Annotated in this window: 95 protein-coding genes and 2 pseudogenes (2 of these 97 only partly in view); 38 read left to right on the top strand and 59 right to left on the bottom strand. The window is 70.0% G+C overall.

Annotated elements, in window-relative coordinates:
• A protein-coding gene (locus ACWDR4_RS09780; RefSeq protein ID WP_450406186.1) for a ketopantoate reductase family protein crosses the window boundary here: on the top strand, window positions 1–996 show its 3' portion. Its footprint begins 42 nt before the window's first position; the window shows 996 of its 1,038 coding nt (coding positions 43–1,038); its start codon lies off the left edge, out of view; it ends in the stop codon at window positions 994–996.
• Between the two features lie 222 nt (window positions 997–1,218).
• Complete coding sequence (locus tag ACWDR4_RS09775) at window positions 1,219–3,090, top strand: leucine-rich repeat domain-containing protein (protein ID WP_450406183.1); 1,872 nt, start codon at window positions 1,219–1,221, stop codon at window positions 3,088–3,090.
• 88 nt (window positions 3,091–3,178) lie between these two features.
• On the opposite strand, the gene ACWDR4_RS09770 is transcribed toward ACWDR4_RS09775, so the two are convergent.
• The 21 genes from ACWDR4_RS09770 to ACWDR4_RS09670 all read right to left on the bottom strand — a co-directional run bounded on the left by ACWDR4_RS09770 (window position 3,179) and on the right by ACWDR4_RS09670 (window position 28,094).
• The gene (locus ACWDR4_RS09770; protein WP_450406181.1) at window positions 3,179–3,931 is read right to left on the bottom strand and encodes a sirohydrochlorin chelatase; all 753 of its coding nucleotides are present in this window, start codon (window positions 3,929–3,931) and stop codon (window positions 3,179–3,181) included.
• 4 nt (window positions 3,932–3,935) lie between these two features.
• The gene (locus tag ACWDR4_RS09765) at window positions 3,936–4,856 is read right to left on the bottom strand and encodes an ABC transporter permease (RefSeq protein ID WP_450406179.1); all 921 of its coding nucleotides are present in this window, start codon (window positions 4,854–4,856) and stop codon (window positions 3,936–3,938) included.
• On the bottom strand, window positions 4,843–5,628 hold the full coding sequence (locus tag ACWDR4_RS09760; protein ID WP_450406177.1) for an ABC transporter ATP-binding protein: 786 nt from the start codon (window positions 5,626–5,628) through the stop codon (window positions 4,843–4,845). Before ACWDR4_RS09760 ends, ACWDR4_RS09765 begins: the two co-directional genes overlap by 14 nt.
• Before the next feature lie 35 nt (window positions 5,629–5,663).
• On the bottom strand, window positions 5,664–6,767 hold the full coding sequence (locus ACWDR4_RS09755; protein ID WP_450406175.1) for an ABC transporter substrate-binding protein: 1,104 nt from the start codon (window positions 6,765–6,767) through the stop codon (window positions 5,664–5,666).
• A gap of 230 nt (window positions 6,768–6,997) precedes the next feature.
• Entirely contained in the window at window positions 6,998–8,335 is a 1,338-nt protein-coding gene (locus ACWDR4_RS09750) for a sulfate adenylyltransferase subunit 1 (protein WP_450406172.1), read from the bottom strand.
• Between the two features lie 2 nt (window positions 8,336–8,337).
• Window positions 8,338–9,276 carry a sulfate adenylyltransferase subunit CysD gene (cysD, locus tag ACWDR4_RS09745; RefSeq protein WP_450406169.1) on the bottom strand — a complete coding sequence of 313 codons (939 nt, stop codon included), beginning with the start codon at window positions 9,274–9,276 and terminating at the stop codon, window positions 8,338–8,340.
• Window positions 9,273–9,860: an adenylyl-sulfate kinase gene (gene cysC / locus ACWDR4_RS09740; protein ID WP_450406167.1), complete on the bottom strand. Its 588-nt coding sequence runs from the start codon at window positions 9,858–9,860 to the stop codon at window positions 9,273–9,275. Before cysC ends, cysD begins: the two co-directional genes overlap by 4 nt.
• Window positions 9,860–10,570, bottom strand: a complete 711-nt coding sequence (locus ACWDR4_RS09735) for a phosphoadenylyl-sulfate reductase (protein ID WP_450406165.1) — start codon at window positions 10,568–10,570, stop codon at window positions 9,860–9,862. Before ACWDR4_RS09735 ends, cysC begins: the two co-directional genes overlap by 1 nt.
• A complete protein-coding gene (locus tag ACWDR4_RS09730) occupies window positions 10,567–10,746 on the bottom strand; it encodes a hypothetical protein (protein WP_450406163.1) in 180 nt (59 codons plus the stop codon). The genes ACWDR4_RS09735 and ACWDR4_RS09730 overlap by 4 nt, the downstream gene beginning before the upstream one ends.
• On the bottom strand, window positions 10,743–12,437 hold the full coding sequence (locus ACWDR4_RS09725; RefSeq protein WP_450406161.1) for a nitrite/sulfite reductase: 1,695 nt from the start codon (window positions 12,435–12,437) through the stop codon (window positions 10,743–10,745). Before ACWDR4_RS09725 ends, ACWDR4_RS09730 begins: the two co-directional genes overlap by 4 nt.
• 179 nt (window positions 12,438–12,616) lie before the next feature.
• Window positions 12,617–12,700, bottom strand: a complete 84-nt coding sequence (locus ACWDR4_RS09720) for a putative leader peptide (RefSeq protein ID WP_309486338.1) — start codon at window positions 12,698–12,700, stop codon at window positions 12,617–12,619.
• A gap of 149 nt (window positions 12,701–12,849) precedes the next feature.
• Entirely contained in the window at window positions 12,850–13,422 is a 573-nt protein-coding gene (locus tag ACWDR4_RS09715) for a GNAT family N-acetyltransferase (RefSeq protein ID WP_450406159.1), read from the bottom strand.
• 165 nt (window positions 13,423–13,587) lie between these two features.
• Entirely contained in the window at window positions 13,588–14,994 is a 1,407-nt protein-coding gene (locus ACWDR4_RS09710; protein ID WP_450406158.1) for a hypothetical protein, read from the bottom strand.
• Between the two features lie 190 nt (window positions 14,995–15,184).
• Window positions 15,185–16,477, bottom strand: coding sequence for a GAF domain-containing protein (locus ACWDR4_RS09705; RefSeq protein WP_450406224.1), 1,293 nt, complete (start codon window positions 16,475–16,477; stop codon window positions 15,185–15,187).
• A gap of 409 nt (window positions 16,478–16,886) precedes the next feature.
• Window positions 16,887–18,521, bottom strand: coding sequence for an acyl-CoA dehydrogenase family protein (locus tag ACWDR4_RS09700; RefSeq protein ID WP_450406157.1), 1,635 nt, complete (start codon window positions 18,519–18,521; stop codon window positions 16,887–16,889).
• Between the two features lie 94 nt (window positions 18,522–18,615).
• Complete coding sequence (sbnA, locus tag ACWDR4_RS09695) at window positions 18,616–19,623, bottom strand: 2,3-diaminopropionate biosynthesis protein SbnA (RefSeq protein ID WP_450406154.1); 1,008 nt, start codon at window positions 19,621–19,623, stop codon at window positions 18,616–18,618.
• Between the two features lie 94 nt (window positions 19,624–19,717).
• Window positions 19,718–20,755, bottom strand: a complete 1,038-nt coding sequence (gene sbnB / locus ACWDR4_RS09690; protein WP_369036706.1) for a 2,3-diaminopropionate biosynthesis protein SbnB — start codon at window positions 20,753–20,755, stop codon at window positions 19,718–19,720.
• Window positions 20,752–21,801, bottom strand: coding sequence for a TauD/TfdA family dioxygenase (locus ACWDR4_RS09685; RefSeq protein WP_450406151.1), 1,050 nt, complete (start codon window positions 21,799–21,801; stop codon window positions 20,752–20,754). Before ACWDR4_RS09685 ends, sbnB begins: the two co-directional genes overlap by 4 nt.
• 37 nt (window positions 21,802–21,838) lie before the next feature.
• Complete coding sequence (locus ACWDR4_RS09680; RefSeq protein WP_450406148.1) at window positions 21,839–24,172, bottom strand: non-ribosomal peptide synthetase; 2,334 nt, start codon at window positions 24,170–24,172, stop codon at window positions 21,839–21,841.
• Window positions 24,169–26,742, bottom strand: coding sequence for a Pls/PosA family non-ribosomal peptide synthetase (locus ACWDR4_RS09675; RefSeq protein ID WP_450406222.1), 2,574 nt, complete (start codon window positions 26,740–26,742; stop codon window positions 24,169–24,171). The genes ACWDR4_RS09680 and ACWDR4_RS09675 overlap by 4 nt, the downstream gene beginning before the upstream one ends.
• Before the next feature lie 80 nt (window positions 26,743–26,822).
• Complete coding sequence (locus ACWDR4_RS09670) at window positions 26,823–28,094, bottom strand: heparan-alpha-glucosaminide N-acetyltransferase domain-containing protein (protein WP_450406146.1); 1,272 nt, start codon at window positions 28,092–28,094, stop codon at window positions 26,823–26,825.
• A gap of 663 nt (window positions 28,095–28,757) precedes the next feature.
• Here ACWDR4_RS09670 and ACWDR4_RS09665 point away from each other — a divergent pair.
• Together ACWDR4_RS09665 and ACWDR4_RS09660 are read left to right on the top strand one after the other, a co-directional pair.
• Entirely contained in the window at window positions 28,758–29,924 is a 1,167-nt protein-coding gene (locus ACWDR4_RS09665) for a YihY/virulence factor BrkB family protein (protein ID WP_450406144.1), read from the top strand.
• 94 nt (window positions 29,925–30,018) lie between these two features.
• Window positions 30,019–30,708, top strand: coding sequence for a helix-turn-helix domain-containing protein (locus ACWDR4_RS09660; protein WP_450406141.1), 690 nt, complete (start codon window positions 30,019–30,021; stop codon window positions 30,706–30,708).
• A gap of 82 nt (window positions 30,709–30,790) precedes the next feature.
• Here the strand turns inward: ACWDR4_RS09660 and ACWDR4_RS09655 are convergent, their stop codons facing one another.
• Window positions 30,791–31,222 (bottom strand): VOC family protein, encoded by a 432-nt coding sequence (locus ACWDR4_RS09655; RefSeq protein ID WP_450406139.1) that lies wholly within the window; start codon window positions 31,220–31,222, stop codon window positions 30,791–30,793.
• 164 nt (window positions 31,223–31,386) lie between these two features.
• On the opposite strand from ACWDR4_RS09655, the gene ACWDR4_RS09650 reads away from it, so the two are divergent.
• The 4 genes from ACWDR4_RS09650 to ACWDR4_RS09635 all read left to right on the top strand — a co-directional run bounded on the left by ACWDR4_RS09650 (window position 31,387) and on the right by ACWDR4_RS09635 (window position 35,480).
• Complete coding sequence (locus tag ACWDR4_RS09650) at window positions 31,387–31,977, top strand: RICIN domain-containing protein (RefSeq protein WP_450406136.1); 591 nt, start codon at window positions 31,387–31,389, stop codon at window positions 31,975–31,977.
• 2 nt (window positions 31,978–31,979) lie between these two features.
• The gene (locus tag ACWDR4_RS09645) at window positions 31,980–32,618 is read left to right on the top strand and encodes a DUF4389 domain-containing protein (protein WP_450406134.1); all 639 of its coding nucleotides are present in this window, start codon (window positions 31,980–31,982) and stop codon (window positions 32,616–32,618) included.
• 79 nt (window positions 32,619–32,697) lie between these two features.
• Window positions 32,698–34,815, top strand: coding sequence for an NAD-dependent DNA ligase LigA (gene ligA, locus ACWDR4_RS09640; protein WP_450406132.1), 2,118 nt, complete (start codon window positions 32,698–32,700; stop codon window positions 34,813–34,815).
• Window positions 34,816–34,826: 11 nt separating this feature from the next.
• The gene (locus tag ACWDR4_RS09635; protein ID WP_450406129.1) at window positions 34,827–35,480 is read left to right on the top strand and encodes a ThuA domain-containing protein; all 654 of its coding nucleotides are present in this window, start codon (window positions 34,827–34,829) and stop codon (window positions 35,478–35,480) included.
• A gap of 97 nt (window positions 35,481–35,577) precedes the next feature.
• Here ACWDR4_RS09635 and ACWDR4_RS09630 read toward each other — a convergent pair whose 3' ends face one another.
• Window positions 35,578–36,627 (bottom strand): LacI family DNA-binding transcriptional regulator, encoded by a 1,050-nt coding sequence (locus ACWDR4_RS09630; RefSeq protein ID WP_450406126.1) that lies wholly within the window; start codon window positions 36,625–36,627, stop codon window positions 35,578–35,580.
• Between the two features lie 216 nt (window positions 36,628–36,843).
• On the opposite strand from ACWDR4_RS09630, the gene ACWDR4_RS09625 reads away from it, so the two are divergent.
• From ACWDR4_RS09625 to ACWDR4_RS09575, 11 genes and pseudogenes are all read left to right on the top strand, one after another.
• Window positions 36,844–38,472, top strand: a complete 1,629-nt coding sequence (locus tag ACWDR4_RS09625) for a glycoside hydrolase family 43 protein (RefSeq protein WP_450406123.1) — start codon at window positions 36,844–36,846, stop codon at window positions 38,470–38,472.
• A gap of 190 nt (window positions 38,473–38,662) precedes the next feature.
• Window positions 38,663–40,018, top strand: a complete 1,356-nt coding sequence (locus ACWDR4_RS09620) for an extracellular solute-binding protein (RefSeq protein ID WP_450406121.1) — start codon at window positions 38,663–38,665, stop codon at window positions 40,016–40,018.
• A complete protein-coding gene (locus tag ACWDR4_RS09615; protein ID WP_450406118.1) occupies window positions 40,015–41,025 on the top strand; it encodes a carbohydrate ABC transporter permease in 1,011 nt (336 codons plus the stop codon). Before ACWDR4_RS09620 ends, ACWDR4_RS09615 begins: the two co-directional genes overlap by 4 nt.
• Window positions 41,022–41,900 (top strand): carbohydrate ABC transporter permease, encoded by an 879-nt coding sequence (locus tag ACWDR4_RS09610; RefSeq protein ID WP_450406116.1) that lies wholly within the window; start codon window positions 41,022–41,024, stop codon window positions 41,898–41,900. Before ACWDR4_RS09615 ends, ACWDR4_RS09610 begins: the two co-directional genes overlap by 4 nt.
• Window positions 41,901–41,953: 53 nt before the next feature.
• Window positions 41,954–43,492, top strand: coding sequence for a glycosyl hydrolase family 28 protein (locus ACWDR4_RS09605; RefSeq protein WP_450406114.1), 1,539 nt, complete (start codon window positions 41,954–41,956; stop codon window positions 43,490–43,492).
• Window positions 43,489–46,845, top strand: a complete 3,357-nt coding sequence (locus tag ACWDR4_RS09600; protein WP_450406111.1) for a putative Ig domain-containing protein — start codon at window positions 43,489–43,491, stop codon at window positions 46,843–46,845. Before ACWDR4_RS09605 ends, ACWDR4_RS09600 begins: the two co-directional genes overlap by 4 nt.
• Window positions 46,846–46,874: 29 nt before the next feature.
• Window positions 46,875–48,158 carry an alginate lyase family protein gene (locus ACWDR4_RS09595; RefSeq protein WP_450406110.1) on the top strand — a complete coding sequence of 428 codons (1,284 nt, stop codon included), beginning with the start codon at window positions 46,875–46,877 and terminating at the stop codon, window positions 48,156–48,158.
• Window positions 48,159–48,264: 106 nt separating this feature from the next.
• Window positions 48,265–49,905 carry a carboxylesterase/lipase family protein gene (locus tag ACWDR4_RS09590; protein ID WP_450406108.1) on the top strand — a complete coding sequence of 547 codons (1,641 nt, stop codon included), beginning with the start codon at window positions 48,265–48,267 and terminating at the stop codon, window positions 49,903–49,905.
• 168 nt (window positions 49,906–50,073) lie between these two features.
• The gene (locus ACWDR4_RS09585) at window positions 50,074–50,844 is read left to right on the top strand and encodes a GntR family transcriptional regulator (RefSeq protein WP_450406219.1); all 771 of its coding nucleotides are present in this window, start codon (window positions 50,074–50,076) and stop codon (window positions 50,842–50,844) included.
• Window positions 50,845–50,897: 53 nt separating this feature from the next.
• Window positions 50,898–51,125, top strand: a complete 228-nt coding sequence (locus ACWDR4_RS09580; RefSeq protein ID WP_006376935.1) for a 4Fe-4S dicluster domain-containing protein — start codon at window positions 50,898–50,900, stop codon at window positions 51,123–51,125.
• A gap of 72 nt (window positions 51,126–51,197) precedes the next feature.
• Window positions 51,198–51,479: pseudogene (locus ACWDR4_RS09575) on the top strand (fumarate reductase/succinate dehydrogenase flavoprotein subunit); the annotation flags it as partial.
• Between the two features lie 244 nt (window positions 51,480–51,723).
• Here ACWDR4_RS09575 and ACWDR4_RS09570 read toward each other — a convergent pair.
• From ACWDR4_RS09570 to mmuM, 4 genes are all read right to left on the bottom strand, one after another.
• Entirely contained in the window at window positions 51,724–52,782 is a 1,059-nt protein-coding gene (locus ACWDR4_RS09570; RefSeq protein ID WP_450406104.1) for a LacI family DNA-binding transcriptional regulator, read from the bottom strand.
• 221 nt (window positions 52,783–53,003) lie between these two features.
• Window positions 53,004–54,614: an amidase gene (locus tag ACWDR4_RS09565; protein ID WP_450406102.1), complete on the bottom strand. Its 1,611-nt coding sequence runs from the start codon at window positions 54,612–54,614 to the stop codon at window positions 53,004–53,006.
• Window positions 54,611–54,901: a hypothetical protein gene (locus tag ACWDR4_RS09560; protein WP_450406100.1), complete on the bottom strand. Its 291-nt coding sequence runs from the start codon at window positions 54,899–54,901 to the stop codon at window positions 54,611–54,613. Before ACWDR4_RS09560 ends, ACWDR4_RS09565 begins: the two co-directional genes overlap by 4 nt.
• Before the next feature lie 133 nt (window positions 54,902–55,034).
• A complete protein-coding gene (gene mmuM / locus ACWDR4_RS09555; RefSeq protein ID WP_450406099.1) occupies window positions 55,035–55,973 on the bottom strand; it encodes a homocysteine S-methyltransferase in 939 nt (312 codons plus the stop codon).
• A 152-nt stretch (window positions 55,974–56,125) separates the two neighbouring features.
• Here mmuM and ACWDR4_RS09550 point away from each other — a divergent pair, with 152 nt between their 5' ends.
• Window positions 56,126–57,565, top strand: coding sequence for an amino acid permease (locus ACWDR4_RS09550; RefSeq protein WP_450406096.1), 1,440 nt, complete (start codon window positions 56,126–56,128; stop codon window positions 57,563–57,565).
• Between the two features lie 44 nt (window positions 57,566–57,609).
• On the opposite strand, the gene ACWDR4_RS09545 is transcribed toward ACWDR4_RS09550, so the two are convergent.
• The 5 genes and pseudogenes from ACWDR4_RS09545 to ACWDR4_RS09525 form a co-directional block, all read right to left on the bottom strand.
• Window positions 57,610–57,918: a hypothetical protein gene (locus tag ACWDR4_RS09545; protein WP_450406094.1), complete on the bottom strand. Its 309-nt coding sequence runs from the start codon at window positions 57,916–57,918 to the stop codon at window positions 57,610–57,612.
• Between the two features lie 277 nt (window positions 57,919–58,195).
• Window positions 58,196–58,684, bottom strand: coding sequence for a hypothetical protein (locus tag ACWDR4_RS09540; RefSeq protein WP_450406093.1), 489 nt, complete (start codon window positions 58,682–58,684; stop codon window positions 58,196–58,198).
• 124 nt (window positions 58,685–58,808) lie between these two features.
• Window positions 58,809–59,315: a phosphotransferase family protein gene (locus ACWDR4_RS09535; protein WP_450406090.1), complete on the bottom strand. Its 507-nt coding sequence runs from the start codon at window positions 59,313–59,315 to the stop codon at window positions 58,809–58,811.
• A gap of 457 nt (window positions 59,316–59,772) precedes the next feature.
• Window positions 59,773–59,910, bottom strand: a pseudogene (locus ACWDR4_RS09530) (DUF6191 domain-containing protein); the annotation flags it as partial.
• 47 nt (window positions 59,911–59,957) lie between these two features.
• On the bottom strand, window positions 59,958–62,093 hold the full coding sequence (locus tag ACWDR4_RS09525; RefSeq protein ID WP_450406216.1) for an autotransporter: 2,136 nt from the start codon (window positions 62,091–62,093) through the stop codon (window positions 59,958–59,960).
• Window positions 62,094–62,370: 277 nt separating this feature from the next.
• Here ACWDR4_RS09525 and ACWDR4_RS09520 point away from each other — a divergent pair, with 277 nt between their 5' ends.
• Both ACWDR4_RS09520 and ACWDR4_RS09515 read left to right on the top strand, forming a co-directional pair.
• The gene (locus ACWDR4_RS09520; RefSeq protein WP_450406087.1) at window positions 62,371–63,504 is read left to right on the top strand and encodes a family 43 glycosylhydrolase; all 1,134 of its coding nucleotides are present in this window, start codon (window positions 62,371–62,373) and stop codon (window positions 63,502–63,504) included.
• Entirely contained in the window at window positions 63,504–64,916 is a 1,413-nt protein-coding gene (locus ACWDR4_RS09515) for an RICIN domain-containing protein (RefSeq protein WP_450406084.1), read from the top strand. The genes ACWDR4_RS09520 and ACWDR4_RS09515 overlap by 1 nt, the downstream gene beginning before the upstream one ends.
• A 96-nt stretch (window positions 64,917–65,012) precedes the next feature.
• On the opposite strand, the gene ACWDR4_RS09510 is transcribed toward ACWDR4_RS09515, so the two are convergent.
• A complete protein-coding gene (locus ACWDR4_RS09510; RefSeq protein ID WP_450406083.1) occupies window positions 65,013–66,704 on the bottom strand; it encodes a rhamnogalacturonan lyase B N-terminal domain-containing protein in 1,692 nt (563 codons plus the stop codon).
• Between the two features lie 247 nt (window positions 66,705–66,951).
• On the opposite strand from ACWDR4_RS09510, the gene ACWDR4_RS09505 reads away from it, so the two are divergent.
• Window positions 66,952–68,001, top strand: a complete 1,050-nt coding sequence (locus ACWDR4_RS09505; RefSeq protein WP_450406080.1) for a rhamnogalacturonan acetylesterase — start codon at window positions 66,952–66,954, stop codon at window positions 67,999–68,001.
• A gap of 230 nt (window positions 68,002–68,231) precedes the next feature.
• Here the strand turns inward: ACWDR4_RS09505 and ACWDR4_RS09500 are convergent, their stop codons facing one another.
• On the bottom strand, window positions 68,232–68,876 hold the full coding sequence (locus ACWDR4_RS09500) for a LysE family translocator (protein WP_450406077.1): 645 nt from the start codon (window positions 68,874–68,876) through the stop codon (window positions 68,232–68,234).
• A gap of 84 nt (window positions 68,877–68,960) precedes the next feature.
• Window positions 68,961–70,355, bottom strand: coding sequence for a hypothetical protein (locus ACWDR4_RS09495; protein WP_450406075.1), 1,395 nt, complete (start codon window positions 70,353–70,355; stop codon window positions 68,961–68,963).
• A gap of 138 nt (window positions 70,356–70,493) precedes the next feature.
• Between ACWDR4_RS09495 and ACWDR4_RS09490 the strand changes: the two genes are divergently transcribed.
• On the top strand, window positions 70,494–71,369 hold the full coding sequence (locus ACWDR4_RS09490) for an isocitrate lyase/PEP mutase family protein (protein ID WP_450406073.1): 876 nt from the start codon (window positions 70,494–70,496) through the stop codon (window positions 71,367–71,369).
• Here ACWDR4_RS09490 and ACWDR4_RS09485 read toward each other — a convergent pair.
• A complete protein-coding gene (locus tag ACWDR4_RS09485) occupies window positions 71,341–72,138 on the bottom strand; it encodes an alpha/beta fold hydrolase (protein ID WP_450406070.1) in 798 nt (265 codons plus the stop codon). The two genes, ACWDR4_RS09490 and ACWDR4_RS09485, sit on opposite strands and share 29 nt — an antisense overlap.
• A 144-nt stretch (window positions 72,139–72,282) precedes the next feature.
• Window positions 72,283–73,602 carry a jacalin-like lectin gene (locus ACWDR4_RS09480; RefSeq protein ID WP_450406068.1) on the bottom strand — a complete coding sequence of 440 codons (1,320 nt, stop codon included), beginning with the start codon at window positions 73,600–73,602 and terminating at the stop codon, window positions 72,283–72,285.
• Window positions 73,603–73,821: 219 nt separating this feature from the next.
• Here ACWDR4_RS09480 and ACWDR4_RS09475 point away from each other — a divergent pair, with 219 nt between their 5' ends.
• Both ACWDR4_RS09475 and ACWDR4_RS09470 read left to right on the top strand, forming a co-directional pair.
• Window positions 73,822–75,534, top strand: coding sequence for a PHP domain-containing protein (locus ACWDR4_RS09475; RefSeq protein WP_450406066.1), 1,713 nt, complete (start codon window positions 73,822–73,824; stop codon window positions 75,532–75,534).
• Window positions 75,516–76,043, top strand: a complete 528-nt coding sequence (locus ACWDR4_RS09470) for a hypothetical protein (RefSeq protein WP_450406064.1) — start codon at window positions 75,516–75,518, stop codon at window positions 76,041–76,043. The genes ACWDR4_RS09475 and ACWDR4_RS09470 overlap by 19 nt, the downstream gene beginning before the upstream one ends.
• Before the next feature lie 36 nt (window positions 76,044–76,079).
• Here ACWDR4_RS09470 and ACWDR4_RS09465 read toward each other — a convergent pair whose 3' ends face one another.
• The 9 genes from ACWDR4_RS09465 to ACWDR4_RS09425 form a co-directional block, all read right to left on the bottom strand.
• A complete protein-coding gene (locus ACWDR4_RS09465) occupies window positions 76,080–76,880 on the bottom strand; it encodes an ABC transporter permease (RefSeq protein ID WP_450406061.1) in 801 nt (266 codons plus the stop codon).
• Between the two features lie 4 nt (window positions 76,881–76,884).
• Window positions 76,885–77,688: an ABC transporter permease gene (locus ACWDR4_RS09460; RefSeq protein WP_450406058.1), complete on the bottom strand. Its 804-nt coding sequence runs from the start codon at window positions 77,686–77,688 to the stop codon at window positions 76,885–76,887.
• A gap of 1 nt (window position 77,689) precedes the next feature.
• The gene (locus tag ACWDR4_RS09455) at window positions 77,690–78,706 is read right to left on the bottom strand and encodes an ABC transporter ATP-binding protein (RefSeq protein WP_450406055.1); all 1,017 of its coding nucleotides are present in this window, start codon (window positions 78,704–78,706) and stop codon (window positions 77,690–77,692) included.
• Between the two features lie 82 nt (window positions 78,707–78,788).
• Window positions 78,789–81,686 carry a glycoside hydrolase family 2 TIM barrel-domain containing protein gene (locus ACWDR4_RS09450; protein ID WP_450406053.1) on the bottom strand — a complete coding sequence of 966 codons (2,898 nt, stop codon included), beginning with the start codon at window positions 81,684–81,686 and terminating at the stop codon, window positions 78,789–78,791.
• A 29-nt stretch (window positions 81,687–81,715) separates the two neighbouring features.
• Entirely contained in the window at window positions 81,716–82,612 is an 897-nt protein-coding gene (locus tag ACWDR4_RS09445; RefSeq protein WP_450406051.1) for a carbohydrate ABC transporter permease, read from the bottom strand.
• On the bottom strand, window positions 82,609–83,574 hold the full coding sequence (locus ACWDR4_RS09440; protein WP_450406049.1) for a carbohydrate ABC transporter permease: 966 nt from the start codon (window positions 83,572–83,574) through the stop codon (window positions 82,609–82,611). Before ACWDR4_RS09440 ends, ACWDR4_RS09445 begins: the two co-directional genes overlap by 4 nt.
• A gap of 20 nt (window positions 83,575–83,594) precedes the next feature.
• Window positions 83,595–84,857, bottom strand: coding sequence for an ABC transporter substrate-binding protein (locus tag ACWDR4_RS09435; RefSeq protein ID WP_450406047.1), 1,263 nt, complete (start codon window positions 84,855–84,857; stop codon window positions 83,595–83,597).
• A gap of 243 nt (window positions 84,858–85,100) precedes the next feature.
• A complete protein-coding gene (locus tag ACWDR4_RS09430; RefSeq protein ID WP_450406213.1) occupies window positions 85,101–86,336 on the bottom strand; it encodes an ROK family protein in 1,236 nt (411 codons plus the stop codon).
• Window positions 86,337–86,508: 172 nt separating this feature from the next.
• Entirely contained in the window at window positions 86,509–87,753 is a 1,245-nt protein-coding gene (locus tag ACWDR4_RS09425; protein ID WP_450406044.1) for an FAD-binding protein, read from the bottom strand.
• A gap of 149 nt (window positions 87,754–87,902) precedes the next feature.
• Here ACWDR4_RS09425 and ACWDR4_RS09420 point away from each other — a divergent pair, with 149 nt between their 5' ends.
• Both ACWDR4_RS09420 and ACWDR4_RS09415 read left to right on the top strand, forming a co-directional pair.
• Complete coding sequence (locus ACWDR4_RS09420) at window positions 87,903–89,225, top strand: radical SAM protein (protein WP_450406042.1); 1,323 nt, start codon at window positions 87,903–87,905, stop codon at window positions 89,223–89,225.
• Between the two features lie 298 nt (window positions 89,226–89,523).
• A complete protein-coding gene (locus tag ACWDR4_RS09415) occupies window positions 89,524–91,026 on the top strand; it encodes a cellulose binding domain-containing protein (RefSeq protein WP_450406040.1) in 1,503 nt (500 codons plus the stop codon).
• Window positions 91,027–91,108: 82 nt separating this feature from the next.
• Here ACWDR4_RS09415 and gndA read toward each other — a convergent pair whose 3' ends face one another.
• The 6 genes from gndA to ACWDR4_RS09385 form a co-directional block, all read right to left on the bottom strand.
• On the bottom strand, window positions 91,109–92,551 hold the full coding sequence (gene gndA, locus ACWDR4_RS09410) for an NADP-dependent phosphogluconate dehydrogenase (protein WP_450406038.1): 1,443 nt from the start codon (window positions 92,549–92,551) through the stop codon (window positions 91,109–91,111).
• 145 nt (window positions 92,552–92,696) lie between these two features.
• Window positions 92,697–93,971, bottom strand: coding sequence for a dihydrolipoamide acetyltransferase family protein (locus ACWDR4_RS09405; RefSeq protein ID WP_450406035.1), 1,275 nt, complete (start codon window positions 93,969–93,971; stop codon window positions 92,697–92,699).
• A gap of 17 nt (window positions 93,972–93,988) precedes the next feature.
• Window positions 93,989–94,957 carry an alpha-ketoacid dehydrogenase subunit beta gene (locus tag ACWDR4_RS09400; RefSeq protein ID WP_450406032.1) on the bottom strand — a complete coding sequence of 323 codons (969 nt, stop codon included), beginning with the start codon at window positions 94,955–94,957 and terminating at the stop codon, window positions 93,989–93,991.
• Window positions 94,954–96,090: a thiamine pyrophosphate-dependent dehydrogenase E1 component subunit alpha gene (locus tag ACWDR4_RS09395; protein WP_450406030.1), complete on the bottom strand. Its 1,137-nt coding sequence runs from the start codon at window positions 96,088–96,090 to the stop codon at window positions 94,954–94,956. The genes ACWDR4_RS09400 and ACWDR4_RS09395 overlap by 4 nt, the downstream gene beginning before the upstream one ends.
• Window positions 96,091–96,159: 69 nt before the next feature.
• Window positions 96,160–96,921, bottom strand: a complete 762-nt coding sequence (locus tag ACWDR4_RS09390; protein ID WP_450406027.1) for an SDR family NAD(P)-dependent oxidoreductase — start codon at window positions 96,919–96,921, stop codon at window positions 96,160–96,162.
• 49 nt (window positions 96,922–96,970) lie between these two features.
• Window positions 96,971–98,122, bottom strand: a complete 1,152-nt coding sequence (locus tag ACWDR4_RS09385; protein WP_450406024.1) for an acyl-CoA dehydrogenase family protein — start codon at window positions 98,120–98,122, stop codon at window positions 96,971–96,973.
• Window positions 98,123–98,286: 164 nt separating this feature from the next.
• On the opposite strand from ACWDR4_RS09385, the gene ACWDR4_RS09380 reads away from it, so the two are divergent.
• The 4 genes from ACWDR4_RS09380 (at window position 98,287) to ACWDR4_RS09365 (ending at window position 101,080) form a co-directional block, all read left to right on the top strand.
• Entirely contained in the window at window positions 98,287–98,742 is a 456-nt protein-coding gene (locus ACWDR4_RS09380; protein WP_450406021.1) for an Lrp/AsnC family transcriptional regulator, read from the top strand.
• Between the two features lie 128 nt (window positions 98,743–98,870).
• Window positions 98,871–99,680 carry a class II aldolase/adducin family protein gene (locus ACWDR4_RS09375; RefSeq protein WP_450406019.1) on the top strand — a complete coding sequence of 270 codons (810 nt, stop codon included), beginning with the start codon at window positions 98,871–98,873 and terminating at the stop codon, window positions 99,678–99,680.
• A gap of 24 nt (window positions 99,681–99,704) precedes the next feature.
• Window positions 99,705–100,124, top strand: coding sequence for a RidA family protein (locus ACWDR4_RS09370; RefSeq protein ID WP_450406016.1), 420 nt, complete (start codon window positions 99,705–99,707; stop codon window positions 100,122–100,124).
• Entirely contained in the window at window positions 100,124–101,080 is a 957-nt protein-coding gene (locus ACWDR4_RS09365; RefSeq protein WP_450406014.1) for an alpha/beta hydrolase, read from the top strand. The genes ACWDR4_RS09370 and ACWDR4_RS09365 overlap by 1 nt, the downstream gene beginning before the upstream one ends.
• A gap of 70 nt (window positions 101,081–101,150) precedes the next feature.
• Here ACWDR4_RS09365 and ACWDR4_RS09360 read toward each other — a convergent pair whose 3' ends face one another.
• Window positions 101,151–101,906 carry an SDR family oxidoreductase gene (locus ACWDR4_RS09360; protein ID WP_450406012.1) on the bottom strand — a complete coding sequence of 252 codons (756 nt, stop codon included), beginning with the start codon at window positions 101,904–101,906 and terminating at the stop codon, window positions 101,151–101,153.
• 15 nt (window positions 101,907–101,921) lie between these two features.
• Window positions 101,922–103,400, bottom strand: a complete 1,479-nt coding sequence (locus tag ACWDR4_RS09355; RefSeq protein ID WP_450406211.1) for an FAD-dependent monooxygenase — start codon at window positions 103,398–103,400, stop codon at window positions 101,922–101,924.
• 84 nt (window positions 103,401–103,484) lie between these two features.
• Here ACWDR4_RS09355 and ACWDR4_RS09350 point away from each other — a divergent pair, with 84 nt between their 5' ends.
• Window positions 103,485–104,096, top strand: coding sequence for a TetR/AcrR family transcriptional regulator C-terminal domain-containing protein (locus ACWDR4_RS09350; RefSeq protein WP_450406010.1), 612 nt, complete (start codon window positions 103,485–103,487; stop codon window positions 104,094–104,096).
• Window positions 104,097–104,168: 72 nt separating this feature from the next.
• Window positions 104,169–104,759: a cupin domain-containing protein gene (locus ACWDR4_RS09345; protein WP_450406007.1), complete on the top strand. Its 591-nt coding sequence runs from the start codon at window positions 104,169–104,171 to the stop codon at window positions 104,757–104,759.
• 15 nt (window positions 104,760–104,774) lie between these two features.
• On the opposite strand, the gene ACWDR4_RS09340 is transcribed toward ACWDR4_RS09345, so the two are convergent.
• Entirely contained in the window at window positions 104,775–105,470 is a 696-nt protein-coding gene (locus tag ACWDR4_RS09340; RefSeq protein ID WP_450406004.1) for an alpha/beta fold hydrolase, read from the bottom strand.
• A gap of 377 nt (window positions 105,471–105,847) precedes the next feature.
• Between ACWDR4_RS09340 and rsgA the strand changes: the two genes are divergently transcribed.
• Both rsgA and ACWDR4_RS09330 read left to right on the top strand, forming a co-directional pair.
• A complete protein-coding gene (rsgA, locus tag ACWDR4_RS09335; RefSeq protein WP_450406002.1) occupies window positions 105,848–106,936 on the top strand; it encodes a ribosome small subunit-dependent GTPase A in 1,089 nt (362 codons plus the stop codon).
• 74 nt (window positions 106,937–107,010) lie between these two features.
• Complete coding sequence (locus ACWDR4_RS09330; protein WP_450405999.1) at window positions 107,011–107,514, top strand: methylated-DNA--[protein]-cysteine S-methyltransferase; 504 nt, start codon at window positions 107,011–107,013, stop codon at window positions 107,512–107,514.
• Window positions 107,515–107,516: 2 nt separating this feature from the next.
• On the opposite strand, the gene ACWDR4_RS09325 is transcribed toward ACWDR4_RS09330, so the two are convergent.
• Complete coding sequence (locus ACWDR4_RS09325; RefSeq protein WP_450405996.1) at window positions 107,517–107,897, bottom strand: PPOX class F420-dependent oxidoreductase; 381 nt, start codon at window positions 107,895–107,897, stop codon at window positions 107,517–107,519.
• 129 nt (window positions 107,898–108,026) lie between these two features.
• Here ACWDR4_RS09325 and ACWDR4_RS09320 point away from each other — a divergent pair, with 129 nt between their 5' ends.
• Window positions 108,027–109,304, top strand: a complete 1,278-nt coding sequence (locus tag ACWDR4_RS09320) for an SGNH/GDSL hydrolase family protein (protein WP_450405994.1) — start codon at window positions 108,027–108,029, stop codon at window positions 109,302–109,304.
• On the opposite strand, the gene ACWDR4_RS09315 is transcribed toward ACWDR4_RS09320, so the two are convergent.
• The 3 genes from ACWDR4_RS09315 to ACWDR4_RS09305 all read right to left on the bottom strand — a co-directional run bounded on the left by ACWDR4_RS09315 (window position 109,291) and on the right by ACWDR4_RS09305 (window position 113,276).
• Window positions 109,291–111,630: a glycosyl hydrolase family 95 catalytic domain-containing protein gene (locus tag ACWDR4_RS09315; protein WP_450405992.1), complete on the bottom strand. Its 2,340-nt coding sequence runs from the start codon at window positions 111,628–111,630 to the stop codon at window positions 109,291–109,293. The two genes, ACWDR4_RS09320 and ACWDR4_RS09315, sit on opposite strands and share 14 nt — an antisense overlap.
• A 71-nt stretch (window positions 111,631–111,701) precedes the next feature.
• Window positions 111,702–112,184: a DUF456 domain-containing protein gene (locus tag ACWDR4_RS09310; RefSeq protein ID WP_450405990.1), complete on the bottom strand. Its 483-nt coding sequence runs from the start codon at window positions 112,182–112,184 to the stop codon at window positions 111,702–111,704.
• 84 nt (window positions 112,185–112,268) lie between these two features.
• Window positions 112,269–113,276, bottom strand: a complete 1,008-nt coding sequence (locus ACWDR4_RS09305) for a helix-turn-helix transcriptional regulator (RefSeq protein WP_450405988.1) — start codon at window positions 113,274–113,276, stop codon at window positions 112,269–112,271.
• Between the two features lie 431 nt (window positions 113,277–113,707).
• Here ACWDR4_RS09305 and ACWDR4_RS09300 point away from each other — a divergent pair, with 431 nt between their 5' ends.
• Window positions 113,708–115,343, top strand: partial view of a protein phosphatase 2C domain-containing protein gene (locus ACWDR4_RS09300; RefSeq protein WP_450405985.1) — the 5' portion only. Its footprint extends 335 nt past the window's final position; only the first 1,636 of its 1,971 coding nucleotides appear in the window; the start codon lies at window positions 113,708–113,710; the stop codon falls past the right edge of the window.

The raw sequence follows: 115,343 nt of genomic DNA, 5'->3' as shown, positions 1-115,343 counted from the left end.
ATCGGCGGGCGGCTGGCCGGGGCGGGGCACGAGGTGGTCCTCGTCGCCCGGGGCGCGCAGTACGAGGCGCTGCGCGCGCACGGGCTGCGGCTGGTGACCCCGGACGGGCAGCACACGTACCGCCTGCCGACCGTCGACGGACCCGCCGGACTCGGGGAACTGCGCGCCGACGACGTACTGATCCTCGCCGTGAAGACGCAGGACAGCGAAGGCGCCCTGGCCGCCTGGGGACCGGTGCCCGTCGCCGGTGGCGGTACGGCGGCCGAGCGGTTGCCGCTGCTCTGCGCGCAGAACGGCGTGGAGGGCCCGCGTCTCGCGCTGCGCCGCTTCCGGCATGTCTACGGGGTCTGCGTCTGGCTGCCCGCGACCTATGTGGAACCCGGGGTCGTCTCCGCCGCCGGTGCCCCGCTCACCGGCATCCTGCACCTGGGCCGGTACCCGCACGGCACGGACGGCACCCTCCGCCGGATCGCCGCCGACCTGGAGAAGACGGCGTTCGAGGCGCCGGTCGTCGCGGACGTGACCCGGTGGCTGTACGCCAAGCTGCTCACCAACCTCGGCAACGCCATCAGGGCGCTCAGCGGCGCCGCGGACAGCGAGGAGAGCGAGGGGCTGCGCCAACGGGTGTACGCCGAGGGCGAGTCGGTGCTCGCGGCGGCCGGAATCCCGTACCCGAGTACGGAGGAGGCACAAGCGAGGCGCGGAGACAGGATCACCCTGCACCCGCTGCCCGGCGTCGAGCCCGGCGGCGGCTCCACCTGGCAGTCCCTCAGCCGGGGCACCGGCACGATCGAGACCGACTATCTCAACGGCGAGATCGCGCTGTTGGGCCGGCTGCACGGCGTACCGACCCCCCTGAACGAGCTGCTGCAACGGCTGGCCGACACGTTCGCCCGGGAGCGACGGCCGGCGGGTTCGCTGCCGTCGGCGGAACTCGTACGGCTGGCGGACGAGGCCGTCGCGTCTGTGCAGGAGCCCTCGGCCGGTCGTCCCTAACGGGAGAACGGGAGAACGGGAGAACGGGAGAACGGGAGAACGGGAGAACGGGAGAACGGGAGAACGGGAGAACGGGAGAACGGGCGTCGGCGGGCGGGGGAGGGGCCACCCCAACTCCACGGTCATTGCCGTCAGCAGGCCGTAACAGCCCCGCTCCGACCCACCAGCACACCCAGTGCATCCCGATCCCCGTTGTCGTACCCCACCCCTAAGCTCCACGCCATGACATCCCAGAACCCCGTCTCCGCCGACGCGCCCGGCGTTCACGCTCTGGTCGGCGAACTGCGCGGCCTGGTCGCCACCGCCACCCCCGCACGGGCGCGCAAGGCGATACGTGAACTGCTCACCGTTCACGACGACGGGGCCGCCCTCGACCTCGCGGCCCGTTTCGCGCCCATCGCCGCCTACTCCGGCGACCTCCTGCTGCGCGAACTGCCCAGCGCCGCCGATCCGGACCGCTTCTGCGAACTCCTCCTCGCACCCGCTTTCGCCCGTGAGGGCCGCACCGAGCTGCGGCTGCGCCGGATGAAGTCGCTGCGCGGCCTGCGCCACCTGACGATGCTCCGCAGACTCCACGTGGACCGGTGCAAGGAGGTCACCGACCTCGGCGACCTCGCCGCGCTCACCGGCCTCACCGACCTCGACCTCAACGGCTGCGCCGGGATATCCGACCTGGCCCCGCTGAGCACCCTGACCGCGCTGACCCGGCTCAATCTGCACCGTTGCCGTCAGGTCACCGACATCCGCCCGCTGCTCACCCTGGGCCGCCTGCGTGAACTCGACCTCAGCATGACCAACGTGCGCGACGTCACCGGACTGCCCGCGGGCCTTCCGGACCTGCGCACCCTCACCATGCGCGGCTGCCGTTCCTTCCGTGAGGCCGGGCAGCTCGCGGGACTGACCCGGCTGACCACGCTGGACCTCGGCTGGACCGGGCTGCGCAACCTTCGGGGCCTCACGACGTCACCCGCCCTCACCGAACTCGACCTCAGCGGTTGCGCCTCGTTGACCACCCTGGAGGGCATTCACACGCTGACCGGCCTGACCGAGCTGCGGATCGCCGACTGCCGCAGACTGGCCACCCTCACGGGGCTCGGAGCCCACCCGGGCCTGGCCGAACTGACGGTGGACGGCTGCTCCGCCCTGCGCGACGTACGCGGCCTGGGGGCTCTGACCGGCCTCACCTATGTCTGTGTCAAGGACTGCGAACGTCTCACCACCATCGAAGGGCTGCAGGGCTCACCCATCGAGCGGTTCCGCGCGGAGCGCTGCCCGGCCCTGGCCGACTTCTCCGCCCTGGAGCACATCCCCGGGCTCCGTGAACTCGACGGGCTCGATCTGGACGCGCTCACCGACCTCTCGCAGCTGCCCGCCATGCCGCTCATGGACCACATGCGGTTCATCGAGTGCCAGTCCCTGCGCACCTTGCACGGCATCCGTGTCTACCCCTCGCTGCGGAGGCTGACGGTCTGGAGCTGCCACGCTCTGAAGTCGGTGCACGGCATCGGACAGTTGCCCGCCCTGAGCGAGCTGACGCTGTGGGAATTGCCCCTGATCACGACACTGGGGGAGGAGGGCGGTCTGCCGGACGCCGACCTGCTGGTGCTGAACGGCTTTCCGCTGCTGACCGACATCGACGCGCTCGCCGGATCGCGCAACTCCCGGCTGGAGCTGCTGAGCCTGCCCCTGCTGCGGAGCCTGACGTCCCTGGAGGCGAAGCCCGAGTTGAAGAGGCTGAGACTGTTCGGCTGCCCCCAGGTGACGGATCTGCCCGCCCAGGTGACCCACCTGGAGGCGACCGGACTCTCCTGGCCGGACCTCGCCCCTCTGGAGCGGCTCACCGCCCTGACCACGATGGACCTGCGGCAGAGCTACCTGACCGACATCGGCGGGATCGGCGCTTTCCCGGAACTGGAGCGGCTCGGCCTCCTGGGCTGCGACCGCGTGGAGGACTGGACGCCCCTGCTGGAGGTGCCCCGGCTGCGGGAACTCCAACTGACGCAGGACCACGGACAAGAGCGGCCGTTCACTCCCGTGCTCCAGCGGCTGCTGGCGGCCGGAGTGACCCGGGTCCCCTGGCACGTGCGCTGGTGAGACCCGGGGCGCCAGGGTGGTCCGGGCCGACGCGGAGAAGCGCGTCCGGTTCGCCTGCCCGCAAGGCGGTTCAGGCCGACGCGGCCACCTACGCGCTCACCGCGGCCCGCCCCGCCAACGGCACCCGCACCGCAGCCTCCGCGTACCGGCGCAGCAGCAGCCGGGCCACCTCGGGCGCCGGTCCCAGGACGTCGGCGAGTACGTCCGCCCGCTCCGCGCCCCGCGCGATGCGATCCGGGAGGAAGCCCGGGGCGAGGACGTAGGGCGCGACGGCGACGCGCTCGCAGCCCAGCTCCCGCAGCTCCCGTACGGCGTCCTCGGTGCGGGGAAGGGATGCGGAGGCGAACGCAGGCCGCACGGCGCACCAACCGGTGTGCCGCCACTCCCGCGCGATTTCTGCGATCACTGCGATCGCCTCCGGGTCGGTGGACCCCGCCGAGGCCAGCACGACCCCGGTCGAGGACTTGTCGGCGGGCGTCAACCCCGCCTCGTACAGCCGCCGTTCGAGCGCCGAGAGGAGGAGCGGGGACGGGCCAAGGACCTCCGCCTGGCGGATCCGCAGCCCCCTCGGCGCGTCCCGCAGGACCGCCGGGATGTCCGCCTTCGCGTGGAAGGCGCGGGTCAGGAGGAGGGGGAGGGCGACCACGTCACGGACGCCCTCCGCCGCCAGGGACTCCAACACCCCTTGTACGGACGGGATGTTGAAGTCCAGGAAGCCGGTCTCCACCCGCAGCCCCGGCCGCAGCGACCGTACGCGCCGTACGAGGGCGTGCACGGTCGCCGCGTGCCGCGGGTCGCGGCTGCCGTGGGCGATGACGAGAAGGACGGGCTCGTGGCGCATGGGCTCAGCTCTTCACCAGGAGGCCGCGGCTGCGGAGCACCCGCCGTTCCAGCGGGCTGAAGAACAGCAGGTCGACCGCGATACCGACGAACAGGATCAGGAAGATCGCCTCGAAGATCATCGGCATGGAGCTGGCGTTGCGGCCGTTCTCCAGCAGTGCGCCGAGGCCGATGCCCAGGTCGGGCGAGGAGGCGATGATCTCCGCGGCCATCAGCGAGCGCCAGGAGAACGCCCAGCCCTGCTTCAGACCGGCCAGATAGCCCGGCAGCGAGGCCGGCAGGACGATGTGCCAGGCGCCCTTCCAGCCGGTCGCGCCCATCGTGCGTCCCGCCCGCAGGAACAGCGGCGGCACCTGGTCGATGCCGGAGACCAGGCCGTTGGCGATGGACGGGACCGCGCCGAGCAGGATCACCGCGTACATCATCGAGTTGTTCAGGCCCAGCCACAGGACGGCGGGCGGCACCCACGCCACCGAGGGCAGCGACTGGAGGCCCGACAGGACCGGTCCGATCGCCGCGCGGATGAACTTCACCCGGGCCACCACCAGGCCCAGCGGGGTGCCGATCGCCAGTGCCAGCAGGAAGCCGAGCAGGCCGCGCTCGACGCTGATCCAGATGTAGCCGAGAAGCTTGCCCTCCAGCCAGGCGTCCTTGAACTCCGTCGCCACATCGCCGGGCGAGGGCAGCTTGGTCGGGTCGGTCACGACGTTGAAGGTGATCAGCGCCTGCCAGATCACCAGCACCACGGCGGTCGCGACGAGCGGCGGGAGGATCTTGGCGCGGAAGGTCACCGAGAAGGGTGTGCGCGTGGTGGCCACGTTCTCCAGGGCGTCCAGACCGGCCTCCAGGCCGGCGATCTGGTGGTTGCCGTCGGCCTTCGCCTGACGTGTGTCCGTCAGGCCCGACTTCGTGTCACTGCTGGCCATGACGGCGGATCTCCCCACGCAGTTGTTCGGTGATCTCAATGGACAGTTCGGCCACGGGGGCGTCCTCGATACGGCGCGGCTGCGGGATCTCCACCGTCCACTCGCGCGCGATCCGGCCCGGCCGGGACGACAGCAGGATGACCCGCTGGGCGAGCCGCACCGCCTCCCGCACGTTGTGCGTGACGAACAGGACGGAGACACCCGTCTCCGCCCAGATCCGGGTCAGCTCGTCGTGCAGCACGTCACGCGTGATGGCGTCGAGCGCCGCGAACGGCTCGTCCATCAGCAGCAGCCGGCTCTCCTGGGCCAGCGCCCGGGCCAGCGCGACCCGCTGGCGCATACCGCCGGACAGCTCGTGCACCCGCTTGTCGTACGAGCCCTGCAGCCGGACGAGCGCGAGCAGTTCCTCGGCGCGGCCACGCCGGTCGTTCTTCGCGACTCCCCCCAGTTTCAGGGCGAGTTCGATGTTCTTGCCCGCGGTCAGCCAGGGGAACAGGGCGTGCTCCTGGAACATCAGGGCAGGACGCCCGTCGGTCCTGATGCTGCCCGCGCTCGGGTCGTCGAGACCCGCGACGAGGTTGAGCAGCGTGGACTTGCCACAGCCCGAGGCCCCCAGGAGGGTGACGAACTCACCCGGTGCGACATCGAGCGTGATGTCGTCGAGGACGAGCTGCTGCCCGGCGGGCCCGGCGAAGGACTTCGAGACGTGCTCGATGCGGGCTGCGTACTCGACCGACTCGGCCGGTCCGGCCTTGGCGATAGCGGTGGCCATGGTCGTCACCTCCTGGAGACGTGAGGGATCGGTGCTTACTTGACGCCGAGACCGGCGTCGTCGACCGTGCTCTCACCCGCGGCCTTGAGGACCGTGTTCAGGGGCGTGAGATCGTAGATGCCCGTCAGCAGCGGGTCCTCCAGCAGACCGGCCTTCACCGCGTGCTCCGCCTCGGTGTTGAGGGTGGAGGCCAGCGGGTCGTTGGTGAACTGGATGGACTTCCACGCCGGGTCCAGGACGGCGGCCGGCAGCTCCTTGCCCGAGTCGATGCCCAGCTGCGCGTTGGCCGCGGCCTTCGCCGCGTCGGAGTTGGCGTTGATCCACTTGTTGGTCTCGACGGAGGCCTTCAGGACCGCCTCGACGGCCTTCGGGTGCTCCTTGAGGAACTTCTGCGACACGATGATGTTCGTGATCACGAACTTCTTGTCCGGCCACAGGTCCGCCTCGTCGAGCAGCACCTTCGCGCCCTCGGCGACCAGCTTGGACGCGGTCGGCTCCGGCACCCAGGCGCCGTCGATGGAGCCGGACTTGTAGGCGTCCGGGGTGACCTTGTTGTCGGTGCGGACGACCGACACGTCACCCTTGCCGCTCTCCGCGTCGACCTTCCAGCCCTGGTCGGCGATCCAGTTGAGGAACGCCACGTCCTGGGTGTTGCCCAGCTGCGGGGTGGCGATCTTCTTGCCCTTGACGTCCTTCAGGGTCTTGATCTTGTCCGGGTTGACCACGAGCTTCACACCGCCGGACGCCGACCCGCCGATGATGCGCAGGTTGGTGCCCTTGGACTTGGTGAAGCCGTTGATCGCCGGGGAGGGGCCGATCCAGCCGATGTCGATGGAGCCCGAGTTGAGGGCCTCGATCTCGGACGGGCCGGCGTTGAAGACCTGGTACTTCGCCTCGGTGGCGCCCAGCGCCTTCTGGAAGTACCCCTTGTTCACACCGACCAGCGCGGTGCCGTGGGTCAGGTTGCCGAAGTAGCCGATCTTGACGGAGTCGAGCCCGTCGATCTTCTGGGCGCCGGCGGCGACCTTGGCGGTGTCGTCGTCCTTCGCCTGGGAGCCGTAGCCGCAGGCAGCGAGGGTGAGAAGGGGGAGCGCGGCCATGACCGCGAAGGTGCGGCGAAGAGCGGGTTTTGCAGGCACGGGAGGTGTTCCTCTCGGAGGCCCGGCGGTCACGTCTCTCAGGTCGTGGCCGGGAGGTCGGCAGGTCTTCGTCGATGTCGGGACGTCCGGTGGGGGGACAGGGCGCGCAAGCGGTGCGCGTACGTCAGCACGCACATCGCGCGACCCCGCCCTGCCCGCTGCCGAGGGCGCCGCTGCCGACGCGGCCCCCCTCCTTCGCGAACGTGGAGTAGTAGTCCATGGAGTTCATGTCAGAAGTCCCACCCGTCGTCCTCGGCCTCGGCCCTGACGGGCTCCGGGGAGGCGAACGACTCGCCGACCATGCCGGCGGTGAGCGTGGTGCCGTCGTTCGGGTCGATCAGGATGAACGAGCCGGTGCGCCGCGAGTCGGCGTACGAGTCGACGGGCAGCGGCTCCGCGGTACGGATCTTCACCCGGCCGATGTCGTTGGCGACGAGCTGTCCCGGATGCGGGTGCAGGGACAGGTCGTCGAGCGTGAGCCGGGACGGGATGTCCTTGACGATCGCCTTGACCGTACGGGTGCCGTGCTTGAGCAGCACCCGGTGGCCGACCGTCAGCGGCGCGTCGGCGACATGGCAGACCGTCGCCTCGACGTCCTGCGTGGTCGGCGGCGCGTCCTTGCTGGGCACGATCAGGTCGCCGCGCGAGATGTCGATGTCGTCCTCCAGGAGGACGGTCACCGACTGCGTGGTCCAGGCGATGTCGACCGGCTCGCCGAGCAGGTCGATACCGGCGATCTTCGACGCGTGCCCGGACGGCAGGACCGTCACGGACTCGCCGACGCGGAACGAACCGGCGGCGATCTGGCCCGCGTACCCCCGGTAGTCCGGGTGCTCGGCGGTCTGCGGCCGGATCACGTACTGCACGGGGAGGCGCGCGTGGCAGTGGCTCAGGTCGTGGGCGACCGGGACCGACTCCAGGTGCTCCAGGAAGGTCGGCCCGCCGTACCAGTCCATGTTCGCGGACGGGTCCACCACGTTGTCTCCGGCCAGCGCCGAGATCGGGATCGCGGTGATCTCCGGGACGCCCAGCTCCAGCGCGTACGCCGTGAACTCCTCGGCGATCGCTGCGAAGACCGTCTCCTGGTAGTCGACCAGGTCCATCTTGTTGACCGCGAGCACCACGTGCGGGACCCGCAGCAGCGCCGCGAGGGCCGCGTGCCGCCGGGTCTGCTCGACGACGCCGTTGCGGGCGTCGATCAGGATCACCGTCAGCTCGGCCGTGGAGGCACCCGTCACCATGTTGCGGGTGTACTGCACATGACCGGGCGTGTCGGCGAGGATGAACCGGCGCTTCGGCGTGGCGAAGTAGCGGTACGCCACGTCGATCGTGATGCCCTGCTCGCGCTCGGCGCGCAGGCCGTCCGTGAGCAGCGCGAGGTCCGGGGCCTCCTGGCCGCGGCTCGCCGAGGCGCGCTCCACGGCTTCCAGCTGGTCGGTGAGGATCGACTTGGAGTCGTGCAGCAGCCGGCCCACAAGGGTGGACTTGCCGTCGTCGACGGAACCGGCGGTGGCGAACCGCAGGAGCGTGGTCTCGGACAGTTCCGGGAGTTCCGTGGTCGTGCTCATGGCTAGAAGTACCCCTCGCGCTTGCGGTCTTCCATCGCGGCCTCGGACATCTTGTCGTCGGCGCGGGTGGCACCCCGCTCGGTGAGCCGGGAGGCGGCGATCTCGGTGATGACGTCGGCCAGTGTCACCGCGTCGGAGTCGACGGCACCCGTGCAGGACATGTCGCCGACCGTGCGGTAGCGGACCTGCCGCTTCTCGACGGTCTCGTCGGCCTTCGGGCCGCCCCACTCACCGGCGGTCAGCCACATCCCGGCCCGCTGGAACACCTCACGCTCGTGCGCGAAGTAGATGTCCGGCAGCTCGATGCCCTCGCGGGCGATGTACTGCCAGACGTCCAGCTCGGTCCAGTTGCTGAGCGGGAACACGCGGACGTGCTCGCCGGGCGCGTGCCGCCCGTTGTAGAGGTTCCACAGCTCGGGGCGCTGGCGACGCGGGTCCCACTGCGAGAACTCGTCGCGGAGCGAGAAGACGCGCTCCTTGGCCCGCGCCTTCTCCTCGTCCCGGCGCCCGCCACCGAAGACCGCGTCGAACTTCTCGGCCTGGATCTTCTCGGTCAGCGGAAGCGTCTGCAGCGGGTTGCGAGTCCCGTCCGGCCGCTCCTTCAGCACACCCCGGTCGATGTACTCCTGCACGGACGCGACATGCAGCCGCAGCCCGTGCCGCTCGACCGCGCGGTCCCGGTACTCAAGGACCTCGGGGAAGTTGTGCCCGGTGTCCACGTGCAGCAGCGAGAAGGGGATCGCCGCGGGGGCGAAGGCCTTCAGCGCCAGATGCAGCATGACGATGGAGTCCTTGCCGCCGGAGAACAGGATCACCGGCCGCTCGAACTCCCCCGCCACCTCACGGAAGATGTGGACGGCCTCGGACTCCAGCGCGTCCAGGTGGGAGAGGGCGTACGGGGCGCCCGTACCCTCCGCCGGCTTGGCAACGGTCGTCGTCATGCCAGTCCCCTCTCGGTGAGCAGCGCGTGGACGGCCGCCGCGGACTCCTGGACGGTCTGGTCCTGCGACTCGATCCGCAGATCGGGCGTCTCGGGCGCCTCGTACGGGTCGTCGACCCCCGTGAGCCCGGACAGCTCGCCCGCGGCCTGCTTGGCGTACAGACCCTTCACATCGCGTACGGAGCACACCTCGACCGGCGTCGCCACATGCACCTCGATGTACGCGGCGCCGCTCTCCTGGTGCCGCTTGCGCACCGCCTCGCGACTGTCCGCGTACGGCGCGATCACCGGGACCAGCGCCTTGACGCCGTTACGGGCGAGCAGCTCGGCGAGGAAGCCGATGCGCTGCACGTTCGTGTGCCGGTCCTCGCGGCTGAAGCCGAGGCCCGCCGAGATGAACTCACGGATCTCGTCGCCGTCGAGCACCTCGACGAGGTGGCCCTCCTCGCGCAGCCGGCCGGCCAGCTCGTACGCGATGGTGGTCTTGCCGGCGCTCGGCAGACCCGTGAGCCATACGGTGGCTCCGGTCGTCACAGGTGTCTCCTGGTCCTCGGGGTTCGCGGTCTGGGTCTGGGTCTGGGCCATCAGCCGTGCAGTCCGCACTCGGTCTTGCCGCGGCCCGCCCAGCGGCCCGCACGCGCGTCCTCGCCCTCCAGCACCCGGCGGGTGCAGGGCGCGCAACCGACGGAGGCGAAGCCGTCCATCAGCAACGGGTTGGTGAGTACGCCGTGTTCGGCGACGTACGCGTCCACGTCGTCCTGCGTCCAGCGGGCGATCGGGGAGACCTTGACCTTCTGCCGCTTCTCGTCCCAGCCGACGACCGGGGTGTTCGCCCGGGTCGGGGACTCGTCGCGGCGCAGGCCGGTCGCCCAGGCCGTGTACCCCTTGAGGCCCCGCTCCAGGGGCTCGACCTTGCGCAGCTTGCAGCACAGGTCGGGGTCGCGGTCGTGCAGCTTCGGCCCGTACTCGGCGTCCTGCTCGGCGACCGTCTGGACCGGGGTGAGGGTGAGGACGCGGACGTCCATCACGGCCTCGACCGCGTCACGGGTGCCGATGGTCTCGGGGAAGTGGTAGCCGGTGTCGAGGAACACGACATCGACGCCGGGCATGGCACGGGAGGCGAGGTGGGCGACCACCGCGTCCTCCATGGAAGAGGTCACGCAGAATTTTTTACCAAAGGTGGCTGTGGCCCACCTGAGGATCTCCAGCGCGGAGGCGTCCTCCAGGTCACGTCCCGCCTGCTCGGCGAGCGCCTTCAAGCCGTCGGTCGCACGGTCTTCCTGAACGGTCGTCATATCTCGTCCCCTCCACCGTCATTGCGCTGAAGTCCACGGGACAGCAACCCGAGGAACTTCAACTGGAAGGCTCGATTGCACGCTCCGCATTCCCAGGCGCCATGGCCCTGCTCGTTCGGACGCAGATCCTCGTCGCCGCAGTAGGGGCAGTAGAACGGGGCGGCGCGCTCACTCATGACAGGGACTCCTCGGAGGCACGGGTCGCCCACGTGGCGAAGCGTTCGCCGTCCTCGCGCTCCGCCTGGAAGTTCTTCAGCACGCGCTCGACGTAGTCCGGCAGCTCCTCCGAAGTCACCTTCAGACCACGGACCTTGCGGCCGAAGCCGGCCTCCAGACCGAGGGCGCCGCCCAGGTGGACCTGGAAGCCCTCGACCTGCTCGCCCTCGTCGTTCAGGACCAACTGCCCCTTGAGACCGATGTCCGCGACCTGGATACGGGCGCAGGCGTTCGGGCAGCCGTTGATGTTGATGGTGACCGGCTCGTCGAACTCCGGGATACGGCGCTCCAGTTCGTCGATCAGGGAGGCGCCGCGCGCCTTCGTCTCGACGATCGCGAGCTTGCAGTACTCGATACCGGTGCAGGCCATCGTGCCGCGCCGGAACGGGGACGGCTTGACGGTCAGGTCGAGCGCCTCCAGGCCCTCGACGAGGGAGTCGATCTGCGTCTCCTCCACATCGAGCACGATCATCTTCTGCTCGACGGTCGTACGCAGGCGGCCCGAGCCGTGGGCCTCGGCCAGCTCGGCGATCTTCGTGAGGATCGTGCCGTCCACGCGGCCCACGCGCGGGGCGAAACCGACGTAGAAGCGGCCGTCCTTCTGGCGGTGGACGCCGACGTGGTCGCGCCAGCGGGCTACGGGCTGGGCCGGGGCCGGGCCGTCGACGAGCTTGCGCTTGAGGTAGTCGTCCTCCAGGATCTGGCGGAACTTCTCCACGCCCCAGTCGGCGACCAGGAACTTCAGCCGGGCGCGGGTGCGCAGGCGGCGGTAGCCGTGGTCGCGGAAGATCGAGATGACGCCCTCGTAGATGTCCGGGACCTCGTCCAGCGGGACCCAGGCGCCCAGGCGCTGGCCGATCTTCGGGTTGGTGGACAGGCCGCCGCCGACCCAGACGTCGAAACCGGGGCCGTGCTCGGGGTGCTCCACGCCGACGAACGCGATGTCGTTGATCTCGTGCGCCACGTCGAGCAGCGGCGAGCCGGAGATCGCGGACTTGAACTTGCGGGGCAGGTTCGAGAAGTCCTTGTTGCCGATGATCCGGCGGTGGATCACGTCGATCGCGGGCGTGCCGTCGATGATCTCGTCCTCGGCGATCCCGGCGACCGGCGAACCGAGGATGACGCGGGGCGTGTCGCCGCAGGCCTCGGTGGTGGACAGGCCGACCGCTTCGAGCCGCTCCCAGATCTCCGGGACGTCCTCGATACGGATCCAGTGGTACTGCACGTTCTGCCGGTCCGTGAGGTCGGCCGTGCCGCGCGCGAACTCCTGCGAGATCTCGCCGATCACCCGCAGCTGCTCGGTGGTGAGCCGGCCGCCGTCGATCCGGACGCGCAGCATGAAGTACTTGTCGTCCAGCTCCTCCGGCTCCAGGATCGCGGTCTTGCCGCCGTCGATCCCGGGCTTGCGCTGGGTGTAGAGCCCCCACCAGCGCATACGCCCGCGCAGGTCGTTGGGGTCGATGGAGTCGAACCCGCGCTTGGAGTAGATCGTCTCAATGCGTGTCCGCACATTGAGACCGTCGTCGTCCTTCTTGAACTGCTCGTTCCCGTTGAGCGGGGTGAAGTGTCCGGCGGCCCACTGACCCTCACCACGGTGACGGCTCACCTTGCGGCGGGGCGCGGCGGCAGGGTTCTGCGGGGTGGCGGCCATGGTTCTACGTCCTCCGGGACAGCGACGGAAGGGGTCGGCGCGCAGCGGCGTCGATGAGGGGCGGCGGTCGGGTGGCGGGTGGGAGGCTCTTACCTGCGCGTACGGGCGCATGGTCAGGCCCGCGCGGCTCTGCGCGGGCTTGAGGCATAGGAGAGCGGATCGGCAGTGCTGAGGGCTCTTCAGCTTGCCGGACAGATGGCGCTGGACATGCGGCCGAGGTCGACGTGCCGCCGACTCACCAAGGCAATCCCAGTTCCAGACATGACGGAAGCGTGTCACGGCGATCTGGACACAGTCCAGCATTGTCCGTCATGCGGACACACCTGTCTCGTACGGTGAGACAAGGTGTTGTCGGTCACATGGTGGGGGTACGACAGGTCGAACGGGTGGGTTCTGGTGGTGTCTGGCCAGGTCAGCCGGAGTACGCACCTGGCCAGGGTCCGGGTGCGGTGACCTCCGTCTCCTCCTTGACCTCGGTGGCGAAGAGGGTGAAGCCGCGGCGCAGATAGTTGTCCATCGCGTGCTCCCCGTCCTTGCTGCATGTATGCAGCCAGACCCGCTTTGTCGGGGCGAGCCCCGGCCAGCGGTCTCCGAGGTCCCAGGCACGGGCGGTGCCGTACGAGAGGAGGTGTCCGCCTATGCGGCGGCCCCGGAAGGCGGGGATCAGGCCGAAGTAGGCGATCTCGACGACGCCGTCGTCCTGGGGCTCGAACTCCAGGTAGCCGGCCGGGGTGCCGTGGTCGTAGGCGACCCAGGTCTCTACGCCCGGGCGTTCCAGGTACTCCTGCCAGCGGGCGTACGTCCAGGTCAGGCGGTCGGTCCAGCGGATGTCGCCGCCGACTGAGGCGTAGAGGTAGCGGCTGAACTCCGGTGAGGGGGTTTCGGCGCGGACGATCCTGACGTGCCCGTCGGGGGCCTGGGCGGGGAGGAGGTCGGTCAGGGCGGTCTGTTCCAGGGACCAGGTGGTCACGGCGATGTTGCTCATGGCGGTCAGGGAATCATCTGGGTGGGTTGCCTGTCGATTGTCGTCCGCGGGGCGGTGGGGGCTGGTCGCGCAGTTCCCCGCGCCCCTGGAAGCGGGGCGCTGTCGCGCCCCTGCTTCATCGGCGGCGCAGATCGAGTACGGCCCCGCGCTCCGCCCGTGCGAGCGCTACTTCAGGTTGCCCGTGATCGATGACAGTGGTACCGCGTACAGCACGCGTTCGGGGATCGGGGTTCCGCGCCAGCCTGCCCGTTCGTCCGCCGCGCGTTCTGTCAGGGACCAGACCTCGCCCGTGCCCTCCCAGTAGGAGAGGGACTCGGCGTGTTCGGCCCAGCAGCGGCGGGACTCCTCGTCGGTGCCGCAGCGGGCGGCCTTCGCGCCCTCGGAGTCGAGGCGCCAGAGGGTGCCGTGGCGGTCCTTGGCGCCGGGGGCGTGGCCGATGTACCAGTCCGCCTTCTCGTCGCCCGCCGAGCGGTACGACAGCACACCCTGTATCCCGGTGGCCTTCGTCGAGTAGGCCTCGACCGCGTCCGCGCGGCCCAGGGCGTTGGTGGCGAGGAGGCCGGAGCGGTCGCCCGCGCCGCTGAACGAGTAGCGCCACAGGCGGCTGCGCTGATCGGCGCCGGCCGGGAACCACTCGCTCGCGACCAGGCTGTCGGGCGTGGAGCTGCGGTCCAGGGAGAGGGAGCCGAAACAGGGGGTGCGGTCGTCCGAAGCCGGGTCGCACGTGCCACCGGTCAGGCTGTACGAGGCGACGGCGGGCATGACGTAGCCGTAGCCGTGCGCCGACCAGCCGCCGGGCACCTTGCCGACCGCCGGGCTGTCGACCGAGGTGCGCTGGATGCGGTTCATGTCGTACACGTACAGGGACTGGTGGTCGGAGTCCGTGGGCGAGGCCGTGACCAGCAGCTTGTCCTGGTACCAGACCATGCCGGAGATGGAGGAGGACAGCTTGCGGTAGTCCGAGCCGTCCTCCGTCGGGACGACCAGGAGCACCCAGCGGTAGGTCATGCTGCTCAGGTCGTTCGCGTCCACGACGGCGACCCGTGCCAAGCCCCGGGAGACCGTCGGCTCGTCCGGTTTGGCGTCGTTGTGCGTCCAGCCGGAGAGGATCACGCGGTTGGCGCCCCAGCGGCCGTCCTCGTCCGCGTCGCCGGAGGTGGTGACGGACTGCGGCAGCCAGCGCTGACTCGCCGAGTCGGCGTCGTCCCAGCAGTACGCGCGGGTGGCCGTCGGCGCGACGGGCAGTGCCTCGGTCTCGGTGGGGACGCACTCGGCCGTGTTGCGCATCGTGCGGTTGGTGTGTTCCAGGACGGTGCTCACACCCACCGTGCCGCCCATGGACGTGGCCAGCCGGTCGAGTGAACTCTTCGAAGCCAGGTGCTCCTTGAGCTGGAAGTTCTTCAGCTCGGCGGCGGACGTGACGGACTTGAGGGGCCCCGGGTTGTCGCTGCTCACGGCCTGGGAGGCGCTGACGATGGTGGCCGCGGCGGTGAGGGCGAGGGCGGTGCCGGCGAGGACGCCGCGCAGCGCTCTTCCCCTCCTCTGCCTGCGGTGTCTGCCGCGATGTTTCATTACATCCTCCCGTGGCAGGCCAACTGCTGGTCACGGTCCGTGCGTTGAACCGGGATGGCAGTGTGGGGGGCCGTGGGATGGATGGTACGTCAGGGGGCGCCAGGCCTGGTCGAATACCCCGGAATCCATGCGCTTGTGTTGTACACGGGGCCCGTTCGGGCGCTTTTTCGTACGCAGACGTCACACCCGGTCACTGTGCGTTGCCCTTCCGGCCGTCGGTTGCCGCTCCCCGTACCCGGGCCACCGTCGGCGCCGTCGAGTGGGGCAGCAGATCGAGGGGGTCGTCCGGGAGGAGGACGGTCACCTCCGTCTCCTCGCTGAAGCGGTACGGGCGATGGTCGAGGAACGCCCCGAGATACCGCCGTATCCGCGACATCTCCGCGCGTACGGTCACCGTGCGGGCCGGGTCGCCGAACACGTCCTCCGCCAGGCCCGCCGCGCTGCGGCCGGTGCGGTGCAGGGCCAGGAGGTACAGCAACTCGGCGTGCCGGGGGCTCAGTTCGTGGGACCAGGAGCCCGCCGGGCCCGACACCGTCACCGACCAGCGGCGCGGTCGGCCCAGGTCCAGGACGATCCGGGTGGCACCGCGCGGCGCCGGCTCGGCGGCGGCGCGGATCAGCCAGCCGCCGGCCAGCGGCTCCACCGCGCACAGGCCCACCGCCGGCAGCCAACTGCGGCCCGGGGACAGTGATTTGGGCAGGGCCACCCGGTTCGTGTACGGCATGCCGGTGACCGTGGCCGTCCAGCCGTCCCGGTCCACCGCCAGGGCCCGCCCGCCGAGCCGCGCCAGCACCGGCGCCGCCACCGCCCGCAGCCGCTCCATTGACTGATGGTGCCGCTCCCGCAGCCCGGCCTCGGCGAGCTTGGCGACCGAGTCGACCCAGGCGAGCGTCGCCGGATGCATGCTCTCCAGCGGCCCGCTGATGTCCACCACCCCGATCAGCCGGCCGTCGCGCGGGTCGGTGATCGGCGCGCCCGTGCACGTCCAGGAGGCGTGCGACCGTACGAAGTGCTCGGAGGCGAAGACCTGTACGGGGCGCCGGGCGACCACCACGGTGCCCACGCCGTTGGTGCCGACGACGTCCTCGGCCCAGTCGGCGCCGGGCTCGAAGCCGAACGAGTCGGCCTTGCGCAGCACCGGCGTACTGCCCTCGCGCCACAGCACCCGGCCCTCCTCGTCCGCGACGACCATGATGTGCCGGCTCGCGTCCGCCACCGACAACAGCCCCTGCCGCAGCACCGGGAGGACATGCCGCAGCCGGGTGGTCTCGCGCTGCCGCTCCAGCTCCTCGTGGGTCAGCAGTCCGGCCCGGAAGTCGTGGTCGGGGTCGACGCCGCTGCGCAGCATGCGGTTCCAGGACTGGTCGATCACCGGGCGCGGCGCGAGGCGGGGTCGCTGTCCGGTGAGGCGGGCCGCGCGTACGTCGCTGAGCAGCCGCGCCGCCTGCGCCGCGTCACGGGTGACGAGCTGTGTGACGTCCATCGGCGGGTTCGCCACTGGGTCCTCCCGTACAGGGGTGCCGACAACCGGTTGCCGAAGCCGTTCGGCGACGCTGCCCGGGCCCCGTATTGACTGGTTGTCTCATGGTGCCGTCCCGTGGCCCCGGAGCGACACACTCCGCACACAGTTGCCAACAAGTTGCAACCCCCTGCAACCCTGGTGAACTGCCCTGCGGTGTTTGAAACTTGGGCGACGCCGCCCGCGCGGCGTCCGCGCTCCCGATCCTTGCGGGGCCAGCGAGCGGGGGTGGTGCCGTGTCGGCGCAGCACCACCCCCGCGGTGCGCTCCGCGGGTTGGGCGGTTCTTCGGATGCGGACCGTTGCCGACTGCGGGTGCGTTGTGGCTTGTCGCGCAGTTCCCCGCGCCCCTTTCGAGGCGCTTCGCGCCTCCTCTAGGCCACCGGGCTTGCCCGGTCCACCACCGATTCCAGGTCCAGGGTGTGCGGGAGGGTGCCGAAGGCGTTGCCCCAGTCGCCGCCCAGGCGGGAGGCGCAGAACGCGTCGGCTACCTCCGGGGGTGCGAACCGGACCAGCAGCGAGCCCTGGAGGACGAGGGCGATCCGCTCGACCAGGCGCCGTGCCCGGCCCTCGATGCCGTCCAGGTCGGCGAGTTCGGCCAGCAGGTTCTTGATGGCGCCGTCGAGACGGTGGTCCGCGCCGCGCGCCTTCCCGACCTCCATGAGGAGCGCGTTGAGCGCGGCGGGCTCCCGCTGCATCGCCCGCAGCACGTCCAGCGCCTGGACGTTCCCGGCGCCCTCCCAGACCGAGTTGAGCGGCGACTCGCGCAGCAGCCGGGGCATGCCCGACTCCTCGACATAGCCGTTGCCGCCCAGACACTCGGACGCCTCCACCACCAACGGCGTGCAGCGCTTGGTCACCCAGTACTTGGCGGCCGGCAACGCCAGCCGCAGGAACGCCCGTTCCTGTTCTCCGCCGTCGTCGTAGGCGGCGGCCAGCCGTAGTGCGAGCGTCGTCGCCGCCTCCGACTCCAGGGCCAGATCGGCCAGTACGTTGCGCATCAGCGGCTTGTCGATCAGCTTCCCGCCGAAGGCCTCGCGGTACGTGCAGTGGTGTACGGCCTGGGCGACCGCCTGCCGCATCAGCGCGGCCGAGCCGAGCACACAGTCGAGCCGGGTCGCCGCGACCATCTCGATGATGGTGCGCACCCCGCGCCCCTCGTCCCCGACCCGGCGCACCCACGTCCCGTCGAACTCGACCTCGGCGGACGCGTTGGACCGGTTGCCCAGCTTGTCCTTGAGCCGCTGGATCCGGAACTCGTTGCGGGTGCCGTCCGCCAGCACGCGCGGCAGCAGAAAGCAGGTCACCCCGCCGGGGGCCTGCGCCAGCACCAGGAAACCGTCCGACATGGGCGCCGAACAGAACCACTTGTGGCCCGTCAGCTCGTACGTCCCGTCCTCGGCGAGCGGCCTCGCTACGGTCGTGTTGGCCCGTACGTCGCTGCCGCCCTGCTTCTCCGTCATGCCCATCCCGAAGAGCGCACCGGCCTTCTGCTCGGCCGGCCCGAGCCCCTCCTCGTAGACGGTGGACGTCAGCCGGGGCTCCCACTCGGCGGCGAGCGCCGGGTCGGTGCGCAGCGCGGGCACCGCCGCGTGGGTCATCGACAGCGGGCAGCCGTGGCCCGCCTCGGCCTGCGACCAGACCAGGAACCCGGCGGCCCGCCGCACATGTCCGCCCGGCCGGGTCCAGGCCGCCGTCAGCCCGGCGGAGACGCCCTTGCCGAGCAGCCGGTGCCAGGCCGGATGGAACTCCACCTCGTCGATCCGGTTGCCGTACCGGTCGTGGGTGCGCAGCTTCGGGGGGTTCTCGTTGGCGAGCGTCCCCCATTCCTGCACCTGTGCGGAACCGGAGGACTTCCCGAGCGCGGAGAGTTCGTCCCGGGCCTCGTCCAGAAGCCCGGGGTCCAGATGCCGCTCGACGGCCGCCACCAGGGCCTTGTCGGCGGTGAACACGTCATATCCGACCAGGGGCGGCGCCTGGTTGGTCACGGTGTGGGTGCTGGCTGCCATAAGGGGAACCTACCCCCCGGTACGGTGTTGGTCACCGGATCCCCCGCAGCACAGCACCCCGTGCCGTTTGTGCCGTTTCCGCAGTTCCCGCTGGTCAGGCCGGCCGGGAGAGTGCCGCCAGTTCGTCGGAGGCCATGGACGCCGGATTCTGGCCGGCGGCCCGGTCGGCCTGGAGGGACTCCAGCCACCCGGGGTGGTACACGGTGTCGAGGTAGCGCTCGCCGAGGTCCGGTGCGATCGCCACCGCCGTGAGGTCACGTCCGTCGTGCCGGGCCAGCCACTGCCTGGCCCCGCTGATCACCGTGCCCGTGGACCCGCCGAACAGAAAGCCCCGGGACGCCAGCCGTCGGCAGACCCGCACCGCGTCCGCCTCCTCGACCCGGATCACCTCGTCGATGTACGACTCGTCGAGCAGCTGCGGCCGTACGCTCGTGCCCAGGCCCGGGATCATCCGGGGTCCCGGCGGCCCCCCGAAGGTGACCGAGCCGACGGCGTCCACGGCGACGATCCGCACCCGCCGGTTCCACTGCCAGAACCAGCGCGCGCAGCCCATCAGTGTGCCGGTGGTGCCGGCGCCGACGAACAGGACGTCCAGGCCCGGGAACCGGCGGGCGATCGCCGGTGCCGTCGTACGGTAGTGCGCCCGCCAGTTCCCGTCGTTGGCGTACTGGTTGAGCCACACGTACCGCTCGTCGGAGGCGCACAGCGCGCGGACGTAGCCGATCCTGGCGCCCAGGAGACCGCCGTGCAGATCGGGCCTGTCGATGACGTGCACCCGGCTGCCCAGCGCCTCCATCAGACGGATCGCCTGCACGTTGCAGCGTGAGTCCGTCACGCACAGGAACCCGTAGCCCCGGCTTGCCGCGAGCACACTGAGCGCGACGCCCAGGTTGCCCGAGGAGGACTCCACGAGAACGGATCCCGGCCGCAGCCTGCCGTCCCGTTCGGCGGCCGACACCATCTCGCAGGCGGCCTTCATCTTGATCGAACCGGCGAAGTTGAAGCCCTCGCACTTCAGGTAGAGGGGAAGCCCGACGGTGGCCCGCAGGTCGACGTACAGCTCGTCCTCGTTGAAGTCCGATGGTTGGGAAATGACTGGCATGTTGTCCCCCTGAGTGTGGCGCACCTGCCTCGGCACGCCTGATCTGTGGCACGGCACCCGGCGACCGGGCGCTGCGACTGTCCCCCTGAACAGGTCAGCCGTGCCGGCGCAGTTCGTGGAAGAAGCCGTCGACGACACGGAGTTCGCCGCGGCGGGTCACCTCGTCGTGGACGAACCTGCCGACGGCGAGGTCGAGCACTCCGAGGCCGAACGGCGAGAACACCACCGGCCGGTCCACCGGGACCTTCGTGCGTCCGGTGAGTACGTCGTCCAGCGTGCCGTCGATGAACTCCCGGCTGCCGGTGAGCTGTTCGGCCAGGTGCGGAGAGGTCTCCGCCTTCAGGCAGTGCTCGACGTCGTCGACGTAGTTCGCCGAGGCGAGCAGGATCTCGGGCGCGAGGTCGCGCAATGAGACGTGCAGGACGAGCGGATGGTGGTCGAACCACGACACGTCGTGGATGTGCGGCTTCGCGGCGACGGTCGCGAACACCAGCAAGTCGCTGGACCTGACCAGTTGTTCGGCGCTGTCGTGCACGGTGACCTTGCCGCCGCCGTCCGACCGCTCCAGATAGCCCCGGAAGCCGGCCGCGCTGTCGGCGGACAGGTCGAACACGCCCGTCTCGTCGAACTCCCAGCCGGTGGCGGCCAGATAGGTGTGGATGTAGCGGGCGATGAGCCCGGTGCCGACGAAGCCGACCCGGGTCGGCCGGGCGCGTCCCTGGCTCAGTTTGCCGGCGGCCAGCGCGGCCGAGGCCGCCGTACGGGAGGCACTGATGATCGAGCTCTCCAGGCAGGCGAACGGGTAGCCCGTGTCGTGGTCGTTGAGGATCAGCACGGCCGACGCCCGCGGGATCCCGCCCGCCACGTTCTCCGGGAAGCTGGAGACCCACTTCAGCCCGTCCACGCGCACGTCCCCGCCGATCGACGCGGGCAGCGCGATGATCCGCGACGACGGACGGTCCGGGAACCGCAGGAAGTACGAGGGCGGGTTCACCGAGTCCCCGGCCCCGTGCAGCCGGTACACCGCCTCGACGAGGTCGACGACGTCCGACTCCCGTCCCTGGAGGGCCTGTTGGACCTGCTCACCGGAGATGACCGAGAACGGCGGGACCGTGACAGGGGTCGTGGTCATGATGCTGTCCCTTCGAAGGAACCGGCAAAGCCGGTGGTGTCGGCGGAGTCGGAGCGGCGGACCGGGTCGGCCAGGGCGGCGAGGACCTCGCGCGGCCCCTCGAAGGGCTCCCGGCTGTGTGCCGTACGGATGTTGTCGACGAGCAGCAGATCGCCGTCGCGCCACGCTTCGCGCACGGTGTGCGCCGTGTACACCTCGTTGAGGATCTGGACGACGTCCTCGCCGATCGGATCGCCGTTGCCGTAGCGGGTGTTGAAGGGGAGGCCGTCGGCGCCGTACACGTCGACCAGGTACTCGTGGACCTCCGGGTCCATCGTCCACTCGTTGAGGAACGCGATCTGGTTGAACCAGCAGCGCCGGCCGGTGACCGGGTGGCGCAGCACGGCGCCGCGCCGCTGACGGGTGCGCAGGGAGCCGTCCAGCTCCCAGGCGAACTCGATGGCGTGGGTACGGCAGTAGCGCTCGACCGAGGCCCGGTCGGAGGTGCCGAAGGCCTCGGCGAGCGTCGCGCCTATCTCGTCGTTGAACGTCCGGGTGAGCAACCAGCCCTCCTTCTCGAAGCGTTGGACGAGTTCGGCGGGCAGCGCGTCGAGCACGGCCGCCGAGTCGGCCACCCCGGTCGCGCCGCCGTCGGCGGGCGCTTCGAGGCAGGCGAACATCAGCAGGCCGGGGAACTCCTGCGCGTAGCTCAGCTCGTGGTGCATGCACATCGGCTGGTTGGGCGGCCACTTGGAGGACGAGTACACGCCGTCGGCGTACCGCCGCCGGGGCGCGAAGGCCTCTTGGTCGCTCATCAGACCGTCGGCCAGCCGCCGCAGCACGGCGCCGGTCGTGGCGGGCTCGCGCAGACCGAGGCCGCGCACCAGCAGCGAACCGTGCTCGGCGACGGCCGCCCGCAGCGCGTCCCGGTGGGCTCCCGCCCACTCCGCCGCGTCGGTGACGGGCGGGGTGCGCAGGACCGGGGGCCGGCCGGGGAGCAGTTCGATGCCCGGAAGTGCGGCCGGGGGAGCGGGAGTTGAAGCCGAAGGTGTGGAAGAGAGTGCCATGGTGTCGTTCCCTTTCTGTACGGCGGTGCGGCCGTCGTCAGGCGGTGGCGGCCGGCGCGTCGAGCAGCTCGGCCAGGTCCGCGAGGACCGGGTGGCGGACGACGTCCTTGAGGGTGATCGCCCGGTCCAGGGCGATCGCGAGCCGGACGGCCGACAGCGAGGTGCCGCCACGGTCGAAGAAGTGGTCGAGCCGGCCGATCCGGTCGGCCGGAACACCGAGCACGTCGGCCCAGGCGGCGGCCAGCCGCCGCTCACCGGCCGTCTCCGGCCCCCGCACACCCTCCTCGGCGGTGTCGAGTTCCTCGGCGAGCGCGGTGAGCGTCCTGCGGTCGGTCTTGCCGTTGGGGGTGAGCGGCAGCCGCTCCCGCCAGTGCACGGCCGCCGGAACCATGTACACGGGCAGCGACTCGGCCAACCGCTCCTGTACGTCCACGAGTTCGGCGCCGGTGCAGAACGCCACCAGCCGTGCGCCCCGTACGACGACCACGGCGCCGTCCCGGACCCCGGGCACCCGCAGCAGCGCGTTCTCGATCTCGCCGATCTCGATCCGGAAGCCCCGCAGCTTCACCTGGGTGTCCCGGCGGCCGAGGAACTCCAGCCTGCCGTCGGGCAGCCAGCGCCCGTGGTCGCCGCTGCGGTAGAGCCGCTCACCGGGCCGGTACGGGTCCAGCGTGAAGGCGGCGGCCGTGCGCTCGGGGTCGTTGACGTACCCGCGCCCGACACACACCCCGGAGAACACGATCTCCCCGGGCGCCCCGAGCGGCACGGGCGAGAGGTGCTCGTCGACCACGTACACGCGGACGTTGCGCACGGGCCGCCCGAGCGGAACGCGGGGCCCGTCCGGGACCCGCTCCATCACCTCGTGGTTGGTGTCGTCCGAAGTCTCCGTCAGGCCATAGGCGTTGGCTACCTTGATGCCGGGCTGGGCGGCGAACCAGCGCTGCACCAGCTCCCGCTTCACCGCCTCCCCGGTCACCGACACGCAGTGCAGATCGGGGAGTTCGCGGGGCCGCTGCTCCAACTCGGCGAGCACGGCTTCGAGATACGACGGCACGATCTGGAGCACGTTGACCCCGCCGTCCACGATCGTGTCCACGAACCGGGGCACGTCCAGGATCACGTCCTGCCCGACCAGCAGCGTCCGGCCGCCGACGAGCAGCGCGGACACCAGCTGCCACAGCGAGATGTCGAAGCACTGGGGAGCGGTCTGCGCGACCGTCTCCCCCTCGCCGACCTCCAGGTCCTCCAGCTTGGCGAGGACGTGGTTGACGAAGCCCGCGTGCTCGCACATCGCGCCCTTGGGCTCCCCGGTCGACCCGGACGTGAAGTAGATGTAGGCGAGTTGGCCGGCGGTGACGGGCACGTTCAGATCGTCGTTCGCGTGCCCCTCCGCCTCGATCTCGTCGACGTACAGCCTCGGTACGTCCGTCCCCGTCCCGTCGAGCGTGGTGGTGCTGCCGTGCTCGGTGACGACGAACGCGCACTCGGCGCGGGTCAGGGTGGCGTTGATGCGCCCGGCCGGGAAGTGCGGCTCGACCGGCAGATAGACACCGCCCGCCTTGAGCACCCCGAGCACGGCGGCCATCCAGTCCAGGTTGCGCTCGGTGACCACGGCGACGACACCCTCACGGGTCAGCCCACGGGCCAGCAGGGCCCGACCGACCTGGTTCGCCCGGGAGTTGAGCTGCCGGTAGGTCCACTCCGTCCCGCCCTGCACGGCCGCGACCGCGTCCGGGTGCTTGCGGACCCGCTCCTCGAACAGCTCGTGCACCCGGCGGTCCGGGAGTTCACGCTCCGGGCCCGCCAACCCGTCGAGCTGGAAGGCGAGTTCGGCACCGGACAGCAGGCTCTGGCCCTCGTGGTCGGCGTCCGGGTCGGCGGTCATCAGGGAGAGCGCGGTGAGGTGGTAGCCGGCGATCCGGGCAGCCGCCTCGGTGTCGAGGACATCGGTGCGGTGACGCAGCAGCAGGGTGCGCTCACCGACGCTCAGGTACAACACGGCGCCGTCCGTGCCGGGTTCGCCACCGTGCGGGTCGAGGACGGTCTCGTACGGCGGCTCGTCCGCCCCGCCCACCTCGTCGGCGAGGTCCGTCAGGGCCAGCAGCTCCCGCCAGGAGCCGGGGCCGACCAGCATCCGGCGGGCCACGGGCCGCTGCCCCTTCACCGCCACGTACCCGGCGGTGACCTCCCGCTCACCGGAGAGCGAGGCGAGTACCTTGGCGTGCGCGGCGAGCAGCGCCGACTCGAAGGAGGCCGACCTCAACAGGCCGGTGTCGAGCGGGACTTCGTACTCGGCGTACACCGAGTGGGGCCTGCTCTGCGGGTTCTCGCCCGGGACCGGGCCGGGTATCCAGCGTGGAATCGTCGTCATCGTTCTGCCCCCGTCGATGTCTCTGCGGTCCGACCGGGCTGTGCGAGCCGGTCGGTCTGGGTCGTGAGTGCGGTGTGCGTGGTCCGCGAGGTCAGTGCGGGCCGGTCGGACTGTGCGGTCAGGGCGATCTGGTCGCTGCGCAGCGGCACCGCCGGGTTTCCGCCCCAGCGGGCCAGGCACGGGATGTCCTCGCCCTTCATCAGGAAGGAGTCCGGGGCGAGTTGGGAACCGTCGCCCATCGACACCCCGTAGTGCACGAGTGCGGCGGTGCCGACCGTGACGCCCGCACCGAGGACGATGTGGTCGGACTTGAAGGTGCCGTCCTCCTGCGAGTGGGACTGGAGGATGCTGCGCGGGCCGAGGGTGCAGTCGTCGCCGATCGTGGTGAGGGTGCGCTCGGTGATGGCGGCGCCGTCGTCGAAGACCCGGCGCCCGATCCGCACGCCCAGCAGCCGCCAGGCCAGGTTCTTGAACGGCGTGCCGTTGAGGGCGACGAGATAGGCGGCGGGCACCTTCCACAGCCGCTCCTGCCACCAGAAGCGCGGCTCGTAGATGGAGCACAACTGCGGTACCAGGGGCCGGAACCGGGTGATGAGCCGCTCGACGAGCACGTAGTACCCGGCGCTGAGCACAAGCCCGAGGAACAGGGAGGCGCCGACCAGCGCACCGGCGGCGACGCCGTGCGTGCCGTGCACGGCGAGGGCCGCGAAGCCGAGCACCGTGAAGAGCAGGGAGTGCAGCCAGCGGACGAACAGGAACAGGCCCATCGTGCGCAGGTTGTAGCGGTTCTTCGCGGCGAGCCGGCGGGCGAACTCGCCGCCCTCGCGCAGATGGTCGAAGCTGCTGTCCCGCTCCACCGACCGCGGGATCTCGAAGGACGGCGAGCCCAACAGCCCGACGTTCTCCCGGAGTTCACCGTCGAGCGGGACCATCACCTTGGTCGCCAGCAGGACGTTCTCGCCGGTCCGGCCCCCGGAGGGGTAGGCGATGTGGTTGCCCAGGAAGCTGTGCGGCCCGATCTCCGCCCGCGAGACGCGGAACGACGTACCGGAGTAGTCGGCGTTGAGGACCGACAGCCCGTCGGCGACCATCGTGCCGCGGCCGACGGAGACCAGGTAGGGGGTCTCCTGCCGTACCTCCGTACCGAAGTTGGAGCCGGTCTGCTCGACGTGCGAGAGGTCGTAGCCGATGGCCCGCAGATAGTGGACGACGTACGAGCTGTCGCCGGTCAGCCACAGGAAGAACTTCAGGTTCGTCATGCGGGTGACGGCCCGCTGCGCCCCGTAGTGCAGGCCGTACAGCGGATACACCCGGTCCGGCTCGATCACCAGGTTCAGCAGCCGGGGGACCAGGGACACGCTCACGGCTCCGACGACCATGACGCTGGTGAAGAGCACGAGGGACACGCCCAGGGCCTCGGCGTAGAAGCGGACCGAGGTCATGTCGGCCACGTCCGGGTCGAACAGCGCCTCCAGCTGGGGAGCCAGGTCCAGCAGCAGATAGCCGCCCCCGACCGCCAACGGCACATAGAACAGGAGGAGTTGGAGGAGACTGGCGAGGCCGTAGGCGGCCCGGCGGGCGGTGGAGCAGGGGGCCGCGGGGACCCGTACGTAGTCCACGTCCGTGGGCTGGGCGGGCGAGCCGTGCCAGCGCAGGCCCGCCGGGACCGCCTGGCCCTCGAACAGGCTGGACGAGTGGCCGAGTTGGGCGCCGTCGCCGATCGACGTGCCGATGTCGAGGACGGTCTTCTCACCGACGTACACATCCCTGCCCAGGGTGACCGGGCCGGTCTGGACACGGCCGGCGACGGCCCGGTAGCAGAGGAAGTGGGCGTCCTTGCGGATCACCGTGCCCGCGCCGACCGTGAGCAGGTCGGTGCAGACCGGGAGGCTCGGCGAGAGAATCGTGACGCCCTTGCCGATGCGCGCGCCGAGCGCCCGCAGATAGAGCACGTAGAGCGGGTTCCCGGCGAACAGGACCATCGGGTTGGCGTGCAGCAGCGCCTTCACGGTCCAGAAGCGCAGATAGGCGAGGCTCCACACCGGGAACTCGGTCGCCTTCCAGCGGCCGATCAGCACCCACTTGGCGACCACCGGCAGGGTGCACATCCCGACGAAGACGGCACCGCCGAACACGACCGACCGCACATAGACGTCGACGGCTCCCGCACCGGCGTTGATCCACTCGTAGCCCTCGACGGTGACGAGCCCGGCGAGGAAGCAGTACGCCGTGAAGACCAGCAACTGCGCGGCCCCGCACAGGACATACCGCGAGGTGCTGCCGGGCGCCGGTGCCTCGGCCGGCGGTGCGGCGGGAGCCTCGGCCGGGGCGCCGCCGAGCGCCGCCGCCAGACTCCGGATCGTCGGATGGCCGTACACGTCCTTCATCGACACGGACGGCAGATCGTCGCGCTTCCTGACGCGGGCACAGAAGTGCGCCATGACCAGGGAGTTGGCGCCGAGATCGTCGAAGAAGTGGCTGTCGAGCGGTACTTGGTCCGTCTTCACGACCCCGGCGAGCACCTCGGCGAGGATCCGCTCGGTGTCACCCCCGGCGCCGGACATCTGCATCTGCTTGATCGGATCGGTCGGCGGTATGGACGCCGACTCGATCGGTTTTCCCCCCACTGTTCCCCCCACGGTGAAGCTCCTTAGCGGTGCTGGTCCTGGCTTTCGGTTCGGTCGGCTGATTCGGTCGGTTCGGATCGGTGGACGACCGGTCGATCGGCGGCCGGGGTCCCCTGTTCCCGGCCTGTTTCCCGGCCCTGCTCCCGTGCCCGCACCCACGCCCGGGCCTCCCATGCCGCCCCCGCGACCAGGGACTCCAGGGGTCCCCGGCCCCTGGTGAGCCGCCACACGACCGCGAAGAGCAGCGAGCCCACGACCAGCACGGCGTACTGGAGGTCGGGGGAGCCGTTCAGCGCTCCGGTGGCGAGGAAGAGGACATGGGCGGTGTAGAGGGTCAGCGGCATGCTTCCGGCAGCCGCCAGCGGGAGCAGCGCGCGCCGCACCACGGTGATCCGGGTCAGCAGCAGGACCGCCGCGAGCAGTGCGGTGGCCGAGCCGAGGGTGTGCAGCATGTCGAACGGCGAGGTGGAGTGCGGCGCCCGGGAGACCATCGACCACCAGGTCTCGCCGTCCGGGGTGTCCCACAGGGCCTCGTCGCGGGCATGCGGCCCGGTCGCGTCGTAGAACTCGTTCTCCTGGAGCCGCTCCAGCCCGCCCCAGCGGAAGAGCCACAGCGAGCAGGTCAGCCAGGAGGCGGCGGCGAGCGCCAGCCCGGCGGTCAACAACCGGGTGGCGGTGCGCCGGTCGAAGAGGTCGAGGCGCCCGATGGCGAGCCCGGCACAGAGGTACGCCGTCCACGCCAGGACCGGGTAGTCGCCGTGGACCAGGAGGTCGCCGAGGAGACCGGCCGGGTCGGTGACGACGTCCTGGAGCGTCGGGTCGCCGTCGAAGGCCGGTTCGGGCAGCGCCCCCTGCAACAGGTGGACGAGGAACGGCGCGACCACGCCCAGTGCGAGGGCGATGCAGGCCAACGTCCGTGCCCGCAGGGCCAGTAGGGGCAGCGCGAGCAGGAACAGCAGGGCGTAGAAGGCGAGGATCACGTCGACTTCGAGGCTGGCCGCGTTGGCGGCGTAACCCAGCGTCAGCCCGATCAGACCGACGGACAGCGCCCGGGCGGCGACCGCGGCGAGCGAGCCGCGGTCGACCCGGGGCGTACGGCCGCCGGTCGTGAAGGCCAGGCCGACGCCGGCGACCAGCGCGAAGGTCGCCGAGGACCGGCCGCCCGCCAGCTGCCAGGCCACCGTCGGGGAATCGTTCGGCTCGAACGCTCCGAATACGTGCACGGAGAACATACCGAGTAACGCGAGGCCACGGGCCACGTCCACACCGGCGATGCGCGGTGTCGATAAAGGCATGAGCAGCTCCGTAAATTGGCAAATTGGCACGATGGATTTCGCGTCCGCTGTGCGTCCACGGTGCAGCTGTGAGCGGGAGTGACAGTTGACGCGATAGAGGAAAAGGCGTACGGGACGAAATGACGTGTCAGCGGAAAATGTCGATGAGCGCGGCGTGCGGCACGGCGTCGATCCGCACGGCTTCGTGCGGATCACGGGCAACGCGGCTCGATCGGGCTTGGTCGGAGCCCGGATGCCCCCGTGTCGTGATGCTTCGGACTCCCTTGGGTGGGTGTGCCCCGGAGAATGCAATCCGAATTGTTTCGACCCGGTTATGAACGGGTCAAGCGTAACCGGCGTAATGTCGCTTTCCTGTTACAGAGTCACGACTTTTCGTACGGAATGCGACCGCCTGCGCGGACCCCTCACCAGGGAGCTTTCCGTAGGGCAGGTGTAATTGCCGGGCGGTATTCCGTTTGGGCGCGCCGAAATATAGCCGCCAAGTGCATGACAGAAATAGTATTCGATTTGCCTGCTGAATCGTTCCTTTCCGTTTCCACTGGGTTTCTCTTCGTTTTCTGCCGTGTCACGGGAAGGGAGGGGAGGGAGCGGTGTGCGGGTGCCGGGTCCTGACCGGGGCACCGGAGGGTGAGAGGGGTACCGCCCGCCCGATACCGTTAGGGCGTGCAGGCAGCAAGTGAACTTCCCGAGAGCCCCAGCGGCCGACTCCACCGCGCGCGCGTCCTCTACCGGAACGTCTCGAAGCGCAGGACCGCATGGCTGTTGCTCAAGGACACCGTCAACTCGTGCATCGAGTACCGGATCCTGGGTCTGGCGGCCGAGGCGGCCTTCTTCACGCTGCTGTCCGTGCCGCCGCTGCTGCTGAGTCTGATCGGCCTGCTCGGCTACGTCGACGACTGGACCGGCACCGACACCATCACCAGCCTGGAGACCAACCTCCTGGAGGCGTCCCGGACGGTCCTGTCCGACAAGGGCGTCACCGAGATCGCCCGGCCGATCCTGGACGACGTGATGAAGGGCGGCCGGCCCGACGTCATCTCCATAGGGTTCCTGTTCGCCCTCTGGTCCGGCTCGCGCGCAGTGAACGTCTTTATCGACACCATCACCGTCATGTACGGCCTCGACGGCGTCCGGGGCATCGTCAAGACGCGGCTCGTCGCCTTCGTCCTGTTCGTCGTCGCCCTGCTGATCGGCTCGGTCGCGCTGCCGCTGATGGTGGCCGGGCCGGACGCCGTACTCAACGTCCTGCCATGGTCGGAGACGCTCGTACAGGTCCTGTACTGGCCCGTCGTCATCCTCCTCTCCATCGCCTTCCTGACAACGCTGTTCCATGTGTCGGTCCCCGTGCGCTCACCGTGGATCGAGGACGTCCCGGGCGCGCTGATGGCCCTCGGGATGTGGGTGCTCGGCAGCTTCCTGCTGCGCATCTACCTCACCAAGACGATCGAGGGCGCCACGATCTACGGATCGCTCGCGGCGGCCGTCGCCGTCCTCCTGTGGGTGGGCGTGTCCGCGTTCGCGGTGCTCGTCGGGGCCGCCGTCAACGCGGCCATCGACCGGGTCTGGCCGGCCGCCTCCACCGCTGCGGCGCGTGCCGCCAACGAACGGATGCGGGAGGAGGAGGCCGCCGAGTACGTCGCCCGGATGGCCGCCACCCGCACCTACGAGCCCGACGACGACCCGGACGACCCCGACGACCCGGCGGACATGCCCTCCGAGTTCCCGGAACGCTGGTCGCGTTTCCTGCCACCGGAGGATGTGACGTCCCGGCTGCGGGCGCATGTGAAGAGCACACCCAAGACGGGGGAGGGGCCGCCGTCCGCGAAGTGACGGGGGACGACGGGCTGCGGCTCGGGCTTTTCTTCGCCCCCGCCGGGCGAATCGCTCGGTGGACGCGGAAGCCAGGCGGCGTAGCCTTTCGTACGTGTACGAGGAACGGCCCTCCCGGCTGCCGGGCGCGGTGGTGTGGACGAACACCCCGGCCGGGCCCGTCGCGCGGCCCGTCCTCCCCGACGGCTGCATGGACCTGCTCTGGCGCGAGGGCCGACTCCTGGTCGCGGGCCCCGACACCCGCCCGTACGTCCCCGAAGGCGCCCCCGCGCACTGGGCGGGCGTCCGCTTCCACCCCGGCACGGCGCCGGCTCTGCTGGGAGTACCCGCACACGAACTCCGGGACCGGCGCGTCGAGTTGGCAGACCTGTGGGGAGCGGCGGGGGTGCGGCGCCTGAGGGCACGTGTCGACGCGGCACCGGATCCGGCGACGGCGCTTGAGCAGCTGGCACTGGAACGGGCGGCGGACACACCTCCGCCGGATCCCTTGCTGGGCGGCCTGGTGGCAGCCCTGCGATCGGGCCGCCCGGTCAGCCGTACGGCCGACGAACTGGGCCTGAGTGCCCGCCAGTTGCACCGCCGCTCCCTGTCCGCCTTCGGCTACGGCCCCAAGACCCTGGCCCGCATCCTCCGTATGCAGCGCGCACTGGCCCTGGCGAGGAAGGGGGTGCCTTTCGCGGAGACGGCGACGCGCGCCGGGTACGCGGACCAGGCTCACTTGGCACGGGACGTAAGGGAGTTGGCGGGAGTACCGCTGGGGCAACTATTGAACGGAGGGGGTTGAGCGCCCCTTTTAGGGGCGCGGGGAACTGCGCGACAAGCCCCCACCGCCCCGCGGCCAAAATCACGGCCCGTCCCGCGGAGCGTCATGCATCCTGCGGGGCGAACAGATCAACCCCATTGCCATCAGGATCAAGCACACACGCATACCGCTGCCCCCACACCGCATCCCACGGCTTCAGCTCACTCCGATACCCCGCCCCCACCAACTCCTCGTACAGGGAGTCGACTTCGGAGGCCGAGCCGCACAGCACGGCCAGCCCGATCCGCCCACCACCACTCGGCCGCTGCCAGCCAGGATGGAAGGACCGGACGGTCTCCTCCGTGTCGAGCAACAGCCGCAGCCCGCCCGGGAGTTGGGCCTCGACGTGCGGCTGCTCCTCGGCTCCCTCGGGGAAGTCGAGCCCGAGCCGGCGGTAGAAGGCGACGGAGGCGGCGAGGTCGGCGACGACGATGCCGATGGCGTCGAAGCGGGGGGTCGGGCGCGGGGCGGGTTGTGAGGGTGCTTGTGAAGTCATACGGCCAGGTTAGGCAGGTCGCCGGAGACCCGTCTTGAAGAAAACGGACGTGCCGAGACCCCCGTTCCACTCCCGGTTGCGGGCCCCGCAGAGGGCGCGAATAGTGGAAAGGGCAGCTGCACCTTGATCAAAAGGGGAACTTGATCAAAAGGAGGAGCACTGCCATGCGCAAGCACACTCGGGCACATCGTCTTCTGACGGCATCGACGATTCTGTTCGCGGGAGGCGTCCTGCTGCTGCCGACTCCCACGATCGCCCAGCCGGAGAAACCGCAGAAGCCTCAGCAGACCGATTCCAAGAACGCCCCGGCCGTGATCCTGGGAGCCGCTTTCCAGATCAAGAACCCGCAGACCGGAAAGTGCATGACGGTCGCGGGCGGCCGTTCGAAGGAGAACAACGTCCGGCTCGTCCAGTTCACCTGTGACACGGACCCCTCGCGCCGCTGGAGGCTCACCAACGGGGAGGACAACTCCTACCAGCTCGTCAATGTGCAGACGCGCAAGTGCGCGACGCTCGCGGGCGGGCGCTCGACCGAGAACAACGTCGAACTGGTCCAGTTCGACTGCGACTCGGACGCTTCCCGTCGTTGGAGCCTCGTCAACTGGGACGGCAGCTCCTACGAACTCGTCAACGACCAGACGGGCAAGTGCGCGACGGTCGCCGGTGGCCGCTCCACCGACAACAACGTCACTCTGGTGCAGTTCGACTGCGACCGGGACCGGTCCCGCACCTGGAACCTGAACCTGGCGGGCTGACGATGAGTACCGCACTGTTCGAACACCCTCGAAGTCCGGTGACCCTGGAAGCGGTGTACGACCCCGGCCTCTCCCGCTGGTTGTGGCTGGTCAAGTGGGTGCTGGCGATCCCGCACTACGTCGTCCTGCTCTTCCTCTGGATCGCCTTCCTCCTCGTCACCGTGATCGCCTTCTTCGCGATCCTGTTCACCGGCTCCTATCCACGCGCCCTGTTCACCTTCAACGTCGGTGTGCTGCGCTGGGGTTGGCGGGTGGCGTACTACACGTACGGCTCGCTCGGCACCGACCGCTATCCACCGTTCACGCTCGCGGACGTGCCCGACTACCCGGCCCACCTGGAGATCGCCCGGCCCGAACAGCTCTCGCGCGGGCTCGTGCTCGTCAAGTCGTGGCTGCTGGTGCTGCCCCAGCTGCTCGTGGTCGCCGTCATCGTCGGCGGCACCCGCTTCATGGTCGGCCTCGCCAGCCTGCTGGCCTTCTACGCCGGCGTCTCCCTGCTGTTCACCGGCCACTATCCACGCGGCATGTACGACCTCAACATCGGCCTGCACCGCTGGACGGCCCGCGTCATGGCGTACGCGGCCCTGATGACGGACACCTATCCGCCGTACCGGCTGGACCAGGGACCGAGCGAGCCGTGACCCGCATGGAGGTCATCGAGCACACCGAGGACAACGAGCCCAGGGGGCGTTGTCAGTGGTGGCGTGCAGGATGGCGGGCATGACCACACCAGTTGCAGTGATCGTGGATGCCGTCGCCTACGCGCAGGCGGTCGAGGACGCGGTGAAGGCGTCGGCCGCCTACTACGAGGGCGGCACCTCGGTGTTCGACGACGACGCCTACGACCGGCTCGTACGCGGTATCGCGGCCTGGGAGGCCGGGCATCCCGAACAGGCGCTGCCCGAGTCGCCGACCGGGAAGGTCGCCGGGGGCGCCGTGGAGGGCGATGTCCCGCACACCGTCGAGATGCTGAGCCTGGACAACGTCTTCTCGCCGGAGGAGTTCACCGCCTGGACCGCGTCGCTGGCCCGCCGCATCGGCCACGAGGTGGAGCGGTTCAACGTGGAACCGAAGCTCGACGGGCTCGCGATCGCCGCCCGCTACACCCACGGCCGCCTCACCCGGCTGATCACCCGCGGCGACGGGAGAGCCGGGGAGGACGTCTCGCACGCCATCGGCACCGTCGAGGGCCTGCCCGCCGAGCTCGCAGAACCGGTGACGGTGGAGGTGCGCGGCGAAGTCCTGATGACCAGCGCCCAGTTCGAGTACGCCAACGAGGTGCGCACGACACACGGCGGGACGCCGTTCGCCAACCCGCGCGGCGCCTCGGCGGGCACCCTGCGCGCCAAGGAGCGTGCGTACACCGTGCCGATGACGTTCTTCGGCTACGGCCTGCTGCCCCTCGCGGACACCGAGACGCAGCTCGCGGACCGGCTCGGCGAGCTTGCGCACAGCGACCTCATGACGCTGGCCGGCGAGCTGGGCGTGAACACCACCGCGACCACCGCCGTACCCGGTGTCACCGCCGGCACGGTCGAGCAGGTGATGGCCCGGGTCACGGAGATCGCCGCACTGCGGGCCGAGCTGCCGTTCGGGATCGACGGGATCGTCATCAAGGCCGACCTGGCCGCCGACCAGCGGGCCGCCGGATCGGGATCGCGCGCTCCGCGCTGGGCCATCGCCTACAAGCTGCCCGCCGTGGAGAAGATCACCCGGCTGCTGGAGGTGGAGTGGAACGTCGGCCGCACCGGGATCATCGCCCCGCGCGCGGTCCTGGAGCCGGTCGAGATCGACGGCGCCACCATCACGTACGCGACCCTCCACAACCCCAACGACATCACCCGCCGCGACCTGCGCCTCGGCGACCACGTCATGGTCCACCGCGCCGGCGACGTCATCCCGCGCGTAGAAGCCCCCGTCGCCCACCTCCGTACGGGCGACGAGCAGCCGATCGTCTTCCCCGAGGTGTGCCCGCGCTGCGGGGCGGCCATCGACACCAGCGAGCAGCGCTGGCGCTGCGAGAACGGCCGTAACTGCCACTTGGTCGCCGCGCTCTCCTACGCGGCCGGCCGCGACCAACTCGACATCGAGGGCCTCGGCCACACCCGCGTGGTCCAACTCGTCGACGCCGGTCTGGTGAAGGACCTCGCCGACCTGTTCGCCCTGACCCGGGAGCAGTTGCTGGCTCTGGAGCGGATGGGGAAGACGAGCACCGACAACCTCCTCGCCGCGATCGGCGCGGCGAAGGGCCAACCCCTGTCGCGCGTGCTGTGCGCCCTCGGGGTACGCGGCACCGGACGCTCCATGTCCCGCCGTATCGCCCGGTACTTCGCCACCATGGACAACATCCGCGCCGCGGACGCCGAAGCGATGCGGCAGGTCGAGGGCATCGGCACCGAGAAGGCCCCGTCCATCGTCGCCGAACTGGCCGAACTCGCCCCGCTCATCGACAGACTCGTCGCGGCCGGGGTGAACATGACGGAACCCGGCGCCACCCCGCCCGCCCCCACGACCGAAGCCGCCGCCGACGGCCTCTCGGAGGCTGCGGACACGACGAGCGGACCGCTGGCCGGGATGACGGTGGTCGTGACCGGTGCCATGACCGGAGCCCTGGAGAAGCTCAGCCGCAACCAGATGAACGAACTCATCGAACGAGCCGGAGGCCGCTCCTCCTCCAGCGTCTCCAAGAAGACCACCCTGGTCGTCGCCGGAGAAGGCGCCGGCTCGAAGCGCGCCAAGGCCGAGACCCTCGGCGTCCGCCTGGCCACCCCGGACGAGTTCGCCACTCTCGTCGCCGACCACCTCGACCCCCTGGGACCGGAGGACCCCGCCGCATAGGCTGGTTGCCCATGGCACCAAACCTCCTCGTCTACACCCGCACAACCGCCTTCCGGCACGACTCCATCCCGGCCGCCGTGGCCGCCGTACGCACCCTCGGCGACTTCGAGGTGGACCACACCGAGGAGCCCGAGGCCTTCGAGCGGCCCCTGGACGAGTACGCGGCCGTAGTGTTCCTCTCCACCAGCGGCGAGGTGCTGACACCCACCGGGCGCGAGCGGCTCGCCGCGTACGTCGAGGCGGGCGGCGGGTTCGTCGGCATACACGCCGCGGCCTGTACGGAGTACGACTGGCCGTACTACGGCGAACTGCTCGGCACCTGGTTCGCCCAACACCCGGCGTACCAGCCCGGCAAGGCGACGGTCGAGGACCGAGACCACCCCGCGACCGAACACCTGCCAGCCGTATGGGACTTCACCGACGAGTGGTACGACTTCCGCACCAACCCCCGAGGCACGGCACGGGTACTGATATCCGCCGACGAGTCCTCGTACGAGGGCGGAGGAATGGGCGACGACCACCCGTTGGCGTGGTGCAGGGAGCATGGCGAGGGCAACGGCCGAGTCTTCTACACGGCTCTGGGCCACGCCGATGAGGCATACGAAGACCCGGACTTCCGCGCCCACCTGCGAGGAGGCATCACCTGGGCGGCACACCTGGACTGAGGGCGCGGGCGAACTCCGTTGCGCTGGGCGCGCCCCTTTTAGGGGCGCGGGGAACTGCGCGACCAGCCCCCACTGCCCCGCACCCAAAAACCAAACCTCAAGCCCCCAAGCCCGGCACACCCGTACTACCCCGCACAACCAACCGCGTAGACAACTCCGTACGCGTCCCCTCAGGCCGTTCCCCGGCCATCAACCGCACCAACAGCCCCACCGCAGCCCCCGCCATCTCCGACAACGGCTGCCGAACAGTGGTCAACGCAGGCGAGACCCACCGAGACTCCGGCAGGTCGTCGAACCCCACCACACTCACATCCTCCGGCACCTTCAACTTCCGCTCCGTCAAGGCCCGGTACACACCGAGCGCCATCTTGTCCGAGCACACGAACACCGCCGTCGGCGGCTCCGGCAGGTCCAGCAGCTCCTCCATCCGCCGGTGCGCGACCGTCTCGTCGAAGCTGCCATACCGGATGTACTCGGGTCGCAGGCGCACGCCCGCCGCGACGAGCGCCGAGCGATAGCCGGCCACCCTCGCGCTGCTGCACATCTTGCGTCGGTACCCGGCGATGACCGCGATGCGTTCATGGCCCAGGCCCAGCAGATGCTCCGCCGCCGTCACTCCGCCGTGCCAGTTGGCCGCGCCCACCGACACCACCCCCGGCGGCGGTTCCAGCACCGGGTCGATCATCACGAACGGGATGTGGTGCTGGTCGAGCCAGGCGTACTGCGACGGGGTCAGTTCGGCGAGGTTGAACAGGACGCCGGCGGAGCCACGGGTCGTCAGCTTGTCCAGCCAGCCGCGTTCCGGGCGCCCGCCCCGGGTCCGGGTCAGGCCCGCCGACACGACCACCTCCAGGCCCGCGTCGTGCGCCGCCTCCTCCACCCCGTGCAGGACCGCGCCCGACCAGGAGTTGTCCAGCGAGTGGACGATGAGATCGACCAGGCCGGGCGCCTTCGACGCGTCGAAGCGGGGTCGGCGGACATAGCCGAGCCGGTCCAGCGCCTCGGTGACCCGCCGCCGGGTCTCCGGCGCCACGTCCTCCCGGCCGTTCACGACCTTCGAGGCGGTCGGTACGGAGACCCCGGCCTCCCGGGCCACGACCGCCAGCGTGGGCCCGGTCGGCGCACTGCCGCCTCCGGTGCGGACCATCTGGAAACCGCCTCTCCGGCCCGCCCGAGGGCCATCGAAAGTTTCGAATAGCACTGCTCACACGACGGAAACATTGACCGCGTAGCAACCGGTTCCTACATTAAGCCCGCCTCAACACCGCGTGAAGACGTAGGAATTCAAAGGATCACGCCCACCGAAATTTTCGAAATACCGAACGCGAAAGCGACGAGGCATCACGACAGGAGAGATGTGGGGATGACGACCGCAGGCCCCCTCCGCAACCCCGTACTCCCCGGAATCGCCAACCCCGTACTCCCCGGGTTCCACCCGGACCCCAGCATCCTGAGGGTCGGCGCCGACTACTACCTCGCCACCTCCACCTTCGAGTGGTTCCCCGGCGTCCCCGTGCACCACTCGACGGACCTCGTCCACTGGACACCGGCCGGTCACATCCTGGACCGCGCCGACCTCCTCGACCTGGGCGGAGTCCCCGACTCGGGCGGAGTGTGGGCGCCCTCGCTGTCGTACCACGAGGGACGGTTCTGGATGGTCTACAGCATCGTCCGGACCGTCGGCTCCCCCTACAAGGACGTCGACAACTACCTGGTGACCGCCGAGTCGGTCGACGGCCCGTGGTCGGAACCGGTGTTCCTGAACTCCTCCGGGTTCGACCCGTCCTTCTTCCACGACGAGGACGGCCGCAGCTGGCTGCTCAACATGCAGTGGGACCCGCGCGAGGGGCACCCGTCGTTCGCCGGAATCCTGCTCCAGGAGTACGACGCCCGGAAGCAGGCCCTGATCGGACTGCCCCGGACGATCCTCACCCACGACGAGCTGATCGAGGGGCCCAACGTGTACCGGCGGGGCGGCTGGTACTACCTGATGCTCGCCGAGGGCGGCACCGGCTGGAACCACGGCATCCTCATGGCGCGCTCGCGCGAACTGACCGGACCTTACGAACTCGACCCCCAGGGCTCGCTTCTGACGACCCGTGACATTCCTGACTGGCCGCTACAGAAGGCAGGGCACGGGGAGTTGGTGTGCACGGAGGCGGGGGAGTGGTACCTCGCCCACCTCGCCTCGCGTCCCGTGGCCACCCCCGACGGACCACGCTGCGTACTCGGGCGGGAGACCTGCCTGCAACGCGTGACCTGGACGGACGACGGCTGGCTACGGCTCACGGACGGAGGCCGCCGGCCGAGCCTGGAGGTTCCGGCACCCAGCGGAGTCGAACCCTCAACCGCCGCTTCCGTAAAGGCCGTTGACCGCGACGACTTCGACACCTCCGCCCTCCCCGCCCACTGGAGCACCCTCCGCGTCCCCGCCACCCCCGACTGGCTCACCCTCACCGAGCGCCCCGGTCATCTGCGGCTGCGCGGCAGACAGAGCCCGCACTCCCGCCACGACCAGAGTCTGGTCGCGCGCCGGCTGACCTCGGTGCGCTGCGAGGCGGCGACGGTGGTCGACTTCCGCCCCGCCCACTTCACCCAACTGGCAGGTCTCATCTGCTGGTACGACACCACCCAGCACTACTACCTGCGCCTCACCCACGCCGAGGGCAGGGGCAGGGTGCTAGGCATCGTCTTCACCGACGACGGGGCGTACGGGGAACTCCCGGAGTACCAACTCGACGTCGACGACTGGCCGTTGGTGCACCTGCGCGCCCGCTTCGACCACGCCGAACTCCGCTTCTCCGCCTCCCCGGACGGCACGGACTGGCGGCCGGTCGGGCCCGTCCTCGACGCGTCGAAACTCTCCGACGACTACGGCCAACGCCTGCGCTTCACCGGCGCGTTCGTCGGCGTCTGCGCCCAGGACCTCGGCGGCACCCGCACCCCGGCGGACTTCGACTGGTTCGACGTACGGGAACTCGCAGAGACGTAGGACACGTAAGAAACCGGTTGTTGGGCCGACTCGTGTCAACGACGTCAACCAGTCTTTTCGAAAGTCGCCGAGACTCTTGACGCCGTTTGTCGGCAGGAAGAAGCTCTGCGACGACGTATGCCAACCGGTTGTCATCCCTGACCGTTGTTTGCCGTATCCCGAACAAGTCACAGCAGGAGGTGGGACGTTCATGCACGCACAGGCCGCCGGTACACACCCGAGCCGGCGCCGGTTTCTCGCCCTCTCGGCGGCCGGTGGTGCGGCGGTCGGCGCGACGGCGCTGAGCGGCTGCGCCCTGCGGGTCGCCGGTGCGGCCACGGGTGGTGGTGAGTCCATCACCATGATGGTCAAACTCGACGACATCTCCACGGAGTTGATCCAGCAGGCGCAGCGCGAGCTGGGCATAGGCATCACTGTCGTACAGGACGACATCACCCGGCTGATCGCGATGCTCACCAGCGGCAACCCGCCGGACCTGGTGCGTGGGGTCGGCGCCCTGGACGCGCCGTTCTACGCGGCCCGGGGTGTCGCCGAGAACCTGGACCCGTACTTCGCCAAGTCCACGGTTCTCAGGGTGGAGGACCTCGATCCGGCCAACGACCTGTGGCGGTTCGACGGCACCACCCAGGGCAAGGGTCCCCGCTACGGCATGGCGAAGGACTTCTCCCAGGACGGGATGTTCTGGTTCAACACCGCCCAGTTCGACCGGGCGGGCGTGGACTACCCGTCCGAGACCGAGCCGATCACGTACGAGGAGTGGTCGGAGAAGGCCGGCCGTCTGGTCGTACGGAAGAACGGTCAGACCACCGTCTACGGCGGCAGCTACAACGGCGTGAACGTCGTCATCCTGCTGACGAATCTGGTCGCCGCCGCCGGAGGCAGCCTCTTCTCCGCCGACTTCACTCGCGTCGACTTCACCACTCCCGAGGCCCGCAGGGCCCTGACCTGGTACGTCGACTACGCCAAGGCCAAGGTCGGGCCGAGCCTCATCCAGCCCAACCCCGACTCCTGGGACGGGCCGACCTATGTCGCGAACCGGATGGCCATGTCGGGCAGCGGCTACTGGCTGGGCGGCATGATCAACGCCGAGCCGAAGATCGCCGAGGTGTCCCGGCTCGCGCCCGCCCCCGTCTTCGAGGGCGGCCCCCGGATCAGCTCCTGCCAGGCCGGCACCGGTATGTGGATGCCGAGGAAGGCGCGGAACAAGGACGCCGCCTGGCGGGTCTTCGAGTGGTTCTTCGGCGAGGGGCCGGCCAAGTCCCGTGCGGAGGGCGGCTGGGGGATTCCGACGCTGAAGTCGCTGCGGCCGCTGATGCCGCAGAAGGAGGAGTACCAGAAGCGGGTCTTCCGGGTGCAGGAAGCCGAGTTGAAGCATTTCTCGGTCACCCCCTTCACTCCCTACGCCAAGTGGGACGCGCTCGAAGCCCTGATCAACCAGGTCATGCCGGCCGCGATGAACGGCCGGATCTCCGTCGACACCCTCGCCGGACGCCTCAACGCGTCGGTCAACGAGCAGCTCAAGCGCGGTAAGGAGCAGGTGGGATGACCGTCGGTCAGATACCCGAAGCCGTACGGCGGCCCCGGCTGCCGGGCGGCGCCCGTACCGATGCCGGTGCCGTCCGCTCCGGCGGCCTGCCCCGGACCTCCGTGACCGCCCGCAGGCACCGGGCGTTCTATCTCTTCACCGCGCCCTGGATCATCGGCTTCCTGCTGCTGACCGTCGGGCCGATGGCGTACGCGCTGTGGCTGAGTTTCACCACCTTCGACGGGATCTCCCCGAACTGGAGCTTCGTCGGCTTCGACAACTACCGCGAGCTGCTGTCCGACCAGGTGACCTGGGACTCGCTGAGCCGGGCCGGGGTGTTCGCCCTCACCTCGGTGCCGCTGTCGATCGTCGCCGGGCTCGCGCTGGCGGTCCTGGTCAACCGCCCTTTGCGAGCACGGGGGTTGTGGCGCACGCTGTTCTATCTGCCGGCCGTCGTACCGCCGGTGGGCGCGGGCCTCGTCTTCAAGGCGCTGTTCAACCGCGACTCGGGCGCCGCCAACGGTGTCCTGGGCGTCGTCGGCATCGACGCCGTCGCCTGGCTGGACGATCCGTACGCCCGGTACGTGATCCTGATGGCGGTGCTGTGGGCCGCCGGAAACGTCATGATCATCTCGCTGGCCGGGCTCCAGGACGTACCCCGTGAACTCCACGAGGCGGCCCGGATCGACGGCGCGAGCGCCTGGCGGACCTTCCGCAGCGTCACCGTGCCGCTGCTCTCGCCGGTGCTGCTGTTCCAGGCGGTGACCGGGATGATCGCCTCGGTCCAGACGATCATGCCGCTGCTGATCGCGTCGAACCCCACGCCCGCCGGAGTCACCGCGATTCCGCAGACCAACTACATGTACATGATGCACGTGTTCGCGGAGTACTTCGCGCTCGGCCGCTACGGCTACGCCTCCGCGCTCCTGTGGGTTCTCTTCGTCCTGATCCTCATCGCGACCGGTCTGATCTTCAAGCTCACCTCCGGTGTGGTGTTCTACAACGTCGATCCGGAGGCGAAGAAGTGACCGCCACCACCACCGCCACCACACCGAGGAACGACGGCTCCGCAGCCCGCGTGCGGATACGTACGTCCCGACTCGTCCTCTACACCGTCCTCGTCGTGATCACCGGCCTGATGATCGGCCCCTTCGGCTGGCTGATCATCACCGGGCTGAAGACCACGCCCGAACTCGCCGCGTCCCCGGTGCACTGGCTGCCGGACAGCATCCAGTGGCACAACTTCGCCGACGCCTTCACCCAGATCGACTTCCTCGGCTACGCCCGCAACTCCCTCATCATCGCCCTGATCTACGCCACCCTCGTCACCCTCAGCTCCGCCTGGGTCGGCTTCGGCTTCGCCCGGCTGGACGCGCCCGGCAAGAAGGTGCTGTTCGGCATCCTGCTCGGCTCGATGATGCTGCCGCAGATGATCACGCTCTTCCCGACCTACCTCATCTTCGCCAAGGTCGGCATGGTCGACACGTACTGGCCGTGGGTGCTGTGGGGACTGTCGGCGGCGCCCTATCTGGTCTTCCTGTTCCGGCAGTTCTTCGCCGGGATGCCAAGGGAGCTGGAGGAGGCCGCGATCATCGACGGCTGCGGCTACGCGACGATCTTCTGGCGGATCTTCCTGCCGCAGTCCCGGCCCGTGCTCGCCGCGAGCTTCGTGATCGCCTTCACCTGGAGCTGGGGCGACTTCATCGCTCCGATGCTGCTGCTGTCCAGCGACCGCACCACGCTCTCCGTCGCGATCATGACGCAGTACATCACCCCGGGCGGGCTCCCCGTGAACAACCTGCTGGCCGCCGGGTCCGTGATGTACGTCGTGCCGATCCTGCTGATCTTCCTGATCGCCCAGCGCGGTTTCGTCGCCGGGATGTCGACCACCGGCCTCAAGTGACCTTCCTGACCTCTCCTTTCATCTCTGCCTCTCCGTCCCGCAAGGAGTTCCGGATGAACCCGTTCCTGTCCCGCCGTACCGCCCTCCAGGCGGCCGGCGCCACCGCGCTCGCGGCCGGTCTCACCAACCTGACGGCCACGACGGCCCGGGCGGACGAGGCCGCTGCGGCGCCGACGCTCGTCACCTACCCCCGCCCGTCCGCCATGCCGACCAACACCAGCTTCAAGGTGCGGGTCCGTACCGTTCCCGACGGCGAGTGGCAGACCCTCGACATCTGGCGGCCCCAGCTGGGGGAGATCAACCCCACCACCGGGTCGAGCAAGATCTACAACTCCTCGCTGGCGTACTTCGACTTCCAGGGCTCCGTCGAGATCGAGGTCACCTACCTCAAGGGTGGTACCACCAAGGCCCGCGTGAGACCGGACTCGTACGGCATCACGCCCGAACTCCTCGGTGACACCCTGCGGTTCACGCTCGACCGGCCGCGCAACGTCGTCGTCCAGATCAACGACGACATCTTCGACTGTCTCCACCTGTTCGCCCGCGCGGTCGAGAAGAAGCGCCCCTCGGCGGACGACCCGAACGTCATCTACTACGGCCCCGGCGTCCACACCACGGCCGACGGCACCCTGCTCGTTCCCTCCGGCAAGACCGTGTACCTCGACGGCGGTGCCGTCCTCAAGGCGACCGTGATCTTCCGCGACGTGGAGCACGCGGGGATCGCCGGTCGGGGCGTGCTCGCGGGGACGGCGGGTGGTGGGGCCCTAGTGGAGAACGCGCGGAACATCTCCATCGGCGCGGTCACCGTCCTCAACCCCAACGGTTACGCCGTCCAGTTGGGCGAGGCCACGGGCGTCACGATCAAGGGTCTCGGTTCCTTCAGCTCCAAGGGCTGGGGCGACGGCATCGACGTCTTCTGCAGCAGCAACGTCGTCATCGACGGCGTCTTCATGCGCAACTCCGACGACTGCATCGCCATTTACACCCACCGCTGGGAGTACTACGGCGACACCACCAACATCACCGTCCGCAACTCCACCCTCTGGGCGGATGTCGCCCACCCCATCAACGTCGGTACGCACGGCAACACCGACAACCCCGAGGTGCTGAAGAACCTCACCTTCAGGAACCTCGACATCCTGGACCACCGGGAGCCCCAGATGGGCTACCAGGGCTGCATCGCCCTCAACGCCGGTGACAGCAACCTCATCAAGAACGTGAAGGTCGACAACGTCCGTGTCGAGGACTTCCGTTGGGGCCAGCTCATCCATATGCGGATCATGTACAACACGAAGTACAACACCTCGGTCGGCCGTGGCATCCAGAACGTCCACGTCAAGGACCTCTCCTACACGGGCAAGCCGCTCGCCACGTGTCTGCTGCTCGGCTACGACGCCAAGCACGCGATCAAGGACGTGACCTTCGAGAACCTCGTCGTCAACGGCACGGTGATCGCCGACTCGATGAAGAAGCCGACCTGGTACCTCACCACCGACACCATCCCGATGCACACGAACGAGCATGTGACGAACCTCCGCTTCCTCACCACCGCCGAGGCAGAGGCAGAGGCAGAGGCGGCAGCGGCCTCATGACGACCTCCCCACTCAGCCGCCGGGGCTTCCTCGGCGGCAGCGGTGCCACGGCCCTGCTGCTGGCCTCGGGCGGGATCGGGATCGCCGCCCTCCCCGGCCCGGCCTGGGCGGCAGCTCGTCAACGCACCTTCGCTCACCCGGGGTTGCTGCACAGCTCCACCGACCTCACCCGGATGAAGGACGCGGTCGCGGCGCAGCAGTCCCCGGTGTACGAGGGCTACTTGGCGCTCGCCGCCCACGCCCGCTCCAAGTCGACGTACGCCGTGCAGAACACCGGCCAGATCACCTCCTGGGGCCGTGGCCCGGCCAACTTCATGAACCAGGCCGTCGCGGACTCGGCAGCCGCCTACCAGAACGCCCTCGTGTGGTGCGTGACCGGCGACCGCGCCCACGCCGACAAGGCCCGCGACATCCTCAACGCCTGGTCGGCCTCGCTCACCGCCGTCACGGGCGCCGACGGACCGCTCGGCGCGGGCCTGCAGGCCTTCAAATTCGTCAATGCGGCCGAACTCCTGCGCCACGGCGGCGACTACGACGGCTGGACGGCCGCCGACATCGCCCGCTGCGAGGCGTCCTTCCTGAACGTCTGGTATCCAGCCGTCTCCGGCTACATGCTCTACGCCAACGGCAACTGGGATCTGACGGCCCTTCAAACCATCCTGGCTATCGGCGTGTTCTGCGAGGAACCAACCCTCTTCGAGGACGCCCTGCGGTACTTAGCGGCAGGCGCCGGCAACGGCTCCGTCGCGCACCGCATCGTCACCGACGCCGGCCAGGGCCAGGAGAGCGGCCGGGACCAGGGCCACGAACAGCTCGCCGTCGGCCTGCACGCCGACGCCGCCCAGGTCGCCTGGAACCAGGGCGTCGACCTGTACGGCCACGACGACAACCGTCTCCTCGCCAACGTCGAGTACGCCGCCCGCTACAACCTGGGCAACGCCGTTCCCTTCACCCCCGACCTCGACCGCACCGGCAAGTACATCAAGACAACGGTGTCGGACAAGGTCCGAGGAACCCTGCCCCCGATCTACGAGATGGCGTACGCGCACTACGCGGGCGTACGAGGCCTGGACACCCCGTACACGAAGGCCGCCGTCTTCAGGGGGACGGGTGGCGCCCGCCTGATCGAGGGCAGCAACGACGACCTGCCCAGCTGGGGCACCCTGACCTTCGCGGGCACGACGGCCCCCGACTCGACCGTCCCCACAGCCCCGGCGGGCGTCATGGCACTCGGCACGGACGACACGATCACCGTCTCCTGGCTCCCGTCGGCGTGGGCGACCGGTTACACGGTCCGGCGGGCCACCCGTCCCGAGGGCCCGTACGAGACGATCGCCGACGCCGTCACCACCGACACGTACACGGACCGGGACGTCCACCGCGGCCGGACCTACTACTACACGGTCATCGCCACGAACTCCCTTGGTACGACTGGAACTTCGGGCTGGGCGTCGGCAAGCGCCGGCCTGCCCGCGCCCTGGTCCAGCCAGGACGTGGGGGAGACGGGCGTCCCCGGTTCGGCGGTCTTCGACGGTGAACGGTTCGTGCTGGAGGCGGGTGGTACGGCGGACAGCCACCGACTGGCCCATGTGCCCCTGCGCGGCGACGGCACCGTCACCGCGCGGATCGTCTGGCCGCTCAGCTCCCAGTACTCCAAGGTCGGCGTCACCCTGCGCGCCTCCCTCGACGCCGCCGCCTCGCACGCGTCGATGCTGATCCAGGGTCTGCCGCTGCACACCTGGAGCGGTGTGTGGACCGTACGCCAGGGGACGGGAGGGATGATCTCCGCGACCGGCAGCACCCCCGTTCCGCCCTCGCAGCAGCAGGCGATCACCACGGCCGCCTCCTTCCCGATCTCCGACCTCGGCACGCTCCCCGAGTCGGCGACGCCACTGGAAGCGCCCTACGTCGAAGGCGCCGGCGACGGCTACCGGCTGCGGGCTCCCTACTGGGTCCGTGTCGAGCGCAAGGGCCGCCGCTGTACGGGGTCCATCTCCCCGGACGGTGAGCACTGGACCCAAGTCGGCGTCACCGAGGTCGAGTTGGGGCGCACGGTGTACGCCGGGCTCACCCTCACCTCCTGCCTGGGCATCGACGCGGAGTACGCCGAGACCGGCACCGGCGCCTTCGACAACGTCCAGGTGACCTCGGCATCCGGGCCCGTCTGGTGCGCGCCCCGCCCCCGGCGCACCGCCACCGATCTACGGGCGGCCACCGCAGCCGACGCCGTCGAGCTGACGTGGACCGACCCCGACCTGTCGGCGCGGTACTCGGTGCTGCGGGCCACGCGTCCCCAGGGGCCGTACGAGAGTGTCGCCACCGGTGTCGGACCGGTCGGGTTCGGCACCCGGGTGCGGTACGCCGACGCGACCGGGGTGCCCGGACGGACGTACCACTATGCCGTCGCCAAGGCCAACTCCGGTGGCCGTGGCCCGCGTTCGGCGCCTGCCGCCGCCGTGATGCCGGTGCCGTCCGTGCCGGAGGCGCTGTCGGCGGGCACGGCGTTCGCCAACGTGGGCGTTCCGTTCCGGTATCTGATCCGGGCCTCGCACAAGCCGGTGCGGTTCTCCGCCGGCGGGCTGCCGAAGGGGCTGCACCTGGACCGGCGTACCGGGCTGGTCTCCGGAACGCCCGCCGAGAGCGGGGAGTTCGCCGTCACCACGGCCGCGAGCAACGCCTCCGGCACGGCGACGGCCACCCTCACGGTCACCGTCTCCACACCGCCGCCCGCCCCCTGGACGTACGGCGACCTCGGCGATGTGGTCGTGGACGAACGGGAGTTGGGGACGTACGGCGTGGTCGCGGTACGCACGCCCGGCTCGACCTCGTACAAGGAGGACGACGGGGATGGGACCTTCGTCGTACGCGGTGCCGGGACCGATCTGAACGTCAACGGGCAGGGTATGACCGGGCAGTTCGTCCGGCGGCCGGTCACCGAGGACAGTGTCCTCACCGCCCGGCTGGTCTCCCGTACCGGAGCCACGACCGCCGACCGGGTCGGGCTGCTCATGGCCAAGTCCCTGTCACCGTTCGACCAGGCGGCCGGGGCGATCGTCACCAGCGGTACCACCGCACAGCTGATGCTCCGGAAGACCGTGGCCGGAGCCTCCGCCTTCACCGGGACCGCCACTCCCGCCCTCCAACTGCCCTGCCTGCTACGGCTGAAGCGCGTCGGGACCGCCTTCTCCGCAGCCTTCTCCACCGATGACGGCGTCAGCTGGACCCCCCTCGCCGAGGGAGAGATCCCCGGCTTCGGCGACGCCGCCTACTACGTGGGCCTCGTGGTCTGCTCCCGCGACCCCCTGGCCCGCTGCACCTCGTACTTCGACGAGGTGAGCATCACCCCCACCTGAATCCCCCATGGGATTGGAGATGCATCGCAATGAGCCGCGAACACCCCCACAACCCAACCGAGAACCTAACCAAGAGCCCGACCAATGGCCCAACCGGGTTGAGCCGACGGGGTCTTCTGAGGTCCGCCGGTGGTCTCACCGCCGCGCTCGCCGTGGGCGCGTCGGCCGCCACGCTCACGGCCCCCTCCGCCCAGGCCGCACCCGCGACCTTCACCCACCCCGGCATGCTCCACGCCTACGGTGAACTCAACCGCGCCAAGGTCCGGGTCGCCGCCGGTACCGACCCCTGGCTCTCCGGCTGGAACCGTCTCACCGCCAACTCCCACTCGGCGTCGACCTGGACGGCCCGGCCGCAGGCCACGATCATCCGGGGCGGCACCGGCGAGAACTACGGCATCCTCTACAACGACATCCACGCCGCCTACCAGAACGCCCTGCGCTGGAAGATCGCGGGCACAACGGCCAACGGGGATACGGCAGTTGCCATCCTCAACGCCTGGGCGTCCACCCTCACCAGCGTCACCGGCAACGCCGACCGCTTCCTGGCCGCCGGGATCTACGGCTACCAGTTCGCCAACGCCGCCGAACTCATGCGCGGCTACGGCGGGTTCGACCTCGCCGCCTTCCAGGAGATGATGCTCAACGTCTTCTACCCGCTCAACAACCAGTTCCTCACCGGCCACAACGACGCCTGCATCACCAACTACTGGGCCAACTGGGACCTCTGCAACATGAACTCGATCCTCGCGATCGGGATCCTGTGCGACGACGCGGCCAAGTACGACCAGGCCGTGAACTACTTCAAGACCGGTGCCGGAAACGGTTCCATCGCCCACGCCGTGCCGTACCTCTACACCGACTCCGACGGCTATGCCCTCGGCCAGTGGCAGGAGTCCGGGCGCGACCAGGGGCACACCATGATGGGCATGGGCCAGATGGGTGCCTTCTGCGAGATGGCCTGGGCCCAGGGCGACGACCTGTACGGCTACGACAGCAACCGGTTCATGAAGGCCGCCCAGTACGTCGCCAAGTACAACCTGGGCAACGACGTCCCGTTCACCACCTACACCTGGGGCACCGGCCAGAACTGCTCCCAGTCGTCGCAGACCGTGATCTCGTCCGCGAGCCGGGGCCAGGTCCGCCCGGTCTGGGACATCCTCTACTACCACTACGCCAAGCGGCGCGGCCTGTCCGTCCCGTACATCCAGGCGATGGCCGAGAGCGTCCGGCCCGAGGGCGGGGGAGGTGACTACGGCACGACGAGCGGCGGCTTCGACCAGCTCGGTTTCGGGACGGTGATGTACGCCAAATAGCCGCTTCATCACCCACCGAATGGCTTCTTCCGCGGGAATACCGCCAGGTCATGTGTTGCTCTGATCTGAACGGTTCACGCGCGGCGGCGAGGGAGCTGGTGGGCAGATGACGGCAGAACCGACGGAGTCCGTGGAGCAGCCCGTCGTGCGGACGCCCTACGGAGACGTCCGCGGCAGATACGAGCGACGCGAGGGCTCCGGGGACGGCCACGGGGGACACGAGGGCGACCGGATCGCCGTGTTCCGTGGCATCCCGTACGCCGCCTCGCCCTTCGGCCCGCTCCGGTTCCGGCCGCCCGTGCCGCCCACCCCCTGGGACGGGGTGCGCGACGCGGGCGGCTTCGGTCCCACCGCGCCGAAACCGCCGTACTCCGAGGCCTTCGCCCGGCTGCTGTCGGACCCGGTGGTCCCCGGCGACGACTGCCTCAACCTCAACGTCTGGACACCTGAGCTGGGCAGAGACGCGCGGCTTCCGGTCATGGTGTGGATCCACGGCGGCGCCCTGACCCGTGGCTCCTCGGCCGTCCCCGTCTACGACGGCCATGCCTTCGCCCGCGACGGCGTGGTCTTCGTCTCGGTCAACTACCGCCTGGGCGTGGAGGGTTACGGCCTCTTCCCGGACGCGCCGCCCAACCCCGGCCTGCGCGACCAGCTCGCCGCGCTGGAGTGGGTACGGGCGTCCATCGCGGCCTTCGGCGGCGACCCCGACCGGGTCACCGTCTTCGGCCAGTCGGCCGGCGCGATCAGCATCGGCGCGCTGCTCGCCGCTCCCCGCGCCCAGGGGCTCTTCCGGCGGGCGGTGCTGCAGAGCGGGCCGCCCGAGGTGAGCGACCGCGACAAGGTACGGCGGATGGTGCGCCGGATGGCGACCCGGCTGAAGATCCCGGCGACCGCCGAGGCCTTCGCCGCCGTCGACCGCGAGCTGCTGCTGCGCGTCCAGGGCGAGGTCGGCCGACTGAGCAGCCCGGTGCTCGGCGGGCCCGCCTTCGGCATCGTCGTCGACGGCGACCTCGTACCCCGCGACCCCCTGGAAGCCCTCGTCGAGGGAGCCGCCGCCGACGTCGACCTGATGCTGGGCTGGACCCGGGACGAGTACCGGCTCTGGCTGGTGCCGGGCGGGCTCCTGGAACGCGTCGACCGGCTCGGCGCGGTCGCCCTGGCCGGTGCCATGGCCCGCTGCCGCTGCGGCCCCGAGGTCCCGCGCGGCTACCGCACCCTGCACCCCGCCGCCGGCACCGCCGACCTCGTCGGCCAGCTGGTCACCGACCACCTGCTCCGCGTACCGCTGCACCGCCTCGCGGACGCCCGGCACGGCGGTGGGACCTATGCGTACGAGTTCGCCTGGCCGTCCACCGAGCCCGGTCTGGGCGCCTGCCACGCCCTCGAACTGGGATTCGTGTTCGACACCCGCGAGGCGCCCGAGTCGGCCAAGCTCGCGGGCGAGGGCGCCCCGCAGGATCTCGCCGAGGCCATGCACACGGCGTGGGTGCGCTTCGCCGTCGACGGCGACCCGGGCTGGCAGCCCTGGGACGCCTCGCACCCGGTGCGCGTCTTCGGCGACGGCGACCCGCACACCGTACGAGGCCCACGGGACCGCGAACTCGCCCTGTGGGCGGCCGACCGCACCCCCGCACCACCAGGGCTCACCCCGGCATCGGCCCTTTCGCTCGGCTCGCGTATGCGTGCAGTGGAGTCCCGGTCGGTCGTACGGCGTCTCCGGCTCCCCGGCAGTGTCCCGAGGCGCTGACCACCGGCCGCCCCCAGGTGGCAGGTGTGCCGCCCGCGACGGCGAAACGCCAGCTCACACCCGTACACGACGGTCACCGGGGTGGCGCAACACTGCCGCAACACCAAGGCGGGCGAGGCGCGGATACGGTCCGGGGGAAACGTACCCCCGCCCCTCTGGGAGCCCCCGATACCCGCCGACCGCCCTCGCGAACACACCGCGCCCGTCGCGGCAGCGCGGCGCCGTCGGCTGCGTGCGGACCGGGCACGGCAGCTCGCCGACCTGCTGCGCCACCAGCTCCTGACCGAGGGCTTCCCCGACGGCGTACTCCCTCATGAGGACGCCATCGGCGTCGACTACGGCGCGTCCCGCAACACCGTGCGCCAGGCACTGGACCTGCTGCGCACCGAACAGCTGGTCGAACGGTTGCCCGGGGTCGGGACGGTCGTCACCTGTCAGAAGTACCCGCACGGTCTGGACCGGCTGATGGGGCTCGCGGAGACCCTGCACGAGCACGGCCATGTCACCAACGAGGTCCGCACCATGAGCCCGGTCCCCGCACCCGGCCCGGTCGCCGACCGGCTCGGACTGCCGCCGGGCGCCGAGGTGCTGTACGTGGAGCGGCTGCGCCGCCTCGGCGGGGTGCCGCTGTCGCTGGACCTCACCTACATCCCGATGGACATCGGCGTCGAACCCCTCGGCGCCGACCTGGAGAACACCGACGTCTTCCGGCTCCTGGAACAGATCACCGGCAGCCGCCTGGGCACCCCCGAGATCACCCTGGAGGCCGTCACCGCCGACGCGCACTCCGCCGCCGTACTGGAGGCGCCGCGCGGAGCGGCCGTACTGATGCTGGAGCGGCTCACCTGTCTGTCCGACGGGCGGCCCGTGGACCTGGAGTTCATCCGCTTCCGGGGCGACCGGATCACCATGCGCGGACTGCTGCACCGGTCCACCTGACCCACTCCAACTCCCTTTCTGTACCCACTTTCACCCACTTCCCGGCGACAGCCATGCCTCTCGTCCCCCAGCGTGCCGACGTGCCCGTCACGATCGACGAGTCCAAGTGCATCGACGGCTGCACCCTCTGCGTCGACATGTGTCCGCTGGACTCCCTCGCCATCGACCCGGACACCAGCAAGGCGTACATGCACGTCGACGAGTGCTGGTACTGCGGCCCGTGCGCCGCCCGCTGCCCCACGGGCGCGGTCACCGTCAACATGCCCTACCTCCTCCGGTGAAAGGTCATCCTCCCGATGGACAGCACGACGGACAGCGCGGCGGCCACGGACATCCCCGCCCTCCATGACGCCGACGAGATCGTCAACCAGGCCACCGTCCGCCAGACCGCGACGCGTGGCTTCGCGATGGTGCAGCGACTGGAGTCGTACGGCGTGAAGTTCGAGAAGGACGAGCACGGTGAGTACGCGGTCCGTCAGGTCCACCGCTCGGGCTCGTACTTGCTGCCGATGCCCGAGGGCAAGGACGTCAAGAAGGTCCTCTACCGGCAACTCCGCCGCCGCGAGATGCGCGAACGCATCCGGATCGAGAACCGTGTGATGCCGGTACGGGTCCTCACGGCGGAGGGACTGGCAGGTCCGTTCGGGCGCGGCGACGGCATTGGGTGCGGCGGCACCGGAGTTGGCGGTGCCCGCCCTGGCGGAGGCGCTGTCCGCAAGGCCGCCGTACGGGCGTTGCGCCGCCACGACGGCCGCCCGGGGGTCGCGGAGGCGCTCGCCTCGGTGACGGGGGACGCGGACGCGGATGTGCGGGCGTACGCCAGGCTGGCGTAGTGGTGTTGTGGCGTTGTGGCGTTGTGGCCGGGGTTCCCTTCCCCGGTTACCGCCGTGCCACCGAGTTCCGTACGACGACATGCGTGCCCAGGAGCAGGTGCTCGTCCGGGTCGTCCGGGGTACGGCCGAGGGCGGTGCGTACGGCGAGGCGGCCCAACTCCTCATAGGGGACGTGGACCGTGGTGAGCGCCGGGTGCAGATCGCGGGCGAAGGGGATGTCGTCGTACCCGGCCAGTGACACCTCGCCCGGGACGGAGAGTCCGGCCTCGTGGAGGGCGGTCAGCGCACCGGCGGCGACCATGTCGGTGGCGGCCATCACCGCAGTGAACTCCAGTCCCTGGGACAGGGCTTGACGCATCAGACGGTGGCCCGAGTCGCGGGTGAAGTCACCGTGCAGCCGCAGCGCCGGGTCGGGATCCAGGCCGCGTGCGCGGTGGGCGGCGGTGTAGCCGCGTTCGCGGCCCTGGGCGGTGGTGTGGTCGGGGCGACCGCCGAGGAAGAGGACGCGTTGGTGGCCCTGGGTGAGGACGTGGGCGCACAGGGCGTAGGCGCCCCCCTCGTTGTCGTACTCGATGACCGTCACCGGCGTACCGGGATTCAGCGGCGGTCGGCCGCACAGCACCAGGCGGGAGCCGACGGAGGCGAGGGAGTCGGCGATGCGGGCCGTGCGGGTGCGGTACTCGGGGGTGTCGGCGGTGCCGCCGACCAGGATCACGGCGGCGGCACGCTGGGCGCGCATCATCTCGACGAACTCCAGTTCGTGCGCGGTGTCGCCGTCCGTGCTGCACACCAGGCTGAGATGGCCGAGCCGGGTCGCCTCGCGCTCCACGCCGTGCGCCATGAGCGCGAAGGAGGGGCCGGTGATGTCGTCGAGCACGAAGGCGAGCGTGGGCGTCCCGACACCGGCGACCGCCTTGGCGCGCGCGTCGGCGACGTAGTCCAGTTCACGCACGGCCCGCATGACGCTGGTGCGGGTCGCCGCGCTCACCGGGTAGTCGCCGCCGAGCACCCGGGACACGGTGGACGCGGACACCCCGGCCCGGGCCGCGACATCGCGGATGGTGCTGCGTGTCGCACTGACCCCGGTGCTGCTCTTTCGCGTCATGGTGTGTGCCCCCCTGTCCGTGGGACCTGCGGCAACACATCGGCAACCGGTTCCCGGTCCGGAGGCTAGCAGCGGACGCGAACGGACGGGAGCAGCGGGACGAGGGCCCGGAAACCGAAACTTTCACTCCGGTCCCGAGGATGTCGCGGGCCTCAGGTGCCTCCTGCTGTTCGGTAGGGGTCGGGAAAAGGGAACGGGTTGCCGCCTGCCGGCCCTGTCGGCTAGGCCGATGCCTCGGCAGCCTCCTCCGCCGAAAGGCGCGGACGGGCCGTCGTGGCCCCGAAGCTACGGGCGGTCGCCGGAGTCGGGTCGGCAGGCCGGCGCGTGTGCCAGTCGGTGACCGCCTGGTAGGCCGCCGTCACCTCCAACAGCCGGTCCTCCTCGTACGGTTGGCCGCCGAGGATCGCGCCGACGGGTACGCCGTCGCCGTCGAAGCCGATGGGGAAGCCGATCTCCGGCAGGCCGAGGATGTCGAAGGGGACGGGGCCGGTCTGGAGGACGACGTCGGACGTCGTCAGTATGCCATCCAGAACCTCTCTCAGCAGGTGGTTCTTGGCGCGCTGGGCCGTGATCCACTCGTCGCCCGACAGCATCAGCCCCTGCAGCCAACTCAGCAGCGACACCCCGAACTTGGTGGGATCGGTGCGCAGCCAGTGCCGGAAGGGCTCGGTGCGTTCGGCGAGTCGGGCCGCGTTGAACGTACCGGTGAGCAGGGCCCAGTCGTCCGGGTAGGCGATGTCGACGAGCGTGACGCCCGGGATCGCGTCCAGGCGTGTGAGGAACGCGGTCCTCAACTCCCGCTGGGCGGACAGGAAATCGGCGGGGACACCGATGCGCGTGGCCCGGCGCAGACGTACCTTGCCGTCTCTCGCCACGACCGGGGTCGCGGCGCGGATCAGGTCGGGTACGGCGGGCAGGCCCAGCGTGCGCGGGTCCTGGGCGTCCGGTCCGGCCAGGACCTGGAGCATGATCGCCGCGTCCATCGCGTCGCGCGCGAGCGGGCCCGCGTGGTCGCGGGTGAACGAGAGCGGGATGACGCCGTGGATGGACACGCGGCCCATCGTGGGCTTCAGGCCGGTCAGGTTCTGCTGGTTGGACGGCAGCACGATCGAGCCGCCGGTCTGCGTCCCGATCGACGAGGAGGCGAGCCGCCCGGCCACCGCACAGGCCGGGCCGGTCGAGGAACCGCCCGGGTCGACGGACGGGTCGTCCGGCGTCCACGCGTTGACCGTCGTCACCGTGCCGTTCGGCTTCGTGGCCCGGGTGGTGGCCAGCGGCCCCATCTGCCCCTTGCCGAGCATGAACGCGCCCGCCGACTTCAGCCGGGCCACGGCTGTGGCGTCCGCGTCCGGTACGAAGTCCTCGAAGATGAGGGAGTTGCAGCGAGTGGGCACACCTGCCGTGAAGTAGTTGTCCTTGATGCACAGGGGGATGCCGTGCAGGAGGCGGCGCTTGCCTGCCGGCGTACGGTCCGCTCGCCGGGCCGCCGCACGCGCGTCCTTGGCGGTGACCTCGGCATACGCCTGGTACGTGCCGTCGTACCGCTCGATCCGCTCCAGATACGCCTCGGTCAGCTCCGTCGCCTTCAGCTTCCCGCGCCGTATGAGCACGGCGGCCTCGGCCAGCGTCGCCTCCGACGGGTCGTCGCGCGCGGCCTGCCGTACGTCGACGGCGAGGTCGAGGTCGGAGGCGGGGTCGAGGTTGGGGACGCGGTCGGCAACCGGGGCCGCGTGTGCGGGAGTTGCTGTCTGCAGGGCGATTCCGCCGGTCAGTGCCGCCGAACTCGCCAGGAATATCCGCCGGTTGATGGACCTCTTGAGGGGACTGCTCATGCCTGCTTGCCCGCCTTTCCGGTCCACGCCTCAGTGATGGACGGGTACAGGAGGGGCGGCGAGGCCTGCTGCGCGTACGCCGGGTCGGTGGCGGGCGGGGTCCAGCCGGAGATCGCGCCGGGGGTCGAGGCGACGAACGCCCGCAGGGAGGCGAGGACTTGGGAGCGCGTCGGAACTCCGGTGGCGGGGTCGGCCTGCTCCGGCAGGAGCGACAGATCGAACCCGGCCAACGCCAGCCGGGTCCGTACATAGGCGTCCAACTGGTCCTGCGTGGGCGGCTCGGTCACCAGGGCCTCCGTGATCGGCGTACGGGTTCGTCCCGGACTCCATCACCGGCCCGTGAAGTCCTCATTGAGCCCATGCTTCACGGGAGTTACGCCAAGTTTCGGCATGCGAGCCACGCCGGTCCCAGCACGGGAGTCACGCCGGGTTCAGCGTCCGGGCGATCGACGTGATCGCCGCCGGTCCGACCCGGCAGCACCCGCCGACAATCCGCGCCCCCGCGTCCCGCCAGCCCGTCACCTGACCGGCGGAGAAGGTCGAACTGCCGCGCCAGGCACGGGCGTCGGCGTCCCAGACCTCGCCGCTGTTCGGATAGACCACGACCGGCTTCCCGGTCACCCGGGCCGCCAGCTCGACGGCACCCTCCACATCCTCGGGCACACAGCAGTTCACGCCGACGGCGACGACCTCGTCCGCGTCGGCGGCCAACGCGAAGGCCTCCGCGAGCGGCTGACCGGCCCGCGTCCGCTCCCCGGCCACGCTGTACGACAGCCACACCGGCACCCCGAGCCCGCGCACCGCGCGCAGCATCGCCTCGGCCTCGTCGGCGTCCGGAACCGTCTCCAGGGCCAGCACATCGGGCCCGGCGGCGGCCAGCACCTCCACCCGCGGCCGGTGGAAACGCTCCAGCTCGTCGATGCTCAGCCCGTACCGCCCCCGGTACTCGGACCCGTCCGCGAGCATCGCCCCGTACGGACCGACGGACGCCGCCACCCACAAGGGCCGCTCCGCGTCCGCCCGGCGCGCGGCCTCGTGGGCCAGCTCCACGCTCAGCGCGAGCAGCTCGGCGGCGCGCTCCGGGCCGATGCCACGCTTGGCGAAGCCCTCGAAGGTGGCCTGGTAGCTGGAGGTGATCGCGACGTCGGCGCCCGCCCGGAAGTAGGCGAGGTGCGCGTCGACGATCGCCTCGGGCTGCTCGACGAGCAGCCGCGCCGACCACAGCTCGTCACTGAGATCGTGCCCGGCGGACCCCAGCTGGTTGGACATACCGCCGTCGAGGACGAGGGGGGCGCCGGTGGTGAGGGCGGCGGCGAAGGAGGGGGAGGAGTCGCGGGTGGGGCTGGTCTCGCTGGTCATGGGCTCGACGCTAGCCGACGGCGGACGGGGCGGCTGTATGTGTCCAGTACATGAACAGATGGCCCACATTGTGGGATGGCGAGTTACGATCACGCCCTCCCCACCTGTCCCCACCCCTCCCCACCTGCCCCTCCCCGCTGACCGGAAGTGTCATGACTGCGCCCAGCACCACCGAGGCCGACGAGCCGGAGCTGAACCCGACCGAGACGACCGAGACGGCCACTGCGACCGCGACGGCTGAGAAGCCGCCGCCCGGCCGCCGTACCTTCGGCCTGGCCGCCGCCACCGCGCTCGTGATGGGCAACATCATCGGCGGCGGCATCTTCGTCCTGCCGGCCACGGTCGCCCCGTACGGCTCGGTGAGCCTGCTGGCCTTCCTGGTCCTGTCGATAGGCGCGGTGCTGCTCGCCCTGCTCTTCGGCAAGCTGGCCCGCCGCAGCCCGGTCACCGGCGGCCTGTACGTGTACCCGCGCGACGCGTTCGGCCCCTTCGCGGGTTTCCTGTCGGCGTGGTCGTACTGGACGATGACCTGGGTCAGCATCGCCGCGCTGGCGGTGGCGGCGGTCGGATACGTGGACGTACTGATCCCTCTCGACAACAACCACGCCCTGGGAGCACTGGTCGCGATACTCGCCCTCTGGCTGCCGGCCGCCGCGAACTTCGCGGGCACGCGGTGGGTGGGCGGCGTACAGATCGTGTCGACGATCCTGAAGTTCGTGCCGCTGCTGGTGGTGGCCACGGTCGGCCTGTTCTTCATCGACACGGACAACTTCGGCGCGTTCAACGCGTCGGGCGACAGCGTCCCGGGGGCCCTGGCCGCCTCGGCCGCACTGCTCCTGTACAGCTTCCTCGGCGTCGAGTCGGCGGCGATCAGCGCGGGCGAGGTGGAGAACCCCGAGCGCAACGTGGGCCGCGCGAGCGTCCTGGGCACCCTCGGCTCGGCCCTCGTCTACATCCTCGGCACGGTCGCCGTCTTCGGCCTGGTCCCGCACGACAAGCTGGTCGACTCCGGCGCCCCCTTCGCCGACGCGGTGAACGCGATCACCGGCGGCAGTTGGGGCGGCACGGCCATCGCGCTGGTGGCGGTGGCGTCGATCGTGGGCTGCCTGAACGGATGGATCCTGCTCGCGGCTCAGATGCCGTACGCGGCGGCCCGCGACGGCCTCTTCCCGGCACCGTTCGCGAGGGTCGGCAAGGGCGGGGTACCGGGCTTCGGCGTCCTGGCCTGCGCGGTGCTGGGCACGATCCTGATCGCCTTCAACTACACGGCGGGCCCGGACACCACGTTCCGCGTCCTGGTCCTGATCACGACGTTCACGGGCTGCGTCCCGTACCTCTTCTCGGCGGCGGCCCAGCTGTACTGGCTGGCCAAGGGCACACGGGACCGCGTCCGCCCGGCAGGCCTGGTCCGCGACCTGATCGTCGCCTCCCTGTCCTTCGCGTTCTCGTTCTGGCTCATCGCGGGGGCGGGGTATGCGGCGGTGTATCAGGGGGTGCTGTTCTTGTTCGCGGGGATTCCGGTGTACGTGTGGATGCGGGGGCGGCAGCAGTCGGAGGAACTGGGTGATTCCTCTGCTTCGTCGACCAGGTAGGTGCCACCGGACGTCATACCCGGCACCACCTACCTGTGCGCGCCTTACGCGGCGACGAGGCAGCTGATGGTCTCACCGGGTTGTGTCTTGAACTCCAGGCGGAAGCGGGTGTTGTCTCGCACGTTGGTGGACAGAACTGCCCACTCCGGATAGGGGAGCAGCTTCCAGGGGCTGCAGCTGATCGTCGAACCGTTGGCCCGCTCCAGACAGGAGCGGGCCTCCGTCTGGTACCGGACGTACGTCAGCTGCACGTTGATGTCCAGGCAGCGGTTGGTCGTGTAGTAGGGCCCCACCGCGTTGAAGCCGTCCGGCAGTTCGATCGTCGCCGACTGGGCGCCCCCGTAGCAGCTCACCGCGGCGGAACTGATTCCTGCGCTCGGTCCCGAAATACCCCCCAAGGCCATGGCTGCCACAAGAGCGATCCTCGCCCATTTGCGCATACACACCTCCATCGACAGACCGGATGTTTCAGTCGATGAGAATATTAAATGCTTCATTATGTGCTTTAGGTGTGGATGGTAAGTAATGCCCCCAAAGGTCTGTTGAGGGTGACATTTTGCTCGCCGATGTTCGGCGCAGTAGGCCTTGTTGGCCAGGAACCTCGGCCGCAGGACTCAGGCCGTCCCGTGGTCAGCCTTGGCGCGAGGCGCCGTCCGGCCAGACGACGTCGACAGGCAGGCCGGCTGCACGCGCCTCGATGACGGTGTCCGCGGTGCCGCCGCCCTTGCCGGTCGGGGGCTCGCCGTTCCACACCGCCACCAGGCGGTCAGCGCGCTGGAGCAGCATGCGGTTGGCGTCCTCGTACGCCGATCGGTCGGCCGTGTCGTTGGGGAGCACGAGCACCACGTCGGCGGACTCGGCCAACCGGTCGAAGGTCTCGGCGTGGTCGGGCTTGACCTTGTTCTGCCGGTAGTCCCGCGAGGGAACGACCGCGATCAGACGCCCGCCGAGTTCCAACACGACCTCGGCGAACAGGGAGTCGGCACCCTGGGCGATGCACGACATACCGGTCAGACCGGAGGCGGCGAACGCCTTCAGCGTCTTCCGAAGGGCGTTGCGTACCAGGGGCACACTGGCGTCGGTCAGGTCCATGTGCCCGGTCACGGCGATGGTGGTCACGTTGCTCCCTCAACTGGACAACAGGTCGCGGATCATAGTGCGTGCCTCGCTCACGGCTCGCGAGGAGGCCCTGCCGATCTGCGGGACGGAATCAGCGAACCGGCTGCGGCCGTTGCCTGCGCGCTCACCGCACTGAGCGTTCCAATGCAGCCCGATGATCGGAAACCCACTGACAGGCCGCCTGAATCTGCCTCACCGCCCCTGCGTCACGGAGCCGGGTCATGGCGACGTCACCCGCATCGGCCTGGGCCTCGATGCCCCGCCGGCACCGGTCCTGCCACCACAAGATCGTGGACACGAGATGTCGCCGGTCGGACAACTCGTAGCTGTCGACGATCAGCCTCATGCGCCGGGCTGCCTCCTCGACGTCGGTGACCGAAGGGCCCAGATCGAGGTACTGCCAGCAGACATGAGCGACGTCGTGGATCCGCGCGCCCGGCGCCGCGAGGTCCCAGTCGATGAATGCCGTCGGGCGAAGCTCGCCACTGGACAGCTGATAGACGGTGTTCTTGGGTGACAGGTCGTTGTGACACACGACCTCTTGGTCTCCGGCCGGCGGGGTGCCGGCCGTCAGGTCGTGGAACTCACGCACCAGCCGGGCGACCGTCACCAGACTCTCGTCGGATGACACAGCAGCAGGTTGTCGCGGTTCCCATGCCACATGGCCATCGAGGTAACTGAGGACCTCACGGCCCTCGTCGTCCACACCGAGATACCGCGGAGCACCACTCCAGCGACTGGCTTCAAGCAACCTCAGCAGATCACCCACGAACTTCGTGCGAGCCGAGGTTGGCCGGCGCACCGTGTCCCCGACACGAACGACCGCATTGACGAAACCTCCAGGCAAGGACGACTCGGACATCCGTCCACCCTGCCTGATCACCACCTCCAACGCTCGACAAGTTGTCCCGACGCCTGATCCACCCCCGAGGCAACTCCGCCAGATGATCTACTTCGCAGACCGCCGTCCAGCCATACGGACCCCCGGTCATACAGGCTCGACCGGTCGCAGGAGAGTACAGCGCGGCCCTCGGTCGGGAGCAGGCGAAGTCCCTTGCCGGTGGCGCCGGTTCAGGTCGAGCCGTGCCCTACCGGTCGGCCAGCGGCATCCGGACGACCGCGACCCCGCCTTCCAGATCCACCGTCGTCCGGTTCTGCGGCGCCCCGTCCTCCTCGTCGTCCCGCATGATCAGGGCCGACTGCCTCTCCTTGAGTTCGCTCTGCTCCAGTATCCGGAGCGGGGTCGGTACCGACAGGTCCCGGCCGCCCGGAGTCAGTCCTGAGCCGCGTGCCGTCCACCCCGCCGCCTTCCACTCCCGCCCCCATGCCCCCGAACCTTCCGAGCCGCCGGAATCATCAGCCCCGCCAACAGCCCCACCGCCATCGCGTACGGCCACCAGCCGAACCCCGAACTGGCCGCCGCCGGAGCGGAGTTGGTGTTCGCGTCGGTTGCCGCAGCCGAATCCGAGCCGGCCCCCGCCGTCGCAGACCCCGAGCGGGCCCCCGAACCCGCCGTCGGTGACGCGCTCTTGGCGACCACAGTCAGGACCACGTCGTTGCCGTCGCCGCCCCGGTAACTGATCCGGTACGTCGTGGCGCCGAGCTTCAGTGCGGTCCCCTCCTTCAGCCTGCTGAACGCACCCGTCGTCTTCGCCCGCCCGGTGTGGTTCAGCACCGTGATGGTGCGCGCGGAGCCAGAAGCCGCACCCGCCGCCGACAAGTCCAACGCCCCCGCCAGCCGCACCGCCCCGCCGACCTTCAACGGCCGCTCCCGAAGCACCAGTTGGCCCTTGGCGTCCTGCGTGTATCCACCCGTCACCGTCAACCCGCCCGCGACCACACCCTCGTTGGTCACCGAACCCTTCACCGTCCCCGAGCCGGTGAGCGTGGTTCCCACACGCAGCCCCGCTGTGCCTACGTCGAGCCGCGCGCCGGCCGCCGTCAGTCGAATCGCCTTGCTGCTAGCCAGAGTTGCCCCACCCCGCAGCGCCAGCGTCCCCTTCGTGACCGTCGTGATTCCGCCGTACGTCACTCCACTGCCCGTCAGCGTTGTCGTCGCCGCGCCCGACTGGGTGAACGAGCCGCTGCCGCTCACCCGCGACAGCGTCACCGCCTTGCTCGTGTTCCGTACCACCAACGAGCCGTTGTTCACGACCTTGTAGAGCGAACCCTTCGTGTACAGACCGCCGTCGCCGCCCGTCTTTCCGCTGCCCAGCCGCAGCACCGCGCCCTTCTCGACCGTCGTCGAGCCGTCGTAGTACTGCACCGCCGCGAACGTGACGTCGTTGCCGCGCGTCCCCTTGATGACGATGTCCCCGGCGCCGGGCGCGGACAGCGTGTCGTGGAATCGGCCGCCGCCTATCGGGGCACCCAGCGTCACCGGGCCGTTGTAGTCGAACGTCAGGAGCGAACGCGACCTCGCCGCAAGCAAGTTGATGTAGACCGTCTCTGCCGTACCCGGCATGAAGATCTTGTTCGTCGTGCCGTCGCCCCACTGGACGTTCGCGCCCTTGATGTTGGTGCCGCGCTTGTTGACGTTCTTGCGGGCCGGTGTCCAGTTGAGGGCGGGGTCGCTGAGCGACGGGTTGGTGTCGCCGCCCTGGTTCGACCAGCTGTACTGGCCGGTCAGGACCACCTTCGAGCCCGGGCGGGACTGGACGTTGATGTCGCTGCCGTACTCGCGCTGGTAGAAGTCCATCCCCATGGTGACCGTCTGGCCGAGCGGCGTGTCGACCGTCCACGTGCCCTGGTTCAGGACCTTGCGCACACGGGGGAGCGACGTCGCGAACTCCGGTCGTCCCGCGTTCACCTGGGTGCCGTTGTCGATCACCCCGGAGAAGGAGTGCGTGCCCGAGAGGTCCCAGGTCCCCCAGAGGAAACGGGGTTGGGTCACTAGCCCGCTGCCGCTGATCGTGCCCAGGTTGTACGCGCTCTTCAGGGACAGGCGCAGAGTGCCGTCGACCCTGATGTTGTCCTGGTTCAGGCGGAACGCCGGGGTGTTGTACGGGAAGTGGCCGATCAGGCCGGTCGTACCGCCGTTGCCGTACTGGAGCGTGGCTCCCCGTTCCACCGTCACCGCCGGTGGGTCGGGGTTCGTCACCGTGACGTACGGGTGGTTGCCGCCGGGGATGCTCACCTGCTGGCCCTGCCGGGACCTGGGCAGCGTGAAGTCGCTGTCCCTCGTCAGGATCAGGGTGCCCGTGCCGCGCACGGTGAGGGTGCCCTCGCCGCGGAAGACACCGTCGTACGTCGTCGTCCCGGCGGGCACCCTCACCACCGTGTCGCCGGTGAGGGTGACGTCCCGGCCGGCGAGTACGTCGGCGGTGGCGTCCCGGGAGCCGGCCGCCGAGGCGGGCGGGGCGCCGAGCAGGAGGGCGGTCATCGCGAGGGCCGCGGCAGCCGTCACCATCCTGTGGGTGGGAGCGGCGGCGGGGCTGGTGATGGGGGAGTGGCTGTGCACATCTCCGGAGACGGAACGGACTCCCGGGTAATAACAGAAAGTTGATCGGCAAGTAGGTCGGTCGTTTTGGTCTCTCCCGACCCGTTGACCTTCCCGTAACACACGCTTACCTTTTCGGCGTTCGGAATGGCAGATCTTGTTCGTAATTACGAACGTTTCTCGTGTCAACCCCCCAGATCCGCACACACGCCAACATCTCGTGCCCCACCCCCGAGAGGCAGCCCGAATGAGCCGCGCCCACCATCATCCGCCCGAAGACTTCTCCCCCTCCGCCAGGAGAACCCTCCTGAAGGGCGCCCTCGCCGCCGGCGCCCTGGTGACCGTTCCCGGCATCTCCGGCACCGCCGCGCATGCCGCCACCGCCCTAGCCGGCACCCCATGTGCCCCCACCACCCCCTACGTCAACCCCCTCGTCCGCAACCGCGCCGACCCCCACATCCACCGCCACACCGACGGCCGTTACTACTTCACGGCCACCGCCCCCGAGTACGACCGCATCATCCTGCGCCGCTCCCGCACCATCCGGGGGATCGCCACCGCCGACGAGTCCGTCATCTGGCGCAAGCACGAGACCGGGGTCATGGGCGCGCACATCTGGGCGCCGGAGATCCATCACATCGACGGCAAGTGGTACGTCTACTTCGCCTCCGCGCCCGCCGAGGCCATCTGGGACATCCGGATCTGGGTCTTGGAGAACGCCAACCCCAACCCGTTCAAGGGGACTTGGGTCGAGCGCGGCCAGCTGAAGACCGCCTGGGAGACCTTCTCCCTCGACGCCACCACCTTCACCCACCGAGGCTCCCGCTACCTCGCCTGGGCGCAGCACGAGCCCGGCATGGACAACAACACCGCCGTCTGGCTGTCGAAGATGGCCGACCCCCTGACCCTGACGGGCCCTCAAGTCAGGCTCACCACCCCGGAGTTCGACTGGGAGCGCATCGGCTACCGGGTCAACGAGGGGCCGTCGTTCATCAAGCGCAACGGCCGGATCTTCATGTCGTACTCGGCGAGCGCCACCGACTTCAACTACTGCATGGGCCTGCTGACCATCGACGCCCGCGCCGACCTCATGGACCCGGCCAACTGGACCAAGTCCCCGACACCCGTCTTCACCAGCAACGACACCACCAAGCAGTACGGCCCCGGCCACAACTGCTTCACCGTCGCCGAGGACGGCCGTACCGACGTCCTCGTCTACCACGCACGGCAGTACAAGGACATCGTCGGCGACCCGCTCAACGACCCCAACCGGCACACCCGGGTGCAGAAGCTCGGCTGGAACACCGACGGCACCCCGGACTTCGGCATCCCCGTCGCCGACACGCAGGTCGATTCACCGAATCCGAAGGAGAGTGTCTGATGAGACGTGTGTACGCGGTCCTCCTTGCCCTCTGTCTGGCGCTGGCCGGCGCCCTCGCCACCGCCGGACCCGCCCAGGCCGCCGCCGTGACCATCCCCAACGGCACCCAGTTCACCGACACTTCGGGCAGCCCCGTGCACGCCCACGGCGGCGGAGTCATCAAGGTCGGCTCCTACTACTACTGGTTCGGCGAGCACCGCAACGCCGACAACACCTTCCAGTACGTGGACGCCTACCGCTCCACCGACCTGAAGAACTGGGAGTTCCGCAACCACGTCCTGACCCAGTCCAGCGCCTCCGAACTCGCCACCGCCAACATCGAGCGGCCGAAGGTCATGTACAACGCGGCCACCGGCAAGTACGTGATGTGGATGCACAAGGAGAACGGCGCCGACTACAGCGAGGCCCGTGCCGCAGTCGCCGTCTCCGACACCGTCGACGGCAACTACACCTGGCAGGGCAGCTTCCGCCCGCTGGACACCCACATGTCCCGTGACATCACGGTGTTCGTGGACACCGACGGCACCGGCTACATGATCTCGGCGGCCCGCGAGAACTACGACCTCCAGATCTACAGGCTGACGGCCGACTACACCGGCATCGACAGCCTGGTCGCCGACCCCTGGCACGGCGGTCACCGCGAGGCCCCGGCCCTCTTCAAGCGCAACGGCGTCTACTTCATGCTGACTTCGGGCGCCACCGGCTGGAGCCCCAACCAACAGCAGTACGCCACCGCGACCAGCATCACCGGCCCGTGGACCGCCATGGCGAACGTCGGCGACTCGACGACCTACGGTTCACAGACCGCGTACGTCCTTCCCGTGCAGGGGAGTTCGGGCACCTCTTACCTCTACATGGGTGACCGCTGGGGCAACTCCTTCGGCGGGACCGTCAACGACTCCCGTTACGTCTGGCTGCCGTTGAGCTTCCCGACCACCACCACGATGTCCATGTCCTGGTCCCCGGAGGTCACCGTCGACACGGCCACCGGCACGATCACCGGTACCAGCGCCACGTACAACACGCTGATCGCCCGGCACTCGTCCAAGTGCGCCGACGTCACCAGCCAGTCACTGTGGGCGGGCGCCCAGATCAAGCAGTACACCTGCAACAGCGGCAACAACCAGAAGTACTGGTTCAAGTCGGTCGCGACCGGCTACTACCAACTCATGGTCCGCAACAGCTCGTTGTGCGTTCAGGAGAACGCCAGCACGGTCACGCAGGAGAACTGCAGCTCCTCGGCCACCAACCAGCAGTGGTCGCTCACCACCACCGGCTCCTACGTCAACGTCGTCTCCCGCGCGAGCGGCGAGTGCCTCGACGTGAACGGCGCGTCCACCGCCGACTCGGCCGCCATCATCACGTACACATGCAACAGCGGAACGAACCAGCAGTGGACACGCGGCACATGACGGGCCGACCGCGCCCCGAAAGGGGCGCGGGGAACTGCGCGACCAGCCCCCACCGGCCCGCGGCCAAAGAACCGCCCATCCAGCGGAGCGCTCAGCTCAGGTCAGCAGATCGAGCGCGTCGATGGAGGTACCCGCACTGAGATAACTCGTCGACCCCGACCCGCTCACCACGTTGATCTTCAGCACGTTGTACTGACTGGTGTCCGTCAGCCAGGCGGACGCCGGCACGCTGTACGTGAACGTGTTGTTGTTCCCCCGATACGACCCGTTGGTCAGCGACCGGGTGTTCGGCTGGGTGGGCGGGGACGGGATCGCCGACGTCCAGGTGTCGTTGACGACGACCTGCGGGCGGCCGTTGGCGTAGGCCGTCGTCACGCCGATGCGCAGGGTGTGCGCGGCGGCGGCCTGCGTCGCGGTGAGCTTGAAGTACACCAGCAGGCCGCTGTTGACGTCCTTCCAGATGTAGCAGGGGAAGGCCGAGGTCTCGCTGCCGCTGCCGATCACCACGTTGCCGGTCCAGGCGGCGGCCCGGACGTCCGACGGATGCGCGTACGTCATCAGGTCGGCGTTCTTGAAGCCGCTCGGGGTGCCGTTCCAGTCGTTGATCCGCCAGATCGCGCTCGCGTTGCTCGGGTCGTTCGAGGACGGGATCGCGATCGAGTTGAGCGTGGTCGTGCCGCCGGCCGTGACCGTCACCGACGTGGTGTACACCGCCAGTTCGCCCTTGAAGACGGTCAGTGTGTACGTACCCGGAAGAGCGCCCGTGATGGAGAAGTAGCCGTCGGAGGCGCGAGCCGAAGCCCAGTACTGCGCCGCCGAGTTGGCGATTCCGACCGTGTACGCGTACGCCGTGTTGCGCCCGGTGATCCCGACGCCCGCGACCCGGCCCCGGCCGCCCGCCGCGACGTAACCGGAGATGCCGAGCGAGTCGGCCCACGAGGTGGTGAGCGTGCCCGGGAACAGCGACGAGGAGGGCGTGCCGCCGTCCGTGAAGGCGAGGACGTACGGGCCCTGGAGGCCGAAGCGCTGCTCCTCGGTCTGGTTCTGGCCGTAGTACAGGATCTCGTACAGACCGCCGCCGTCCGCGCTCTGGTGGCGCAGGAGGGAGCGGTAGAACGGGCCGCCGGATGCCTTCTCGTGGTTGCTGCGCACGACGTACAGGCCGACGCTGCCCGTCGTCCAGCCGACGTAGTTGTAGTCGATGACGCGCAGCTTCGAGTAGTGCTTCGAGCGGGTCTGGCCGTCGGACTTCGCGAAGACGTCCGAGGCCTCGATGGTGGTCGGCGCGTAAGTGTAGGAATCGGGCTCGTCGTTGAGGAACAGGCCCGCCTTGACGCGCAGGATGAACCGCGTCGCCGAGACCGAGGTGTCGGCCTTGTTGGTCCACACGTAGACGTTGTTCTCGCCGCTGCGGGCCGCGTAGTAGTGCTTCAGCGTGCCGTACGTGACGCTGACCAGGATCGTCGAACCGGACTGCGTGATGGTCACGGTGGAGGTGCCGAGGCCGGACTCGATGTGCGAGTTCATGCCGCCGTATCCCTGGTACTCCGTGCCCCGGTAGACCAGCGAGGACAGGTCGCCGTTGGACTTGCGGACCTTGAAGACGAGGTTGGCGCCGGTGTCGATGACGTAGTTCGTGCCGTCGTCGGTGTAGCCGAAGGCCGCCGCCCGCGCGGTGCCGGGGAGGGCGAGTCCGGCGGCGGTGGCCGTGGCGCCGAGGACGAGCGCACGGCGGCCGAGGCGGGTCCCGGAACCGGGACGTCTGTCGTTGGCTGCGGATGAGGACATGTGGGGGTGCCTCCTTCGGAGGTGTGGGGGTGTGGGGGTGTGCGGGTGCGGGTGTGGGTGCAGCGGGTTGTGGGGGGTGTGGTTTTCGGAAGAGTGACAGTTGAATCGATTTCGCGAAAGGGCTTTCGTCGTAAGGAAGTTGGCAGTTGTGTGAAATCGTGCACGCATCTAGAAAGCGCTTGTCGGACGATGTACGGTCCTGCCGCTGGGCCTTGTCGAGCGACGGAGGACTGCTGTGGGAACCGCGATGAGACGTTTCAACCGTGCCGTGCTGGCAGCCGTGACCCTGAGCACCGCCACCACCCTGGCCGCCGCACCCGCGGAGGCCCACGACCGTCCCGCGCACGCCCTGGGCATCGACAACTGCGCAGCCACCGCCTGTCACTTCGACGTCGCGCCCGGCACCTACGACGTACGGGTGCTGCTGGGAGGTGAGGCCGCCGCCAGTACGGCCGTCGGCGGCGAGACCCGGCGCGCGCTCCTCCCGGAGACGGCCACGGCGGCAGGCGAGCGCGTGGCCCGCAGCTTCACCGTCAACGTCCGTACGCCCGAGGGCGAACCGACCGGTCCCGAGGGCACCCCCGGCCTCGACCTGGTCCTCGGCGGCTCGGCGCCGGCCCTGGCGGACATCCGGGTGACCCCGGCCGGACGCCACACCCGGCAGATCTTCCTCGTCGGCGACTCGACGGTCTGCGACCAGCCCGGCGACCCGTACACCGGCTGGGGCCAGCAGCTCCCGCAGTACCTCCGCAAGGGCCTGTCCGTCGCCAACTACGCGGATTCCGGGGAGAGTACGGTCACCTACCTCGCCAACTCCGCGCTGTTCCGGACCGTTCAGCCGCTGATCCGCCCAGGCGACCTGGTCCTCGTCCAACTCGCCCACAACGACAAGCAGACGGACGAGCCGACGTACCGCGCGAACCTGGAGACACTCGTCGCGGGTATTCGTGAGCGAGGGGGGAAACCGGTACTGGTGACCCCGATCGTGCGCCGCTGGTTCAACGCCGACGGCACCCTGAACAACGGAACCGCCCTGCTGGTCAACGGACTTGGCGTCGACCACCCGGCGGTGATCCGTGCGGTGGCGGCGGCACAGGGGGTGCCGCTGATCGATCTCACGACGAAGACGAAGGCGCTGGTGGAGTCCCTCGGGGTCGAGGGTTCCAAGGCGCTGTACCTGTACAACGAGAAGCGGGACAACACGCATACGTCCGTCCATGGGGCCACGGTGTACGCGGAGTTGGTGCGCGATGAACTGGTGGCGCAGCGGTTGGTTCCGCGGGGCGGGGTGCGGTGAGCGTTCCGCGGGATAGGTGGTTCGTTGGCTGCGGGGCGGTGGGTGCTGGTCGCGCCCCGCGGCGGAGCCGCAGATCGACACAGCCCCGCGCCCCTTACAGGGCGCGATACCGCGTCCTGCTTCGCGAGGGCCGCTTGGACGGCCCGCAGAACTGACGGCCCGGCCCGCCAAAAGCCCCTGGGGCGTCCCGACCGGAACCGGGGCGCTCCAGGTTCGACGCCACGCTGTGACTACTCGGGTGCCGCGACCAGCCGTACGGCGAGCCCCGTGAACACCGTGCCGCTGAAGACGTTGAGGCCGCGGGCGATGCGGCGGCTGCCGCGCAGTGCCGACGAGAGGCGGCCGGAGAGCAGGCCGACCGAGGCGTCGACGGCGAAGCCCATCAGGACCAGCGTCAGGCCGAGCAGCAGGAGCTGCCAACTCACGTGTCCCAGGGACGGGTTCACGAACTGCGGCAGGAACGCCACGTTGAACAGGATCATCTTGGGGTTGAGGAGATTGGTGACCGCGCCCTGCCAGAAGGCCCGCCGTCGGCCCGGACCGGAGGGACCTTCCACCGACGGACTGTCCTCCTCGGTCGCCAGAGGTGAGCGGTCGCGGAACGCCTTGACCGCGAGGTAGAGGAGATAGGCGGCGCCCAGCCAGCGCAGTACGTGGTACAGCACCGGGAGGGTCGTGAAGAGCGCCGACAGGCCGAGTGCGGCCGACACCGCGTGCACCAGGGCACCGGCCGCCACTCCCAGCGCGGCCAGCACTCCGGTGACCGGGCCGCCGCGTCCGCCCATGGCCACGATGAACATCATGTCGGGGCCGGGGGCGACGCAGAGGGCGAGGGCGGCGGCGAGGAAGGCCGCGTACAGAGAGAGATCCACCATGGCGGTCATGCTCTGCGGTACGCGGCGATCCGGCGATCGAATTTCGCGGGTCGAGACGCCCCATGCGCTGTCGGCGTGGCCGGGTCAGAGGGCCAGGCGGGCGATCCGCAGCGTCGCCGTGGTCGGGGACGCGCCGTTCAGCGGGGTCGCGTACGACGGGGTCACCGGTGCGTACGCCCAGGTCAGTGAGCCGTTCTTCAGGACCGCTATGTCGCCCGTGATGCGCGCCTGCACGACCTTGTCCGGCGTCTTGTACACGCCGTTCCAGTCGATCAGCCGCAGATGCGTGCCCGTGAACGTGCCGGTGCAGGTGCCGCTCGCGCACTTGGCGTTCTTCAGGGACTCCCAGGAGACCAGCAGCCGGTCCTTGCCGTACGGGGCCACGCGGACGTTGACGTGTTCCGTACCCGGCGAGTTCGTCAGGTAAATCGCCTTGCCCGCAGGTGAGTTGCGGTTCTTGAGGAACGACACCGCCGCCTGGTGCGTGCTCCACCTCGGCTTCACCGTCCAGCCCCGGCCGCTCGCGTCGTCCGGGTTCTTCGCGGCGGAGGCCGAGCCGCGCGAGCCGTATGCGGTGGCGTAGCGGCCCGTGGACGACTTCACCAGGTCACCGGTGCGGCCCGCGTACGTGCCGCCGCAGTAGCCCGCCCAGCACTGCTCGCGCTGCACGGCCGGGGCGTTGTCGGGGGCGCCGATGCCCGTCGACACGAACAGGCCCGAGCGCCAGTCGTCGAAGCAGAGGGAGGTGAAGTCGCCGGTGCTCTCGGCGTGCAGGGCGATGCCCTCGTTGTGGGAGCAGCCCCAGCCCCAACCGCCGCTGAGCTTCGCGCCCTTGGAACCGATGTACGACAGCTTGTCGCCGAAGTGGCCGTCGGCGAAGCCGCCCGCGCCATGGACGACGAAGTAGGCGCCGTACTTGGTGCCGTTCCAGGTGAGCTGGCCGTCCAGGGTCGGCGAGGTGTCGTTGGACGCGGTGCCGGTGAGCTTGGTGCGCCAGGCCTCCTTGCCCTGGGAGAAGCGGACCAGGGCCGCCGCCGTGTCCTTCCACTTGTTGGTGTCGGCGACCCGGGTGAGCAGCGCGAACCCGTCGTTGTGCGCGACGAGCCCGCCGACCTCCTTGGCGCCCTTGACGACCGCGTCGCCGCCCGCGCGCTTCCCGGCCGAGGTCAGCGGGGTCACGTGCACACCGTCCGAGGCCGGCCAGGCGACCCGCATCGTGCCGTTGGGCGCGACCGCTGTCGCCGTGCGCGTCCACTCACGCGTGTTGTTGTAACCGGCCGACTGGTAGGGGAACTTGGCCGGCAGGGTCACGGAAGTGGTGGTGACGGCGAGAGTGGGCGCCGCCGTGGTCGCCGCCCCGGCGGTCGCGTACCAGGCACCGGCGAGCAGCCCGGCCGCCGCGAGACCACCGATCAGGGGCTTGCGAGCCGCGTGGGTGCGGCGGTGGGCGGAGGCACGGGGGAGTGGTGCTGAAGTCATGCCTGTCTGTTGCCGGGGGGTGGCGAAAGGTTGCCGCTGGATCGCACGGGTTTTTCGCAGACGGATCGGACGGGTTTTTCGTAGCAGCGCGGGTACGGTTCGGCGGGCGCCGAACGGTCGCGCCCCTACCGTGACGCCATGACCCCCTCAGGCCCGGTCTCCGCCTTCGCCGCCCTCCACCACCGCGACGAGCCCCTCCTGCTCCCCAACGCCTGGGACCACGCCTCGGCCGTGGCCCTCGCCGCCCAGGGCTTCGCGGCGATCGGCACCACGAGTCTCGGCGTCGCCGCGGCCGTCGGACTGCCCGACGGTGCGGCGGCCACCCGCGACCAGACCCTCCAACTCGCCCTGAACCTCGGTACGGAGGACTTCCTGCTGTCTGTTGACGCAGAGGGCGGCTTCAGTGAAGACCCGTGCCGGGTGGGGGAGTTCGCACGGGAGCTGTCCGTCGTCGGCGCCGTCGGCGTCAATCTGGAGGACGGAAATCAGGAGGGCGGTCTCGGATCGGCCGCCCTGCACGCCGAGAAGATCGCGGCCGTGAAGGCCGCCGCCCCGGGTCTCTTCGTCAACGCCCGTACGGACACGCACTGGCTCGGCGACCGTCGGTCCCCGGCCGCCCTGGCCAGGGACACCATGGCCCGCCTCGACGCCTACCAACAGGCGGGCGCGGACGGGGTGTTCGTGCCCGGACTCACCGACCCGGAGCTGATCGGCGCGCTGGTTGAGCGCCTCGACGTGCCGCTCAACATCCTCTACTCGCCCACGGGACCGACAGTCGCCCAGCTCGGCGACCTCGGCGTACGGCGCGTCAGCCTCGGTTCGCTTCTCTACCGGCGGGCGCTCGGCGCGGCCGTGGAGGCGCTCGGCGACATCCGGGCCGGGCGGGTGCCCAGGGGCGAGGCACCCTCGTACGACGAAGTGGTGGCTCTCGGTCATCAGCGCCACGGCTTCACGACACCGGCCTCGGCCTCGGTCCGGGCCTGGATCAGCTCACCGGGACCAGTGTCTCCGTGAGGCGTGCGGCGAACTCCGTCGAGTGGGTGAGCACACCGAGGTGCCCGCCGGGGAACTGGCGCGCGGCGTTCCCGGTGCGGCGGGCGAGAATCGTGGCGGTGCGGTACAGGAGCTGGTCGACGGAGTCGATTCCCGCGGCGAGGGTGAGACGGGGAGGGGAGGAGGAGAGGGCGGCGAGATCGGGGTCGTAGGAGGCGAACGGCACCAGGACGCGGGTGAGCATGATGGCCATCGGGTTGGCCAACTCGTCGTCGGGAGAGAGTGGTTGGGCTTCCGTGTCCGGTTCCACGGGAGCCGGGGCACGCTCCTCCAGGCCTGCGGTCATCCTCGCCGCCGCGGCCTTGAGGCCGTGCTTGCGGTAGGTGTCGTACACGTCGGTGAACATGGCACGCTGTCGCTCCGCGTCGGGCAGGACCCCCACGACCGGTGGCTCGTGCGCGACCACGTGCCGCAGTCGGTCCGGGTGCCGGGCCGCCAGGTCGAGTGCGGGGACGGCGCCGGCGCTGGTGCCGAACACGTACGCGGACTCGCCCTCGGGGAGGACCGCGTCCAGCACCCGGGCCGCGCCCTCGCTCCACCACTCGACGCGCTGTTTCTCCACGGGCTTGCCGAGTTGGCCGTGGGCGAGTCCGAGGGGGTCGTACGTCACGACGGTGAAGCGTTCGGCGAGGCGGGCGGTGACGTTTTCGAGGCCCATGGGGTGTCCGGCGCCGCCGGGGATGATGAGGAGGACGGGGCCGGTGCCGGTGACATCGTAATGATCACTCATCCTCCGGAAGTTACCCGCTGGGAGGGTGGTGAGTGCAATGAATTTCCGGACGAGGATGCGGACGCGGACGCGAATGCCCGTGCGGGCGGGCACCGTTGGGTGGCCGCCCACACAACAGGCAGGTCGGTCAGGGGAGTTGACCGGTCACGCGATCGGCGCGTACACCACGCCCAGTTTGTCGATCTCGTCGCCCGAGCGGCCCGTGAAGCCCACGATCTGCCAGCCCGACGGTGCCGTGAACGTCGTCGTGTCCGACGTGGCCGTCCCGGAGGTCAGGGTGCGGGACTTGTCGGTGGTGAACGCCGCCGAGAAGATCCGCGTCTGGCTGTCCTTCTGACCTTGCGTCAGCTTCACCGAGGTGAGGTGCTCGCCGGACGCCAGGGTGAGGGAGGTGGCCGTGCCGCCCGTACCGCCGTGGGTGAGGGTCGTGCCGCCGTCGTGCGTCAGGGACACCGCGTCCAGCCGGGAGCCGCCGCGCAGGGTGAGCGTGCGGGGCGAGCGCGTCGCCGGGAGGTCGTCGGCGTCGCTGAACGCCGTACCGTGCGGGCCGCCGAAGAAGTCGCTCGCGCGCAGGTTGGCGGGCAGCGTCCAGGAGAAGTCGACCGTGTGGGGGAAGTGGTCGGAGAGGTTGGCACCCGCGGAGTCCAGGAACGACGCCCACTCGTTGTTGTAGCGGGTCGCGGAGAGGTTCACGAGCTTGCTGCCACGGTAGAAGATCTTGTCGACGACCTCGCAGTCGTTCGTCGGCGCGGTCGTCGGGCAGAGCAGCGCGTCACTGCCCTGCGTCGGCTGCACACCGCCCTTCACCAGCTGGACCCAGGCGTCCGTCAGGCCGTTGTCCGACACGAGCGTGCGGATGTTGTCGCCCGCTCGCGTGTACCGCGTGTTCGTGTCACCCGCGACGATCACCGCGTTGCCCGCGGAGTTGGCCTGGATGAAGGCGGACAGCTGCGAGATGTTGGCCCGGCGGGCGGCGTGCGCCTCGTCGGTGTCGTCCGCGTTGGGGTGGGCGTTGTACACGTCCACGTAGACGCCCTCGGCGAGCCGCACCCGGGCCAGCGAGAAGCCCTTCGGGGTAAGGCAGTTGGTGCCGGTGCAGTCGTTCCACTGCACCCGCTCGAAGTCCTGGAAGGCGTAGTCCGAGAGGGTGTTGAGACCGTCTCCGAAGGGCACACCGCCACTCGTCGCCGTGCGGTACGCGTGGTTGTCGTTCGCGTACAGCGCCGCGTGGTAGTTGAAGTCCTCCTGCACGTTGACGATGTCGTACGCGCCCAACCGCGGTGATATCAGCGGGGTGTTCACCTCGGGGTTGCCCGAGCTGAGCAGCTCGGGGAGGCCCGCGACGTTGTACGTGAGGACGTTGAAGGTGCCCGAGGTGGCGGCCGCCGCCGGAGTCGAGCCGGTGGTGGCGAGCCCGGTCAGCGCGAGGGCGCCGGCCACGAGGGTGCCGATGAGTCTTCTCATGGTGGGGGTGTCTCCATGGGGACGATAGGTGAACGCTGCTCAGGTTCGACGGCCAACAGTGTGATGGACAAGGGCTCTTGGGGGAACAGTGAGTGGAGAGGTGATCCGCCGTGTCCGGGTCGTCCCGCGCTCACCCGCCCGTTGGGCAAGGTTCATGTTTCGCACGGATTCTCCTCAGGCGGCGTACGACGGGCGCCGCGTGACTGAGGAGACGCAGCCATGGGCCACGGGCACTCGCACGGACACGGACACGGCAATCATCACCACCATCACGCACACGGTCCCGAGGACGGTACGGCGCTGCCCGCCGCCCTCGACACCTCCGTGCCCGACGAGGCCCTGAACCCCGAACAGCGGTCGCGCCGCACGCTGTTGCGCGGGGCCGGGTTGCTCGGCGCGGGCCTCGCCGCCGCGAGCGTCGTCGCCCCGACGGCCGCCGCTCCGGCGTACGCCTCGACCAACACCCGCCGAAGAGGCGGCTTCCTGTGGCTGACCGGAGACCACCACATCCACACGCAGTACAGCAGCGACGGCAAGTACCGCGTCGTCGACCAGGTCCGCCAGGGCGCCAGGCACGGCATGGACTGGCTCGTCATCACCGACCACGGCTCCACCACGCACGCCAAGATCGGTGTGGACAAGGTCAACCCGGACATCAGGGCGGCCCGCGCCGCGTACGAGGACACCCTCGTCTTCCAGGGCCTGGAGTGGAACATCCCGGGCGCCGAGCACGCCACGGTGTTCGTGCACCCCGGCACCAACGAGGTCTCCGTCCTCAAGCAGTTCGAGACCGACTACGACGGCAGCGTGAAGAACGCCTCCGACTCCACGCCCGCCAACGAGGCGCTCGCCGTCGCGGGCCTCGCCTTCCTCTCCGACCAGGTCAGGCGGCGCAAGGTCAAGGACGCGCTGATGCTCGCCAACCACCCGGCGCGGCGCGGTGTCGACTCCCCGCACGAGATCCGCGCCTGGCGCGACGCGAGCCCGGCGAGCCACCAGATCGCCGTCGGCTTCGAGGGCGCACCCGGCCACCAGGCCGCCGGTCTGCCCGCCCCGCTCGGCCCGGGCCGCGCCCGGGGCATCTACGACAACAATCCCAGCGCCAACTCCTTCGCGGGCTATCCGCTGGAGAGCTACCGCACTTGGGGCGGCTTCGACTGGATGACCGCCACCGTCGGCGGCCTCTGGGACAGCCTGATCGCCGAGGGCAAGCCCTGGTGGATCACCGCCAACTCCGACTCCCACCAGGTCTACGCGGACACCGCGGTACGCGGCCCCGGCGGCAGCTTCGAGAGCAACGGCCGCTACGAGGACCCGATTTACGGCGGCCAGATCGACATCACCCAGGGCGACTACTGGCCCGGCCAGTACAGCCGCACCCACGTCGGCTCCGACGGCTTCTCCTACGCGGCGGTCATGGACGGCATCCGCGCCGGCCGTATCTGGGTGGACCACGGCCAGTTGATCAGCGGCCTCGACGTGCGGGTCTCGGGCGGCGGCCGGTGGAGCACGCTCGGCGGCGCGCTGCACGTGAAGCGAGGCACGAAGGTCACGCTGACGGTGGACGTGACACCGGCGGGCGGCCCCAACTGGGCGGGCTTCCTGCCCAAGTTGGCGAAGGTGGACGTCATCCAGGGCGATGTCACCGGCCCGGTGGCGGACCGCGACACGTTCACCGCTCCCTCCGCCAAGGTCGTCAAGGCGTACGAGGTGAACAAGCCCACGGGCACGGTCCGCCTCACGTACGACCTCGGACGCGTCGACCGCCCGGTGTACGTCCGGTTGCGCGGCAGCGACGGCAACCGATCCGCGCCGGGCGCCCTGGGCGCGGCGGTCGACCCGGCGGGCCCGGCCATCGACGTGGTCGGTGACGCGGACCCGTGGAAGGACCTCTGGTTCTACACGAACCCGGTATGGGTCCTTCCTTCGTGACGCCGTACGCCCTCTGGGCCGACACCCCGGTGTCGGCCCTCCGCGCGGCCGACCACCTCCTCCTCGCCCTGGCGGTCGAACTGGCCCTCCCCGAGGGCACGTTCGCCTGCACCCACCTGATCCGCGGCGACCGCCCCCGGGTGGCCCTGTCGTTCACCCTGCCGTCGGAACCGCTCCTGCGCACCGCCGAGGAGCGGCTCACGGCCCGGGGGTACGAGGTGCGGCCCGGGGTTCCCGACACGGTGGGCCGCGCGGTCATCTACCCGGGCGCGGATTCACTCAACGGCACGGTGACGGTAGGGGAGTTGCTGACCCGGAGCGCGATCGACCGGGTGACGGTACTGGGCTCCCCGGGCCAACCACCCGCAGGGCAAACCCTGCTGACACATGGTCACGTACGCCCGCAGTGGCAGGGCGACGAACTCGTCCTCGCCGCCATGCCCGCGGTCGGCGGCACCCTGGTGCCGTTCGAGGTGCCTGATCCGACACCGTGCTGCGCGGATCACTGAGGGATCCCTGAGGAGATCACTACACGGGCGTGGGCGTCACCCGTTCACCCCCGTGTAGTGCCCCAAACTCCACCGCCAAAGCCACCGCGCCCCCAGGAACGCCACCAACCCCAGCAACGGCGACGCCGCCGCCAGCCAGTACGGCACGCCCGTGTCGTCGCCGTGGCCGGTCAGTACCGCTGCCGGGAAGTACGCGACGAACGCGAGGGGCAGCCCGAAGGTGAGGAGGCCGCTCACCGCCCTCGGGAGGACATTGAGGGGGTAGCTGCCGAACGTACCGAGCAGTTCCTCCAGCCAGCGGCCCCAGTAGTCGGCGGCCGGGAAGCGCAGCGAGGCGCAAGCCACCGCCGTGAACAGGGCCGCCTCCAGGAGCATTCCGCCGAGGACACAGGCCACGAGGTACGAGATCCGGCCCGCTGTCCAGTCCAGGTTGCTCCGGGACAGCGCGCCGGCCATCAGGCCCACGGCCACCGTCAGGTCGCCGATGGCGTTGGTGGGGAACACGGACAGCTGGACCTGGCGGTACACCGGCATCGGGCGGACCAGATAGGTGTCGATCATCCCCTCCTGGATGATCCTGCCGATGCCGTGCATCCTCCCGAGGAACAACACGAAGATGCCGTGCGCCAGCATCCGGGTCGCCGGGATCAGCAGCACCTCCGAGCTGTCCCAGCCGCCCATCCCGGTGAACCGGGTCAGCAGCACCGTCGCGAACACGATGACCGACACCTGCCAGACGGCGCCGATCGCGATCATCAGCAGGAACTCGGAGCGGTACTCCAGCTGGGCGCGGAAGTTGAGGCGCGTGATGCGCCATGCGATACGGACGGCGTTCACGGCCTCAGCCTCCCTGGGAGATCACGCGGCGGGCGGCCCGGCTCCACAGGAACCGGGTGAACAGGGCCAGCAGGACGATCCAGCAGGCCTGGATGGAGAGTTGGAAGGCTGCGTCCGAGAGCGGGACTCGGCCCACGTACAGCGACAGCGGCACGCTCAGCGTGGCCTGGAAGGGCAGGAAGGAGCTGAGGGTGATGAACCAGTCCGGGAAGAACCACAGCGGTGCGTACACCCCGGACAGCAGGTTCTGCGCGAAGACCAGGATGAGCATCGCGGCGCCGTTGCGCAGCGTCCAGAAGCACAGCTGGTCGATGACGAGCATGACGTAGTAGAGGACCAGCTGGCCCAGCAGCAGACTGAGCGCGAACACCCCTGCCACGGCGGCCGATTCGGGCGGCTCGACCACCCCGACGGCCAGGCACAGGACGTACCCGGTCAACGCCCAGGCGAACCCGTACAGTTGCTCGCCGAGCGCCCGTAGCGCGTAGTAGCGCTGGGGCGGCAGCGGGCGCAGGTACCAGTAGACGATCGTGCCGAAGTGCATGTGCTGGAGCACGGTGTCGCGGCCCGCGTACTGGTCCAACTCCCGTAGCCGGGAGGCGAGTACGGCCATCACGGCGTACGTCACCGCCTGCTCGCGGTCGAGGCCGGCCGTCGTACCGGTCTGCTGGTACAGGCCGTTCCACAGGGACGCGACCAGGACCACCTGGACGGTCAGCCGGACCAGGGCGGCGGTCATCCGGGGCGGGGCGTGCAGCTCACCGAGGGGCGTGACCCTGGTGGCCCGCCAGGCGTGCAGGACGGCCATGTCAGCCGCCCTCGTGCGGTGCCGGGGCGTCGGCGTGGACGTACGCGGCCCGCATCACGTCCTCCAGGTCGGCCTCGTCGAGGGCGATGTCCGTCACCTCGTACCGCTCGATGACCCGTTTGAGCGCCTGGTGGACCGTCGGCGCGTCCGGACCGGCGTCGGGACCGAAGACCACCTGCGGGCCTTCACGGCGGAGCAGCTCGATGCCCGGGAGCGCCGCGACCTCCGCGTGCGGGTCGGCCAGGGTGGCGCGGACCTGCCAGGTCGAGCCGAACCGCTTCTTGATCTCGTCCAGCGTGCCGTCCAGCACGAGCCGGCCGTGGTTGACGAGGACGACCCGCTCGGCGAGCCGCTCGACCTCCGTCATGTCGTGCGTGGTGAGGAGGACCGTCCGGCCGCGTTCCTCTACCTGGTGCCGCAGGAACTCCCGCACCTGTTCCTTCACCACCACGTCCATGCCGATGGTGGGTTCGTCGAGGAACACCACCGGCGGATCGTGCAGCAGCGCCGCCGCCAGGTCGCAGCGCACCCGCTGGCCCAGCGACAGATGCCGTACGCGGGTGTCCCAGAACGTGGAGAGTTGGAGCAGGTCGTCGAACTCCCGCAGCCGTACGTCGTGTTCGGGCTTGGGTATCTCGTAGATGTCCCGGAGGATCGAGAACGACTCGCGCACCGGCAGGTCCCACCAGAGCTGGGTGCGCTGGCCGAACACCGCCCCGATGTTGCGGGCGTTGCGCTCGCGCTCCAGGTACGGCACCACGCCGGCGACGCGTGCCTCGCCGGACGTGGGGGTGAGGATGCCGGTGAGCATCTTGATGGTCGTCGACTTGCCGGCGCCGTTCGGGCCGAGCAGGGCCAGGAGTTCACCCGGCGCCACGTCGAAGGTGATGTCGGAGACGGCGTCCTTCGCGACCCGTTCCGGCTGGACGAGGGAGCGCAGGGCCCCGGTGAAACCGGGACGCCGCACGGTGGTGTGGAAGGTGCGGGACAGCCCCCGGACCTCTATGGAACCACTCACTCAGAGAACCTCCGGGAGCTTGCGACGCACGAACACGGCCGTCCGGCTGGGGAGCCGAACGGCCGTGTGACCGGTAACATACTCAGTCGTCGATGGCCGAGAAGACAACGGAGAATTCAGCGGGCTGAACTCGGAGCAGATACTGCGGAAGTGCGCCCGGCCCGCAGGACTGCGAGCCGATGCCCTGCTGCCCGTGGTCGAGGTTGACCCAGACTGTGTCCCCAGGCGTCAGGTCCGTGAGGTGCTCGGCCGCGTCGAGCTGTTCGCTCGTCCAGCGGCGGGCCGTGAACCAGAACTCCGGGTCGCCGTCGACCCGCAGCCCCCCGATCTCCGCCCAACGTACGTCGGTCCGGGCGCCGTTCTCCTGCGGGCGGAGGTAGGGCGTCTGGAGGTCGTCGACCGTGGACTCCCAACGGCCCACGATGGAAGCCGCGTCGGTGTCGGGGTAACCCTCGCCGGGGCCGCCGCCGAACCAGGTGACCCGGTCCGCCGCCGACAGCCCCAGCCGGATGCCGAGCCTCGGCAGCGGCAGCGTCCAGTCGCCCTCGGGATCGACGGTCACGGTCAGCTGCAGCTTGTCGCCGTCGGACGTCCAGCGGTACACCGTGTTGAGGCCTACCTCGGCCGCCGCGGGCGCCACCCGGGTCCGTACGGTCAGCGCGTCCGCGCCCGACTCCACCGAATCCAGGCGGTGTTGCATCCGGTGCAGGCCCAGCTTGCGCCACAGCACGCCGTAGCGGATGTCGGGCTGCCAGGCCGCGCCGAAGTCGTTGTCGGTGGGCGCCCGCCACACGTCCAGGCGCAGACCCTGGACCTCGCGGCCCCCGATCGACGTCAGCGCGCCCGTGCGGGCGTCGAAGGTGCCCGGGCCGAGGGTGACGACCCCGTCGGCCAGGACGGGCGCGGCCGAGGCGGCGACCGTCGGCAACGGGCGGGCGGACGCCGGGAACTGCCCCCAGGCGACCAGATGTCCCCGCTCACCCCAGGCCGACTCGTCGGCCAGCAGCGCCCGTACCGTCCACAGCGACTCGGCACCGCCCCGCGCGTCGGCGGGCGGCTCGGGCAGCTTCACGTCGGCCGACTCGCCGGGGGCGAGGGCGGGCACGGCCAGGGTGCCGGTCTCGACCGCCGTGCCGTCGACGTCGTACGACCATACGAAGGTGAGCGCGGAGAGGTCGGCGAAGTCGTAGGCGTTGGTGATCCGGACGGTCCCGTCCGTGCCGTCGCCCGTGATGCGGACCGGCTCGATGACCTTCTTGTACTCGACGAGCCCGGGGGAGGGCGTGCGGTCCGGGAAGATCAGGCCGTCGCAGACGAAGTTGCCGTCGTGCAGCTCCTCGCCGAAGTCGCCGCCGTAGGCGTAGCCGAACCGCTCGTCCTTGACGCCGTGGTCGATCCACTCCCAGATGAAGCCGCCCTGGATGCGGTCGTGGGCCTCGAAGATCCGCTGGTAGTCGGCGATGCCGCCGGGGCCGTTGCCCATGGCGTGCCCGTACTCGCAGAGGATGAAGGGGAGTTGGCGCCGCTTCTGCGTGCCGCCGTCCAGACTCTGGCCGATCCGCTCGGTCTCCGCGTGGTCGGCGTACATCCGGGAGTACATGTCCGTGTCGCGGCAGTCCCAGTCGCCCTCGTAGTGCACGAGCCGGGAGCTGTCGCGGCCGTGGATCCACTCGGCCATCGCGGTCAGCCCGCGTCCGGTGCCGGCCTCGTTGCCCAGCGACCAGATGACGACGGAGGGGTGGTTCTTGTCGCGCTCGACCATCCGGGACGCGCGGTCCAGGAGGGCCGGGGTCCAGCGGTCGTCGTCGACCGGGTTGTCGCGCCAGTTCTGCTCGGTGAAGCCGTGGGTCTCCAGGTCGCACTCGTCGATGACCCACAGGCCGTACTCGTCGCACAGGTCGAGGAAGGCCGGGTGCGGCGGGTAGTGCGAGGTGCGGACGGCGTTCAGGTTGTGCCGCTTCATCAGCAGTACGTCGGCCCGCATGGTCTCCAGGTCGAGGGTGCGCCCCTTCTCGGGGTGCCATTCGTGCCGGTTGACGCCCTTGAACAGGATCGCCTTCCCGTTGACCTTGATGAGCCCGTCCGCCAGCTCGACGGTCCGGAAGCCGATGCGCAACGGCACCCGCTCACCCGCCGTGACCAGCACACCGTCGTAGAGGCGGGGTGTCTCGGCGGTCCACGGCTCGACGGCGACCGTCACCGGCTCGCCGGTCCTGACATCGATGTCCAGCTCGGGCACGGTGACGCGCCCGTCGACGTCGGACTCGACGCGGAGCGTGCCCGTACCGGCCGTGTGGTCGTACGAGGCGTGCACGAAGAAGTCGAGGACGCTGCCCGCCGGGCGGTGCAGCAGAGTGACGTCCCGGAAGATGCCCGGCAACCACCACTGGTCCTGGTCCTCCAGGTACGAGCCCGCCGACCACTGGTGGACCCGGACGGCCAGGACGTTGCCGCTCGGCTTCAGCAACTGCCCGACCGCGAACTCGTGCGCCAGCCGCGAGCCCTTGAACTCGCCGATCTCCGTGCCGTTCAGCCACACCCGGGCGCAGGACTCGACGCCGTCGAAGCGCAGCACCGCCCCGCCGTCCGACAGGTTGGGCCAGTCGGACGGCAGGTCGAAGACGTGCAGGTGGTCGCCGGTCGGGTTCTCGGTCGGGACGCGGGGCGGGTCCACCGGGAACGGATAGAGGTGGTTGGTGTAGATCGGGGCACCGAAGGCCCCGTCGCCCTGGAGGACCCAGTGCCCGGGGACCGTCACCTCGGCCCAGTCCCCGGCGTCGTACCCCGGCTCGGCGAACGAGTCGTCCGCGCCGTCGGCGGTCGGCGACAGCCGGAAACTCCAGCTGCCGTTCAGGGACAGCGAACCGGCGTCCGAGGACGCGTACCAGGCGCGGGGCGGAAGGGCCCCGCTGCCGGGTGAGACGTCCTCGACGTAGTCGGTCGCCGCCGCGATGGACGCGGCCGTGGTGCGGAAAGACATCGGTCTCCTAGTTCAGCCCGGTGGGCGGCTCAGCCCTTGATGCCGGTCTGTGCGATCCCCTGGACCAGCCAGCGCTGGAGGAAGAGGAACACGAACACCAGGGGCAGGATGGAAAAGGCGGTGGCCATGAAGATGATATGGAATACGACGGTCTGGTTGGTCATGTAGTTGGAGAGCGCAACCTGAACGGTCCACGAATCCGGACTCTGACCGATGACCAGCGGCCACAGGAAGGAGTTCCAGCCGTTGATGAAGGTGATGGTCGCCATCGCCGCGAAGAAGTTCAGCGAGTTGGGCACCACGATGCGCCAGTACGCACCCCAGTAGCCCAGTCCGTCCACTCGCGCCGCCTCCTCCAGCTCCTTGGGGAATCCCAGGAAATACTGCCGGAACAGGAAGCAGGTGAAACCACTGAACAGGCCCGGGATGATGAGACCCCGGTAGGTGTCCACCCAGCCGAGCGACGAGACCAGCACGAAGCTCGGGACGAAGGTGACCGCCGTCGGGACCATCAGGGTGCCCAGAACGGCGTAGAAGACCTTGTTGGCGTGCTTGTACGGGATGCGGGCCAGCCCGTAGCCCGCGAGGGAGCACACCAGCAGGACGCCGACGGTGTGCAGGGTGGCCACGACCGCCGAGTTCCACAGGGACCGCGCGAAGGGCACCGTCTCGTCCGTGAACAGTTCGCTGATGTTGCCCCACTGGATGTCGGTGGGGAAGAACTTCCAGTTCTCTCCGGTGATCTCGAGGTCGGTGGAGAGGGCGTTGCGGACCAGCAGGTAGAACGGGACCAGGAAGAAGAAGCCGGCGATCCCGGTGGCGATGTAGAGCCCGGTGGAGCTCATCACGCCGCCACCGCGTTTGACGCGGCGGGGCTTGTCCGGCGACGGCGCGGGGTCCCGCACCTCGGGCATGGTGGTGGTCACTTGGACTCCTCCCCCCTTCCGAAGCCCATGAACCTGCCCTGGAGCAGGGTCACGGCACAGATCAGGACGGTCAGGATGACCGCGCCCGCGCTGCCGGCGCCGTAGTCCTGGCTCTCGCCCAGGGCCTTGTAGTACAGCTCGACGAGGGGTGGACGACCCCAGGTGGTCTTCGACAGGAGGTTGAAGAACTCGTCGAAGGCCTGGTAGGCGGCGATGAGCAGCAGCAGGACCACCGCGGTGGACGTGGCGCGCAGCTGGGGCAGGGTGATGTACCGGAAGGTCTGCCAGCCCGGCTTGGCGCCGTCGATGGCGGCGGCCTCGTACAGCTCGCCCGGGATGTTCTGCAGCGCCGCGATGAACAGGATCATGTAGAAGCCGGACTGCAGCCACAGACGTGCGCTGACGATGACCACCCAGTACCAGGGCGGATTGGGGTCGACCAGCCAGGCGATGTTCTCGATGCCGAACCAGCCGAGAACCGTGTTCATCAGGCCGAACCGGACCCCGGTGAAGATGGACATCTTCCAGATCAGCGAGGCGGCCACGTAACTGCACGCGGTCGGCAGGAAGAAGACCGACCGGAAGAACGCCCGCATGAAGCGCAGCCGGTTCACCAGCAGGGCCAGGCCCAGCGAGAGTGCCCAGGTGGTGGGCACGATGAACGCGGCGAAGGCGGTGAAGGTGCCGAGCGAGCCGACGAAGTCCTCGTTCGTCAGCATGTACGCGTAGTTCTCGAAGCCGACGAACTTGTCGGGCGTGACGGTGAAGCGGGCCTCGAAGACGCTGAGCCAGAGGCTCCAGAGGATCGGCGCGTAGACGAAGATCGCCAGGCCGATGAGGAAGGGCCCGGTGAAAAGCCAGAAGTTGAAGGTGGGGCTGCCCCGCAGCGCCCGCCGCGGCTTGGCCGGTGAGGCCTTCGCCGGGGCGGGGCGCGCGAGGTCGCGCGTCTCGGTCGTCGACATGTCGTGATCCGTCCCGCGGCCTATCCGAACAGCTTCTTGAGCTCGCGGTTGACGGCCACGTCGGCCTTGTCGAGCGCGGCCTCCGGGTCCATGTCCTTGCGGACACTGTTGGCGAAGACGTCCTCAAGAGAGGTGATCATGGCCTGGGTCCAGCCGATGTTGTCGAAGTGCCCGAACTCGTTGAAGAGCCGGACGCCCTCGGCGGCGTTGCCCGACTTGAGCTTGGTCGCCGTCTTCGCGAGCGAGGAGCGCGGCGGGATGTGGAAGCCGTAGGAGGTGGCCCAGTCCTCCTGGTACTCCTTCTGGTCGAGCCACAGCCACTTGACGTACGCCTTGGCCGCCTCGACGTTGTCGCCCTTGGCGTTGACGAACATCGACCAGCCGCCGTTGTAGACCGACTGCTTGCCCGAGTCGATGGTCTTCGGGAAGGGGAAGACCCCCCAGTCGTCGCCGAGCGCGGCCTGGATCCCCGGCATGGCCCACATGCCGCAGAACTGGATGGCGCACAGGCCCTGGTTGAGGGAGGAGGGGTCCCAGGACGCGGTCGGTGCGCCGAGGAGGAGGTCGCCGCTGGTGAACAGCTTGCGCATCTTCTTGATGCCCTCGATGACGCCGTCCGTGTGGTAGGCGATCTGGTTCTTCTCGTCGAGGGTGTCGGCGCCAGCCGACCAGATCATCGGGTTGATGACACTGTGCAGGTCGTCGCCCATGTACAGGCCCTTGACCTTGCCGGTGGTGAGCTTGGCCGCGGCCTCCGCCAGCTCGTCGAGCGTGGTCGGCACCTCGACCTTGGCCTGCTCCAGCATCGACTTGCGGTAGAAGAAGAACTGCGGGTCGTCGATCATCCGGACGCCGTATATCTTGCCGTCCACCGTGTGCGACTTGATGTCGGCCGGATTGAAGTCGTCCTTGACCGGCGTGATGATGTCGGTCAGGTCCGCCACCTGGCCGCTCGTGATCATCTGCATCTGCGGGTGGAACTCGAAGAGGTCGGGCGCATTGTCGGTGAGCAGCGTCGCGAAGAGCTTGCTCTCGTAGTCGGCACTGGTGATCCACTGCGTGGTGACGTTGGCCTTGCTGTACGCCTTCGCGTACTTCTTGATGGCCTGCTCGGTGCCCGCCTCGCCGTACGCGTGGAAGTACTGGACGAGTGCGTCGCCCGAACCCCCGCCGCTGCGGCCCGTGTTGCCGCCGCACGCGGTGAGTCCACCGGCGGCGGCCAGGCCCATGGCGGCCCGCAGAACGTTCCGGCGGTCCCAGTTGCTGTTGCTCAATGCCGACATGTGACGTCCTTGTCTCTAGTGCGGCTGCGGCCCTGTCGCTTCAGCGCCAGATGGCTCAAATGAGGTTGCGGAGCGGGACGTTAACCTTCGGCTAAGGCTTCGGCAAGGGGTTGGACGAAGCCCGTTCGAAACGTTGCCGGGTGTTCGGGATGTCGGACGCGGTGAGGTCGGCGCTGGGCACGACGAAGTCGCGGACCGCTTCAACTGCGGTTCGCGCAGGGCTGGTTGGCCTTCGGCCCGGACCTACTTCAGGGGCATCGGGCCGGTGCGCCGGGCGGACGACGACCGCTGGGTGGCCGAGGACAGCGCACCCTCGAGGGCGAAGGTCGCCGCGCCCAGGCACGCCGGATCGGTGGGGATGGGGGAGAGGACGATCTCGGTGGCGGCCATCGGGCGTGGCAGCGCGTGCCGGCCGACGGCCTCGCGCACCTCGTGCAGCAGCGGCTCGCCGAGCCGGCGGGCGACCCAGCTGCTGAGCACGACCACTTCCGGGTTGAGGACGTTGACCAGGTTCGCGATCCCCGCACCGATGTAGCGGGCCGTCTCCCGTACGACCTTGAGGGCCACCGGGTCCTTCGCGTCCACGGCGCGGGCCAGCGCGTCGATGGTGGCGGTCTGGTCGTCGGGGTGGAGCAGTGGGCTGCTCGGGCCGATCTCCCGCAGGTTCAGCATGATGCCGGGCGCGCCGACATAGGCCTCCACGCAGCCGTGGTTGCCGCAGCGGCACAGCCGCCCGTCCAGGACGAGCGTGGTGTGACCCCACTCGCCGGCGCTGTTGCTCACCCCCCGGTACAGCCCGCCCTGGAGCGCGAGCCCGGCGCCGACCCCCGTCCCGAGGTTGACCACCACCGTGTCCCCGCGCCCGCGCGCCGCCCCGAACCACATCTCGGCGACCGCTCCGGCGCGCAGCGGATTGTCCAGGTAGAGCGGGTAGGCGATGACCTCGGACAGCAGGTCGAGCAGCGGCACGTCGTGCCAGTCCCAGTTGGGCGCGTACTCCGAGACACCGGTGTCCCGGTCCACCTGCCCCGGCACGCTCACCCCGACGCCCAGCACCCGCGCGCCCTCGATACCGGCCTGCGCGACCACCGAGCCGACGGCGGCGGCCACATGGCTGACCACCTGCTCGGGCAGGCTCTCACCGGGGCGCATGTCCTCGTCGGCGCGGGCCAGCACGTTCAGCGCGAGGTCGAACAGTTCGACATGGACGTACGTCTCCGCGATGTCGACGCCGATCAGCGCGCCCCCCGACGCGTTGACGGCCACGAGACCCCGGGGACGGCCGCCCGCCGAGTCCTCGAACCCGACCTCCGTGATCATCCGCAGCTCGAGCAGCTCACCGACGAGCGTGGCGACCGTGGCCAGGCTCAGCCCGGCGGCGGCGGCCAGCTCCTGCCGGGAGGTAGGAGAGTGGGCGATGATCTGGCGCAGCACCTCGTAGCGGTTCGCGGTGCGGATGTCACGTGATGTGCGCTTCACCACCGGGCTTGCCCCCTCGCCGTGCAGACCTCAGTGCAGACCTCAGTGCAGACAGGCCGGGGCGCGACGGCACCGGCGCCGCGCCAGGTTATGGGCAGTGGGGGAGGTTCGACAAGGGGTTAGGAAAGGGGCTGAAGAAAGTCTCCCCGCACTTGGCGGCACCCCCGCCGGATCAGTCGCCGAGCATCTCCCGTACGAACGCGTTCGTGAACTTCGCCGACGGGTCCAGGGACGTGGCCAGTGCCGTGAAGTCCGGCAGGCGTGGATACCGTCCGCGCAGGACCTCCGGCGGTACGGCGAACACCTTGCCCCAGTGCGGACGCGGGCCGAACGGGTTCAGTGCCGTCTCGACCCGGCGTACGACGGGCAGTACCGCCTCCGTGTCCGCGACCCAGGTGAAGTGGAACGCCACGCTGTCCCGCCCGTGCGCCGGGCTCAGCCACTGGTCGTCGGCGGCGATCGTCCGCACCTCGCACACCTGGAGCACCGGGGCGACGACGTCCCGGATCGCGTCGAGCGAGCGCAGGGCGTCGAGGGCGTACGGGCGCGGCAGCAGATACTCCGACTGGAGTTCCTCGCCGCTGCTCGGGGTGAACTCCGCCCGGAAGTGGGGGAGTCGCTCGTTCCAGGGGCCCGGCACACCGAACTGCTCGGTGCAGTTCACGGCCGGCATGCCCGGCACCGGGTGCATCGCCTCGGTGGCGGGCGCGGCCCACGGGAAGTCCGGCAGCGTCTGGTCGCTGCGCCGCTTCAGCCACACCTGCCGGAAGCCCGGCCCACGCCAGTCCGTGAACAGACTCACGCTGTACGCGGCGCCCGCTACGGCCTCGAAGTCCAGCCCGTCCAGGGGCAGTTCGGTGAACACGTACTGCTCGACCTCGAAGTCGGCCTCCAGGTCGAGGGTGAGGGCGGTGACGACGCCCAGGGCACCCAGCGCGGTGACGGCGCCGTCGAAGCCGTCCTCGCCCCGTGCGATCGTCACCGTCGAACCGTCCGCCGTGACCAGCTCGACCTCGCGCACCGGGGCGGCCAGCGAACCGTTGCCGACCCCCGAACCGTGCGTACCGGTCGCCACCGACCCCGCCACCGAGATGTGCGGGAGGGACGCCATGTTGTGCAGCGCGAGCCCGCGCCCGTGGACGACCCGGGCCAGCTCCGCGTACCGGACCCCGCCCCCGACCCGGACCGTACGGGCCGCGGTGTCGACGTCGATCTCCGGCGGCAGCGCGGCCAGCGAGAGCAGGACACCGCCGTCGCCCGGCTCGGCGATCTCGTTGAACGAGTGCCCGCTGCCCAGCACCCGCACCCGCGCGCTCTCCGCGACGAGTGCCCGCAGGGCGGCCGGGGTGTGCGGTCGGTGCAGCTCCTTGGGGGTGTAGATGATGTTGCCCGCCCAGTTGGTCAGCGACTCGGCCATCGGGTCCGTCCCTCCGCTCAGATGTGTCGACCTTCTCACGCAGCGGTGTGTGACATGCCCGAGGGGCCCCGAGGCCACGGACACGCAGGCGGGGGCATACCGTGAGGAGTCGAACGCCGGATTACCGCCGGAGCTGGAGGAGACACGGGATGGGCAGCCGCACCGCGCTGGTCGAGGATCTGATGGAGCGCTTTCCGCACGTACCGCGCGAGGCCGTCTTCAAAGAGGACCTGCTCAGGGGTGGTGTGGCCTTCGACCCGTCCGCGCTCAGCGACAATGAGGGCGGCGACGTCAAACCGAAGTCGTACTTCATCTTCTCCTTCGACCACGGCACCCTCCCCGAGCTGGGCGAGGCCGCGCTGCGCCGCCCGCCGGAGGAGATCATCCTCACCGGCGGCCCGTACGACCTGCGCCGGACCGTCGTGTCGGTGCGCGTGAACCCGGCATCGCCCTACCGGGTGGCCTCCGACGAGCACGGCGTGCTCGGGCTCTACCTCGACGGGAAGCGGATCTCGGACGTCGGCGTGCCGCCGATGCCCGAGTACTACAAGCACAAGCTCTCCAACGGGAAGTCCGTCATGGAGGTCGCCCCCACCATCCAGTGGGGCTACCTGATCTACCTGACCGTCTTCCGGGTCTGCCAGTACTTCGGCGCCAAGGAGGAGTGCCAGTACTGCGACATCAACCACAACTGGCGCCAGCACAAGGCGGCCGGGCGGCCCTACACGGGCGTGAAGGACGTCGACGAGGTCCTGGAAGCCCTGGAGATCATCGACCGCTACGACACGGCGAAGGCCTCCACCGCCTACACCCTCACCGGCGGCGCCATCACCTCCAAGCTCCAGGGCCGTGACGAGGCCGACTTCTACGGCATGTACGCCAAGGCCATCGAGGAGCACTTCCCGGGCCGCTGGATCGGCAAGGTCGTCGCACAGGCGCTGCCGAAGGACGACGTACAGCGCTTCAAGGACTACGGCGTCCAGATCTACCACCCCAACTACGAGGTGTGGGACGAGTACCTCTTCAAGATGTTCTGCCCCGGCAAGGAGCGCTACGTCGGCCGCGACGAATGGCACAAGCGCATCCTCGACTCGGCGGACGTCTTCGGCGCGCGCAATGTCATCCCCAATTTCGTGGCGGGCGTGGAGATGGCCGAGCCGTTCGGCTTCAAGACGGTCGACGAGGCGATCGAGTCGACCACCGAGGGCCTGCGCTTCTTCATGTCGCACGGCATCACGCCCCGCTTCACCACCTGGTGCCCCGAGCCGACGACCCCGCTCGGCAAGGCCAACCCCCAGGGTGCGCCGCTGGAGTACCACATCCGGCTGTTGCAGGCCTATCGCCAGACGATGGACGACTTCGGCCTCGACTCGCCCCCCGGCTACGGCGAACCCGGCCCCGGCCGCGCCGTGTTCTCCGTCAGCTCCTTCATGGACAGCCTGCCGGCCCGGGATTCGGCGGCGACCATCTGAGTCGACGAACTGAGTCGGGGATCCGGGTCGAAGATCTGGGTCGAAAGTCTGAACGGAACACCGCCTCGATCCGTATGGGGGGCCGGGGGCTCGTACATGGTTCCCCGCAACTCCGGACTCCCGTACGGCGAGCCCGCGTTGACATGTGACGACATGTGAATACGTCGCTTGTCAGTTGTGCGGGAAACGTGAAAAGCTCGGGCTCCGTTTTGCAAAACGGTCCCCAACTCCCCTGCTCGTGGGGTCAGTTGACCTTGACGTTGGCGTGTGCAAGCCGTTGATGCTGGAGTCCCCCCATATGCCAGATCTGCCGACCCCTCAGGACGCGGCCGAAGCAGCGCTGTTCTCCGAGTGCTGGGACGCGGTCCTCTCGTACGCCGACCTCTGCACGTCCGGTGCGTCCGCCGGCACCGAACTCGCCGCCGAGGCGTTCACCCACGGTATCCACGCGGCCCGCGCCGCCGACTTCGGAGCCCGCAGCACCGGACGCCGCATACCCCGCCTGCCCTGGATACCCCTGCTCCTGGCGGCAGTTCGCAGTACCGCCGCGTCCTGGGAGGAGACCGGGCACGGCAACCATCTCGACCCCGACCTGCGGCTGTGGCTCAACTCCGACAAGGCCGCCCGGTACGTGGGCCCGCCGCTGCGCCGCCCGCTCGCGCTGCGCGCCCTGCGCGACATGCAGGAACCGGACGCCGCCCTGCTCTGGCTGGCCGACGTGGAGTCACTGCCGCTGCCCGTCGTCGCCCGCCGGCTCGGCCTCGACCCCGACAGCGCCGCCGAGGAACTCACCCAGGTACGCGGCCTGTTCAGAGACCGGTGCCAGCGCAATCTCGTCGACAGCCCGATGGACTACGACTGCCGCGCCTTCGCCCGCCTGCTCGACGCGGTCTCCCGCTCGCAGGGCGCCGAGATCCCCGACGACCTCTCCCGGCACCTCGCGACCTGCGTGGAGTGCGCCGAGGCCGCCGCCTGTCTGCGGCTGTACGGCGGGGCCAGCGGACTGCCCTCCGCGCTCGCCGGCGGTGTCATCGGCTGGGGCGGACTCGCCTACCTGGAACGGCGCCGCCGCGCCGCCGAGGCCGGCCTGCTCGGCGGACGCGGGGAAGCGGGCATCGACACCGGCCTCACCATCGGGGAGTCCCGTCCGCGCATCGGCCGTACGGCGATCCTGGTCGCGGCCGTCATCGTCTCCGCCCTGGCGCTCACCGTCTCGCTGATGCCCTTCGACGGCTCAGGCAACGAGGTCTCCGCGAAGGGCGGCGTGACCGACGGGCACCCCGTGGTGGACCCGGGCGGCCTGCCGTCCGGGGTGACCGTCCCGGCGGGCGCCACCCCGTCCAAGCCGTCCACGTCGCCCGACCCGTCGACCCCGGACGCGTCCCCCACCCTGTCCGACAGGCCCGACCCCGACCCGGAGCCCCAGGGCACCTCGACGTCCACCGCGAGCGGCGCGGCGCCGACGCCGAGCCCCGACAAGAGCGAACCGCCCTCCTGCGAGGTCGAGTACGACCTCGTCAACGAGTGGCCCGACGGCTTCCAGGCCACCATCAGCGTCACCACCGCGAAGGCCATCGACGGCTGGCGCATCGCGTGGTCCTTCCGCAACGGCCAGCAGGTCGGCCAGATGTGGGATGCGAGCTTCGCCCAGGACGGCGCCCGCGTCACGGCCACGGCCGCCGACTACAACAGAACGGTCGCGGCCGACGGCACGGTCTCCTTCGGCTTCCTGGCCAGCTGGCAGGGCACCAACGCGCCCCCGTTCGACTTCACCCTGAACGGCAGCAGCTGCACGAACTGAGGCACGTACCACCCGGTCCGGCCACGCCGAGCGATGTCGCTACGGGCGTGGCCGGACCTTTCGATTTCGGGGCGGGCAGCGGTCAGATGACCTCGGACTCGCTCCGGTCCGCCCGCTCCCAGAGGGTGTGGAAGCGGCCCTCGCGGTCGGTGCGCCGGTAGGTGTGGGCGCCGAAGTAGTCGCGCTGGCCCTGGGTGAGGGCGGCCGGGAGCCGCTCGGTGCGCAGGGTGTCGTAGTACGACAGGGCGGCGGAGAAGGCCGGGACGGGGACGCCGTGCCGGGCGGCCGTGGCGACGACCTCGCGCCAGGGGACCTGGGAGTCGGCGATCTCGGCCGCGAAACCCTCCTCGGTGAGCAGGGTGACCCGGCGGGGATCGGCGGCGAAGGCGGCGCGGACCCGGTCGAGGAAGGCGGCCCGGACGATGCAGCCGCCGCGCCAGATCCGCGCGATCGCCCCGAGGTCGATGTCCCAGCCGTACTCGGCCGACGCATCCATGATCATCTTCCAGCCCTGGTCGTAGGCGATGAGCTTCGACGCGTACAGCGCGTGCTCGACCAGGCAGGCGAAGCGCTCCGCCTCGTACGACGTGAGGTCCCAGCTGGTGCCGCCGGGCAGCTCGCGGTACGCGGCCCGCAGGGCGCTCTGGCCGGAGGCGGCGCGGGCGAAGGTCGCCTGGGCGATGGCGGTGACCGGCGAACCGAGGTCCAGGGCGGTCCGTACGGTCCAGCGGCCGGTGCCCTTCTGCCCGGCGGAGTCGGCCACCACGTCCACGAAGGGTCTGCCGGTGGCGGCGTCGGTGTGGGCGAGCACCTCGGCGGTGATCTCCATCAGATACGAGTCGAGGCGCCCCTTGTTCCACTGCCGGAACACCTCGGCGATCCGCGCGGGCTCGTACCCCCCGACCTGCCGGAGCAGGTGGTAGGCCTCGGCGATCAGCTGCATGTCGGCGTACTCGATGCCGTTGTGCACCATCTTCACGAAGTGCCCGGCGCCGTCCGTGCCGACATGGGTGACACAGGGCTCGCCGTCCACCTTGGCGCTGATCGTCTCGAACATCGGCCCGAGCGCGGCGTACGAGGCCACGGAGCCGCCGGGCATGATGCTCGGCCCGTTCAGCGCGCCCTCCTCACCGCCGGAGACACCCACACCCACGAAGTGGATACCGAGCCCGCGCAGCGCCCGTTCCCGGCGGCGGGTGTCGGAGAAGTGGGCGTTGCCACCGTCGATGATCATGTCGCCGGGTTCCAGGAGGGCGGCGAACTCGTCGATCACCGCATCGGTGGCCGCCCCGGCCTGCACCATGATCATGAGCCGTCGTGGGCGCTCCAGGGCCGCCACGAACTGCTCGGCCGTCTCGGCGGGCACGAACTCGCCCTCGTGCCCGAACTCCTCGACCAGCGCCTTGGTCCTGGCGGGGGTCCGATTGTGGAGGGCCACGGTGTAACCGTGCCGGGCGAAGTTCCGGGCCAGATTCCGGCCCATCACCGCCAGGCCGGTGACGCCGATCTGCGCGGTCGCCTTCATGGTGTGCTCCTTCGCTCTGGAGGTGCCGTCCACCGTCCTCGGCGGCCCAAGCTGCCGCCGTGATCAGGTACGCGTGGCGGGGGCCCAGTTGTTCAGCAGTTCAGCCGTTGTCCTCTCACTCCTTCTCCTCGCACTCCTTCTCCGCTCAGAGCATCGCCAGCGCGGGGTCGTGCAGGAAGGCGGCCAGGTCGGCCAGTAGCTGGGAGCCCTGCTGGCCGTCGACGAGCCGATGGTCGAAGGACAGTGCGAGCTGAGTGACCCACCGCGGCTCGATCTTCTCGGCCCCCGACGCGTCGGTCACGACCCAGGGCGTACGGCGGATGGCGCCCACGGCGAGGATGGCCGCCTCACCCGGGTTCAGGATCGGCGTTCCGGTGTCCACACCGAACACGCCGACGTTCGTGATGGTGATGGTCCCGTCCATCATCGACTGGGGTGTTGTCCTGCCGTCACGGGCTGTGCTGGTGAGCGCGGCGAGTGCCTCGGCGAGTTCACGCAGCGACATCCGGTCGGCGTGCTTGATGTTGGGGACGATGAGCCCCCGCCCGGTCGCGGCGGCGATGCCCAGGTTGACGTAGTGCTTGAGCACGATCTCCTGCGCCGGCTCGTCCCAACTGGCGTTCGCCTCAGGGGTGTTGCGAAGGGCCAACAGGAGTGCCCGGGCCACGAACAGCAGCGGCGTGACGCGCAGATCACGGAACTCGCGGCGGGCGGCCACCGTGTCACGGAGCCGCATGGTCGCCGTGATGTCGACCGTCATGAACTCGGTGACATGGGGTGCCGTGAACGCGGAAGCGACCATGGCGGCAGCGGTGTGCTTGCGGACGCCTCGAATCGGGATACGGGTCTCGGCCGCGGCCTCCGGGGTCCCGGGCTTCGGAGCTTCCGCCGCCACGGGCGCGACCTCCGCTGCCCGGCGTACGTCGTCGCGGGTGACGGTGCCCGCACGGCCTGTGGGGGTGACGGTGGTGATGTCGACCCCCAGGTCCTTGGCGAGTTTGCGGACGGGGGGCTTGGCCGCTGTCCGCTCTGTGGCCAGTGTCTGGACGGGGGTTGGCGCCTCCGGGACGGCGGGCCGACGGCGTCTGCGGCGACCGCTGCCCTCCTGAGGGCCGTACCCCACCAGCAGTGCCTCCCTGTCGGGACCCGGTTCCGTCGCGTCGGGAGCGCCGCTGACCTCACTGAGGATGGTGATGAGGGGTTTGCCCACGGGCAGGGTCTCCCCGTCCCGCGCATGCAGTGTCCCCACAACACCCGCGTACGGAGAAGGGAGTTCGACGGCGGCTTTGGCCGTTTCCACCTCGACGAGGATCTGGTTGATCTCCACGGAGTCGCCCACCCGCACCGCCCACTGGAGGATCTCGGCCTCGGTGAGGCCCTCGCCGACATCGGGCAGCAGGAAAACTTGCTCTTTCGACACGGTGACCTGCTCCTCCTCTAGTAACTCATGCTGTGGTCGAGGGCATCGAGGATCCGGTCGACCCCCGGAAGCCAGTCCGACTCGATGCGGCTCGGCGGGTACGGGGTGTCGTATCCGGTGATCCGGAGAACCGGCGCTTCGAGGAAGTGGAACTCCTCCTGCTGGATCCTCGCGGCCAGCTCCGCCCCGAACCCGTGGGACAGGGAGGCCTCGTGGGTGATCAGGGCCCGGCCGGTGCGGTGCACGGACTCCCGTACGGTGTCCAGGTCCAGCGGCGACAGGCTGCGCAGGTCGATGACCTCGACGCTGCGGCCTTCTTCGGCAGCGGCCTCGGCTGCTTCGAGAGCCGCCGGGACCATGGGGCCGTACGCGATGAGGGTGGCGTCGGTGCCGGCCCGCAGCACACGGGCCCGGTCAAACGGTGCCGAAGTCCCCTCAGTGACCTCGCCCTTGGTCCAGTAGTGCCGCTTGGGTTCGAGGAAGATCACCGGATCGTCGTCGTCCACGGCCTGGCGGATCATGTCGTACGCGTCCTGCGGGTTGGAGCAGGTGACGACCTTGAGTCCGGCGGTGTGGGCGAAGTAGACCTCGGGTGATTCCGAGTGGTGCTCGATGGAGCCGATGCCGCCGCCGAACGGGATGCGGATGACCACGGGGAGGGTGATCACACCGCCCGAGCGGTGCCGGAGCTTCGCGAGCTGGCTGACGATCTGGTTGACGGCCGGGTAGACGAAGCCGTCGAACTGGATCTCGCACACCGGGCGGTAACCGCGCATGGCGAGACCGATGGCGGAGCCGACGATGCCCGCCTCACCGAGGGGGGTGTCGATGACTCTCAGGCTGCCGAACTCCTTCTGCAGGCCGTCGGTGACCCGGAACACCCCGCCCAGCCGTCCGATGTCCTCGCCCATCAGCAGGACTTTGGGATCGTCCGTGAGGGCTTTGCGAAGCCCGTTGTTGAGGGCCTTGACCATGGAGATGCTCATCGAGTGGCTCCGATCTCCGGGCCGGAGGCGAGGAACTCCGTGTGCTCGGCCAGTTGCCGCCCGAGCTCGGCCGGCATGTCGGTGTAGGTGTTCTCGAAGGACGAGGCGTCGTCCGGCGCGGGCAGGGACCGGCAGCCGGCCCTCAGGTGTTCGGCCAGTTCCTGTTCTCGCCGCTCGATGTCGGCGAAGAACTCCTCGTCGGCCTCACCGCTCGCGGTGAGGTGCAGGCGCAGCCGCTCCAGCGGATCCTTGGCCGCCCACTCGTCGGTCTCGGCGGACGGGCGGTACCGGGTGGCATCGTCGGCGGTGGTGTGCGCGTTGATCCGGTAGGTCACCGCCTCGATCAGGGTCGGCCCGCCGCCGGACCGGGCACGGGCCAGCGCTTCACCGGTCGCCGCGAAACAGGCCAGCACGTCGTTGCCGTCGACGCGCACGCCGGGAAAGCCGAAGCCGGCCGCGCGCTGGGCGACGGGGACCCGGCTCTGCACGCTGTAGGGAGCGGAGATGGCCCACTGGTTGTTCTGGCAGAAGAAGACCACGGGGAGGTTCTGGGCGGCGGCCCAGAGGAACGCTTCGTTGGTCTCGCCCTCGCTCAGGGCTCCGTCACCGAGGAAGACCAGCACCGCGGCGTCGCGGGTGTCGTCCCCGGAGCCGATCACGTCGTCCCGGACCAGGCCCATGGCGTAGCCGACCGCGTGCAGGGTCTGTGCGCCGATGACCAGGGTGTAGAGACCGAAGCGACGCTCGTACGGGTTCCAGCCGCCCAGCGTCGAACCGCGGAAGAGGCCGAGGAGTGACACCGGATCGAGTCCGCGGCACCAGGCCACGCCGTGTTCCCGGTAGGTGGGGAACACCATGTCCTGCTCGGCCAGCGCGTGGGCCGCGCCGACCTGGGCCGCCTCCTGACCGCGCAGTGAAGGCCACAGGCCCAGTTCCCCCTGACGCTGGAGCGCGATCGCCTCGGAATCCAGGCGGCGTACCAGTGACATGTCTCGATAGAGGGCCAACAGATCGATCGCGGGAGGGAGTTCGAGCCTGCTGTCGGGCCCGAGTACGCCCTCGGGCGAGAGGAACTGGATCGGACCGTCGGCGGGTTGGGCGTCGTCGGTCGACCTGGCTTGCTTACGTGGCATCACGGCTCTCGTTTCGGATACGCCGGTCGGAGCGCCGGCGGATGACTGGACAGCAAGCACCGCTGCGCGTCAGCGCGGTGCCATACGGAGCGCTCCGTCGAGGCGGATCACGCAGCCGTTGAGCATGGAGTTGTCGATGATGTGCTCGACCAGCGCGCCGTACTCGTCCGGCGCACCCAGCCTGGAGGGATGGGGCACGGAGACCTCCAGCGCCGCACGCGCCTTCTGAGGCAGTCCTGCCATGAGCGGGGTGTCGAACAGTCCGGGCGCGACGGTGACCACTCGGATGCCCTTGTCCGCCAGGTCCCGTGCGGCGGACAACGTCAGCGAGACGACGCCGCCCTTGCTGGCGGCGTAGGCGGCCTGCCCGATCTGTCCGTCGTACGCGGCGATGGAGGCCGTACAGACGATGACCCCGCGGTCGCCGTCGACCGGATCACTGCCCGCCATCACCGCCGCGGCGTTGCTCAGGACGTTGAAGGTCCCCACGAGGTTGATGTCCACCACATGGCGGAACTGGTCGAGCGGGAGCACACCCCGGCTGCCGATGATCCGTCCGGGTGTGGCCACCCCGGCGCAGTTGACGGCCACCCGCACCGTGCCGAGTTCAACGGCCTCGGCGAACGCCGCCCGCACCTCGGACGCGTCCGTGACATCGGCCGCCACGAAGTGTGCGCGCTCGCCGAGGTGGTCGGCCAACTCGCGGCCCGCTCCGGTGGGCAGGTCCAGGACCACCACGGTGGCTCCCTGCCGGTGCAACCTCTCGACCACGGCACGCCCGAGGCCGGAAGCGCCGCCGGAGACGACGGCTACGGCATCGCGATACTGCACGGCGGTTCTCCTCGTGTGTAGGCATGAAGGGGTGGAGCCGCGAAGCCGGTCAGCGTGCGGGACCCGCGAGTTGGCGGCTGATCACCAGGCGCTGGATCTGGTTGGTGCCCTCGAAGATCTGCGTGATCTTCGCTTCCCGCATGAACCGCTCCACCGGGTGGTCGAGCACGTATCCCGCGCCGCCGAGCACCTGCACCGCGTCGGTCGTGACCGCCATCGCCGTGTCGGTCGCGATCAGCTTCGCGACACTGGCCTGCCGGGTGTACGGCTGGCCGTTGTCCTTGCGGCGTGCGGCGACCAGGTAGGTCGCCCGGGCGGCTTCGGTCCTGGCGGCCATGTCGGCCAGCAGGAATCCGACGCCTTGGTGCTCGATGACCGCTCGCCCGAACGTCTGCCGCTCCCGGGCGTAGCCAACCGCGTAGTCCAGAGCGGCCTGCGCGATACCGACGGCGACCGCGGCGATGCCGAGCCGGCCCGCGTCGAGCGCCGAGAGGGCGATCTGGAGTCCCTGGCCGGGAGCGCCGACGAGTCTGTCCTCGGGGATGATCGCGTCCTCGAAGTGCATCTCGGCGGTGGTCGAGCTGCGCAGGCCCATCTTGCGTTCCGGTGTTCCCGCGACCAGCCCTGCCGTGCCGGCGTCGACGTGGAAGCAGGAGATGCCCCCGCTCGCGTCGGGGGAGGTCCGCAGGAACACGGTGTAGAAATCGGCCTGACCACCGTGTGTGACCCAGGCCTTCGTGCCCCGTGCGGTCCAGCCGTGCGGCTCCTGTACGGCGGACGCGCGCAGCGCCCCGGGATCGGAACCCGCGTGGGCCTCGGACAGGGAGTACGCGCCCAGCGCCTCGCCGCTCAGCATCCGCGGCAGGAGTTCGGCCCGCTGCGCCTCGGTGCCGAACGCGGTCACCGGGTGACAGGACAGCGTGTGCACACTCATGCCGACGGCCACCGCGGCCCACCGCGCGGCGATCTCCTCCAGCACCTGGAGGTAGACCGTGTACGGCTGGCCCCCGCCGCCGACGTCCTCACCGAACGGCAGAGTGAGCAGCCCGACCTCGCCCAGGAGACGGAAGACCTCGCGGGGGAACTCGCTCCTGTCCTCGAACTCGGCGGCCCGTGGCCCCAGTTCCTTGTCGGCGACGTCCGTGACCAGTTCCAGCAGGTCATAGGCCTCACGGGATGGCAGCTCGCGTTCTACTTTCACTGCTGAGCCCTCTCCTGCGGTCTTCGTCCTCGTGGATGGGACTACAGTCGACAGCGCGCTGCCCACGGTGCAATTAACCTGCTGAGAAATTGTCAAGCGTGCAAACTTCATGAAGTTCGATCAAGGTTTCATGCAAAGAACCCGCTTACTGGTGAGGTATGTCCATGTCCGGTACCGAGCACGTCGACAGTGTCGACAGCATGATCATCGACCTGCTGGTGCAGGACGGCCGGCGGTCGGTCACGGAGATCGCGGAGCAGGTCAGCCTGTCCCCCTCCGCCGTGAAACGGCGTATCGACCGCCTCGAACGGGTCGGGGTGATCGCGGGCTACACGGTCGTCCTGGATCACGGCAAGCTCGGGTCCAGTTTCGAGGCCTTCGTCGAGCTGAGGTTCTCGGGTGATGTGAAGGTCGAGATGATCACCATGGCGGCGACCAGCGTCACGGAGGTGCTGGAGGTCTTCACGGTGGCCGGGGATCCCGACGCGCTGGTCCGGGTCCGTGTGTCCGGCGTCCAGCATCTGCGGGACGTCATCGACCGGCTGCGCCGTTCGGGGCCGGTGATCGGGACGAAAACCCTGATGGTGCTGGGTGCGTGGCGGCGGGACGGCCGAGCCTGATCCAGCGGCTCCTGTGGAACAGAATTTGCCCAGGGGGCACATCTATTTGCCTACTGGGTTGACTTCCCTGGTTTGCCGGGCGCACGCTGAAGGAGGCCCAGCAGCACCGAACAGGGAGGCGTGAGCACATGTCCGTGTCGACTGAGAGCGCCGGAGCCAAGGATCTGGACAGCATCGGCGAGCTCGACATACCGCAGCTGGCGGACGCGAAGGGGTCGGTCGAGTCCGAACGCCGGCACCGCAAGGAACAGCTCGCGATCGCCTTCCGGATCTTCGCTCGGTACGGATTCGACGAAGGCATCGCAGGACACATCACGGCACGCGACCCGGAATTCCCCGACCGGTTCTGGGTCAACCCGTACGCCGTGCACTTCTCGAAGATCCGGGTGAGCGACCTGCTGCTCATCGACGAGCAGGGGCAGGTGATCGAGGGCGAGCGCCGCACCAACAAGGCCGCGTTCTGGATCCACTCCTCGATCCACCACGCGCGCCCCGACGCGGTCGCCGTCGCGCACGCCCATACGATCCACGGCCGGGCGTTCGCCTCGCTGAACAAGCTTCTCGACCCGATCGTCCAGGAATCGTGCGCCTTCGCCGGGGACCATGTGCTCTTCGACGAGTACAAGGGCCTCGTGCTGGAGAAGGCGGAGGGCGAGCGCATCGCCGACCGGCTGGGAGACAGCAGGGCGGCGATCCTGCGCCACCACGGGTTGCTCACCGTGGGGCGGTCCGTCGAGGAGGCGGCCTGGTGGTTCATCACGATGGACCGGGCCTGCCAGATGCAACTGCTGGCCGACGCGGCGGGCAAGCCGCGAATCATGAGCGACGAGGAAGTAAGGCTCGCTCACCGGCAGTTCAGCAACGCCAACATGGCCCGGCACAACTTCAACCTCCTCGCCGGACTCGTGGTGGACGAGGAGCCCGACGTCCTGCGGTGACCCCGCGATCAGACTGGAGACGCAATGTCGATTCAACGAGTGAACCCGGACACTGTCGCGCCCCCGATCCAGGGCCTCTACACCCACGCGGCGATCGGTACGGGCAGCCGCTTCATCGCGATCGCCGGGCAGATCGCGCTCGACCCCGAGGGCGAGCTTGTCGGACCCGGTGACCATGAAGCGCAGGCCGAACAGGCCTTTCGCAACTTCAGGGCCGCGCTGGAAGCCGCCGGCGCCACTCCGGACGATCTGATCAAGAACACGATCCATGTCGTCGGTCACAGACCTGAGCTGATCGGCCCCATCTTCGCCGCGGGTCAGCGTGCTTTTGACGGCAAGTGGCCGGTATCGGCGAGCACTTTCCTCGGTGTGCAGACGCTCGGCCTGCCCGAGTGGCTCATCGAGATCGACGGTTTCGCGGTGCTGACGACAAAGGACTCCTGATGCCGCTTCTCCCTGGCGTGCAGCGCCTCATCGACATGGCCTCGGACGGGCCGTCGTTGGCGGACCTTCCCATTCAGCAGGCCCGGCTTCAACTCGACACGTTGGCGGCGAGCTTCGGCCCGGGTGACCGGGTCGGCTCCTCCTTCGATGTCGATATACCGACGCCGTCAGGAACCGTCCCCGCGAGGGTCTATCACCCGGAAGGCAGTCCGGATGGTAGTTCTGACCTGCCGCCGCTGCTGTACTTCCACGGCGGCGGATGGTCGGTCGGCGGGCTCAACACCGCTGACGCCCTGTGCCGCAAGCTCACCGCTCGCAGCGGGGGAGTGGTGGTGAACGTCGACTACCGGCTGGCACCCGAGAACCCGTACCCCGCCGCCGTCGAGGACGCGCTCGCCGCAGCGGCCTGGCTCAGCCGGAACGCCACCGACCTCAAGGCCGGCGGACCGGGGATCCTCGTCGGTGGTGACAGCGCCGGGGGCAATCTCGCCGCGGTCGTGGCACAGGCCTCGCGGTCCACGGACGAGTTCACGGTACGTGCCCAACTGCTCATCTGCGCGGCGGTGAACCTCGGCCATCGCCGTGGCTCCTACGTCGAGTTCGCCAAGGGCTACTTCGTGTCGACGAGCGAGTTCGAGCACTGGATCAGCCTCTACGCCCCCGGCCAGGATCTGTCGGACCCCCGGCTGTCCCCGGCCGCCGCCACCGAACTGGCGGGCACACCCGCGGCCCTGGTCGTCACAGCCGAGTACGACCCGCTCCGAGACGCCGGGGAGGAGTACGCCCGCGCTCTGCACGCCGCCGGGGTCGACGCACCCCTGCTCCGCGTCGCCGGGCAGGTCCACGACTTCCCCGTGCTGGGCGACCTCATCCCCGAGGGCGACACGGCGGTCGATGTCATCGTCGAGCGGTGGCGCGAACTGCTCGCACGCGGGCCTGAAGCGAACCCCGCCTGATCTCCCCAGTACGGAGCGGCCATCGCGAACCCCCGCGATGGCCGCTGCCGTGTGCCATGACCTGACGACGTCAGAAACCGCGCCGGGCCCCGCCGTCCACCGACAGCATCACCCCGGTGACGTAGGAGGCCGCCGGCGACAGCATGAAGGCGCCCGCGCGGCCGAACTCCTCCGGCGCCCCGTACCGCCGCAGCGGAATCCCGGCCTCGTTGGCGGCCCGCCTGGTCGCGGGATCGGGGGACAGCCCGTCCAGCTCGCGCATGCGATCCGTACCGATCCGCCCCGGCAGCAGCCCGAAGACACGGACTCCACGCGGGCCCAGCTCGTCCGCGAGCGACTTGGCGAACCCGGCGAGTCCGGGCCGCAGCCCGTTGGAGATGACCATGCCGGGGGCGGGTTCGTACGCCGTGCTGGACAGGACGAACCCGATGGAACCCCCGTCCCCCAGTTCCGCGGCTGCAGCCCGGGCGAGCCGTACCGCGCCCAGGAACACCGACTCGAAGGCCGCCTGCCACTGCTCGTCGGTGTTGTCCGCCACGTTGCCCGCGGGCGGTCCGCCGACGCTGACGAGGATGCCGTCGAAGCCGCCGAACAACTCCCGTGCGGTGGCGATCAGTTGCTGCGGCGCCTGCGGGTCGGAGTTGTCCACGGCGACGCCGGCCGCGTTCGGCCCCAGCTCGGCCGCCGCCTCGGCGGCGCGCTTCTCGTCGCGGCCGGTGACGACCACCTTGGCCCCGTCGGCGACCAGTTCGCGCGCGACGGCGTAGCCCAGCCCGCGCGTGCCACCGGTGACGACGTACACCCTGTCCTTCAGTCCGAGATTCATGACTCCGGTCCCTTTCTAGCGGCCGAGGGTCGTGGTGACGACCGCGTCCACCTGTGCCGCCAGCTTGGTGTCGTCCTCCTCCGTCCAGGCCCACGCGACATGTCCGTCGGGCCGGATCAGGGCGGCGCGTACGTCCTCCCAGGCGGCCCGTGTCCGGTCGGGCGCCCCGCCGTGCACGGTGATCCGCTCCTGAGCGCGGTCGGAGAGTGCATCGCCGACGGTGAGATCGAGCAGGACGTACGAGTCCGCCCGCAGGGCGCCGAACAGGGTGCTGTCCGTGCCGGTGAGAGTGAGGTCGGGGGCGCGGGTGCCGGTCACCGGGTGGGCCGTCGGGTCGGTGCTCGGGTAGGCGACGTCGAGCGCGGTGAGCCGGCCGGCCAGAAAGTCGCTGAACTCCCGTGACTCGGGGACCATCCGGCTGAGCAGGTCCCGCAGGGCGAGCCCCTCGGGCGAGAAGGCGTGGAACAGGTAGGTCTGGGCGCGGCTGTGCTCCATCAGCTGCTCACCGACCGGATAACGGTCGGTGTGGTAGCTGTCCAGCAGTCCGTCCGGGGCCCAGCCGTCGATCGTCGCGGCCAGCTTCCAGCCGAGGTTGAAGGCGTCCTGGAAGCCGACGTTCATGCCGACGCCGCCGGTGGGGAAGTGCTGGTGGGCGGCGTCGCCCGCGAGCACGACGCGTCCGCGCCGGTAGTGGGCGGCAAGGCGGGTGGCGTTGCCGAAGCGGGAGAGCCAGGACGGGTCGCGCATGCCGAAGTCGTCACCGGCGATGTCGATGGCCTTCTGCCGCAGTTCGTCCATCGTGAGGTCGCCGGGCCACTCGGTGGTCATGCTGTCGGGGCTGGTGCCGACGACACGCCACCGGTTGTCGGGCAGCGGTGCGACCATCAGTCCGCCGCGCTCGTTGAAACGGTTGAAACCGGGCGCCGGCGGGTTGTCGAGGAGGACGTCGCCGAGCCAGCCGAGACAGGTGGAGGGCGTGCCGGGGAAGTCGATGCCGGCGGCCTCGCGCACGGTGCTCCTGGTGCCGTCACAGCCGGCGATGTACTCGGCCGCGATCTCGTACGGCCCCTCCGGGCCCTCCACCCGCACGGTCACCGAGTCCGTGTGCTCGGTGAAGCCGGTGACGCGATGCCCGCGCCGGACGGTGGCCCCGAGCCCGAGGGCGTACTCCTCGAAGAGCGCCTCGGTGCGGGCCTGGGGGATGAAGAGGGTGTAGGGGAACGGGGTGTCCAGGACGGCGAAGTCGAGCCGGTTGGCGAGGTTGGCGAAGTGGCCGGTGGAGATCTTCAGGCTCTCGTCGAGGAACCGCTGGTGAATCCCGCGTGAGGCCAGTACCTCGACGCCGCGCGGGTGCACCGTGAGCGCCTTGGAGCGCTGGTCGATCTCGGTGCGTACTTCCAGGACGGTGACGGAGATGCCGTTCAGCCGTAGTTCGGCGGCGAGCCAGAGTCCGACGGGGCCGCCTCCGGCGATGACGACCTGCTGCGTTTCCACCTGCTGTGTTTTCACGGAGCCACCTCTTCTCGATTGGGTTCTTGGTCACTGACCAAGTCCTTCGGGGTGCAGTAAACTAGGTCAGTGACCAATAGGCAACAGAGTGACCGACTGGATCCGGCCACGGTGATCCGCGCGGGACTTGATCTCCTGGACGAAAAGGGCCTGGACGCGGTGTCCACGAGAGCGGTCGCCGACCGCCTCGGTGTGCGGATCAACACCGTGCAGTGGCATGTGAAGACCAAGGCCCGAATGCTGGAGCTCATGGCGGACGCCGTACTCGGCGAGATCCCGCTGACCGACCTGCCGGCCGCCCCCGACGAACGTGCCCGCGAGTTGACCCGCCGCTACCGCCGCGCCCTGCTGTCCCATCGTGACGGGGCCGCGCTGGTGGTGGGCACCTATGCCGCCGAGCCGCACACCCTGCGCTTCGCGGAGATCCTGGTGGAGGCGCTGCTGAAGTGCGACCTGAGTGACCGCGAGGCCGCGTGGACGGCGTGGGCGGTCATCTACTTCACTCTGGGCCTCACGCAGGAGGAGCAGGCGGCCGGCCAGCGCCCGCTGGGCGACATCCTGGCGAGCGCGATCTCCGAGACGGCCTACCCCTCCCTCCATCGCGTCGCCGGACATCTCGCGCCGACGTCCTTCGGCGAGCGGTTCGAATCAGGGGTGGCCGCGATCCTTGCCGGACGGTGAGGGGGCGGGTCACTCCCCGATATTCGCCAACTCGGCAACATCCTTTGTCTGGGAGGCGTGTATCTTGCGGCCATGGCGAACGAGAGCGACGTAGACACCTGGGTAGGTCATCGGCTGAAGGACCTGCGCGGCGAACGCGGCATCACGCTGGTGACCTTGTCCGAGCAGACCGGTATCTCCGTCACACACCTCTCCCGTCTGGAGAAGGGGCACCGGCAGCCGTCCATCGGCAGCCTCCTCCAGATCGCCCGGGTGTACGGGCTCTCGGTGAGCGAGCTGATCCAGGAGCAGGAACCGGAGGACTACCACCTCGTACGGGCCGGTGACGCGGTCGAGCACCCCGGGCAGGACGGCCACTACACCGTCCTGAGCGGCCCGGGGTCGACGATCGCGGTCATCCGCGTGGAGGTGGAGCCCGGAAAGTCGACCAAGGACGCCAGGCACGCGGGCGAAGAGTGGCTGCACGTCCTGTCGGGCGACGTCCTCTTCCGCCTGGACGGCAAGGACATCACGCTGAGCGCCGGCGATTCCCTTCACTTCGACTCGTCGAAGGTTCACCGGTTGACCAACAAGAGCGAGGAGCCCGCCACCGTGCTGGTCGCCTCGACTGCCGCGACGATGCCGATGCATCACCCGGTTCCGGCACCGAAACCCCGGCGCTGACCGTTCGCGAACCGGTCAGAGGAGCGCGAGGAGTTCGCGGCCCAGCACCTGCGGTCGCACCAGCACCTCGACATGGGTGACCTCGGTGAGGGTGACAAGGCGGAACCCGCGCTTGGTCACGGCGGCGGCGGTGTCGTTGAAGAACTCCTGGGCCGCGCAGTGGATGTAGGTCACCTGCTTGCCCTCGAGGACGTCCTCGCTGCCGGGTCCCAGCGGTTCGGCGTGGGTGAGGCGAGGCATGGGGGTCAGCCGGCCCTCCAGCCACGTGGCGCCGTCCTCGTCCGCGCCGAGCGCGCGAGGGTCCAGCGGGGCGACCTCCCAGTCCGGGCCTCCCTCGGGGGCTGTGAACGCGTCTGCCAGCCAGGGCAGCATCGTGAAGGCCGACTCGCCGGTGGTGGGGGCGAAGGCGTCCACGTACACGAGCCGGCTGATGCGATCCGGAACAAGGGCCGCCACTCCGGTGATGACCATGCCGCCGTAGCTGTGGCCCACGAGGATCGCGTCACCCACCTCCTCGGCGGTGAGCAGGTCGGCGATCTCCTGGACATTGACGGAGAGCCCCACCTCCGGCCGGGACAGATCGTGTTTCTCGGCGAATCCGGTGAGCGTGGGGGTCAGTACACGGTGGCCGGCCTCTTCCAGGACGGGTCGCATCCGGTCCCAGACCCAGCCTCCGCCCCAGGAACCGTGAATCAGTACGAACGTTGCCATTTTGCTCTTCCTCCTGCGAGTCACGGGTCCCTGCGGATGCACTCAGGATCGGCCGGGCGACGCGCGCGGTCAACCTGCAGGGCGATTTTATTTGCCTAGCAGGCAAGTGTCGCCTCATCGAACGGCGAGGGGATCCATATTCCGTGGCGCCCGAGGGCGTACGCCTCTATGGTGGGGGCGAATCGCGCGGTGGCCGGTGGCTGCCGCTGCCGGCCGAGTGAAGAGCAGGAGGTGTGACCGATGGCTGTCTCTGTGATGGGCGCTGCCCGCATCCAGAAGTTCATCAAGTCCACCTCCGTGGCCACCGGCTGACATCCACTTCCTTTTCCTTCGCGCCCAAGTGCGCGCGCCGGGGCCACCCTTGTGAAGGGTCTCCCTTGACTTCCCTCTCCTCACACTCGCTCGTCCCTTACGGCTGGGACGACGCATGGGCCGCCGCATTCGCCCCGTACGCCGCCGAAGGGCTGCTCGTCGGGCGCGTGATCCGGGTCGACCGGGGCCAGTGCGACGTCGCCACCGCCGACGGCGTGCTGCGCGCCGACACCGCGTTCGTCACGCCCAACGATCCGCTGCGGGTCGTGTGCACCGGCGACTGGGCCGTCGTCGAACCGGCCGGTGATCCGCGTTACGTCCGTACGTATCTGCCACGCCGGAGCGCGTTCGTACGGTCCACCTCCTCCAAGCGGTCCGAGGGTCAGATCCTCGCGGCCAACGTCGACCACGCCATCGTCGCCGTGTCGCTGGCCGTCGAACTCGACCTCGGCCGCGTCGAACGGTTCCTGGCGCTGGCCTGGGAATCGGGCGCGCAGCCGGTCGTGGTGCTCACCAAGGCCGACCTGGTACCGGACGCGACGACCCTGTCGTATCTGGTCGAGGACGTCGAGGCCGCTGCCCCCGGGGTGCCGGTGCTCCCCGTCAGCTCCGCCAACGGGGACGGCATCGACGTCCTCGCGGCGGTCGTCTCCGACGGTACGGCCGTGCTGCTCGGGCAGTCCGGTGCGGGCAAGTCGACGCTCGCGAACGCGCTCCTCGGCGTGGACGTCATGGAGGTCCAGGCCACCCGTGACGCCGACGGCAAGGGCCGGCACACCACGACCACCCGCAACCTGCTCGCCCTGCCCGGCGGGGGCGTCCTCATCGACACACCGGGGCTGCGTGGCGTCGGCCTCTGGGACGCCGGTACCGGCGTCGGGCAGGTCTTCGCCGAGATCGAGGAACTGGCCGCCGACTGCCGCTTCCAGGACTGCGCCCACACGGCGGAGCCGGGGTGCGCGGTGCTGGGCGCGGTCGACTCAGGCGCGCTGGCTCATCGACGCCTCGACAGCTACCGGAAGCTGGTGCGGGAGAACCAGTACATCGTCGCCAAGACGGATGCGCGGCTGCGTGCGGAGATCCGCAAGGACTGGAAGAAGAAGGGGGCGGAGGGGAAGGCGGCGATGGAGGCGAAGCGGGGGCGGCTGCGGTAAGGGGGCGGGGGAGCGGGGAACGTCATGTCCGATTTCCGCCAGAGGCGCCCCCGCCCCTGCCGGAGAATGGGCGTATGCCCGCTTCCCCGTCCCCCCGTTGGACCTTCCTCGACAGCCCTCTCGGCCGGCTTCTCCTCACCGCCGACGAGTCGGGTGCGCTGACCTCCCTCTCCGTGCCCGGGCAGAAGGGCGGCCGGACCGTACAGGACGGCTGGCGGCACGACCCCGGGGCCTTCCGTGCGGCGGGCGAACAGCTCGCCGCCTACTTCGCCGGTGAACTCACTGAGTTCCAGGTCGAGTTGAGGAGTTCCGGGACCGAATTCCGGCAGCGGGTCTGGGACGCCCTTGACTCGGTTCCCTACGGGGAGACCACCACGTACGGGTGGATCGCCGCGCGGATCGGGGCCTCCCGGGCCGCCGTACGGGCCGTCGGCGGTGCGATCGGCGCCAATCCGCTGCTCGTCGTCCGGCCCTGTCACCGGGTGATCGGCGCGGACGGCTCCCTCACGGGGTACGCGGGCGGCCTCGACCGCAAGCGCCGGCTGCTCGGCCTGGAGGGCGTCCCCCTCGCCCCTTAGGCTCAGCCCTCGCCCTGCTCCTCCAGACCCCAGCTGTGGATCCGCCTCGGGTGGACGCGGATCACCTCCTCGCTGAAGTGCGGGCCCAACTCGTGGGGCCCCGTGAGGAGTTCGGCCTCGCCTCGGATGTCGACGCCCCGCACCTTCCAGGGGCGGACGCTCACGATGTCGTCGACGACCAGCGCGACCTTCGGGTTCTTCTCCAGGTTGCGCCACTTCTTGGTGGTGCCCATCGACAGGCCGCCGATCAGGATCGTCCCGTCGTCCTGCGGGAAGAAACCGACGGGGTTCGCCTGTGGCTGCCCGTGGGGGTCGACGGTGGCCAGCCGTCCCAGCCGCTGGGTCCGGAGATAGGCGCGCTCGGCCGCGCTGAATTCGGTCATGGCGGCAGCCAAACACGGCTGCCCCGGCGGGCGCAGCGGAAACGCGGGTGTACGTGCGAACGTAAGTGCGTGCCGCCATGGGTGTGACATCGTCGTGGCGCCGGTGATCATTTGGGGAACCATGCGCCCATGACCCGCGCGATCATGGTTCGGCACATCCTCGCGGCCCTGGTGACCGCCCTGGCGCTCGTCCCGCCCGCCGCGACAGCCGACGAGGGGCCCACCGCTCTCCTCCTGTCCCCGGCCCCTTCACCTGTTTCCTCCGGTGCGGAAACCCCCGTTCCCCGGCTCTGGACCGGCACCTGGGCCGCCGCCGCCTCCGGAACCGTCGCGGCCAGGCCCGGCGCCTCCTTCCGCAACGTCCTGCATCTCAGCGTCGGCGGCAGCGCGCTCCGGGTCCGGCTGACCAACCGGCTCGGCACCGAGCCGCTCCACCTCGGTGCCGTCACCGTCGCCCTCCAGGAACCCGGCGTGCCCAAGAGCCCGGACGCCGAACCCGGTTCGATGCGTACGGCCACCTTCGCGGGCGCCCCCACGGTGACCATCCCGGCGGGCCAGGACCGCGTCACCGACGCCGTCGACCTCGTCGTGCCGTACGGCGCCAACCTGCTCGTCACCGTCCACACCCCGGACGACTCCGGACCGGCGACCTACCACCGTACGGCCAAGCAGACCAACTTCGTTGCCCTGAGCGGCGATTGGGCCGACGCGGAGGACGGCGACGCCTACACCAGGACCACCACCTCCTGGTACTACGTGACCGGCGTGGACGTCCTCGACGCACCCGCCGCCGGGAGCGTGGTCGCGCTCGGCGACTCCCTCACCGACGGCGGCGGCACGACCTCGGACACCAACCGCCGCTGGCCCGACCGCCTCGCCGACCGGTTCGCCGCACTGCCCCCGAACCGCCGCCTCGGCGTCCTCAACGCGGGTATCTCCGGCAACCGTCTCCTCCTCGACGGCGTCGGCCCACGCGCCCTGAGCCGCTTCGGCGCCGACGTCCTCTCCCGGACCGGGGTCCGCGCGGTGATCGTGTTCGAGGGCATCAACGACATCAACGGGACCCCGGCCGAGACCGATCCGCGCGCCTTCGAGCAGGCCTACCGGACCCTCGTGGCCCGCGCCCACGCCCGCGGCATCCGCGTGATCGGCGCCACCATCACCCCGTACGCCGGCCACGCCCAGTGGAAGGAGGCCCGTGAGTCCGTACGCCGGACCGTGAACACCTTCATCCGCGACAGCGGCCTCTTCGACGCGGTCGTCGACTTCGACGCCGCCGTCCGCGACCCGGAGTTCCCGCACCGTATGCGCGCCGCCTACGACCCCGGCGACCACCTCCACTTCAACGACGCCGGCATGCGTGCCATGGCCGACGCGATCGATCTCGCGGACCTCATGCGTCTGTGAGCAGCAGTGGCAGGCCCCAGCGTGGGGCTTGTGCGTTCGGGCGGACCGGGGCGATCGTCAGGTCCGGGCGGTCGCCCCGGGCCGTGACGGTCGCCGACTCGCCTTTCCGCAGGGCGAGTTGGATCGTCCCCTCGCCGAGGTCCGCGTAGCGCAGGGCGCGGCCTCGGTCGTCCCGTACGTCGATCCGGCCCGCGATGCCGTGCCGTACGACACAGGGTGCGCCCGCCTCGCTGACCAGACGCACCCAGCGTGTGACACCGTCCTCGCGGACCGCGCTCAGCAGAAACGCCCCCTGCGTACGGAAGTCGTGCACCGTGAGGTCCGCCCACGCGGTCGGCAGCGCAGGGAACACGCGGATGATCCCGCCCCAGGACTGGCAGACCATGTCGTGCAGGGACTGCGCGGCCGAGAGAGGCGTCTCGATCACCGGGCCCGACTCCTTGTACATGGTGTTGGGCTGGATGAAACGGGTCATCAGCTCACCCAGGTAGGCGAGCGCGTCCTCGCCCTTGCCCAGCAGTGCCGACATCGAGGCCGCGCCGGTGAACGTGTAGCCCTGCAAGGCGCCCTCGAAGCCCACCCAGTGCGCCAACGACCGCTCGATCAGGGCCCGTTCGTCCGGTGTGCGGCCGGTCAGCTCGTACAGCGGATAGACCGCGAGCAGATGCGAGTAGTGGCGGTGGGACTTCGCGAAGGGGATGTCCGCGCCGATCATGAAGCCGTTCGCGTCGGTCGGATACGCCACCCGCCGTGCCAGGACCTCGCGCCAGCGCGGCGCCAACGTGTCCTTGACGCCCAGCAGTTCGGCGGATTCGAGGAGGGTACGGCAGCCCCAGGTGAGCAGCATCAGGTCGTAGTTGCAGTCCCGGGAGTTGCCGCCGTACTCCGGGGAGAAGGTGGCCGGCAGGTGCAACTTGCCGTCCGGGCCCGGCTCCAGGAAGTGCAGGTAGTAGTTCACCGCCTTGCGGAGGAGCGGGTACAGGACATCGCGGAGGATCCGCTCGTCCATGGTGTGGCGGTAGCTGAGCCAGACGTTGTGGAGGGCCCAAGTCAGGTTGCCCACCTCGGGAGTTGGCGGGTCCTGGCCGGGGATGCCCACGCCGTAGCCCATCAGGGTGCTGGCGGCGCCGTTCGCGAGCTGGGGGTCGGTGGTGCGCGGGATACCGAGCGAGTCGGCGCGGTACGGCTGTGCCGTCTCCTGGGCCAGGTTGTCCCGGAACTCGCTCAACGCCCTTGTCACGGCGTCGAGTTCGAGATGGTTGGAGCCGTGGATCAGCCAGTACTCCAGCTGCACGTTGAGGTTCCACCAGGTATTGGGCCAGGGGGTGGGCTCCAGCCAGGGGCCGCAGGTCGCCATCACGGGCGCGTCCCGGCGGGCGGCCGACGCCGTCTTGTAGAGCTGAATCCAGTAGAAGCGCTGGATACGGGCGTCTGGGAGGGAGAGGAAACTCCTGCGGTAGTAGGCGTGCCACCAGGCCCGGTGGGTCGACGCGAGGGCGGAGTAGGGGAGTTGGGAGGCCCTGCGGATCTCCTTGAGGGCCCGGCCGAGTGCCGTACGCCTCGGGTACGAGTGCGCCACGTGCACGTAGAGCGTCCGGCTCGCACCCCGGCCGTGGCGCTCCCGCCACGCCGTCACATGCTCACCGCCCGCCAGCAGCGGCTGTACGGCGGCCCGGACACCGCTGTGTTCCTCCACCCGGGCGGGCTCGTTGCCCCGGTAGCCGTCCGGCAGTGGTTTGAAGGCGGCGCGCGGGCTGATCGCGTCGGCCGGGTGGAACACCCACCGGAAGCCGCGTTCGCCCTCGCTCGGGGTGACCTCGACGGCGAGGACCGAGCGGTCGTTGTGCACCAGGGCGCGCAGGGCGAGGGTGCCCCGGTCGGTGGTGAGCGTGCCGGTGAGTTCGGCGTCGCGCAGCCCGAGCCGCCAGTCGAGACCGGTGATCGCGCCCACCGGCTCCAGCGTGAAGTACCCGATGGGCAGCCGCGCCAGCCCGAAGAGGGAGCCGAACTCGGGCCTGTGGTCCTGCACTTCGGAGTGCTGGACATGGAAACGGACGGCCTTGGTGGGCGCGTCGGGGTCGGCGTAGATGCCGGAGCCGAGAAAGCCGTTGCCGAGATACGGGCCCTCGTACCAGGTGGTCGGCATCCGCTGCCAGACGAGGTCGGCGTCGTCGAGGACGGTGCGCCAGGGGTCGACGGAGGCCTGAGCCTGCGTGGGCAGTCCTCCGGTGAGGAGCCCGCCGCCCAGGGCGGATCCGGTGGCGAGGACGGTACGTCTGGACGGGCTGGGCACATTGCCTCCCGGCGGCTCGGATCGGTCATTCATCGGAGCTATCCCGGAAGGCAACGTAGAGAAGGTGTGTGATGGCGTCAATAAGTTGAGAGAGATCCGATGTGTCAGCCCCAGATTGTGGCCCCCAGCCATGCGCCCGCGATCAGCAGACAGGTGAAGAGTTCGACGAGGACGCTGGTGCCGCCCGACCGCATCACCCTCCGCACCGCCGCCACCGCCTCACCGTGCCGGCCCAGCCGCAGCCGCTCATGGAGATAGACACCGCCCACGAAACCCGGGATCGCGCCCAGCACGGGCAGCAGGAGGAAGCCGAGAAGGGCGCCCGTCCCGGCGTACACCGCCATTCGGGGGGTGGCGCCGCTCGCGCGCAGTCGGCGCGGGGGCAGCTGCCAGCGCACCACCTGGGACAGGAACAGGACGACGGTCGCACCCACGAGCACCCACCAGGAGACCGCCCGTGGATCCTTCAGCGCCCACCACAGGACCGCGGCCCACACGAGCCACGACCCCGGCACCCCGGGCACCAGAACTCCGCACAGACCGAACAGCGTCACCAGGCCGATCAGCAGGAGATCCCACGCTCCCATCTGCCCAGGGTGACTGAGGGCTGGGGAAACCGCAGGTCAGGGGAGAGGGGAACCGCCGATGAGGGTGCCGAGGGCGACGAGGGATCAGGGGCGTCGGTCGCGGGCGACCCAGCCCCGCTCGTACGCGTGCCAGCCCAGCTGCAGCCGGGTCGTCACGCCCGTCAGCTCCATCAGCCGCTTCACCCGGCGCTGTACGGTCCGCAGCCCCAGGTCCAGCTGTTTGGCGACGCTCGCGTCGGTCAGCCCGGCCAGCAGCAGGGACAGGATCTCCAGGTCGGCGGCCTCGGGCTGGTCCGGCGTACCCTCCGTGAACCCGTCGTCCGCCGCGCCCTTGGCCGCGCCGAGGCGCAGCGGGAGCGCGTCCCGCCACACCGACTCGAACAGGCCCGACAGCAGTTCGAGCAGCCCGCTGGCGTGGACGACGAGCGCGGCGGGCTCCGCCGTACGGGAGGTCAGGGGGACGAGGGCGAGCGAGCGGTCGGCGATCACCAGCTTGGTCGGCACCTGGTCCACGACCCGTACCCGCTCGCCCCGGTTCAGCGCGGCCGTCAGCTCGGTGACCCCGGCGGGCAGATCCAGCACCGACCGTTCGACGACCACGCGGTACTCGACGCCACGGTCGGCGGCCTGCTCCTCCGCGTGGTTCTCGGGGCCGGTGACGGCCACCGGATTCCCGGTGACCAGCGCGCACACCTCGTCGCTCGCGCCCAGTTGCAGCTGGAGGAACCGCCGTGAGACCGCCGCCGCGCCCGTCACCACCTCGACCAGGTCGTGCACGGCGGGTTCGGCGGCCTGCGCCCGGTACTCCTCGGCGAGCAGTGCGGCGGCCAGCTCCGCCTTCTCCAGCTCGTGCCGCTGCTGGGTGAGCAGAGCGCCCAGCGCGACCCCGGGCGGCGCGGCGACCCAGCGGCCGGGCCGCGCCGACGACTGAGCGGCGAGTCCGTGCCGCTCCAGCCGGCGCAGGGCGCGCTCGGTGACGTACTCGCCGAGCGAGAGCCGTCGTGCGAGATCGGGCACATCGGCGGCGCCGACGGCCACCAGGGCCCGGTACGCCGATTCGTGCGCCTCGTCCAGGCCTATCGCCGCAAGCACCGGGCGTCGCCCTCCCCAACGTTGTCCGTGGCGGGAACCGGCCACGACGCAAACCCGCCTCGGTACATCATCGCCGTACCACCCTTTCCTCTGCCAGGGTGTCGCCACCGCCAACCACAGCGGAACCCAAGGAAGACCGGTCACACTCGGGTCGGAGCGGACCGGCGTGCACGGCATTCGACGTTCGACGCGCGCTGTACGACCCTCGCAGGCCTGAACTCGTGGGGCCTGCGCGGGCTCGTGGGTCAGGTCACCCCGGCGTCGCCGGGCGGTTCTCCCGTGGGGGGTGGGGCCGCCCGGCGACTTGTTTCGTACGGCTGTTCGTCATGTCATCCGACACGCCGTCGAACACGCCGTTCGCGACGGAACACCCCGCCGGATTTTCCGGATGCCCCGTTTTCATCCGGCCCGTGCGGTGGACAATTGGGGGCATGAGCCAGCAGGGGGAGAGGTCCACCGGTCACGAGGACGACTGGTGGGGGCAGCTGTACGACGACTCCACCGAGGACACCGGGCCCACGGCCGCGGGCGACTCCCTGGACGACCGGTTCGCCTCGGCGGCGGGCACGGTCGACGCGGAGTACGGGTCCGGGGCAGGGTACGAGGACGATGCGGTGTTCGGGCGCGAGAGCGTGTCGGGGGATGCCTTCGGTGTCTCCGGTGCTTCCGGTGCCTTCGAGGAGTGGGACGACTTGGGAGTGGGGGACGACTTGGGGGTGGGCGCTCTGCCACCGTCATCGCTGCCGCCACTGCCGTCGCGGCCCGTACCGCCTCCGGTTCCCGTACCCCCGCCCGCACCCGTTCCCCCTCCGGTCTCGCTTCCGCCGCAGCGTGGCGGGGTCCCCTACGGGATGTGGGACGCGCCGCGCGGCAACGGGCCCGGGCGGCACCGCGCCCCCTGGGAGCCGCCGCCCGCCATGCCCCCGGGCCCCGCGACCTTCCCGCCGGGCCCCAAGCCGCCGGGCTTCCGGGACCGTACGCAGCCGCCCGCACGTGGTGCCGAGGGGGAGGCGGCGGCCCGCGAGAGCACCCGGGAGGCAGGCGCCGACATCACGGACGCCACGAACGGCATGGACGGCACGGATGTCACGGATGCCGTGTGGGACGCCCCGCCGCGTCCGCCCGCCGGGACCGGCCCCGCCTCCGCCTCCGCATCTGCCCGGGAGGAGCCCCCGGACAGGCCCGTCCCGGGGCCACCGCCCCACTCGGTCTGGGCCTCGCCGAAGGCCGATGCCCCGCGCGATTCCGTCCAGGACGGCTCCCCGGCCGACTCCTCCCTCCTCCGGGGCCCAGTCCTCCGTACCCCCACCCGTCGGGACATCCCGGCCATCCCGCCCGAGGCACCGAAGGACCAGGAGCAGTCGCGGAGCCCCGGAACACCCGAGCCCGCCTCCTCCTCCGCCGCCTCCGCGCTCACCACCGACGGGCCTCCCACCGCCGTCGACCACGTCGGCTCGGGTCCCCCCACCTACGCCCCCGAGCCCACCGCCCTCCCGCCCGCCGACCCCGACGACCTGGGGGACCTCGTCGCGGACACCGTGCTCGACGGGGCGCAGTACGGTGCCAGCACGCTCCGGGCCGTCTCCCTGCGCGGGGACTCCGCGCGCTTCCGGGGCGAGCCCCGCCGCGACTCCCTCCTCACCGCCCGCTTCGGAACGGGCGACCAGGCCCTCGTCCTCATCGCCATGGCGACCGGCGCCCGTGCCACGCCCGGCGCGCACCGGGCCGCCGCCGAGGCGTGCCAGTGGATCGGGCGCGCGGTGGGGCGCAGCCATGCACGGCTCGCCGAGGACATCCGTGCCGCCCGGCGCGGTGACCTCAAGTCGGGGCTGCACCGGCTCACCGACCGCAGCCTCGGCAAGCTCCGGGCGAGCGCCGCCGAACAGGGCATCGAGCCCGAGGAGTACACCGCAGGACTGCGCTGCCTGCTGCTCCCTGCCGACCCCGACTGCCGTACGCGCGTCTTCTTCGGTGTCGGCGCGGGCGGACTGTTCCGGCTCCGGGACGGCGAGTGGCAGGACATCGAACCCCGGGTCGCCGAGATCCCGGCCGGTGAACCCGTCGTCG

The organism is Streptomyces sp. NPDC000878 (genome assembly GCF_053599695.1).
This window is presented reverse-complemented; position numbering and strand designations above follow the sequence as displayed.

What these genes read in the sequence shown, in the direction of transcription:
- ACWDR4_RS09615 (WP_450406118.1), top strand. Translation starts at nt 40,015, where the DNA reads ATGACCGTCGGTCAGATACCCGAAGCCGTACGGCGGCCCCGGCTGCCG.
- ACWDR4_RS09425 (WP_450406044.1), bottom strand. Translation starts at nt 87,753, where the DNA reads ATGGCCGAGTCGCTGACCAACTGGGCGGGCAACATCATCTACACCCCC.
- ACWDR4_RS09345 (WP_450406007.1), top strand. Translation starts at nt 104,169, where the DNA reads ATGGCGAACGAGAGCGACGTAGACACCTGGGTAGGTCATCGGCTGAAG.
- ACWDR4_RS09645 (WP_450406134.1), top strand. Translation starts at nt 31,980, where the DNA reads ATGAGTACCGCACTGTTCGAACACCCTCGAAGTCCGGTGACCCTGGAA.
- ACWDR4_RS09730 (WP_450406163.1), bottom strand. Translation starts at nt 10,746, where the DNA reads ATGAGTGAGCGCGCCGCCCCGTTCTACTGCCCCTACTGCGGCGACGAG.
- ACWDR4_RS09380 (WP_450406021.1), top strand. Translation starts at nt 98,287, where the DNA reads ATGTCCGGTACCGAGCACGTCGACAGTGTCGACAGCATGATCATCGAC.
- ACWDR4_RS09325 (WP_450405996.1), bottom strand. Translation starts at nt 107,897, where the DNA reads ATGACCGAATTCAGCGCGGCCGAGCGCGCCTATCTCCGGACCCAGCGG.
- ACWDR4_RS09310 (WP_450405990.1), bottom strand. Translation starts at nt 112,184, where the DNA reads ATGGGAGCGTGGGATCTCCTGCTGATCGGCCTGGTGACGCTGTTCGGT.
- ACWDR4_RS09680 (WP_450406148.1), bottom strand. Translation starts at nt 24,172, where the DNA reads ATGACGACGATTCCACGCTGGATACCCGGCCCGGTCCCGGGCGAGAAC.
- ACWDR4_RS09525 (WP_450406216.1), bottom strand. Translation starts at nt 62,093, where the DNA reads ATGGTGACGGCTGCCGCGGCCCTCGCGATGACCGCCCTCCTGCTCGGC.
- ACWDR4_RS09760 (WP_450406177.1), bottom strand. Translation starts at nt 5,628, where the DNA reads ATGGCCACCGCTATCGCCAAGGCCGGACCGGCCGAGTCGGTCGAGTAC.
- ACWDR4_RS09440 (WP_450406049.1), bottom strand. Translation starts at nt 83,574, where the DNA reads ATGTCGACGACCGAGACGCGCGACCTCGCGCGCCCCGCCCCGGCGAAG.
- ACWDR4_RS09670 (WP_450406146.1), bottom strand. Translation starts at nt 28,094, where the DNA reads ATGCCTTTATCGACACCGCGCATCGCCGGTGTGGACGTGGCCCGTGGC.
- ACWDR4_RS09765 (WP_450406179.1), bottom strand. Translation starts at nt 4,856, where the DNA reads ATGGCCAGCAGTGACACGAAGTCGGGCCTGACGGACACACGTCAGGCG.
- ACWDR4_RS09720 (WP_309486338.1), bottom strand. Translation starts at nt 12,700, where the DNA reads ATGTCTGGAACTGGGATTGCCTTGGTGAGTCGGCGGCACGTCGACCTC.
- ACWDR4_RS09700 (WP_450406157.1), bottom strand. Translation starts at nt 18,521, where the DNA reads ATGGCAGCCAGCACCCACACCGTGACCAACCAGGCGCCGCCCCTGGTC.
- ACWDR4_RS09485 (WP_450406070.1), bottom strand. Translation starts at nt 72,138, where the DNA reads ATGAGTGATCATTACGATGTCACCGGCACCGGCCCCGTCCTCCTCATC.
- ACWDR4_RS09360 (WP_450406012.1), bottom strand. Translation starts at nt 101,906, where the DNA reads ATGAATCTCGGACTGAAGGACAGGGTGTACGTCGTCACCGGTGGCACG.
- ACWDR4_RS09715 (WP_450406159.1), bottom strand. Translation starts at nt 13,422, where the DNA reads ATGAGCAACATCGCCGTGACCACCTGGTCCCTGGAACAGACCGCCCTG.
- ACWDR4_RS09320 (WP_450405994.1), top strand. Translation starts at nt 108,027, where the DNA reads ATGACCCGCGCGATCATGGTTCGGCACATCCTCGCGGCCCTGGTGACC.
- ACWDR4_RS09735 (WP_450406165.1), bottom strand. Translation starts at nt 10,570, where the DNA reads ATGACGACCGTTCAGGAAGACCGTGCGACCGACGGCTTGAAGGCGCTC.
- ACWDR4_RS09315 (WP_450405992.1), bottom strand. Translation starts at nt 111,630, where the DNA reads ATGAATGACCGATCCGAGCCGCCGGGAGGCAATGTGCCCAGCCCGTCC.
- ACWDR4_RS09625 (WP_450406123.1), top strand. Translation starts at nt 36,844, where the DNA reads ATGACGACCGCAGGCCCCCTCCGCAACCCCGTACTCCCCGGAATCGCC.
- ACWDR4_RS09475 (WP_450406066.1), top strand. Translation starts at nt 73,822, where the DNA reads ATGGGCCACGGGCACTCGCACGGACACGGACACGGCAATCATCACCAC.
- ACWDR4_RS09480 (WP_450406068.1), bottom strand. Translation starts at nt 73,602, where the DNA reads ATGAGAAGACTCATCGGCACCCTCGTGGCCGGCGCCCTCGCGCTGACC.
- ACWDR4_RS09520 (WP_450406087.1), top strand. Translation starts at nt 62,371, where the DNA reads ATGAGCCGCGCCCACCATCATCCGCCCGAAGACTTCTCCCCCTCCGCC.
- ACWDR4_RS09330 (WP_450405999.1), top strand. Translation starts at nt 107,011, where the DNA reads ATGCCCGCTTCCCCGTCCCCCCGTTGGACCTTCCTCGACAGCCCTCTC.
- ACWDR4_RS09775 (WP_450406183.1), top strand. Translation starts at nt 1,219, where the DNA reads ATGACATCCCAGAACCCCGTCTCCGCCGACGCGCCCGGCGTTCACGCT.
- ACWDR4_RS09595 (WP_450406110.1), top strand. Translation starts at nt 46,875, where the DNA reads ATGAGCCGCGAACACCCCCACAACCCAACCGAGAACCTAACCAAGAGC.
- ACWDR4_RS09395 (WP_450406030.1), bottom strand. Translation starts at nt 96,090, where the DNA reads ATGCCACGTAAGCAAGCCAGGTCGACCGACGACGCCCAACCCGCCGAC.
- ACWDR4_RS09710 (WP_450406158.1), bottom strand. Translation starts at nt 14,994, where the DNA reads ATGAAACATCGCGGCAGACACCGCAGGCAGAGGAGGGGAAGAGCGCTG.
- ACWDR4_RS09635 (WP_450406129.1), top strand. Translation starts at nt 34,827, where the DNA reads ATGGCACCAAACCTCCTCGTCTACACCCGCACAACCGCCTTCCGGCAC.
- cysD (WP_450406169.1), bottom strand. Translation starts at nt 9,276, where the DNA reads ATGACGACGACCGTTGCCAAGCCGGCGGAGGGTACGGGCGCCCCGTAC.
- ACWDR4_RS09580 (WP_006376935.1), top strand. Translation starts at nt 50,898, where the DNA reads ATGCCTCTCGTCCCCCAGCGTGCCGACGTGCCCGTCACGATCGACGAG.
- ACWDR4_RS09675 (WP_450406222.1), bottom strand. Translation starts at nt 26,742, where the DNA reads ATGCAGATGTCCGGCGCCGGGGGTGACACCGAGCGGATCCTCGCCGAG.
- sbnB (WP_369036706.1), bottom strand. Translation starts at nt 20,755, where the DNA reads ATGACCACGACCCCTGTCACGGTCCCGCCGTTCTCGGTCATCTCCGGT.
- ACWDR4_RS09725 (WP_450406161.1), bottom strand. Translation starts at nt 12,437, where the DNA reads ATGGCCGCCACCCCGCAGAACCCTGCCGCCGCGCCCCGCCGCAAGGTG.
- ACWDR4_RS09510 (WP_450406083.1), bottom strand. Translation starts at nt 66,704, where the DNA reads ATGTCCTCATCCGCAGCCAACGACAGACGTCCCGGTTCCGGGACCCGC.
- ACWDR4_RS09750 (WP_450406172.1), bottom strand. Translation starts at nt 8,335, where the DNA reads ATGAGCACGACCACGGAACTCCCGGAACTGTCCGAGACCACGCTCCTG.
- ACWDR4_RS09630 (WP_450406126.1), bottom strand. Translation starts at nt 36,627, where the DNA reads ATGGTCCGCACCGGAGGCGGCAGTGCGCCGACCGGGCCCACGCTGGCG.
- sbnA (WP_450406154.1), bottom strand. Translation starts at nt 19,623, where the DNA reads ATGCCAGTCATTTCCCAACCATCGGACTTCAACGAGGACGAGCTGTAC.
- ACWDR4_RS09435 (WP_450406047.1), bottom strand. Translation starts at nt 84,857, where the DNA reads ATGTCGGCATTGAGCAACAGCAACTGGGACCGCCGGAACGTTCTGCGG.
- ACWDR4_RS09375 (WP_450406019.1), top strand. Translation starts at nt 98,871, where the DNA reads ATGTCCGTGTCGACTGAGAGCGCCGGAGCCAAGGATCTGGACAGCATC.
- ACWDR4_RS09515 (WP_450406084.1), top strand. Translation starts at nt 63,504, where the DNA reads ATGAGACGTGTGTACGCGGTCCTCCTTGCCCTCTGTCTGGCGCTGGCC.
- ACWDR4_RS09605 (WP_450406114.1), top strand. Translation starts at nt 41,954, where the DNA reads ATGAACCCGTTCCTGTCCCGCCGTACCGCCCTCCAGGCGGCCGGCGCC.
- ACWDR4_RS09565 (WP_450406102.1), bottom strand. Translation starts at nt 54,614, where the DNA reads ATGAGCAGTCCCCTCAAGAGGTCCATCAACCGGCGGATATTCCTGGCG.
- ACWDR4_RS09685 (WP_450406151.1), bottom strand. Translation starts at nt 21,801, where the DNA reads ATGGCACTCTCTTCCACACCTTCGGCTTCAACTCCCGCTCCCCCGGCC.
- ACWDR4_RS09570 (WP_450406104.1), bottom strand. Translation starts at nt 52,782, where the DNA reads ATGACGCGAAAGAGCAGCACCGGGGTCAGTGCGACACGCAGCACCATC.
- ACWDR4_RS09550 (WP_450406096.1), top strand. Translation starts at nt 56,126, where the DNA reads ATGACTGCGCCCAGCACCACCGAGGCCGACGAGCCGGAGCTGAACCCG.
- ACWDR4_RS09505 (WP_450406080.1), top strand. Translation starts at nt 66,952, where the DNA reads ATGAGACGTTTCAACCGTGCCGTGCTGGCAGCCGTGACCCTGAGCACC.
- gndA (WP_450406038.1), bottom strand. Translation starts at nt 92,551, where the DNA reads ATGAAGGCGACCGCGCAGATCGGCGTCACCGGCCTGGCGGTGATGGGC.
- ACWDR4_RS09590 (WP_450406108.1), top strand. Translation starts at nt 48,265, where the DNA reads ATGACGGCAGAACCGACGGAGTCCGTGGAGCAGCCCGTCGTGCGGACG.
- ACWDR4_RS09460 (WP_450406058.1), bottom strand. Translation starts at nt 77,688, where the DNA reads ATGGCCGTCCTGCACGCCTGGCGGGCCACCAGGGTCACGCCCCTCGGT.
- ACWDR4_RS09620 (WP_450406121.1), top strand. Translation starts at nt 38,663, where the DNA reads ATGCACGCACAGGCCGCCGGTACACACCCGAGCCGGCGCCGGTTTCTC.
- ACWDR4_RS09500 (WP_450406077.1), bottom strand. Translation starts at nt 68,876, where the DNA reads ATGGTGGATCTCTCTCTGTACGCGGCCTTCCTCGCCGCCGCCCTCGCC.
- ACWDR4_RS09770 (WP_450406181.1), bottom strand. Translation starts at nt 3,931, where the DNA reads ATGCGCCACGAGCCCGTCCTTCTCGTCATCGCCCACGGCAGCCGCGAC.
- ACWDR4_RS09450 (WP_450406053.1), bottom strand. Translation starts at nt 81,686, where the DNA reads ATGTCTTTCCGCACCACGGCCGCGTCCATCGCGGCGGCGACCGACTAC.
- ACWDR4_RS09600 (WP_450406111.1), top strand. Translation starts at nt 43,489, where the DNA reads ATGACGACCTCCCCACTCAGCCGCCGGGGCTTCCTCGGCGGCAGCGGT.
- ACWDR4_RS09650 (WP_450406136.1), top strand. Translation starts at nt 31,387, where the DNA reads ATGCGCAAGCACACTCGGGCACATCGTCTTCTGACGGCATCGACGATT.
- mmuM (WP_450406099.1), bottom strand. Translation starts at nt 55,973, where the DNA reads ATGACCAGCGAGACCAGCCCCACCCGCGACTCCTCCCCCTCCTTCGCC.
- ACWDR4_RS09340 (WP_450406004.1), bottom strand. Translation starts at nt 105,470, where the DNA reads ATGGCAACGTTCGTACTGATTCACGGTTCCTGGGGCGGAGGCTGGGTC.
- ACWDR4_RS09370 (WP_450406016.1), top strand. Translation starts at nt 99,705, where the DNA reads ATGTCGATTCAACGAGTGAACCCGGACACTGTCGCGCCCCCGATCCAG.
- ACWDR4_RS09495 (WP_450406075.1), bottom strand. Translation starts at nt 70,355, where the DNA reads ATGACTTCAGCACCACTCCCCCGTGCCTCCGCCCACCGCCGCACCCAC.
- ACWDR4_RS09655 (WP_450406139.1), bottom strand. Translation starts at nt 31,222, where the DNA reads ATGACTTCACAAGCACCCTCACAACCCGCCCCGCGCCCGACCCCCCGC.
- ACWDR4_RS09415 (WP_450406040.1), top strand. Translation starts at nt 89,524, where the DNA reads ATGCCAGATCTGCCGACCCCTCAGGACGCGGCCGAAGCAGCGCTGTTC.
- ligA (WP_450406132.1), top strand. Translation starts at nt 32,698, where the DNA reads ATGACCACACCAGTTGCAGTGATCGTGGATGCCGTCGCCTACGCGCAG.
- ACWDR4_RS09420 (WP_450406042.1), top strand. Translation starts at nt 87,903, where the DNA reads ATGGGCAGCCGCACCGCGCTGGTCGAGGATCTGATGGAGCGCTTTCCG.
- ACWDR4_RS09705 (WP_450406224.1), bottom strand. Translation starts at nt 16,477, where the DNA reads ATGGACGTCACACAGCTCGTCACCCGTGACGCGGCGCAGGCGGCGCGG.
- ACWDR4_RS09470 (WP_450406064.1), top strand. Translation starts at nt 75,516, where the DNA reads ATGGGTCCTTCCTTCGTGACGCCGTACGCCCTCTGGGCCGACACCCCG.
- ACWDR4_RS09365 (WP_450406014.1), top strand. Translation starts at nt 100,124, where the DNA reads ATGCCGCTTCTCCCTGGCGTGCAGCGCCTCATCGACATGGCCTCGGAC.
- cysC (WP_450406167.1), bottom strand. Translation starts at nt 9,860, where the DNA reads ATGGCCCAGACCCAGACCCAGACCGCGAACCCCGAGGACCAGGAGACA.
- ACWDR4_RS09490 (WP_450406073.1), top strand. Translation starts at nt 70,494, where the DNA reads ATGACCCCCTCAGGCCCGGTCTCCGCCTTCGCCGCCCTCCACCACCGC.
- ACWDR4_RS09400 (WP_450406032.1), bottom strand. Translation starts at nt 94,957, where the DNA reads ATGAGCATCTCCATGGTCAAGGCCCTCAACAACGGGCTTCGCAAAGCC.